This window comes from Neptunicoccus cionae (assembly GCF_014643735.1).
Lineage (GTDB): Bacteria > Pseudomonadota > Alphaproteobacteria > Rhodobacterales > Rhodobacteraceae > Amylibacter > Amylibacter cionae.
In genome coordinates this window covers 1-95,703 of sequence record NZ_BMKA01000009.1, presented here as the reverse complement: position 1 = coordinate 95,703, position 95,703 = coordinate 1, and the positions used below count along the sequence as shown (strand labels likewise).

General features: G+C 53.4%; 106 protein-coding genes. 69 read left to right on the top strand and 37 right to left on the bottom strand.

Features of this window, described 5'->3' with window-relative positions:
* The 5 genes from IEX10_RS18720 to IEX10_RS18700 form a co-directional block, all read right to left on the bottom strand.
* The coding region (locus tag IEX10_RS18720) for a DUF3768 domain-containing protein (protein WP_188678761.1) at positions 1-384 on the bottom strand (384 nt) is incomplete at its 3' end.
* Between the two features lie 5 nt (positions 385-389).
* Positions 390-758, bottom strand: coding sequence for a phosphoglycerate kinase (locus IEX10_RS18715; RefSeq protein WP_188678759.1), 369 nt, complete (start codon positions 756-758; stop codon positions 390-392).
* Positions 759-1,308: 550 nt separating this feature from the next.
* Positions 1,309-2,205, bottom strand: coding sequence for a hypothetical protein (locus tag IEX10_RS18710; protein WP_188678758.1), 897 nt, complete (start codon positions 2,203-2,205; stop codon positions 1,309-1,311).
* Between the two features lie 100 nt (positions 2,206-2,305).
* The gene (locus IEX10_RS18705; RefSeq protein WP_188678756.1) at positions 2,306-2,854 is read right to left on the bottom strand and encodes a GNAT family N-acetyltransferase; all 549 of its coding nucleotides are present in this window, start codon (positions 2,852-2,854) and stop codon (positions 2,306-2,308) included.
* A complete protein-coding gene (locus tag IEX10_RS18700; protein WP_188678754.1) occupies positions 2,844-3,158 on the bottom strand; it encodes a type II toxin-antitoxin system TacA family antitoxin in 315 nt (104 codons plus the stop codon). The genes IEX10_RS18705 and IEX10_RS18700 overlap by 11 nt, the downstream gene beginning before the upstream one ends.
* Before the next feature lie 529 nt (positions 3,159-3,687).
* Between IEX10_RS18700 and IEX10_RS18695 the strand changes: the two genes are divergently transcribed.
* On the top strand, positions 3,688-4,743 hold the full coding sequence (locus IEX10_RS18695; protein WP_188678753.1) for a replication initiator protein A: 1,056 nt from the start codon (positions 3,688-3,690) through the stop codon (positions 4,741-4,743).
* A 73-nt stretch (positions 4,744-4,816) separates the two neighbouring features.
* Here the strand turns inward: IEX10_RS18695 and IEX10_RS18690 are convergent, their stop codons facing one another.
* Positions 4,817-6,088 carry a DNA polymerase Y family protein gene (locus IEX10_RS18690; protein WP_229678642.1) on the bottom strand — a complete coding sequence of 424 codons (1,272 nt, stop codon included), beginning with the start codon at positions 6,086-6,088 and terminating at the stop codon, positions 4,817-4,819.
* A 48-nt stretch (positions 6,089-6,136) separates the two neighbouring features.
* On the opposite strand from IEX10_RS18690, the gene IEX10_RS18685 reads away from it, so the two are divergent.
* The gene (locus IEX10_RS18685; protein WP_188678752.1) at positions 6,137-6,373 is read left to right on the top strand and encodes a hypothetical protein; all 237 of its coding nucleotides are present in this window, start codon (positions 6,137-6,139) and stop codon (positions 6,371-6,373) included.
* Positions 6,374-6,382: 9 nt separating this feature from the next.
* Positions 6,383-7,093, top strand: coding sequence for an SOS response-associated peptidase (locus tag IEX10_RS18680; RefSeq protein WP_188678751.1), 711 nt, complete (start codon positions 6,383-6,385; stop codon positions 7,091-7,093).
* 65 nt (positions 7,094-7,158) lie between these two features.
* On the opposite strand, the gene repC is transcribed toward IEX10_RS18680, so the two are convergent.
* The 3 genes from repC to IEX10_RS18665 form a co-directional block, all read right to left on the bottom strand.
* Positions 7,159-8,361 carry a replication initiation protein RepC gene (gene repC / locus IEX10_RS18675; RefSeq protein ID WP_188678750.1) on the bottom strand — a complete coding sequence of 401 codons (1,203 nt, stop codon included), beginning with the start codon at positions 8,359-8,361 and terminating at the stop codon, positions 7,159-7,161.
* Between the two features lie 611 nt (positions 8,362-8,972).
* On the bottom strand, positions 8,973-9,740 hold the full coding sequence (locus tag IEX10_RS18670; protein WP_229678641.1) for a hypothetical protein: 768 nt from the start codon (positions 9,738-9,740) through the stop codon (positions 8,973-8,975).
* A gap of 363 nt (positions 9,741-10,103) precedes the next feature.
* Positions 10,104-10,313 (bottom strand): helix-turn-helix domain-containing protein, encoded by a 210-nt coding sequence (locus IEX10_RS18665; RefSeq protein WP_188678749.1) that lies wholly within the window; start codon positions 10,311-10,313, stop codon positions 10,104-10,106.
* Positions 10,314-11,337: 1,024 nt separating this feature from the next.
* Here IEX10_RS18665 and IEX10_RS18655 point away from each other — a divergent pair.
* The 11 genes from IEX10_RS18655 to IEX10_RS18610 all read left to right on the top strand — a co-directional run bounded on the left by IEX10_RS18655 (position 11,338) and on the right by IEX10_RS18610 (position 20,268).
* Complete coding sequence (locus IEX10_RS18655; protein WP_188678748.1) at positions 11,338-11,679, top strand: hypothetical protein; 342 nt, start codon at positions 11,338-11,340, stop codon at positions 11,677-11,679.
* 93 nt (positions 11,680-11,772) lie between these two features.
* Positions 11,773-13,212 carry a multicopper oxidase family protein gene (locus IEX10_RS18650; protein WP_188678746.1) on the top strand — a complete coding sequence of 480 codons (1,440 nt, stop codon included), beginning with the start codon at positions 11,773-11,775 and terminating at the stop codon, positions 13,210-13,212.
* Positions 13,213-13,249: 37 nt separating this feature from the next.
* Positions 13,250-13,705, top strand: coding sequence for a DUF411 domain-containing protein (locus IEX10_RS18645; protein ID WP_188678745.1), 456 nt, complete (start codon positions 13,250-13,252; stop codon positions 13,703-13,705).
* Positions 13,706-13,771: 66 nt separating this feature from the next.
* On the top strand, positions 13,772-13,906 hold the full coding sequence (locus IEX10_RS20140; RefSeq protein WP_268237054.1) for a hypothetical protein: 135 nt from the start codon (positions 13,772-13,774) through the stop codon (positions 13,904-13,906).
* Between the two features lie 152 nt (positions 13,907-14,058).
* Positions 14,059-14,484, top strand: a complete 426-nt coding sequence (locus tag IEX10_RS18640) for a c-type cytochrome (RefSeq protein ID WP_188678744.1) — start codon at positions 14,059-14,061, stop codon at positions 14,482-14,484.
* A 17-nt stretch (positions 14,485-14,501) separates the two neighbouring features.
* Positions 14,502-15,077, top strand: a complete 576-nt coding sequence (locus IEX10_RS18635) for a DsbE family thiol:disulfide interchange protein (RefSeq protein ID WP_229678640.1) — start codon at positions 14,502-14,504, stop codon at positions 15,075-15,077.
* Complete coding sequence (locus tag IEX10_RS18630; RefSeq protein ID WP_188678742.1) at positions 15,074-15,586, top strand: TlpA family protein disulfide reductase; 513 nt, start codon at positions 15,074-15,076, stop codon at positions 15,584-15,586. The genes IEX10_RS18635 and IEX10_RS18630 overlap by 4 nt, the downstream gene beginning before the upstream one ends.
* A 353-nt stretch (positions 15,587-15,939) precedes the next feature.
* Positions 15,940-16,428 carry a hypothetical protein gene (locus IEX10_RS18625; RefSeq protein WP_188678777.1) on the top strand — a complete coding sequence of 163 codons (489 nt, stop codon included), beginning with the start codon at positions 15,940-15,942 and terminating at the stop codon, positions 16,426-16,428.
* A gap of 2 nt (positions 16,429-16,430) precedes the next feature.
* Positions 16,431-17,168 carry a cytochrome c biogenesis CcdA family protein gene (locus tag IEX10_RS18620; RefSeq protein WP_188678741.1) on the top strand — a complete coding sequence of 246 codons (738 nt, stop codon included), beginning with the start codon at positions 16,431-16,433 and terminating at the stop codon, positions 17,166-17,168.
* A gap of 212 nt (positions 17,169-17,380) precedes the next feature.
* Entirely contained in the window at positions 17,381-19,702 is a 2,322-nt protein-coding gene (locus tag IEX10_RS18615) for a heavy metal translocating P-type ATPase (protein WP_229678639.1), read from the top strand.
* A gap of 62 nt (positions 19,703-19,764) precedes the next feature.
* On the top strand, positions 19,765-20,268 hold the full coding sequence (locus tag IEX10_RS18610; protein ID WP_188678739.1) for a L,D-transpeptidase family protein: 504 nt from the start codon (positions 19,765-19,767) through the stop codon (positions 20,266-20,268).
* A gap of 187 nt (positions 20,269-20,455) precedes the next feature.
* Here the strand turns inward: IEX10_RS18610 and lnt are convergent, their stop codons facing one another.
* From lnt to IEX10_RS18560, 10 genes are all read right to left on the bottom strand, one after another.
* On the bottom strand, positions 20,456-21,994 hold the full coding sequence (gene lnt, locus IEX10_RS18605) for an apolipoprotein N-acyltransferase (RefSeq protein WP_188678737.1): 1,539 nt from the start codon (positions 21,992-21,994) through the stop codon (positions 20,456-20,458).
* Positions 21,995-21,997: 3 nt separating this feature from the next.
* The gene (lspA, locus tag IEX10_RS18600) at positions 21,998-22,474 is read right to left on the bottom strand and encodes a signal peptidase II (protein WP_188678735.1); all 477 of its coding nucleotides are present in this window, start codon (positions 22,472-22,474) and stop codon (positions 21,998-22,000) included.
* Between the two features lie 3 nt (positions 22,475-22,477).
* The gene (locus IEX10_RS18595) at positions 22,478-23,269 is read right to left on the bottom strand and encodes a ZIP family metal transporter (RefSeq protein WP_188678733.1); all 792 of its coding nucleotides are present in this window, start codon (positions 23,267-23,269) and stop codon (positions 22,478-22,480) included.
* 2 nt (positions 23,270-23,271) lie between these two features.
* Positions 23,272-23,724, bottom strand: a complete 453-nt coding sequence (locus tag IEX10_RS18590) for a DUF411 domain-containing protein (RefSeq protein ID WP_188678730.1) — start codon at positions 23,722-23,724, stop codon at positions 23,272-23,274.
* Positions 23,725-23,744: 20 nt separating this feature from the next.
* Complete coding sequence (locus IEX10_RS18585; RefSeq protein WP_188678728.1) at positions 23,745-25,085, bottom strand: M23 family metallopeptidase; 1,341 nt, start codon at positions 25,083-25,085, stop codon at positions 23,745-23,747.
* 2 nt (positions 25,086-25,087) lie between these two features.
* Positions 25,088-25,711 (bottom strand): SCO family protein, encoded by a 624-nt coding sequence (locus IEX10_RS18580; protein WP_188678725.1) that lies wholly within the window; start codon positions 25,709-25,711, stop codon positions 25,088-25,090.
* 7 nt (positions 25,712-25,718) lie between these two features.
* Entirely contained in the window at positions 25,719-26,150 is a 432-nt protein-coding gene (locus IEX10_RS18575; protein WP_188678723.1) for a copper chaperone PCu(A)C, read from the bottom strand.
* 71 nt (positions 26,151-26,221) lie between these two features.
* Positions 26,222-26,884, bottom strand: a complete 663-nt coding sequence (locus tag IEX10_RS18570; protein WP_188678721.1) for a DsbA family protein — start codon at positions 26,882-26,884, stop codon at positions 26,222-26,224.
* Positions 26,881-27,318, bottom strand: coding sequence for a disulfide bond formation protein B (locus tag IEX10_RS18565; RefSeq protein WP_188678773.1), 438 nt, complete (start codon positions 27,316-27,318; stop codon positions 26,881-26,883). Before IEX10_RS18565 ends, IEX10_RS18570 begins: the two co-directional genes overlap by 4 nt.
* A 2-nt stretch (positions 27,319-27,320) precedes the next feature.
* Positions 27,321-27,929: an SCO family protein gene (locus IEX10_RS18560; RefSeq protein ID WP_188678719.1), complete on the bottom strand. Its 609-nt coding sequence runs from the start codon at positions 27,927-27,929 to the stop codon at positions 27,321-27,323.
* A gap of 177 nt (positions 27,930-28,106) precedes the next feature.
* Here IEX10_RS18560 and IEX10_RS18555 point away from each other — a divergent pair, with 177 nt between their 5' ends.
* The 5 genes from IEX10_RS18555 (at position 28,107) to IEX10_RS18535 (ending at position 31,916) form a co-directional block, all read left to right on the top strand.
* On the top strand, positions 28,107-28,535 hold the full coding sequence (locus IEX10_RS18555; RefSeq protein ID WP_188678717.1) for a MerR family transcriptional regulator: 429 nt from the start codon (positions 28,107-28,109) through the stop codon (positions 28,533-28,535).
* An 83-nt stretch (positions 28,536-28,618) separates the two neighbouring features.
* On the top strand, positions 28,619-29,404 hold the full coding sequence (locus IEX10_RS18550; protein ID WP_188678715.1) for a transglutaminase-like domain-containing protein: 786 nt from the start codon (positions 28,619-28,621) through the stop codon (positions 29,402-29,404).
* A gap of 206 nt (positions 29,405-29,610) precedes the next feature.
* Positions 29,611-30,516: a cation diffusion facilitator family transporter gene (locus IEX10_RS18545; protein ID WP_188678713.1), complete on the top strand. Its 906-nt coding sequence runs from the start codon at positions 29,611-29,613 to the stop codon at positions 30,514-30,516.
* Entirely contained in the window at positions 30,509-31,066 is a 558-nt protein-coding gene (locus IEX10_RS18540; protein ID WP_188678711.1) for a methyltransferase family protein, read from the top strand. Before IEX10_RS18545 ends, IEX10_RS18540 begins: the two co-directional genes overlap by 8 nt.
* Positions 31,067-31,250: 184 nt before the next feature.
* Complete coding sequence (locus tag IEX10_RS18535; RefSeq protein WP_188678709.1) at positions 31,251-31,916, top strand: L,D-transpeptidase; 666 nt, start codon at positions 31,251-31,253, stop codon at positions 31,914-31,916.
* A gap of 55 nt (positions 31,917-31,971) precedes the next feature.
* Here IEX10_RS18535 and IEX10_RS18530 read toward each other — a convergent pair whose 3' ends face one another.
* Complete coding sequence (locus tag IEX10_RS18530; RefSeq protein WP_188678708.1) at positions 31,972-32,262, bottom strand: hypothetical protein; 291 nt, start codon at positions 32,260-32,262, stop codon at positions 31,972-31,974.
* 333 nt (positions 32,263-32,595) lie between these two features.
* Here IEX10_RS18530 and IEX10_RS18525 point away from each other — a divergent pair, with 333 nt between their 5' ends.
* The 15 genes from IEX10_RS18525 (at position 32,596) to IEX10_RS18455 (ending at position 45,785) form a co-directional block, all read left to right on the top strand.
* A complete protein-coding gene (locus tag IEX10_RS18525; RefSeq protein WP_188678707.1) occupies positions 32,596-33,186 on the top strand; it encodes a L,D-transpeptidase in 591 nt (196 codons plus the stop codon).
* A 76-nt stretch (positions 33,187-33,262) separates the two neighbouring features.
* Positions 33,263-33,838: a L,D-transpeptidase gene (locus IEX10_RS18520; RefSeq protein WP_188678706.1), complete on the top strand. Its 576-nt coding sequence runs from the start codon at positions 33,263-33,265 to the stop codon at positions 33,836-33,838.
* A gap of 112 nt (positions 33,839-33,950) precedes the next feature.
* Positions 33,951-34,685, top strand: a complete 735-nt coding sequence (locus IEX10_RS18515; protein ID WP_229678638.1) for a DsbA family protein — start codon at positions 33,951-33,953, stop codon at positions 34,683-34,685.
* 96 nt (positions 34,686-34,781) lie between these two features.
* Positions 34,782-37,295, top strand: a complete 2,514-nt coding sequence (locus IEX10_RS18510; protein WP_188678705.1) for a heavy metal translocating P-type ATPase — start codon at positions 34,782-34,784, stop codon at positions 37,293-37,295.
* Positions 37,296-37,305: 10 nt separating this feature from the next.
* On the top strand, positions 37,306-37,701 hold the full coding sequence (gene cueR / locus IEX10_RS18505; RefSeq protein ID WP_188678704.1) for a Cu(I)-responsive transcriptional regulator: 396 nt from the start codon (positions 37,306-37,308) through the stop codon (positions 37,699-37,701).
* A 63-nt stretch (positions 37,702-37,764) separates the two neighbouring features.
* Positions 37,765-38,241: a DUF305 domain-containing protein gene (locus IEX10_RS18500; RefSeq protein WP_188678702.1), complete on the top strand. Its 477-nt coding sequence runs from the start codon at positions 37,765-37,767 to the stop codon at positions 38,239-38,241.
* A gap of 11 nt (positions 38,242-38,252) precedes the next feature.
* Entirely contained in the window at positions 38,253-39,017 is a 765-nt protein-coding gene (locus IEX10_RS18495; protein ID WP_188678700.1) for a glutaredoxin family protein, read from the top strand.
* A gap of 109 nt (positions 39,018-39,126) precedes the next feature.
* A complete protein-coding gene (locus tag IEX10_RS18490; protein WP_188678698.1) occupies positions 39,127-39,522 on the top strand; it encodes a hypothetical protein in 396 nt (131 codons plus the stop codon).
* A gap of 76 nt (positions 39,523-39,598) precedes the next feature.
* On the top strand, positions 39,599-39,820 hold the full coding sequence (locus IEX10_RS18485; protein WP_188678696.1) for a hypothetical protein: 222 nt from the start codon (positions 39,599-39,601) through the stop codon (positions 39,818-39,820).
* Positions 39,820-41,280 (top strand): TolC family protein, encoded by a 1,461-nt coding sequence (locus IEX10_RS18480; RefSeq protein ID WP_188678694.1) that lies wholly within the window; start codon positions 39,820-39,822, stop codon positions 41,278-41,280. Before IEX10_RS18485 ends, IEX10_RS18480 begins: the two co-directional genes overlap by 1 nt.
* A gap of 11 nt (positions 41,281-41,291) precedes the next feature.
* Positions 41,292-42,650: a multicopper oxidase family protein gene (locus IEX10_RS18475; protein ID WP_188678691.1), complete on the top strand. Its 1,359-nt coding sequence runs from the start codon at positions 41,292-41,294 to the stop codon at positions 42,648-42,650.
* Between the two features lie 47 nt (positions 42,651-42,697).
* On the top strand, positions 42,698-43,411 hold the full coding sequence (locus IEX10_RS18470; RefSeq protein WP_188678689.1) for a copper-binding protein: 714 nt from the start codon (positions 42,698-42,700) through the stop codon (positions 43,409-43,411).
* Positions 43,412-43,498: 87 nt separating this feature from the next.
* Positions 43,499-44,062 carry a cupredoxin domain-containing protein gene (locus tag IEX10_RS18465; protein ID WP_229678637.1) on the top strand — a complete coding sequence of 188 codons (564 nt, stop codon included), beginning with the start codon at positions 43,499-43,501 and terminating at the stop codon, positions 44,060-44,062.
* 9 nt (positions 44,063-44,071) lie between these two features.
* A complete protein-coding gene (locus tag IEX10_RS18460) occupies positions 44,072-45,310 on the top strand; it encodes an ABC transporter ATP-binding protein (RefSeq protein ID WP_229678636.1) in 1,239 nt (412 codons plus the stop codon).
* 34 nt (positions 45,311-45,344) lie between these two features.
* On the top strand, positions 45,345-45,785 hold the full coding sequence (locus tag IEX10_RS18455) for a c-type cytochrome (protein WP_188678688.1): 441 nt from the start codon (positions 45,345-45,347) through the stop codon (positions 45,783-45,785).
* A gap of 74 nt (positions 45,786-45,859) precedes the next feature.
* On the opposite strand, the gene IEX10_RS18450 is transcribed toward IEX10_RS18455, so the two are convergent.
* Positions 45,860-46,060: a heavy-metal-associated domain-containing protein gene (locus IEX10_RS18450; RefSeq protein ID WP_188678686.1), complete on the bottom strand. Its 201-nt coding sequence runs from the start codon at positions 46,058-46,060 to the stop codon at positions 45,860-45,862.
* A 150-nt stretch (positions 46,061-46,210) separates the two neighbouring features.
* Between IEX10_RS18450 and IEX10_RS18445 the strand changes: the two genes are divergently transcribed.
* The 3 genes from IEX10_RS18445 to IEX10_RS18435 are packed head-to-tail and all read left to right on the top strand — an operon-like array spanning position 46,211 to position 48,520.
* Positions 46,211-46,660 (top strand): c-type cytochrome, encoded by a 450-nt coding sequence (locus tag IEX10_RS18445; RefSeq protein WP_188678676.1) that lies wholly within the window; start codon positions 46,211-46,213, stop codon positions 46,658-46,660.
* 43 nt (positions 46,661-46,703) lie between these two features.
* Positions 46,704-47,984 carry a sialidase family protein gene (locus IEX10_RS18440; RefSeq protein ID WP_188678674.1) on the top strand — a complete coding sequence of 427 codons (1,281 nt, stop codon included), beginning with the start codon at positions 46,704-46,706 and terminating at the stop codon, positions 47,982-47,984.
* On the top strand, positions 47,981-48,520 hold the full coding sequence (locus IEX10_RS18435; protein ID WP_188678672.1) for a TlpA family protein disulfide reductase: 540 nt from the start codon (positions 47,981-47,983) through the stop codon (positions 48,518-48,520). Before IEX10_RS18440 ends, IEX10_RS18435 begins: the two co-directional genes overlap by 4 nt.
* A 248-nt stretch (positions 48,521-48,768) precedes the next feature.
* Here the strand turns inward: IEX10_RS18435 and petA are convergent, their stop codons facing one another.
* Positions 48,769-49,338, bottom strand: a complete 570-nt coding sequence (gene petA, locus IEX10_RS18430) for a ubiquinol-cytochrome c reductase iron-sulfur subunit (RefSeq protein WP_188678671.1) — start codon at positions 49,336-49,338, stop codon at positions 48,769-48,771.
* Positions 49,339-50,636: 1,298 nt separating this feature from the next.
* Between petA and IEX10_RS18425 the strand changes: the two genes are divergently transcribed.
* From IEX10_RS18425 to IEX10_RS20135, 9 genes are all read left to right on the top strand, one after another.
* Positions 50,637-52,925: a copper-transporting P-type ATPase gene (locus IEX10_RS18425; RefSeq protein ID WP_373287557.1), complete on the top strand. Its 2,289-nt coding sequence runs from the start codon at positions 50,637-50,639 to the stop codon at positions 52,923-52,925.
* 15 nt (positions 52,926-52,940) lie between these two features.
* A complete protein-coding gene (locus tag IEX10_RS18420; RefSeq protein WP_188678669.1) occupies positions 52,941-54,299 on the top strand; it encodes an APC family permease in 1,359 nt (452 codons plus the stop codon).
* A 1-nt stretch (position 54,300) separates the two neighbouring features.
* Positions 54,301-54,711 carry a hypothetical protein gene (locus IEX10_RS18415; protein ID WP_188678668.1) on the top strand — a complete coding sequence of 137 codons (411 nt, stop codon included), beginning with the start codon at positions 54,301-54,303 and terminating at the stop codon, positions 54,709-54,711.
* 109 nt (positions 54,712-54,820) lie between these two features.
* The gene (locus tag IEX10_RS18410) at positions 54,821-55,438 is read left to right on the top strand and encodes an RNA polymerase sigma factor (RefSeq protein WP_188678667.1); all 618 of its coding nucleotides are present in this window, start codon (positions 54,821-54,823) and stop codon (positions 55,436-55,438) included.
* Positions 55,439-55,587: 149 nt separating this feature from the next.
* A complete protein-coding gene (locus IEX10_RS18405) occupies positions 55,588-55,863 on the top strand; it encodes a DUF5676 family membrane protein (protein ID WP_188678666.1) in 276 nt (91 codons plus the stop codon).
* Positions 55,864-55,906: 43 nt separating this feature from the next.
* On the top strand, positions 55,907-56,077 hold the full coding sequence (locus IEX10_RS20060; RefSeq protein WP_229678635.1) for a hypothetical protein: 171 nt from the start codon (positions 55,907-55,909) through the stop codon (positions 56,075-56,077).
* A 123-nt stretch (positions 56,078-56,200) separates the two neighbouring features.
* Positions 56,201-57,103, top strand: a complete 903-nt coding sequence (locus tag IEX10_RS18395; RefSeq protein ID WP_188678665.1) for a DMT family transporter — start codon at positions 56,201-56,203, stop codon at positions 57,101-57,103.
* A gap of 150 nt (positions 57,104-57,253) precedes the next feature.
* Positions 57,254-58,600 (top strand): ISNCY family transposase, encoded by a 1,347-nt coding sequence (locus IEX10_RS18390; RefSeq protein WP_188678663.1) that lies wholly within the window; start codon positions 57,254-57,256, stop codon positions 58,598-58,600.
* A 159-nt stretch (positions 58,601-58,759) separates the two neighbouring features.
* A complete protein-coding gene (locus IEX10_RS20135; protein WP_268237053.1) occupies positions 58,760-58,888 on the top strand; it encodes a hypothetical protein in 129 nt (42 codons plus the stop codon).
* Positions 58,889-59,144: 256 nt separating this feature from the next.
* On the opposite strand, the gene IEX10_RS20225 is transcribed toward IEX10_RS20135, so the two are convergent.
* Both IEX10_RS20225 and IEX10_RS18375 read right to left on the bottom strand, forming a co-directional pair.
* A complete protein-coding gene (locus IEX10_RS20225; protein ID WP_373287553.1) occupies positions 59,145-59,954 on the bottom strand; it encodes an E2 domain-containing protein in 810 nt (269 codons plus the stop codon).
* Positions 59,951-61,549, bottom strand: coding sequence for a nucleotidyl cyclase domain-containing protein (locus IEX10_RS18375; protein WP_188678660.1), 1,599 nt, complete (start codon positions 61,547-61,549; stop codon positions 59,951-59,953). The genes IEX10_RS20225 and IEX10_RS18375 overlap by 4 nt, the downstream gene beginning before the upstream one ends.
* Positions 61,550-61,672: 123 nt before the next feature.
* Between IEX10_RS18375 and IEX10_RS18370 the strand changes: the two genes are divergently transcribed.
* The 3 genes from IEX10_RS18370 to IEX10_RS18360 are packed head-to-tail and all read left to right on the top strand — an operon-like array spanning position 61,673 to position 64,123.
* The gene (locus IEX10_RS18370; protein WP_188678658.1) at positions 61,673-62,548 is read left to right on the top strand and encodes a WYL domain-containing protein; all 876 of its coding nucleotides are present in this window, start codon (positions 61,673-61,675) and stop codon (positions 62,546-62,548) included.
* The gene (locus tag IEX10_RS18365; RefSeq protein WP_188678652.1) at positions 62,527-63,438 is read left to right on the top strand and encodes a cyclic nucleotide-binding domain-containing protein; all 912 of its coding nucleotides are present in this window, start codon (positions 62,527-62,529) and stop codon (positions 63,436-63,438) included. Before IEX10_RS18370 ends, IEX10_RS18365 begins: the two co-directional genes overlap by 22 nt.
* Positions 63,431-64,123, top strand: coding sequence for an adenylate/guanylate cyclase domain-containing protein (locus IEX10_RS18360; RefSeq protein ID WP_229678634.1), 693 nt, complete (start codon positions 63,431-63,433; stop codon positions 64,121-64,123). The genes IEX10_RS18365 and IEX10_RS18360 overlap by 8 nt, the downstream gene beginning before the upstream one ends.
* 337 nt (positions 64,124-64,460) lie before the next feature.
* Here IEX10_RS18360 and IEX10_RS18355 read toward each other — a convergent pair whose 3' ends face one another.
* On the bottom strand, positions 64,461-64,682 hold the full coding sequence (locus tag IEX10_RS18355) for a hypothetical protein (RefSeq protein WP_188678646.1): 222 nt from the start codon (positions 64,680-64,682) through the stop codon (positions 64,461-64,463).
* Positions 64,683-64,848: 166 nt separating this feature from the next.
* On the opposite strand from IEX10_RS18355, the gene IEX10_RS18350 reads away from it, so the two are divergent.
* Positions 64,849-66,456 carry an RcgA family putative transporter gene (locus tag IEX10_RS18350; RefSeq protein ID WP_188678644.1) on the top strand — a complete coding sequence of 536 codons (1,608 nt, stop codon included), beginning with the start codon at positions 64,849-64,851 and terminating at the stop codon, positions 66,454-66,456.
* Positions 66,446-67,453: an RcgR family putative quorum lactone hydrolase gene (locus IEX10_RS18345; protein ID WP_188678636.1), complete on the top strand. Its 1,008-nt coding sequence runs from the start codon at positions 66,446-66,448 to the stop codon at positions 67,451-67,453. The genes IEX10_RS18350 and IEX10_RS18345 overlap by 11 nt, the downstream gene beginning before the upstream one ends.
* Before the next feature lie 111 nt (positions 67,454-67,564).
* Here IEX10_RS18345 and IEX10_RS20155 read toward each other — a convergent pair whose 3' ends face one another.
* Both IEX10_RS20155 and IEX10_RS18335 read right to left on the bottom strand, forming a co-directional pair.
* A complete protein-coding gene (locus IEX10_RS20155; protein ID WP_308420719.1) occupies positions 67,565-67,924 on the bottom strand; it encodes a hypothetical protein in 360 nt (119 codons plus the stop codon).
* A gap of 145 nt (positions 67,925-68,069) precedes the next feature.
* A complete protein-coding gene (locus IEX10_RS18335; RefSeq protein ID WP_188678635.1) occupies positions 68,070-68,450 on the bottom strand; it encodes a hypothetical protein in 381 nt (126 codons plus the stop codon).
* On the opposite strand from IEX10_RS18335, the gene IEX10_RS18330 reads away from it, so the two are divergent.
* From IEX10_RS18330 to IEX10_RS18270, 13 genes are all read left to right on the top strand, one after another.
* A complete protein-coding gene (locus IEX10_RS18330; RefSeq protein ID WP_188678632.1) occupies positions 68,437-69,066 on the top strand; it encodes a lytic transglycosylase domain-containing protein in 630 nt (209 codons plus the stop codon). The genes IEX10_RS18335 and IEX10_RS18330 overlap by 14 nt on opposite strands.
* Positions 69,063-69,353, top strand: a complete 291-nt coding sequence (locus tag IEX10_RS18325) for a TrbC/VirB2 family protein (protein ID WP_188678631.1) — start codon at positions 69,063-69,065, stop codon at positions 69,351-69,353. The genes IEX10_RS18330 and IEX10_RS18325 overlap by 4 nt, the downstream gene beginning before the upstream one ends.
* A gap of 12 nt (positions 69,354-69,365) precedes the next feature.
* Positions 69,366-69,644 carry a VirB3 family type IV secretion system protein gene (locus IEX10_RS18320; RefSeq protein ID WP_188678629.1) on the top strand — a complete coding sequence of 93 codons (279 nt, stop codon included), beginning with the start codon at positions 69,366-69,368 and terminating at the stop codon, positions 69,642-69,644.
* Complete coding sequence (locus tag IEX10_RS18315) at positions 69,634-71,997, top strand: VirB4 family type IV secretion/conjugal transfer ATPase (RefSeq protein ID WP_188678627.1); 2,364 nt, start codon at positions 69,634-69,636, stop codon at positions 71,995-71,997. The genes IEX10_RS18320 and IEX10_RS18315 overlap by 11 nt, the downstream gene beginning before the upstream one ends.
* A 235-nt stretch (positions 71,998-72,232) precedes the next feature.
* Complete coding sequence (locus IEX10_RS18310) at positions 72,233-73,378, top strand: lytic transglycosylase domain-containing protein (protein ID WP_188678625.1); 1,146 nt, start codon at positions 72,233-72,235, stop codon at positions 73,376-73,378.
* Positions 73,378-74,220, top strand: a complete 843-nt coding sequence (locus tag IEX10_RS18305) for a type IV secretion system protein (RefSeq protein ID WP_229678632.1) — start codon at positions 73,378-73,380, stop codon at positions 74,218-74,220. Before IEX10_RS18310 ends, IEX10_RS18305 begins: the two co-directional genes overlap by 1 nt.
* A gap of 15 nt (positions 74,221-74,235) precedes the next feature.
* A complete protein-coding gene (locus IEX10_RS18300) occupies positions 74,236-74,889 on the top strand; it encodes a VirB8 family type IV secretion system protein (RefSeq protein WP_188678623.1) in 654 nt (217 codons plus the stop codon).
* 1 nt (position 74,890) lies between these two features.
* Complete coding sequence (locus IEX10_RS18295; RefSeq protein WP_188678620.1) at positions 74,891-75,595, top strand: TrbG/VirB9 family P-type conjugative transfer protein; 705 nt, start codon at positions 74,891-74,893, stop codon at positions 75,593-75,595.
* Positions 75,592-76,929: a TraB/TrbI/VirB10 family type IV secretion system protein gene (locus IEX10_RS18290; RefSeq protein WP_188678618.1), complete on the top strand. Its 1,338-nt coding sequence runs from the start codon at positions 75,592-75,594 to the stop codon at positions 76,927-76,929. Before IEX10_RS18295 ends, IEX10_RS18290 begins: the two co-directional genes overlap by 4 nt.
* The gene (locus IEX10_RS18285; RefSeq protein WP_188678616.1) at positions 76,930-77,916 is read left to right on the top strand and encodes an ATPase, T2SS/T4P/T4SS family; all 987 of its coding nucleotides are present in this window, start codon (positions 76,930-76,932) and stop codon (positions 77,914-77,916) included. It begins immediately after the preceding gene.
* Positions 77,913-78,119, top strand: coding sequence for a hypothetical protein (locus IEX10_RS18280; protein ID WP_188678783.1), 207 nt, complete (start codon positions 77,913-77,915; stop codon positions 78,117-78,119). The genes IEX10_RS18285 and IEX10_RS18280 overlap by 4 nt, the downstream gene beginning before the upstream one ends.
* Positions 78,116-78,520: a hypothetical protein gene (locus tag IEX10_RS18275; RefSeq protein WP_188678614.1), complete on the top strand. Its 405-nt coding sequence runs from the start codon at positions 78,116-78,118 to the stop codon at positions 78,518-78,520. Before IEX10_RS18280 ends, IEX10_RS18275 begins: the two co-directional genes overlap by 4 nt.
* Positions 78,521-78,530: 10 nt before the next feature.
* The gene (locus IEX10_RS18270; RefSeq protein WP_188678612.1) at positions 78,531-79,619 is read left to right on the top strand and encodes a TrbL/VirB6 family protein; all 1,089 of its coding nucleotides are present in this window, start codon (positions 78,531-78,533) and stop codon (positions 79,617-79,619) included.
* A gap of 95 nt (positions 79,620-79,714) precedes the next feature.
* On the opposite strand, the gene IEX10_RS18265 is transcribed toward IEX10_RS18270, so the two are convergent.
* From IEX10_RS18265 to IEX10_RS18255, 3 genes are read right to left on the bottom strand one after another with little or no spacing between them, the layout of a single operon-like run.
* The gene (locus IEX10_RS18265) at positions 79,715-81,781 is read right to left on the bottom strand and encodes a type IV secretory system conjugative DNA transfer family protein (RefSeq protein ID WP_188678610.1); all 2,067 of its coding nucleotides are present in this window, start codon (positions 81,779-81,781) and stop codon (positions 79,715-79,717) included.
* The gene (locus IEX10_RS18260; protein ID WP_188678608.1) at positions 81,774-84,131 is read right to left on the bottom strand and encodes a relaxase/mobilization nuclease domain-containing protein; all 2,358 of its coding nucleotides are present in this window, start codon (positions 84,129-84,131) and stop codon (positions 81,774-81,776) included. Before IEX10_RS18260 ends, IEX10_RS18265 begins: the two co-directional genes overlap by 8 nt.
* The gene (locus tag IEX10_RS18255) at positions 84,118-84,693 is read right to left on the bottom strand and encodes a transposase (RefSeq protein ID WP_188678601.1); all 576 of its coding nucleotides are present in this window, start codon (positions 84,691-84,693) and stop codon (positions 84,118-84,120) included. Before IEX10_RS18255 ends, IEX10_RS18260 begins: the two co-directional genes overlap by 14 nt.
* Before the next feature lie 669 nt (positions 84,694-85,362).
* Here IEX10_RS18255 and IEX10_RS18250 point away from each other — a divergent pair.
* The 3 genes from IEX10_RS18250 (at position 85,363) to IEX10_RS18240 (ending at position 87,592) form a co-directional block, all read left to right on the top strand.
* Positions 85,363-86,076, top strand: a complete 714-nt coding sequence (locus IEX10_RS18250; protein ID WP_188678599.1) for an AAA family ATPase — start codon at positions 85,363-85,365, stop codon at positions 86,074-86,076.
* Positions 86,076-86,690 (top strand): hypothetical protein, encoded by a 615-nt coding sequence (locus tag IEX10_RS18245; RefSeq protein WP_188678597.1) that lies wholly within the window; start codon positions 86,076-86,078, stop codon positions 86,688-86,690. The genes IEX10_RS18250 and IEX10_RS18245 overlap by 1 nt, the downstream gene beginning before the upstream one ends.
* A gap of 485 nt (positions 86,691-87,175) precedes the next feature.
* A complete protein-coding gene (locus IEX10_RS18240; protein ID WP_188678596.1) occupies positions 87,176-87,592 on the top strand; it encodes a hypothetical protein in 417 nt (138 codons plus the stop codon).
* Between the two features lie 186 nt (positions 87,593-87,778).
* On the opposite strand, the gene IEX10_RS18235 is transcribed toward IEX10_RS18240, so the two are convergent.
* Complete coding sequence (locus IEX10_RS18235; protein WP_188678595.1) at positions 87,779-88,672, bottom strand: ArdC family protein; 894 nt, start codon at positions 88,670-88,672, stop codon at positions 87,779-87,781.
* Between the two features lie 707 nt (positions 88,673-89,379).
* Here IEX10_RS18235 and IEX10_RS18230 point away from each other — a divergent pair.
* Positions 89,380-90,000: a hypothetical protein gene (locus IEX10_RS18230; protein ID WP_188678594.1), complete on the top strand. Its 621-nt coding sequence runs from the start codon at positions 89,380-89,382 to the stop codon at positions 89,998-90,000.
* A 225-nt stretch (positions 90,001-90,225) separates the two neighbouring features.
* On the opposite strand, the gene IEX10_RS18225 is transcribed toward IEX10_RS18230, so the two are convergent.
* Positions 90,226-90,573 (bottom strand): single-stranded DNA-binding protein, encoded by a 348-nt coding sequence (locus IEX10_RS18225; protein ID WP_188678593.1) that lies wholly within the window; start codon positions 90,571-90,573, stop codon positions 90,226-90,228.
* Positions 90,574-91,041: 468 nt separating this feature from the next.
* On the opposite strand from IEX10_RS18225, the gene IEX10_RS18220 reads away from it, so the two are divergent.
* Positions 91,042-91,491 carry a thermonuclease family protein gene (locus IEX10_RS18220; RefSeq protein WP_188678592.1) on the top strand — a complete coding sequence of 150 codons (450 nt, stop codon included), beginning with the start codon at positions 91,042-91,044 and terminating at the stop codon, positions 91,489-91,491.
* Between the two features lie 197 nt (positions 91,492-91,688).
* On the opposite strand, the gene IEX10_RS18215 is transcribed toward IEX10_RS18220, so the two are convergent.
* The 5 genes from IEX10_RS18215 to IEX10_RS20220 all read right to left on the bottom strand — a co-directional run bounded on the left by IEX10_RS18215 (position 91,689) and on the right by IEX10_RS20220 (position 95,615).
* Complete coding sequence (locus IEX10_RS18215) at positions 91,689-92,621, bottom strand: hypothetical protein (protein WP_188678591.1); 933 nt, start codon at positions 92,619-92,621, stop codon at positions 91,689-91,691.
* A complete protein-coding gene (locus IEX10_RS18210) occupies positions 92,621-93,073 on the bottom strand; it encodes a type II toxin-antitoxin system VapC family toxin (RefSeq protein WP_188678588.1) in 453 nt (150 codons plus the stop codon). Before IEX10_RS18210 ends, IEX10_RS18215 begins: the two co-directional genes overlap by 1 nt.
* Positions 93,070-93,309, bottom strand: coding sequence for a FitA-like ribbon-helix-helix domain-containing protein (locus IEX10_RS18205; protein ID WP_188678586.1), 240 nt, complete (start codon positions 93,307-93,309; stop codon positions 93,070-93,072). Before IEX10_RS18205 ends, IEX10_RS18210 begins: the two co-directional genes overlap by 4 nt.
* A gap of 137 nt (positions 93,310-93,446) precedes the next feature.
* Complete coding sequence (locus IEX10_RS18200; protein WP_188678584.1) at positions 93,447-95,258, bottom strand: ParB/RepB/Spo0J family partition protein; 1,812 nt, start codon at positions 95,256-95,258, stop codon at positions 93,447-93,449.
* Between the two features lie 249 nt (positions 95,259-95,507).
* Positions 95,508-95,615 carry a DUF3768 domain-containing protein gene (locus tag IEX10_RS20220; RefSeq protein ID WP_373287556.1) on the bottom strand — a complete coding sequence of 36 codons (108 nt, stop codon included), beginning with the start codon at positions 95,613-95,615 and terminating at the stop codon, positions 95,508-95,510.
* Positions 95,616-95,703 lie beyond the last annotated feature (88 nt).

The following is a 95,703-nucleotide window of genomic DNA, read 5'->3' as shown; positions in this document are numbered from 1 at the left end:
CGCCCACCGTATGCAAGTCGATGCCACTGGAGTGAGCATAATCGAGGAGCCAAACCAGCGTTGCACAGAAAGAAAAGGACTTGAAAATGTAATTTCCTCATGCAGGTCGATTTTCCAGAAAATGCTGTAGGTATTGCCAGCAATTTCGAACTCGAAGGCCCCAAAGGTGTGATCGCCGTAGGGGTCGTTATCCTCGTTAAAGACCGAGAACGTCTGAACCCGCTGCATGATGATGGCTTTGGCTGCTGGTGACAGGTCTGCCACGCCGCGCGTCATCACGATCTGGCCGGGAACGCTGAAATCTGCGCCCCAAGTGGTGCGAAATCGGTCGTTTTGCTCGGCGATTGCTAGGGCCGTCGCGCTGAATGTTTGTTGCTCGGTCATGACGCTCACCACCAGCACGAATAAACAACGGTTTGACCGTTGGTGATTACATCTTTCGCCCATGCGCAGAATGCGAGGTCTTGGGCTGCGTTTTCGTCAGCGGCTTCATCTTGAAATTGATGCCCAAAGAAGAACCCGCCATCGGATTTTGGAAGGGCCTTTTGTTTGACAAGTGCCTCTAAGGTGTCGATGTCTGCTGCCTCTAGCACCAGTTCTGCGCAGTTCAGCTTGTCGGCTGATTGACCAGTTTTGGCGGTAAAGAGCGTCTCTGCCCAAGCTTGCAGCTTGGAATGTTTGCGCCATACGAAATCGGCGGCGCGGTCGTCGTCAGCGCCATCGTCGTGTTTGATATATGCGTATTGATCGAGGCCCATGGGCTTACTCCTTTGTGGTGTGGATGGGGTCTTTGCCCCTTTGGTCGTCTGGTTTTGAGAAAAAGCCCTTTAGGGCGTCGTCTCTAAAACCTGACCCACTGGCGAAGTGCCGGAGTGAGCAAATGCATACCCGAAAAGCGCAAAAGTGGTGCGGCCCGCAGGCGCCAGCCGAGGACACGGTTTTGCTCTTTTGGGGTTGCGTGCGCGAGAACCCAGCGGGTTCTAAAGCAATCGTCCTGGAGCGGCGTATCGCGCTTGCGCGAACCCCGAAAGGACCATGAAATCAGGATCGGGCGAGATCCGATGCACCAGCGATCGTGACCCGCAGGGCAGATCAGCCCATACCAAGACATGCATGAAACAAGGGAAGCCTGCGGCTCGGTGACGAGACGCAGGCCTGACGATTGGATCAGCGTGAATTGGTGGGGGATGTTCTGGGTGCAAGCCGCTCTGCCGGCTGGAACCTGAGACGCGCGGTGACCCGGCCATCGGGCGGGGCAGGGGCCACGTAAACCGTAGTCTTCAAAGGCAGTTTATCAAAAAGGAGCCTTCAATACCCCATTTCCATCGCAAGGTTGCGCTCTTGTTGAGCTCTTAGTTCGTCCAAGGAAACATTTATCTGAGAGAATTCCAGATGATACATCGGCATCTGCCAGCTGTTATACAAACAACTGACTTGATCCTGTTGGGCGTGCTTTGCGATCACCCCGGCTTTCTCGCAAGCAACCAACATTTCTTCAACTCTAGCCTTCGCATCATGCCAGGTTTCTTCCTCGCGGAAATCTGTCTTACTCCACGCATCCGACATGATGCCCAGGCCTTCGCGCGTAAAAAGGCCAAAATCACGCAAGGCTACACAGACTTGCCAAGGCCGTGGCGCGCTGCATTCGCCAAGAAAGTCGAAGGGTAGGTCAGAATTGCGATGCATCTCGTTTGGGTCATGCCAATGCAAGGTGCCGTCGTCATGACATATGATATCGGCGTACATGTCGCTTTCTCGCTGAAATACCTCGTGGTTTGGCAGAATGTACTCACCAATCGCACCTTCCAGATAGTGGGAGGGGCGGCGCGTATCGATGTAGTCCTGGAGTTGTTGAACGCTCATTGGCTTCCAGCTTTGGGCCTCAACATAGATCAAGCGCGCCAGATGGTTGTAAAACCACTTGATCATCGCGCTCGTCTTTGAAGCACGCAAACGATTGGGACATCTGACCAAATCGACCAAAATGAGTATTTTGGCGATTTCTTCTGAAGCATTCCGGCTCAGGATTGCCGCACTGCGCGGATGATCCGAGAGTTCTTTTGCCGCATCTAACAGGCTTTGAACACTGCCCATGAGGGCAGGGAGGCCCTCGCAGATCAGGTCCAGTTGCTGATCAAGCGATAAGTTCGCGAGGGCCGCTGCGCGGCGCATGCCGATGTGTCGCGCGTTTTGAATATCAGGCATTGCGACCCCTGAGCAGTTCGTCCGGTCCTATATCAATTAGGTGGTACAGCTTGGTGTCGCTGAGCGTCATTTGGTCCATGTGGCGCAGATCATTCATCGCTCAGCCCGACAACGCGCGTATGGTCGCAATTGGCATGAAGAGACGCAGGGGTTGGTCCGGCAGCGGAATAAAGCCAAAGTCTTCGTAGTATGATTTGCGCCGGGCGACTGCTGCGGCCTCTCCATCATCAAAAACGTCAAGCATAACGACACAGGTGCCGATATCGTCTGATGCCCGTGCGATCCGGCTCAAAGCGTCTGCCACAAGAGCACTGCCGATGCCGTTGCCCTGCTGGTTTGCGTCAACACCGATCATTGCGATGAAGGCGGCCGGTAGCATGCCGTGGTTCATCGCCCGTTTTGCGTAGGCGGGGGGCATGTCTTTGACATCAACGGAATGCATATTGATGCCGTAGAAGCCGACAATCTGGCTTTTGGCGTCTATGACAACCCAGACCCTGACAACATCTGCCTTGCTGCCTTTTTTGGCGGTCAGCTTGAGATAGTTGTCAATTTGTGGGACGCCACAAGAAAAAGCCGCTCGATCATGAACTTTGTGATCGAACGGCTGGATTTCAAATGGAGGTTGGTCTGCTGGGTCAGTCGGCATTCGCAATCAGTTTCTTTCGCAATGCGAAAGCATTCGCCAGTCGCTTGGTTGGTTTGGGTGGGTTTTCCAGAGCATCAAAGAATGCGTTTCTGTCCGCCTCGCTCTCTACCACGGTGATCGCATGGGCCTCAATGGTAGATCGTGCCGCACTATAGGCTGCACTGACCACAAAAGCACTGATGTCCACGCCATTTAGGGTCGCGGCTCGGAGAATGTCAGCTTTTACACTGGGTTGCGTGCGTGATTCCAGACGAGCGCTCTTGGGCTCGTTGACAGCACTTGTCGTGTCTTGAAACGCCAACATTATAGTCTCCTTTCAGCAAACGGTTCACGGGAAAGGACATCTTAAGGCCTCTCGTTGGATCCTACGTACGGCAAATAGGCGTACGTGTCAAGTGTACGGCAAATTACCGTACGCTGTGTCCAAACTAAATGCTTCATCACCACAGCTTTCTAAGCAATTCATCGTTGGCAACCAGCAGTACACTGGTTTGGATCACTCAGTCCATGAAGGGTTGGTGTTATATATGGGTTATTTATATGGGTTACGAATCTAAAAACTCACATTCATTATTTAAAAACAATGGCTTACAAAAACTTTAGTGGGTGATAGGCCAACAAGTGGTGGGTGATAAGCCAAGATTCGGTGTGTCACAGGCCAATGATGTAATGCCTTATTACACCGATGACTGAGCGTTGGCTTGGTGGGCGATAAGCCAATAAAAATTGACTCTTGGTGGGCGATAAGCCAAGGGATTGACGCGGTGTGTGATAAGCCAATAGTGTGTGATAAGCCAATGAGGGTGCGAATCGGTGGGTGATAGGACAATCAAATGAGAGCGGTGGGTGATAAGCCAACGAAGCGTCTAGCCAATCCGCTGCTACCAGACCGGTTTCAGCAGCCGGATCTGTTCATCTGCGACATCTTTGATGCAGCTCCTAAGAGCGACATGGCTGGAATGGAGCACCCTGTGTTCTCCATCTCAAAGAAGCCAGACCATCAAACGCGACGCTATGAGAACAACGATAACTTCATCGAAATCACGCCCTCCGCCAAGGGTATGGCGACGGTGTTTGATCGCGATATCCTAATTTTCTGCATCTCTCAGCTGATCGCTGCTTTGAATGACGGCAAGGAGGTATCCAAGACAGTCAGCTTCAAAATCATCGACTACCTCGTGGCCACGGGCAAGCCGGTAGGGGGCAGTGCGTATATACGCGCAGAAGATGCTCTTGAGCGGCTGCGTGGCACATCGATCAAGACCAATATCGTCACGGGCTCTGAGCGGCAGTGGCAAGTGTTTGGATTGGTCGATAGCGCCAAAACTATCCGTCGCAATAGTGATGGCGCTCTTCAGGATGTGCAGGTCACATTGTCGGATTGGGTTTTTAACGCCATCCAGGCCAAGGAAGTTTTGACGATCAGCCGGGACTATTTCAGACTGAAAAAGCCTTTAGAGCGGCGCATGTATGAAATTGCGCGCAAACATTGCGGAAAATCAGCTGAATGGCGCATCGGGTTAGAAAAACTGCATCTCAAATGCGGTTCACATTCTTCAGCAAAAGAGTTCAAGCGTTTGGTGACCAACATCATCTCCGACAGCGCAGAACATGGCCATTTTCCAGATTATATCCCCTCGCTTGAGGGCAACATCGTTGTGTTTCGAAGCAAAGGGACCGTCCCGGTCCCGATGGTGGAGGTATTCGAGGGCAGGCTAGACCCTGAAGCCTACCACGATGCTCGAACGGCCGCCCCTGGTTGGGATGTGCGCATGATCGAGCGCGAGTGGCGTGCCTGGTGCGGCAAGGAAGAGATCGAACCCAAACACCCGGCAAAGCACTTTGTGAAGTTCTGTCAAAGTTGGTTCGAAAAGCGCGGCAAACCATAGCCGTCAGGTGGGGTCCTCTGACGCAGCTTGCGAAAACCTAACGACCAAGGGCAACCAACAAAAACGCCGGAAATTATCCCTTTTCGAAAAACCCCGGATGATCTTGTTGAAGCCCAAATGTCACGACGCGCTGACCATATCGACGGTTCAAACGATCGACAGCTTGGGCCAATTTCTCGTCACGATTCTTCCGACCTGGCTCCATAGGCAAAAACAACTCCCCGGAACGGTCTGCAAGTGCAATGACGTCGCCCAAATGGACGCCAACAGAAAGAATGACAACGCCCGACCTAAGCGGCAAACCGTTCCACAAAGTTTGGAATATCGACAAAAACAGGCGCGTGTCCTGACTCGCATTGCACGACTGTTTGCGCGACCATCCCCGGTCATCAGAACAGCGAATGAATAGGGACAATCGCCGCGCACAAAACCCGTCCCGTCTCATCCGTGCTACAGCTTTTTCAATCAACCAACGCCCCACGAGCATTGCCGCGTGGGGCGGACGATAGTGGGGCGCGAGAACCTTCGAATTGCCGTATCCGTTCCGCACGGTCGGCAACAAAGGAATATCCATGCCTTGCAAGGCCCGGACGAACCGTTCGCCTTCAACGGATCCCCAAATCAAGCGGGCGTGGCGCGGGTCGAGCGCATAGAGCTCAGGAATACCCCAGATCGCTGCGCGAGAAAGCCGGGCTTTGATGCCGTGAGAAATACCCGGCAGATCGTCAAGCTTCAGGTGTGCGATACGGTCAGGCATGTTGTCGGGTGAAAGCCATTGCAGGCCGTCGGGTTTTTCAAGCTTGCCAGCGATCTTTGCGAGAAGATGGTTTGGTCCAATGCCGATGGAGCATCGCAGTTCGGATCCGACGCGACTGCGGATGGCGGCCTTGATTTGTCGGCCGAGGTCCAGCGCAGCGGCCAGCTCTGCCGTTTGCCCACCCAGGGCAACCTGAAACTCATCGACAGAGCGGATGGCTTCGAGTTCAGCCAGTTCGTCCACCACGGCGGCGATTTTCTGGTTCACGCGGACATAGAGGCGATGGCGGCTTGAGCGGAAAACGATGTCTGGACACATGCGGCGGGCCTCAAACACGCGCGTTCCGGTTTTGACGCCAAACGATTTCGCCTCATAAGAGGCGGCAACGCAGGCCCCGGATTCGGCGCTGATTGCGGTGATACCGACAGGCTTTCCGCGCAGCGCCGGATCTTCCTGCTGCTCTACGCTCGCAAAAAAGCTATTCATATCAATGTATAATGAGCGCATCAGCGTCATGTAGGGATTTCCCGATTGTAAGAAGAGGACAAATGTTCTTATTTTGTTCTCACGGCGGAACGCAAGGATCATCTTCGAAATGTCGCCTTTGGTGGCGACTGGTCAGAGGAAATTCTGATCGTGGATGAGTTGCGCCGAGTGCTTGGCCTGGTCGAGACGGCCGCTGCTGAATGCGCAGTCAGGGATGTAGAAAGTGAAGAACTTTTGGCGGCCTTGCTCTATGTTCGTCAGAACATAGAAAAGGGGCCGATGCTCTGCGGCGCATTTTTCAAAGCCCTTCGGATCGAAAACCAGACCCTCCGCAAATCTGAAGCAACGCGCGTGGCGAAGATGATCCGGAGGTGGGCCGGACTATAGGACAGACCGATGTGCAATTTGTATGCCAATATTGCGACCGCTGAGGCCATGCGCCGACTTTTTCAGATTGAATCCGAACAGGACCACCTCGGGAATGCGCCGTCCCGGCCAAGTATCCACCCGAACTATCCGGCGCCGGTCGTGCGGCAGGTGGAGAACGTTGGGCGCGAGCTGGTGGAAATGAATTGGGGATTTTTGACCCCAAATTTTTCCAAACGTGATGGATCTCCGATCAAGCCTCGCGCTTGGAATAATGCGAGAGACGACAGCATTTTCGGGAAGGCGACGGGACTGTGGAAAGACAGCTTTTTGCACCGCCGTTGTTTGGTTCCAGCAACGAGCTTCAACGAGACGAAAGGGAAAAAGCCTGCTGAGGATTTCTGGTTCGGCATGGCGGCGGATAACGCGGATGCGCGACCAATCTTTGCGATAGCCGGACTTTGGCGCATCGAGCGTGAAGAATTGCGCGGGGAGGGCGAAACAGGCCTGCGGCATACGATGGTGACAACAGCGGCGAATGATTTGGTACGGCCTATCCATGCGAAAGGACGGATGCCGGTGGTCCTCGACCCTGCGGACTACAAAATTTGGCTGACAGGCTCGCCAGAGCAAGCACGGGCGCTTCTCAGACCGTTCTCGTCGACACAGATGCGTATCGTCAGGCACGGGATCAACGAGAAACGCGATCTGCCGACCGAATTTGGGGGGCAAACCCCCTAAATCGGGCGGTTTGCAGGGGCTGGTTGAAACAGCACTGCGCGAGATATTCTGTCCGGACAAGCGCATTACAGACCACGCCGCCGCGCAAGCCCAATGAGGCTTCCGACCAGGTTCAGCTTGCCGGATTTGTGGCGGGCGGTCATGGCACGCAGCGCCCCGCCCGGATTGCGAACCGGCGTTGTTGGGTGACTTCTGTTGGCATCGATCAGCAAGACGCAAAGGGCTGCCCCCACATCGCCCATGAGGTTGACGGCCTTGATCCAGGCGTCGTGATTGATGCCGAGCGGATGAATGATCCGGGTCGCTGCGTCGATGATGTGAAGTTCACGAAGGGTGGGGATTTCACCCTGACAGGCCAGAATGTAAGCCTGCATGTCGCTACTGGCGAGCTTGAAAATGCGCTCTGGGGTCAACTGGGTGATAAATTGGGTATTGCGCGCTGCACTCTCAGCCCCACACTTATTTTCTAAGCAACCTTCGGGGCCGATAGGCTCCGAACAAATAAGTTCAGTGTGCGCGGGCTTGCCCGTGCTCCCTTTATCTACGTTGGCGTTACAGATTACAGATAAGTTATCTTGGTTGTTCTCTTGTATAAAGCACGGGAAGTTTTCTGCCGCTTTAGCGGTAGAATCTCGACGTGTTTCAAAGAAATCATCCAAGGTTGTGCACAGGGCCTGCGCCTCTGAAATGTGGTGCTCAAGCGCCCCAATCTGCATGTTCGCGAGACGGGAGGCCTCGGGCCAAGCGTCGAACACCTCAATGATGCTCAAGAGGCGGGGATGGGCCAGGGAGGAATCTGTGGCGTCTCTCAGGTGGCGTTTAATGTGGCGGACGTATGTGCTGCGACGGTTGCGCAGCTCTTTCCGGCGCAGTCTCTCAGCCGCCACCTGCTCTTTTAGGTGCATAAGATCGGGAACCAAGGCTATCAATCTGGAAAAAACGATGCCGCAACCGCCAAACGGTGAACGGGATCCGTTGCCCTTCACGCGTTTCTCGATCAGGCCCGCGGCTTCAAGAGCGGCCTCGTCGTCGTAGAGGGCGCGACGAGTCTTGTTGAGGGCTTCGGCGGTTTGGTCCTGGGGTGCAAAATACACCGGCTCGCGATCTGGCCTTGTCCAGTCACCCGGAGCGGTCTGCTTCATCATGTAAAGCAGTGCGTGCAGGCGACCTCCGCGCAGCCCGAGGGCAGGGGCCAGTTCTATAAGAAGCTGCTCAACGGAAAATCGTTGATGCCCTTGAGGTAGTGTCGGGAAAGTCCTGTCAGTCATTGTTCTGTCCTTGCTCGTTCGTGAAGCAAGGCGGCGGCGGGCAAATCTTTATCATTCGCACAAATGCGTTTTTTGTTGCCAGCTCGAAGAGGGGGTGGTAAAACCGAGATCAACAGCTTTGATGATCTACTGAAGAATTGGCGTTCTTTGGTTTCAGAACCCCCCCGTTAGGTTTCCGCCTTGCGGGGGTTTCTATTTTCTAGAGTTCATTTCCTCCTTTCATCCTGTCGAACCTAGCACACAAGGCCTCGTATATAGTGGTCTGAGTGGTGCTAGGTCTTGCGTCTGGGGCTAATTCTTGTGGCTTTTCCAAGAGTTAGGCCAAGCCGCAATTTGAACAATCGCACAAATGCGTTTTTGCTTGCCGACGATGTTTTGTTGATGATAAAATCAGAGCTAACTTCAGGAGCTTATTCGGGATTGCCGTCCCTAGGCTTTATCAAAAACCCCCCGTTAGGTTGATGCCTTGCGGGGGTTTGCTTTTGGGGGGGTTACTGCTCCTTTTTTGCCTGTCTGAGAATCGATTGTCGATTCTTCTGATTGGCAACAGGCATACAATATTTAGATACCTGTCACAATTATAGTATCGTCACGCCGAAACAGCACAAGGCTTAGTAGTTGACCTGCTCAAAGCCATAGTTGCCCTGATAGTCACGCCAATCGACGAAGACAGATCTGTGACTAATGTTAGGGCAATCGCTGCCGTAGCCTTCCATGCCGGTATGAGCGGCTGGAAGCTCCGAGACAGACGAACCGTGCCACGCGAAGTCGCCTTGCCTGCCATACAGCCCTTTGGTGACGTTGGCACCGCGCCTGCATTCGTCATCACGACCGGCACGACGCTGTGATGCATACTGCACATTGAACACACGGATCGAGCGGACGAAATTGAATTCTCCGCCGCTTATGTCGATGTCCGCAGTTTGGTTGCTGCTGCGATAGTCTTGAACAAGCTGCACCATGAAGTTTTCGGGCAAGCGTACTGCGGGTCCGCCGCTCCTGCGAAGAACGGCAGGCTGCAATTCCACCTGATAGTCCGTGAGTGCTGCAGTTGGAAATGACTGTAATGGGGTGCTGTCATTCATCAGGATTTCGTAAATGCGCTCGGCGTTCTGAGTTGATGGATCAACGTCGAATGCCGCGCCCATTGGACAACGCCAGATTTGCAGGGGCGGTTCAACAGGCCAAGGCGTGATACGGCGGATAAATTCGGCGCGGGCGCGAGCGCAAGGAACCGATGCGGGCCAGCCGCCAGATAGACAAAGCAGGATCGCACAATCAATCTGATATGACTGAGCCTGGGCGCGATCGGGGGCCACAGAAAAACTAGCGCATGCAGTTACCAATACCAGTGCGCTTGTGCGGAAAATTTTCAGCATGGATGTCTCCTCCACAGAAGATTATTCGGTTATAAGTCGTCCACGATGTTATAATATCGTTTAATGGCCCAAAGACCAGATGTTTTCAATCTCTTTCTGAGATTTGCCTTCAACTGGAGAAAACACCAAAATTGCGCCCGATTACCAAACCCAATGGTAGATGCAGGCCCCAGAAAAACGGTCCACGATCCGTTCAAAGAAGTCGGCCCCACACGGTTTGTTGCTTCCGGAGAACGGTTTCGATATCCGCAAAAGCCCAGGGTGGGAGACAGTGCGGAACAAGCTGAAAAACACCGATTTTGGCGTCGTGTGTGGGGGCAAAGAATAGCACAGGTGTAGTTTGAGGGTCAGCTAGCATCCTCGTCAGCGTTTTTCTAACAACAGCATTGGGTCGATTTCCAAAGCGCGTGCTATCTTATCTAGCAAGTCGAGCGTCGCGGAAAACTTTGAGTTCTCGACGCGGCCCATGTACCCCCGACTTATTCCCGCCCGGTGAGCAAGTTCTTCCTGACTGATGCCCATTGCATGGCGTCGGTCTAGAATGTTGTGAGCAAGGCGGTCGCGTGAAGTCATAAGACGCAGAGCGCCATAAGGCTATGTATTTCACCACGCGATACATATCACTTTCGAAGTTGTGCGTGCAGGCCGTGATACAATTTCCCCATTTTGAAATAGCACCAAGAAAGTTTCGCCGTGGCGAGGGCCTCGAGCATGCTGGACGGATTGATGACCCGCACATTAAAAAATAAGGCATTGTCCCCGATGAATGGGCTAGTTGGTTAGCATGTGATTACAAAAATTTACCCTGATCAAGGTGGAAGCCCCTATAATCTCATATGTAATCTCAACGTTGAAAGGTTTTATAATCTGGCAAACAAATTCTCTGGCACAACGCTGCTAAAGTCTTACCTTCAATATTTCCATTTATTGGGACCTCATTAAACTCCCTTTCCGCTATGAATGCCCCCTCCAAAGGCTGAGTTGATTCAGGACTCAATGATGCCTCCGGGCAAGCTCCCTATAAAGTGAAGACGGGGACTCACCTGTAGCATCAGCAATATGCACCCATTCCCCTTTTGTTGGTTCACCAAATAGGTCCAGCCAAGCATCCAATCGGTCCGATACGCGCCGCAGGCGAAGTATTTCATTGCTGGCGCGTTGAGCCTGATCGACAGCTTATATCCCTTGCCCGCAATGACGCGCCGCTCGATCAACTTTGTTCGTGGCACAGAGTTCACTGCGTGGCGGCACTTGAAGGCGGGTCACCACAAAGAACATCATATGATGATGGCGCGTGGTGAAAACTCCCACCGAAACTGAAACGCAAACACTGCTTTTCTGGTGCCGCAATCTCACGACAAGCATGTCGCTCACGGATAATCTTTCAAAAAAGCAACATTCTGGTAGTTGCGCCCGCACTACATAGCAAGAGTGGTGCTGGTTCAGCTTCAAACGTAACAAAACAGTGGAATGGATGAAGCGAGGTCAATTTGAATCTTGATACCTTTGATCTTTCGACCTTCATTTCACATAGTCACGCTCAAGTTACCAAAATGCACTTGACCTCCACCAACTGGAAGGCTGCATAAGTGCTCTCATGAGACCAGTACTGCACCTTTTCCTGATTCTTATCCTGACTATTGGCGTGGTAGTTGCGCCTGAATATGGTTCGGCCAAAGAACCCAGCATGGCAATGCAGATGGACGGTCAGGATCAGACTTGTGCGGGATGCCCGTCAACTGATGGTGCGGGCATCATCTGTGACAGTGGATGTACTGTGCCCTGCGGCCTGGGCGGTTCATCTGCAATGATTGCGCCGCAGATATCTTCAACACAATTTTCTAAGCCATTCGGTCTCATGCGGTCGAGCATTGATCTGTTGCTTCCAATAGGGACAGCACCGGCACTCGATCCTTTCCCCCCGAAACTTCCGATCTAATACGTTCTCGGCCTTGCAATCTGCAGGGAGACTGAGCGGTGCATATCCCATGTAGGGCTGTGTGCTCCCCCAATTTAGATCAGGAAAGTCTCGATGACCAAACAAGTTCCAATGACACGAAGGGGCGTGCTTTGCACCGGTGCGGCGTTCGCATCTCTATCGCCACTCTCGCCAATGCGGGCAGCGGTAGCGCAGCAATCCGACGAGCCGCTTCGCTTGCGCGCTGCACCCTCGAAGGCCGGGCTGCGCCCTGCACCATACGGCTTGACTGACGTCTGGAGTTATAACGGTGCCGTTCCCGGTTCGGAAATCAGGGTCCGTCAAGGCGACCGGATACGCGTTCTGGCTGAAAATCGTCTGGAGGAAGAGACTACAATTCATTGGCATGGCATTCGTACGCCAAATGCGATGGATGGAGTGGCGTTTCTTACACAAGATCCGATTCCGGTTAATGGTGATTTCCAATATGAGTTCGACGCTCTGGATGCGGGAACATTCTGGTACCACCCGCATCAACGCAGTTTCGAACAGTTGGGTCGCGGCCTTTACGGTCCGCTGATTGTTGAAGAGGCTGAGCCGATCCGCGTGGACCGTGATGTGACCTGGATGCTGGATGACTGGCGGATGACAAACGACGGTCAGCTCTCGAATGATTTCGGCAATCAAGGCGATGCTATGCATGGCGGTCGGATCGGTAACACTGTCACGATAAATGGCCAAATACCTGATCGCATGGCGGTTCAGGCTGGTGAACGTATTCGGCTGCGCCTGATCAATGCCGCGAATGCCCGGATATTCGGGTTGGATTTTGGCGATCTTGATCCTGTGGTAATCGCGATGGACGGCCAGCCCGTTGCGCCGCACGCGCCAGATGACGGGATTATCGTCATTGGACCCGCTATGCGCGTTGATGTTGTGATCGATTTCACTGGAAAGCCCGGCGATCTTCTGAGCGTGAACGACGTCTATTACAAAGACCTCGAATTCCGGCTGGTCGATTTTGTCTATGGGTCTGAGGCTCTGCGCCAATCGGTGCCGGACTGGTCAATGGTTCTTGCGCCTAACCCGTTGGCTGATCCCGATATCAAAAAGGCAACTCGGCATCAGATTGTCTTTAACGGCGGGATGATGGGCCAGATGATGATGGGCGACGGCATGGGGTCGATGATGGGTCAGATGCGCCAAGGCAACATTTGGTTCATCAATGGAAAGGCCGCGAACGGGCCGATTATGGACCCGCTGCTGACACTGCCGCTTGGGACTTCACATATCCTTGAAATGGAGAACCGGACCGCTTGGCCGCACCCGATCCATCTTCACGGCCATACTTTCCGCGTAATTGCTCGAAACGGGCAAGCGACACAGTACCTCGAGTGGCAAGATACTGTCATGATGGCACCGCGGGAAAAGGTCGACATCGCCTTTGTGGCCGACAACCCCGGAGACTGGATGTTTCACTGCCACATCATGGAGCATCAGGCCGCAGGGATGATGGGGGTTATCCGCGTCGAATTGGATGCGACAAAAACTTAAAAATACGCAGAATTAACGGAAGAAAAGGAAGAAGATCATGAAAAAACTGTTCGGATTTACCAGTCTGGCTGCTGCAGGAAGTGCCGCCGTATTGGCAATGAGCCTGAACGCAGCTCCCTTGGCCGCCGAAACGGTCACGCTGTACAAAAACCCCCAGTGCGGTTGTTGCGAGAGCTATGCTGATTACCTGCGTGAAAATGGCTTTGAAGTAGACGTCAAGCCAACCCATGATCTAGTGCAGATCAGCAGTGATGCCGGTATTCCGGAAGACTTTCAGGGATGCCATACGTCCTTTATCGGGGATTATGTGATCAGTGGTCATGTGCCCATTGATGTGGTCAACAAGGTCATGTCTGAAAAACCCGACATCGCCGGCGTCACGCTTCCAGGGATGCCGATGGGATCACCCGGTATGGGCGGCGCAAAGCAAGAGCCATTCAAAGTTTACGCCATTGAAGAAGGCGTGGACCCCACAGTTTATGCGGTCGAATAGGCAAACCAATTGTCCGGCGCGAAACCGTGCCGGACACAACCCAGAACAAATCAAAGGATGAAGTACATGTGGATGGATGGTGGAACGATGGGCGGCGGCATGATGATCGGTATGGGTCTCGTGTGTTTGCTGATCGTGGCTGTGCTGGTGCTCGCGGCAATCGCATTGGTTAAATATATCCGCTCTGATGGCGTGAAATAACAGTGTCAGATGATGCGTAGTAGCGGCGCTGCCAGTGGTGACAGCTTGCTGTCGATGGGGTTGATCTGGTCATTTTGTGTCTTGCTGATACTGATCGGGCTCGCCGCGATTGCGCTATTCTGCATCTGGCTCCGAAGAAGGTGGGTGAAAAAATGATAAAGTGGCTCGGCCTTTGGGTCTTTACATTGGCGGCGGCTGGCGCGGCGGCAGCGCAAGATACTGAACTTCTGAAGGGTGAGACACTCTATCAGGAAAACTGCGCAAGTTGTCATGGCGCAAATCTGGAGGGCCAGCCCGACTGGCGCTCGCGGTTGCCAAACGGAAGGCTACCAGCACCGCCTCACGATGCTTCGGGACATACCTGGCATCATGCCGACCGCGTGTTGACAGACATCATCACACGGGGAACGGCGGCGATTGTCGGGAACGGGTACGAAAGCGACATGCCAGGATTTGCAGACACACTTTCGAGCGAAGATATCGAAGCGATCCTCGATTACATCAAGAGCACATGGCCCGATCGTGAGAAGGCTGCGCAAGAAGATATAACGCGTGCCGACATCGAGGCACAGCAATGAGGGGGGCGGACAAATCAATGCAGCAAAAACGGCCGTGGTATCGCGTCTCAGGTCTTGTCGTGGCGCCAGCTGTCGCTTTTGTACTGATGGCGTTTTTCGCTTGGGGGCTGTTCAACCGTGACGACGCGCTGCCCTCGGCAATGGTTGATAAGTCTGTGCCAGAATTCTCGCTCCCCCCCGTCCTTGGCAGGGACGACGGGTTGTCGACACAAGACCTGGCCGGGCATGTTTCACTGGTGAACGTGTTTGCATCCTGGTGTGTGCCATGTCGCGCGGAACATCCGCTGTTCATCGAGCTTGCCGAAATTGGCGAGGTACCGCTTTATGGTATCAACTATAAGGACCCGCCCGAACAGGCACGGGCATGGCTGGATGAACTGGGTGACCCCTATACCCGCATCGGCGCGGACAGAGATGGCCGCGTCGGCATCGAATGGGGTGTTTATGGCGTACCCGAAACATATGTCATCGCCGCTGATGGAACCATCGCCTATCGCCATGTCGGGCCTATTACACGCACAATTCTGCAAGACACAATCATGCCGATGGTTCGCGAACTGAAATCTTCAACCCCTGAGAAGGTAGCACAATGACTTCGCTGAAACTGACAGTCGTTCTTTTCCTGGTGTGGGTCACCGGCGCATTTGCAGCGCCGCAAGGTTTTGCGCTGCATGACGAGCCGCAACCCGTAATCAACGTGCGCTTCTTGCTTGAGGACGGCACACGCAAAGATATGGAATCGCTGCGAGGCAAGGTGCTTTTGGTAAACGTCTGGGCCACCTGGTGCATTCCGTGTCGCGAAGAAATGCCGACGTTAGACGCATTGCAGGCGACGCTCGGCGGCGACAATTTTGAGGTTGTTGCCCTCTCTATCGACCGCGCCGGAACGCCGGTTGTACGGAAGTTCTATGATGAAATCGGTGTGAAACATCTGAAAACGTATGTCGATAAGACCATGTTGTCAGCAACTGCTTTACGCACGGTTGGTTTACCAACGACAATCCTGATCAATAGACAAGGTCAGGAACTAGGGCGGCTTGTCGGACCGGCGGAATGGGATGATCCTGAGATGATAGCGTTCCTGAGGGGGTTTATCGAATGAACGGTTTGAATTTCATCACGGCACCTTGACCCTACAGCAACTGGAATGATCGAACGCCCAACATCAAAAGGCAGCAACCAGATGGTTCAAATTTCACAGCATGACACTGGCAGCGAGGATGCGTCAGTCATTGGCCCTCGGCCGCAATGGATAACGCGCAGGCGCTTACTGCTTGTTAGTGTGACCATTATGATCGGGAGCGGAATGGCCCTGAATTGGGGATGGCTGACCGCAGCAGGGCTTGCGCCGATCCTTGTATCGCTTGCACCCTGTGGCGTCATGTGCGGACTGGGGCTTTGCATGAAGGGCGGCACTGGCACGAGCTGGTGGAGTCGGCTGAGTGGTATTTTTCGATGAGCCTTGCGTCCACCCGGTCAATTGGCAGGCACGGAGCGCAAATTTCACTGCGCGCCCTGCGCCGCTATTTTTCAGTGATCATTCCCGCAAACCTGATCTGGGAATTCGCGCACATGCCGCTCTATACGATCTGGAATGAGGGCAGCTGGGGCGAGATTGTTTTCGCGGCGCTTCATTGTACAGGGGGAGACATTCTAATCGCGATGAGTGCGCTCATGCTGGCGTTGATGCTGGCCGGTCAAGGCTGGCCCTTCGCCCGACAGACACGCCAGCAGGTGACTGTTCTCACTGTTGCATTCGGCCTTGGTTACACGCTGTTCAGTGAATGGCTGAATATTGTGATCCGTGCGGCCTGGGCCTATTCGGATCTCATGCCAATTATTCCAGTTCTTGATGCGGGACTGTCGCCCGTCTTGCAGTGGATCGTTATCCCGATAGCGGCCTTTTGGTGGGCCTCGCGTCCTTTTAAAGCAGATGAGTTATAGCGATGGATATTTCGGGTATTGGTATCCTTGCGGCCTTTTTGGCGGGGGCCATATCGTTTCTGTCACCCTGCGTTCTTCCCTTGGTGCCTGGCTATGTCTCTTTCATCGCCGGTCAGCCCGGTCTGCGCACGACCCGTCAGGTTGGGATGCGGGCACGGGCCGGAGCTTTGGGGTTAAGCGCCTGTTTCGTTCTGGGCTTCTCGACGGTCTTTATCGCCCTTGGGGCCGGTGCCAGCGCGCTCGGATCGCTTTTGCTGACATGGCGGGCTGAACTCAATTATCTTGGTGGTGGGATCATCATACTGTTTGGTTTGGTTATGCTGGGCGTGTTCCGCATTCCGGCATTGTCGCGTGATACCAGGTTGAACCTCAACATTCCGGGGGGACGTCCATTCGGGGCTTACGTGCTGGGTCTTGCATTCGCCTTTGGTTGGACACCCTGCATTGGTCCCATACTCGGTGCGATCCTGACGCTGAGTTCGACCTCAGGCGGGATGTCTAACGGTGTCTCGTTGCTCGCAATTTACTCGGCAGGGCTTGGTGTCCCGTTCTTGCTTGCTGCGCTTTTTACCGATGCTATCGCAGCGCGCATCCGGGGGATCAGCAAAGCGGGACGCTGGCTTTACATGGGAGCGGGGATTGCCATGGTCGTTATGGGCGTTGCTGTCATCACCGGGCAGCTTTCGCGGTTTGCGTATTGGCTGCTTGGCACCTTTCCCATTCTTTCGACGATCGGATAGATCTGAGTGAGCGGTGCAGATCCTGAGTTCTAAGGGATTATCTGCTGGGATGCGCGTTCACTCATGGAACTGGCGCTATAGTTCTTGAAACACGGGACCTTTCGAAGACCAGCGCGGTCGCGTTCACCTTTTTAGATATACAAACTTTTGACTTGCACCTCTAGTTACTGAAGCTCCTACACCGGAAAGGAAAAGTGTGAAAGGACGCCAAGATGCCACATGATGCCGCTCACGGTCACGAAGAAGATACTTGCTGCGGCGCTTCCGCGGATACATTGGCGCAGCCAGCGCCGCCGCCAAATTCAGGCCGCAGTTTTCGCGTAAATGGCCTCGACTGCGCGGACGAGGTTGCGATCCTGAGCAAGGTTGTCGGGCCGGAGGTCGGAGGGAGTGAGCATCTGGCTTTCGACGTGATCAATGGGCGTATGACCATCCTCGAAGGCGCCAAGCCGCTTAGCGATGACAAAATTATCAAGATCGTTGGCTCGACCGGCATGAGCGCGAAAATGTGGAACGCCGAAAGCGCTGAAGCGGATCAGGCGGAGCATTTCGCCCGCCAGCGTCTGTTCACAGGTCTGAGCGGCGGTTTGTGGGCGGCGGGATTCCTCTACCATATCGTTGAGACCGGGGCAGGGGGTGCGTTGCGGCTGTTTTCTGGTCATGGCGAAACCTCAATGCCTCTGATCGAGATGGGTCTGTTTTTGCTGGCAATCGTGTTCGGTGCCTGGCTGGTCGCGCCCAAAGCCTGGTCGGCTGCGCGCCGGTTGTCGCCGGATATGAACCTATTGATGATCGTCGCCGTGGCCGGTGCGATCGGACTGGGTGAATTCTTTGAAGCGGCGACGGTCGCTTTCTTCTTTGCCCTGTCGCTAACTTTGGAATCTTGGAGCGTGGGACGTGCGCGAAATGCGGTCTCGGCGTTGCTCGATCTTGCACCACCGACGGCACGCGTTATTCGTGACGATGGTTCGGAATCCGATGTTCCTGCGGCTCAGGTTACCATTGGAGATCGCTTCGTTGTGCGGGGCGGGGATCGTATCCCACTCGATGGAGAAGTGACTGAAGGTCGCGGCGATGTCGATCAGGCCCCGATCACAGGAGAAAGCGCTTTGGTCGCCAAAGAAATCGGCGACGAGGTCTATGCCGGTACGATCAATGGTAACGGGACGCTAACGGTCAAGGCCACGAAGGCCGCTGGCGATACCGTCCTGTCGAAGATCATCCGCATGGTAGGCGATGCGCATTCGCGCCGAGCCGAGGTTGAACAATGGGTCACGAAATTTGCACGCATCTACACGCCCATCGTCATGATATTGGCGGTGCTGATTGCAATCGTGCCGCCACTTTTGTTTTCAGGGGCATGGAATTACTGGTTCTATAATGCGCTGGTGCTGCTCGTGATCGCTTGCCCTTGTGCGCTGGTGATCTCCACGCCTGTCTCCATCGTGGCATCTCTCGCGGCGTCGGCACGCAACGGTGTTCTGATCAAGGGTGGCGCTTATGTCGAGGCACCCTCACGCCTAACCGCGCTGGCCATGGACAAGACCGGAACGATCACCATGGGTGAACCGGAAGTCGCAGGCCTGCATCCCTTGGGTGACACGAAAGAACGTGATCTCTTGAGCGCCGCTGTCGCGCTGGAAGCCCGCTCATCCCACCCGCTGGCACGCGCTATCCTTGCACGTGGTGAACGCGACGGATTGAAACAAGTGGTTGCTAGCGACACGAAAACAGTACCGGGTCGCGGCGTAGAGGGGTCTTGGGAAGGGCAATCTGTCTGGCTGGGCTCCGACCGTTTTGCCACCGAAAAAGGCGTGGGTGATGCCATTCCTCGTGACCTATTGGAACGAATTGAGGGAGCGGGAAGTACGCTTGTCGCAGTCGGGTCCGGGGATCGTTTGCTGGGTCTGATCGAATTGCGCGACCGCATTCGGCCGGATGCAAAGGGAGTGGTGGCACTCCTTCATGCCCAAGGGGTGAAAAAGATCATCATGTTAACCGGTGACAACGAGCGCACAGCGCGCGCCGTCGCGGCAGAGGTCGGCATTGACGAAGTTCGCGCAGAGCTGCTGCCCGAGGACAAAGTGACGGCGATTGAGGAGTTGGTTGCCAACTACGATGTCGTGGCGATGATCGGCGATGGTGTGAACGATGCACCGGCCATGGCGCGGGCACATTTCGCGATTGCAATGGGTGCTGTCGGATCGGATGCCGCCATCGAGACCGCCGATATCGCCCTGATGACGGACGATATCAGCAAGGTACCGTGGCTCGTCGGTCATTCGCGCCGAACCATGAATATCATTCATCAGAATATTGGCATCGCACTGGCCACCAAGGCGCTGTTCGTCGGCTTAACAGCTTTCGGGATGGCAACGATGTGGGGTGCCATCGCTGCGGATGTCGGCGTTTCCCTGCTGGTCGTAGCCAACGCGCTGAGGCTGCTTCGGGCCAAGAAGGATCGGTCCGACCCATCAGGGGGCGAGAAAATTGGAGAAACGATGGCACAGGGTGCCTTGGTGCATGGGCATTGATTTCAAAAACCCCTTTGTGCAAATATTAACTGAGCCAATAAGAAAAAGAGGTCGAGCAAAAAATGATACGTACAACACGCCGTTTCGCCGTTCTGGGTGGGTTGGCTCTTACTTTGGCTGGCTGCGCGAACAAGTTTCGAACCTATAACGGTCCAGAGGTCACGCGCTTGCAGATGTTCAAGGGCGATCGAACCCTCTTCCTTTACAACAATTCAAAGGTGCTGAAGACGTATAAATTTGACCTCGGCTTTGCACCCGCGGGTCCCAAGCAGTTTGAAGGTGACGGAAAAACACCGGAAGGCTCTTATACTGTCGACAAGCGCAATCCAAACAGCATGTTCCATCTGTCTGTCGGGATATCCTATCCGAATGAAGCGGATATTGCTTATGCAGCCGCACAGGGCCGCAGTCCTGGTGGAGATATCTTTATACATGGCGGGCCGCGAGCGGGTATTGACCCGATCAAACCCGACTGGACAGCCGGATGTATTGCAGTATCTGATCGCGAGATAGAAGATATTTACGCTATGGTTCGTGACGGAACGCCAATCGACATCTTCGCCTAGATTTTCGTAAAGATCTGCAGCTTTGTTCAAATGAACCTTAAGAGAATGATTGAGACAACCATTGCGAAAAGGCCAAATACCATTGCGGAACTCACTGCGTATTGAGCAATGTCTTTCTTGTTACCACCGCGCTTCTTCGCAAGATACGCACCCCATATGGCTCCTGCAAAAGCTGCTATTATCGTCATCATGATACGCTGTCCTTTCTAAAGTTGAGTAATGCCGCCATCGCTAGGCTCACTGCAAAGACCAACCAGAGCATCATCTGTCCATAGCTCGAGAATGGTGTTGGTGAGAGCGCCGCAGGCAGAGCGCCGTCCAGTATATTGGTCTCGCCCAAACCGAGATGCGAAATCAGGCGACCATTACCATCTATGATGGCGGAAATGCCGGTATTGGCTGCGCGGATAAAGGGAAGCCCCTCTTCGACGGCGCGCATTCTTGAAGATGCCAAATGCTGGTTCGGGCCAATTGATGCGCCGAACCAGGCGTCGTTCGTGGCGTTGAAAATCCATTCAGGCCGCTCTTTCGAACTTATTATTTTTCCGGGGAAGATTGCTTCATAGCAGATTGATAGACCGACACCGGGCAGTTGCGGCATGCGAAACGTCTTCGGCCCGGACCCTGGCGTGAAGTCACCCAATCCAGCAGTTAGCCGCCTAAGCGGCAGGAGGTCTCGAAAGGGTACGTATTCGCCGAACGGGACGAGGTGGTGCTTTGCGTAGCGGTTTATGATTTGAGCTGTTGAATCGATTGCGAGAACCGCATTTTTGTATTGCTGTTCACCGTCAACGTTTTCGCGCGTTTGCGCCCCCGTTAACAGGACGGCACTATCAGTCAAAAGCTTCGCGATCTCTCCCAGCATCCACTGATCTTCTTCGAGGTATCCAGGAAAGGTACTCTCGGGCCAAAGCAGGATATCAAATTGGCCCGGCTGAGCAGACAAATCCAGATAACGGGCGATATTGCGGTCGCGAAACGCTGGATCCCACTTTTCCCGCTGTGGGATGTTACCCTGAACAATTCTAACATTGGCCGCGGTTTTCTGATCTTCACCGGTCAGACTGGCTTCACCATTTATCCATATACCCGCGACCAATATGACAAACATCGTGGCTGCAAGCCCACTCTGTCGACGATTTCGCGTGAAAATCACGGTGGGCAGGGTAGAGAGCAACACTGTGAGCAACCCTAGACCATAGCTGCCGAATAGTGCCGCCATCTGACGCGGGACATCGTAATCGACCCATGCGTAAGCAATCAGGTTCCAGGGAAAGCCAGTAAGAATGGTGCCGCGCAGCCATTCGGACCCAGACCAGCAGGCAGCAAAGACAAGCGCGCCTGATACCCCTGTCGTCTTGGTCGCGGCGAAAACCACCATCGCCGCCGCTGGAAAGAGCGCAAGCCCCCCTGCCAGTGCGATCACTGCAGGAGCGGCCATCCAACCGAAACGTTCAGCATCAACAAAAAAGCTCTCCGCAATCCATGACAGTCCGAACAGGAAAAAGCCGAAGCCGAAAGCCCATCCGGTAAGAAACGCTCTTGTTCGGGCCTTGCTGGTGGTGAGGTAAAACAGCCCACCAAAACAGATGGGCAATACAAACGGAGTTGAGAACGGCGGTAGCGCAAAAACAACACCGGCCCCGAGAACAATTGCAACGATAAGCGGGACTATGTTCGTCCTAAACCTTGGACCAAGACTGGAAATGCTAATTGAGGGTCTCACTCTCTACTCAGGCGCTTTTTTTATGGCGGCATGTTCCCGACCAGCAGTGATCAGCAGAAGACCAACGCCACAAACCACAAACACGTCTGCCAAATTGAATGCAGGCCAGTGTGTCGTTCCAATATAGAAATCCAGAAAATCAGTTACGCCGCCGAAGCGGATGCGATCCAGAATATTTCCAAGAGCACCACCTATAACCACACCATAGGCAACGGCTTCACTTATTGCAGTCGACCGTACCAGCGAAATGGCCAGAAACAGGACAACAGCGGTCGCAACGATAGCTAGCGCCCACCATGGCGTGCCCTTTAGAAGACCAAAGGTAACGCCGGTGTTACGGTGAAAAACCAAGTTGAAACCGGGCGCGACATTGACGCCAGCGGCTAACGTTTCTGCATTTATAAGCAGGAATGCTTTTGACGCTTGGTCGGCAGCAAATGCAATGACGGCTGCACAAATTCCCAGAGAACGGATTGCCATGTTTCAGCCTAACCAAACGTCGAGGAACAGCATGACAACCAGACCGACTGCTAACCCGGTCGTTGCTTGTTTCTGATGTCCACTGCGGTGGGTTTCGGGGATGATCTCGTGACTGATGACGTAGAGCATAGCGCCCGCCGCGAAGGCGAGACCCCAAGGCAAAAGGGGTTGAGCAACCACGATAACTGCAGCACCAAGAAAGCCGGTGACAGGCTCAACCAAGCCAGTGAGAGCTGCGATGCTAAAGGCCCGTTTTGCAGAGTATCGCTCACCGAGCAATGCAACCGCGACCGCCAGTCCTTCTGGCGCGTTCTGCAATCCGATACCCAATGCAACTGGAAATCCCCCCGCAAACCCGTCCGCGCCGAACGCGACCCCAACGGCCAGACCCTCTGGGGCGTTGTGAATGGTGATTGCTATGATAAATAGCCAAACTCGACGCAGAGATGCGGCCTCAGGACCTTCGCGCCCTGAACTGAAGTGCTCATGCGGGATCACTTCGTTCATAATGGCAACTGCCCCCATCCCAAGCAGGATCGCAACGCAGACGATCAATGCCGGGATCGCCCCATCCCCGTATCGAATTTCAGCAACATCGAGCGCTGGAATGATCAACGAGAAGAACGAAGCCGCCAGCATCACCCCTGCGGCAAAGCCAAGAGAGATGTCGCGCCATTTTCGCGAGGGAGTGCTGCCAAAGAGAACCGGAACGGCACCGACGGACGTTATAAGACCAGCTGCAAGGCTTCCATAAAAGCCCAAGGCGATAGGAGATAGGGTCGTGAGCGCCTCCATGTTCAATTTGCCGGATAGGAAGAGAATATCTCGGTGCTACCGTCCTTTTTCACCAGAAAGACATCATAGGCGTCGGAAGTTTCCCCAAAATCCATGCCGGGTGAGCCGATTGGCATTCCGGGCACAGCAAGACCGACTGCATCCGGGCGTTCCTCAAGAAGACGCGTGATGTCGGCAGGTGGCACATGCCCTTCTATCGTGTAGCCCTCGACCGTTGCGGTGTGGCATGAAAACATTGCAACAGGGATACCCCGATCCATTTTCAAACGGATCAGTGCTCCTCCAATATTTTCGCCCTCCGGTAAGAAACCAGCGTCTGAAAGTCTGTCCATCCAAGCCACACAGCATCCGCAGCCGCGCGTCTTTGCGACTTGAATGGCCGTCTGGGCTGCGGCGGCCGTTGACACGGTCGCAAGCAGCACAGCGCCAAAGATCAGTTCAATTTTGGGGAGCATGCGTTATCCAATTCGATTGTTCATATTTCGTCGCTGAGCGTCGCTGTAAACAGCGCGCGTGTTTTCTCAAGGAGCGCTGACGCACCCGCGGTATCAGGATTTTCTACCGAGGCGATCAGTTCCTTTCCAAGCGGGTCGATCGGACGCCCGTCTACATGCACTTCGTAGTGCAAGTTAGGAGCTGTCGCCGTACCTGTCTTGCCGACCTGACCGATCACTTCTCCAGCAAGAACACGCTTTCCGGTTTTCAATCCATTGGGTACGGCGCTCAAATGGGCATACCGGGTCATCGTGTTGGAGCCGTGAGATATCTCCACCACTTGGCCATATCCGTTCTGCCATCCAATAAAGGAAACCCGGCCCGGTGCGGTCGCGCTGATTGGCGTCCCTTTAACGGCTGCGTAATCGACACCAGTGTGCATTCGAACGTTGCCGTAAATTGGATGTTTGCGTCGGCCAAAAACCGAAGATAGGCGCGCGCCCTTTACAGGTGGTGCTATTCTTCGCAGGACATCCCCATTCAGATAGACAGTCGCCTTGCCGCTATCCTCGTCAGACCAAACGACTTCAAATATATCCTTCGCTAAATCAAGAGCCGCGTAGGTTAGCTTCGGTTGCCCAACTTTCGACCCGTCAGCAAGGACCGATTGTGCCCATTGGATGTTGAGTTTCTCGCCGCCTTTAAGATCTCGCCGAAAATCGATTGCATCACTTAAAATTTCGGCCAGATCGACCGCAAAGCGAGCAGGAATGCCGGCTGCATCCAAGGAAGTATAAATGGATCCGCTGACGACAAGCTGACCTGCTTGCTCGACAGACGTAAGGACGGGGGGTCTAGTGCGACCAGCGACCTTACCATCGAGTGTGACTTCGATTTGAACACCTTCATCGACTGTTAAAGCGACGAATGACGGGGACCCGTTGGGCTGAAAATTGACGCGCAGCTGATGGCCGGGTCTTAATCTGCGCAAGTCGTATTCTGCAGCAATGGCAAGAGCTACTTCGGCCCGCAGCGGTGCGTCCATATCGGCGCGGGTTAGGATTGATTCAAGCGTATCGCCATCTGTTACCGTCGCTTCCCAAGCTGGGATAGCAAGAGCTTGTGTGACTGCCGTCAGCTCATCAGGCCGAGTGAAATCGGACGAATGAAGCAATGGGGCCAGAGTAGCATTCCTGTTAACCACCTCTGTTGCAAAGGTAACGGATAAATCCAAAGAAGAGGGTTCTGCTGGTGGTTGCGAAAGCTCTGCAGCCCGAACCATCACTTCCGGAGCTGGCGCGTTCGGTGTCATCATGGTTCTGGCGGTCAGCGACGCCATAGCAGCTGCGCTGACAGCTGTTCCCAGCACGAAATATTTCAATCTCAAGTTTCTGGCCTCTCGTCTTGGCTTTGCATTGCGCGCCTTATCTTAGGCACGGCGAATTCGCGCGGTTCGTGATAATCGATCGTGGTAACGAAGCGACCTGTCGCGTCGAACAGGAAAACCCCTGCTGTGTGGTTCATCGTATAGTCGCCGTCTTCGCGCATCACCTTTTCATAGACTGCGCGAAACCCTGCCGCAGCAGAGGCGACTTGGACATCTGAACCAGTCCAACCTTGAATCTGTGGATGGAAGTAGGAGACATATTCGGCCATCACTTCGACGGTATCTCGGTCTGGATCCACGGAAATGAGGATGGTGTTAAGGGCCTCTGCGTCCGGCCCAATCTCGTCGAGCCACGCGGAAATGTCCGAAAGCGTCGTTGGACAGACGTCAGGACAATAGGTGAAGCCAAAGAAGACAAGGCTTGGCTGGCCAATGAGCGTTTTCGGGCCGACAGCTTCCCCGTTCTGATTGGTCAACTCAAAGTCCATTTCTGTCAGCGGTAGGGAACGTTTTCCCGGCACCGACGCCGCACCCGGCCCATCAACCTGCCACCATCCGATGAAAAGAACGGCTAATATCGCCAAGCCGCAGGCAATCAAGATTTTACCAATCTGTTTCATGTTGGCGTCAGCCTTCAGGGCCGCGTGCGCCGATACGCAGGACAGGCACTACAACTTCAATCTCCAACCCATCCGAAAAGAGTAGGGTCATCGGGAAAGTCTCGCCTTCCACGAGTGGCGACTGCAATTTCATCAACATGATATGATAGCTACCCGGTTCGAGTGCCAGCGTTCCTCCAACTGGGATTTCAATGTCACCTGCAGGCACCATGCGGCTGACACCTTCGTCGTTCGTCTGGGTTTCATGGATGGAAGCCATCGCCGAGATATCGGCCCGCAATCCTACCAAGTAAACTGGTACATCTCCTTCGTTCCGAAGCGCCAGATACGCGCCACCGGGGCGTGAAGTTCCAATGCTGGCACGCGCCCATGGCTGTTCAACAACGATCTTGATATCGCCTGCGTTTTCTTGCGCTGCAGAAACTGTGGAAAGTCCCATCAGTAGACCGAAGGACAGGCAGCGCAAGGTATTTGTAATATGTCTCACTGTCAGGGTTATCCAATCTGATGTTAGTTGTTTGCAGTAGCTTGGACTTCTGCCTGTACAAGCGCGATCAGTTGATCTGGACCGAAGTCGGTCAATCGCTTTCCGTTGACGAAAAAGGTCGGGGTGCCCTCGATCCCAACTGCCTTAACATCGGCCCGATCCTGATTGAGGATACCGACGATACTTGGGGATTTGATCTGGGTCGCGGCGGCATTTACGTCCAAACCTGCTGTCGCCGCGATCTGGATAATCTGTTCTGCGGCTGGCGCACCATGAGATGCCCAAGTCGGTTGATTTTCCAGCAGCGCTTCAAGCACGGGCATGAAGACATCCTGTAATCTTGCTGCTTCCAAGATTTTGATTGCCAGCTCAGACCCTTCCCCGTGGAATGGCGTGTACCGCAACACCACGCGGACATCATCGGGATTATCCGCCAGTATCTGTTTCACAATCGGGTGAAACGCGCGGCACGCCTCGCAGGCTGGGTCAAAAAATTCTACAATCGTCACCGGAGCGTCTTTGCGGCCCAAAACAGGCGAGTAAGCGCGAACGAGTTGGTCTTGCTGCTCAATAGGAGCGGCTGTCGCAGTCGGGGTCACGTTAGGACGAGAGACAAACCAGGCACCGATGGCGAAAAGCGCCAGTACAGCGGTCAGGGTTACGAGAACAAGGGTTTTGCGTGTCATGAGGCAATCCGTCGAAGTTGGAGGAGCAGGGCAGATATTACCCCGAAGGTCAAAAAGGAGAGAGCGGGAATTGGCAGGCCAAGGATCAGCATTGCGTCATCCGTGCAAGATGGTCCGGAGGCGGTGCAGGGCGTAATCGGCTCGGGCAAGACCCCAGCATATAGCAGCCAATGATAGAGCGCGATAGCACCGCCTATAACGGCGAGCGGCACCGCATATCGCCAGATGGACAGATCGGAACGCCATGCCGCAATACCAAGGATGACGGCGAGTGGGAACATGAAGGCGCGCTGCAACCAACAAAGATGACACGGGGTCTGGCCCAATACCTCACCGATGAACAGAACGGAAAGTGAAGCGGCCAAGGCGAGAAACCAAGCCGCGAACAGGAACGTTACTGACCGACTGTCTGGCGTTGATGGATCGGAAGCCATTGTCACGATCCAATCCTTTGTTGAAGGTCAGAGGCGATCTGAGAAGGATCCAAATCGTACTCGTATATTCGAACAAATTCGCCTTGCGGATCGAACAAAAGAAAAGATGAAGTATGGCCCATGGTGTATCCATCGGGTGCAGATTCATCCTCATTGCGCTGATAATAGACTTTGAAAGCTTTGGCAGTTTGTTGGGTCTGTTCCTGCGGGCCGCTTAGCCCGAGGATGCTGGGGCCAAATTGTGGGATATAGTTGGCCAGAACACTGGGCGTGTCCCGTTCCGGGTCAACTGTGATGAAAAGGGGCTGTACTGCTTCACCTTCTGCGCCCAGATCGTCCATTACCTGAGCGATTGTTGCCAGGCCCATGGGGCAGACGTCCGGACAGTTGGTGAACCCAAAGAAGACGAGCATCCATCGCCCACGGAAATCTTCGTCGGTTTGCACCATGCCATTGTGATCGGTCAATTCAAAATCAGCCAAAACAGTCTCCGCTGCAGGCAGGCGAGTGGCTGCAACCGGTAGCTGGCCACGCTCTGATATCCAAAAACCACCAACAATGGCGATCGCCACCGCAACTATGGACCAGAGAATTATCCGCACATTTGTCATTGCCAGTTTCGCCCTTAAAACAAGTCACCTCTTGGGGGGGATACAAGCTACAGCTGATAGAGGTTCAAGCAAAAAGATGCTTGGTAGGATATTATGTCACGACTTTGTGAAACCTTTGGCTTTTCAAGCGAGTTAGAACTTTGATAAGCTACAGTGACTTTAGATAAAGGAATGCACATGCTGGCAATTGGTACACTCTCGCGGAAGACTGGAACCAAAGTTCAAACAATCCGCTACTACGAACAGATTGGATTGATGAACGAGGCCGGACGGACGTCAGGTGGGCAACGGCGATATTATGAAAAAGATCTCGATCGCCTCGCCTTTATTCGACACTCGCGTCAACTTGGTTTTTCGCTCGACTCAATCCGCGAACTTCTGGACCTGTCGGACAACCCGTCTCAATCCTGTGCAGAGGCGGATTCTATCGCGCGGCGACAACTTCGCCAGGTCGAGCAGCGGATCAAACGCCTTCAGGCCCTCAAGAAGGAGTTGAAACGGATGGTTGCCGAGTGTGATGGCGAAAGCGTTGCCGAATGCAAGGTTCTTGAAGTGCTGCGAGATCACTCTGAATGTCTAACTAATCATGATGAAATCGGAGCGTGATAAGAATGGAAGAAAGTTCTTGAACCTCTAGGCACTGTAGCTCCTATCTTTCGAATATCGCAAACGATGCGTCGGATAGAGCTATGAAGAATGAAGACAACAAGACCCATCTGGGCGTTTCGCCATTACTCGATTTCGATGGGGACGCCATCGCAAATCTGATCCGTGAGCGCGGATGGTTGTCTTTGGACGAATTCCACCGGATTGGTGCTGCCTACGACTACGTGCGCAACGAAATCATTTTTGGCTACAATGCTGCAGACGACATGCCAGCCTCAGCGGTACTGCGTGACGGATATGGTCAATGCAACACCAAGGCCACGCTATTGATGGCTTTGTTGCGTGCGGTCGACATCCCTTGTCGATTGCACGGCTTCACAATCCATAAATCCTTGCAGCGTGGGATCGTACCAGAACTCATCTATCCGATTGCGCCTGAGAGCATCCTTCATAGCTGGGTGGAAATCTTGCATCGAGGGCGTTGGATCAATCTGGAAGGCTTTATTTTGGACGACGCGGTCTTGTCTGCTCTTCAGGACAGATTTGTTCGCGATAACGACAGTCTGTGTGGCTATGGGGTCGGAACAGACCGCCTTTCTTCACCATCCATCGAATGGAGCGGAACAGATACCTTCATCCAAAAAACCGGCATTAACGCCGATCTTGGTCTGTTCGACACGCCAGACGACTTTTATGCGCAGCATCAACAATCCTTTGGAGGTCTTCGTGGGCTGCTTTATCGATATCTGATCCGTCACTGGATGAATGCCCGCGTGCGACGAATACGCAGTGGGGTTGTTCCAGTGATCCCGATGGCTGAAACCAATTCTGTACAGTTTGTTCGTGAAGGCGGGGTTGGATCGTCATGACCGCTAGTTGGCTCCATTTGCGGGTAATAACTGCAATTCCAATGTTTCATGTCATCATCGCTGTTCCGTTAACAATTGTTTCCGCAATTTTACTCGCGACCGAGGGGCTTCTGGCCATGACCAGCGACCTTTTTGTTAGGCGCCTAAGTTTGTCTTCGAAGGGAGGGGCAATGGGATGGTCCTGAATATTGAGAGAAGGGCACTGAATGCCTCATGATCACGGAATAGACCCGCAGTCGGGAGACCGTCGCGTTGGAGTCGCCATTTGGGCGAACGGTCTGCTGACCGTTGCTCAAATCGTTGGCGGAATTCTTTCGGGAAGCCTCGCGTTGATCGCCGATGCCATACATAACTTCTCGGATATGGCCTCACTCGTCATCGCCTTTGGCGCGCGCAAAATCGCCCGCCGCCCGGCAGATGCAAAGATGACCTTTGGCTATGGCAGGATCGAAATCGTTGCAGCGCTGATCAACTACACGTCGCTGATTATCATTGGGATGTATCTTGTCTACGAGGGTGCAATGCGCTTCGCGGATCCACCGCAGATCGAGGGCTGGACAGTCGTAATTCTTGGTTGCATCGCTTTAGCGGTCGACACGCTCACCGCGATGCTCACGTATTCCATGCAAAAGGGGAGCGTGAACATCCGTGCGTTGTTCTTGCACAACCTCAGTGATGCTTTGGCATCCGTCGCAGTTATCGTCGGCGGCGTTCTGATCCTGCTCTACGATATCCGTTGGGTTGATCCGGCAATTACCATAGGTATCGCTGCATATATACTTTGGCTCGCCTTTACCGAAATCGGCGGACCTATTCGGACACTTATGCTCGGCAGTCCACCGGATGTGGACATCGACGCTGTGATTGCGGCCATTGAGGACATCGACGGCGTCGAAGAACTGCATCACGCGCATTTCTGGCAAATGCAGGAACATCAAGCGGCGCTCGACACTCATGTGGTGATCGAGGACGCACGCTGGGACGATCTGGAGACTCTGAAGAAGAAAATCAAAGCCCGCCTGGAAGAGGAGTTCGGCATTTCTCATTCGACACTGGAATTCGAGCGATCATGCGACAAGCACGAAGAGGCCACACGGTATGGCCATGAATGAGTTCACAGTGCTTGCAGCAATACTTGGGTGCCTTGCCAACAGTTTATTGATTCTTGGTTTGGCATGGTCAATTTACCGACCAAAACAGCTTGTTTGGCCGCCCGAACAGTCGACAGCGATGCATCGGATCGCGGTTTGGACTCTCACTTGTATCGGCTTCGGCTCAGCAATTTTCATAGGCTTTGTCGAATGGGGCATTTTGGATGTCCCTGCATTCTTGCGGTGGGGATTGGGGCTGGTCCTGCTCATTTTTGGGAATGTCGTGGTGTGGGCTGGCGTACTTCATCTTGGCTTCGCGGCGACGAGCGGAGCAAAAGGATCTCTGCGAACCACTGGCCTTTATAGATATTCCCGAAACCCTCAATATCTGGCAGATATCGCGATCCTTGTTGGGATTGGAATCCTTTCTGCTTCGATTATGTCTTGGCCGGTGATCATCACAGGCATTGTGGCGCTTGCTCTGGCACCCTTTTCGGAAGAGCCTTGGTTGTTGGAAAAATACGGTGACGCCTATGCAGAATATCTGAGGGCGACCAGAAGGTTCTTCTAATGAACAACGCAAGTGGGGCAGGTGGTGCATTGGACCCTTTGGGCGCATCTCCAAGGAACTTTAAACAGGAAACAGGACGTTGCGACCATAGCCTTTGCACGAACATGTGATTGGTTCCACTTGGAATTACATCCGGTCACTGACATATGTTTTCCCATTACACTAACTAGGAGGTTACATTGTTATGTTAACCAGACGCCACTTTGTCCTTTCAACCACCGCATTGTTCTCGACGCCTATACCGCAGGCAGCATTGGCCGCTCCAACATCTGATAGATCGAAGTGGTCGGCTTGGGATGCACAAGTAACGCCAGCAAACTATGATCCTTCTACGTCCAATCCGTGGGGCTTTCACCCACGTTTTCTTCCTCAGCTCGTGCAGGCAAACGACGGCCTTACGCCGGGTGACATCCATGTCGATGCCGTCGCACGCTATATCTATCATATCCGCAACGACGGAACAGCGATGAGATATGGCGTTGCGATTGCTAAGGGCAATCTATACGAGCCAGGCACATATTTGATCCGGCGAAAAACCCAGTGGCCAACGTGGACGCCTACACCTGCGATGATCGAGCGGGAACCGTCAGTTTACGGTCCTGTCGCCGACGGGGTAGATGGAGGGCCTACCAATCCGCTTGGTTCCCGGGCGCTTTACCTTTTTGTTGGCAATCGCGATACGTATTTGCGCATCCACGGCACACCCAGTCCAAAATCGATTGGAGGACGCGCAAGTTCAGGATGTGTGCGTATGGTTATGGCTCACATCAATGGGCTTTATGATCAGGTATCCACTGGATCGACAGCGTTCTTGTATCCGCCTGAAGATCGAATCACCGCACAGAGCTAAGCATGCAGCCGGTCTGCACCTAATATTATCGAGATAATTCATGCCTGCGCCTGTATCAACCAGTCGCGGGCACCCCTTGCGGCCTGGTACAAATTGGGTTGCCCCTTTTCGATCTCAACGGCAAATAGGTTGTCTCAACGGGACCGACATAACGATAAACGAAGCATCCGTCTGTCGGCTCAATCCGAACGGCGTTCAAATCTTGGAACGGCGCGGCTATTTCAAGAACACCTTCTGGCAATTCTTTGATGAATCCGTCGGTTGAGGTGCCTGCTTGGCCGTCAAAATCAGCGCACCCTCCAAGCGCCAGTATCGCAAAACCAAGACCACTCGTGCTAAATTTCATTCTTACCGTTCCTTTTGATGTCGTAGTGTTCCTTGGAAACGCGAGCGAAAGCTGCATTCCCTCTTTCATCATTGAACAGCTCATTTAGGACCAGATCAACCTATGCAAGCCATCATAGCGCGAATGATCTCACTATAAGCTTTGACCACTGCATCCTATAGCCACGGACGTGCTTGTGTAACCTCCAAGATAATGGGGCATAAGACAAATGTGATTGGCTGACCTGCGCCCCCCCCATCATTCCCCTCACGCTTTTGTGATTACAAGTTGTTTGAAGCTCCAGTGGGTGAAGGTTGTAAACCAACGAAAACAGGCAAGAACGAAGGATTCATCATGAAGCTAGTCAAAGACTCATCTATTTCACGTCGTGGAGCACTGCTCGGTGCGGCCGCAAGTGGGGTGTTCCTAGGAACGGGCGTTGCAACCGCGCAAACCACAGCACCACTTGCTTCACCACCAGTGCGCCGCAATATTTCGTCCTTCGCTGTCTCAAATTGGAGGGATCATTTTGACAACCTAAATAACGGAGCAATCCTGTGCGACATCGATTCCCGGGCGGTGCAATATTGTTCAGAGGATGAAAGCGTTTATAAGCTCTATCCATCCAGCGTTCCAGAGTCTGAAGAACTGACAAAACGCGGATACACCAGCGTTATCAAGAAAGTGGAAGGGCCGAGCTGGCGTCCCACCCCTTCGATGAAAATCCGCAACCCTGATTGGCCGGATTATTTTCCACCCGGTCCAGACAACCCCTTGGGCACGCATGCGCTCTACCTTTCATGGCAATATTATCGCGTCCACGGAACGGGGGACACGCGGAAGATTGGCCGCCAATCGTCGAACGGATGCATCGGTCTTTACAACGAACATATCAAAGAATTGTTCGCTTTGGCCGAAGTAGGAACACAAGTGAAACTGTTTTGATTCCGCATGACTTGTTAAAGTCTGAGCTCGTGTACCAGGGCTCATTCTACGTCCACTATCCGAAAGCCATAGCCTCATGAAACGAAGAAAATTCCTCCTTGCCGCTGGGGCTGTCAGTGCTTTGGCCAGTCAACCGGTTTCAGCTCATATAGTGCTGCCAAAGTATGATTTGCCGCCGGAGTACTTGCCTCAAGTAGTAAGCATCCCAGAAGGCGCTGCTCCCTACGAAATCCATGTCGTTCCAAGCCAATTTGCCCTGTTCTGGACCCAACCGGATAATACTGCAATTCGGTACACCGTCGGGATTGGTCGTCCGGGTCTTTATGAGGCCGGAGAATTCTATGTGGGGGCAAAGAAGGAATGGCCCAGTTGGACACCGACCCCGGGCATGTTGCGTCGTGAGCCTCAGAAATATGGGCCGTTACGGAATGGAATGCCTGGCGGTCTGAGCAACCCTCTAGGTGCGCGGGCCCTCTACCTCTTTCAACCGGGTCGCGGCGATACCTTTTTACGCGTGCATGGCACAAATGACCCAAGCACTATCGGCCGCGCAGTCTCAAACGGGTGCGCCAGATTGGTGAACGATCAGATAGTACAATTCTATGATAAGGTCCCGCTTGACACCCGTGTGATCCTGTACCCCGCAACTTAGAACACTGCCTTGGCGAGATCAGCGTGTTTTTGATAGCTTTTCAGCAGAAGAATTCCTGGGGAAGATAACTCAATCACCCCCGGATCCCCCTCAATCCTAGGAAGGATTCAAGATGTTATCAGCGCGACGCGGCCTGTCAAAAATTGTTCTTGCAACAGTAGTAGCAGCATTTTCTTTCACTACTGTGGCTGCACAAGAGCTCAATGAAGCCGATATCAAGCGTCTCGCACTTGAAGCGATCTTGGAAAAACCCGAAATTCTGATCGAAGCGCTTTCAATCCTTCAGGAACGTGAAAATGTGGCGCTCGCCGAAGCGCAGACTGACGCCCTGTCTGAGTTGCGCGATGATTTCGAACAGAATGCCCCGATCTTCGGGAACTTGGATGGCAGCGTCACACTTGTCGAGTTCTTTGACTATAACTGCGGGTATTGTCGCCGCGCTGCACCAGAGGTCAAAGCGGTACTGGAGGCAAGCAAGGATGTCCGCATTATTTATCGTGAATTCCCGATCCTAGGGCCCGGTTCCGAAGTTGCGGCGCGCGCGTCACTTGCCGCGAGAAACCAAGGTAAATATCAGCAGTTTCACGAGGCAATGATGGCATTGAACGGGCAAGCCGTTGAAGCAAGCGTTATGAAAATTGCAGGCGATGTGGGGCTCGATCTCGAAGTTTTGAAAACAGACATGCAATCAGACCTCGTGAACGAACACATTGCTGCCTCTCTGCGTTTGGCAGAAGCCTTGGGTATAACTGGAACGCCGACGTTCGTATTGGGTGACGAAATAATCCCCGGTGTTATCGAGCGCGGCGCCCTACTTGAAAAGATAGCAGTCCTCGTCCCCGAGTGAATTGGGCGAATATTGCGAAACCAAACCTTATAAGCCTTGACCTTCCACCTGCTGGAACCTCTATCTCTAAAGTTATCCGGAGCAAGAGGTCTCACTATGGAAAGCGAAAAGTCACTCACGTTCGGCATAAAAGAGATGAGTTGTGCATCCTGTGTCGGCCGTGTGGAAAAAGCATTGAGCGCGGTAACGGGCGTCTCTCAGGCGCATGTAAATCTGGCGTCTGAAACGGCCACAATAACCGCCGATGGCACGTTTGATGCTCAAAACGTGATCACCGCGCTGGACGCGGCGGGCTATCCTGCAGAACTGAAGGCCTATCGTTTCAGCATCGAAAACATGTCTTGCGCGTCGTGCGTGGGGCGGGTCGAGCGCTCGCTATCTGCGATTCCTGGCGTCGTTTCTGTTACGGTTAATCTCGCAAAGGAAGAAGCGGCAGTGCGTGTTTTGGGCGCTGCTGTATCGTCTGCGGACATTGCCGAAACTGCGAGCGCTGCGGGCTATCCAGCGACATTGGTCACCGATCCCGGAGCGACAGACGCGACAAACGATCGCAAAGTGGAAGAAGCGGCCCATCTGCGCCGGATGACACTGGTTGCTGCAGTATTCACCTTGCCGGTCTTTATCCTCGAAATGGGGAGCCACTTGATCCCGGCTCTTCACAGCTGGATCATGAATTCACTGGGGATGGGCGTCAACTGGGGCATACAATTTGTTCTGACCACCGTTGTTCTGGCTTGGCCGGGGCGACAATTCTATCTCAAGGGTTTTCCGGCGCTCTTTAAAGGCGCGCCTGACATGAATTCGCTTGTAGCCCTAGGATCTTCTGCAGCTTGGGGGTTTTCCACAGTCGCGCTTTTTGCCCCGTCGCTTTTGCCGGATGGCACGCGTGTCGTCTATTTTGAGGCGGCCGCAGTGATTGTGACGCTTATCCTGCTGGGTCGTTTTCTCGAGGCACGCGCGAAAGGGCGCACAGGTCAGGCGATCCGCAAACTGGTGGGTCTGCGGGCCAAGACAGCGCAGGTGGAACGGGACGGGCAATTGGTCGAATTGCCTGTGGACGATATCGTTGTAGATGACCTTATCCAAGCGCGTCCAGGTGAAAAGATTGCCGTCGATGGTGTCGTCGTCAAAGGTGCGTCTTATGTCGATGAAAGCATGATCACCGGAGAACCAATCCCCGTAGAAAAATTGGCGGACGCCGAGGTTGTCGGCGGCACGATCAACGGTTCCGGTGCGCTTATGTTTCGTGCGACAAAGGTGGGCGGCGATACCATGCTGGCCCAAATCATTCGCATGGTCGAAGAGGCACAGGGGGCAAAACTTCCCATCCAAGACCTCGTGAACCGGATCACACTTTGGTTTGTGCCTGCTGTGATGGGCGTCGCGGCGCTGACATTTCTGACATGGTTATTGGTCGGGCCCGACCCCGCGCTCAGTTTTGCATTAGTGGCGGCAGTGGCGGTTCTGATCATTGCCTGTCCCTGCGCAATGGGTTTGGCCACGCCGACGTCGATCATGGTCGGAACCGGCCGCGCCGCCGAATTGGGTGTGCTGTTTCGGCGCGGTGACGCGCTTCAAACGTTAAACGATGTAACGACCGTTGCTTTAGACAAGACCGGAACATTGACCGAGGGTCATCCGGAGTTAACGGATCTGACGATCACCAAAGGGTTCGAGGAGGCCGATGTGCTGCGCCTTGTCGCCTCTGTCGAGGCTATGTCGGAGCATCCGATTGCTGCGGCCATTGTCCGACATGCAAAGCAGAACGGTCTGGCACTCGCATCAATTGACGATTTTAGCTCAATCACTGGATTTGGCGTCAGTGCGGTTATTGAGGGCCGCAAAGTTTTTGTCGGTGCCGATCGGCTGATGTCCCGTGAAGGGATCGATTTGGACGCTGTTAAAAGTGTTGGCGAAACCCTTGGGCAGGAGGGTAAAACACCCCTTTTCGCGGCTATTGACGGGCAGCTTGCTGCGGTCATTGCTGTGTCCGACCCGATCAAGGCCAGCACAGCTGAGGCAATCGGCGCGCTGCATGATCTGGGACTTAAGGTTGCGATGATAACGGGCGACAACGAAGCCACAGCGCAGGCAATTGCAGCAAAACTGGGCATCGACGAGGTGGTCGCGGAAGTGTTGCCAGAGGGCAAAGTCGCAGCGATCGAAAGGCTGCAAACCGGTGGGAGCAAGGTTGCCTTTGTTGGTGACGGTATCAACGATGCCCCGGCACTTGCCCGCGCAGATGTTGGCATTGCGATCGGCACGGGAACTGATGTTGCGATAGAATCGGCAGATGTCGTGTTGCTGTCTGGCGATTTGAAGGGTGTGGTGAACGCTTTGCACGTCAGCCAACGGACCATGCGCAATATTCGCCAAAACCTGTTTTGGGCCTTTGGATATAACGCATTGCTGATCCCGGTTGCGGCCGGCGTTTTCTATCCGGTCGCTGGCTTGATGCTGTCACCCGCACTTGCGGCGGGGGCCATGGCCCTGTCCAGCGTGTTCGTGCTGTCAAATGCACTCCGCTTGCGTTGGGTTGCGCCTGAACTTTCTGAGTCCGCCGCAAACGCCCGCCAAAATCGTAAACTTGTTTCAGCACCCGCAGAATAGGGATCTCAACATGAATATCGGAGACGTATCCAAGCGTGCGGGGTTGCCGCCAAAAACCATCCGCTATTATGAGGATATCGGTCTGGTGACCCCATTGCGTGATCCCAACGGGTATCGCAGTTTTCGCGGCAGCGACATGCACAAGCTCGCCTTTTTGAGTCGCGCCCGCGCATTGGGGTTCACGATAGAAGACTGCCGCAATCTCTTGGCACTCTGGGACGATAAGGATCGGGCAAGCGCGGATGTCCAGGCAATCGCAAAAGAACATCTGACACAAATTGAAAGCAAGATTGCGGACCTGCAGGATATCCGAAAGACCCTCACCCATCTTGTGAAGGAATGCGCAGGGGATGACCGTCCAGATTGCCCTATTTTACAGACTCTAGAAAATATTTCAAAACAATAACGGAACATTCCAGCGCTGGAATCTGGTTAACACAATAACAAATGAAAATTACGGAGACTTTGCATGTCCTACTGGCGTTTTTTCGCAATGATCATCACATCGACAGTGGTGATGTTTAGCTTGATGTACCTGAACACCTATGCGCTGGATCACGTTTTCTTTAGCGAAACGCGCAGTTACATGGCGATTTATATGGGGGCGGTAATGGCCTTGATCATGCTCGGCTTCATGCTGGGTATGTATAGAAATCGTCGCGCAAACATCGCGATATTCCTGGGCAGTGCCGTCGTTTTTGCTGTGTCTGTGTTCCTTGTGCGTAGCCAGACGACTGTGGATGATACATCGTGGATGCGGGCGATGATCCCTCACCATTCAATTGCGATTTTGACAAGTGAACGGGCCAATATTTCAGACCCGCGCGTGCGCGGGCTTGCGGATGGCATCATAGAAGCACAGCGCCTTGAGATCGCAGAGATGAAAGCGTTGATCGCGGACTTGGAAGGCGGCCCTGCTGCAACGCCGGAACTCGACGGAAAATAGAGGAAACTGCTATGCCACAGGATCAATCCGACAAAATCGCAAAGCTCTATCGCATGGTTATGACCGACCATACCTGTCCTTACGGTTTGAAATCAAAGGATTTGCTGCAGCGTCATGGCTTCGATGTCGAAGACCATCATCTGACCACCCGTGACGAGACTGACGCGTTCATGAAGAAACATGGCGTAGACACTACGCCCCAGACCTTCATTGATGGTGAGCGGGTAGGGGGCTATGACGCACTGCGCATCCATTTTGGATTGGACGATCCCGATGACGAAGAGTCTGATACAACCTACCAGCCCATCATCGCGATATTTGGGATGGCATTTCTGATTGCGCTTGCGCTTTCTTGGTACAGCTTTGATACAGTCTTTACCCTGCGCGCTTTTGAATGGTTTATCTCACTTTCGATGTGCTTGCTGGCTGTCCAAAAACTTCAGGACGTTGAACAATTCTCGACCATGTTTTTGAATTACGATCTGCTGGCGCAACGCTGGGTTCCTTACGGCAAGGTCTATCCATTCGGTGAGGCGATCGCGGGTATTTTGATGACCGCAGGGGCGCTGACGTGGATATCGGCTCCTGTTGCCATCTTCATAGGCTGCATCGGCGCGGTGTCGGTTATAAAGGCGGTCTATATCGACAAGCGAGAGCTTAAATGTGCATGCGTAGGTGGGGCCAGCAACGTCCCGTTGGGATTCATATCGCTTACAGAAAACATAATGATGTTCGTGATGGGTTTCTGGATGCTTGGTAAGATGTTCTCATCTTGAACGTAGTGCCAGTAAGGTCAGCGGTTCTACGCCACTCTCACAAAAAAGTTGGAAACCTTCCAGCGCTGGATGGATTGACAGGGGATAAAGGGTGCCCCAAAGGTGTGTAATGAAAGTGAAAAATACGATTTCAGCATGGATAAGGGCACTGACGTGTTTGTCGTTCGCCATTGCGCTGGTGTTTTCTGCTCCTTCCGCGTCACATGCTGCATCTGGTATGCACGGTGGTCAACATGCTGCGACTGAAAGCTCCGATCATAAAGTCGACAGTCAGGCTCACGGTGCAATGACACTGCATGACATGCCTGTAGCTGCAACCGAAACGGCTGATGAGACACAGGCATCAAGCGAGTGTTGCAATGGTATCTGTATCTCCGTTGCGATCACGGACACCGATGTATTTTCGGTCGACCAAGCGACAAATGAAGTATATCTGATGCTTCATGCTCAAACAAACTCGATTGATTCATCGGGTTTTCTACGGCCTCCCCAGTTCTTGATCTGATCTACGGCTCTTAGCGGAGTCTTCGTTTTACGCACGGCTGTGCGTAAGTCCGAAGTTCATCAGTCAGGTACTATTCATGAAAATTCATCTACTTGTGGGGGCTTCGGCCCTCGGGCTTGGCGCATGCGCCTATGAGCCCACCCCCTTGCCGTCCGTCGCGACCCAACAGGCCGTCGTCAACGCGGCAGTTTCGTCACCGATCAGCTATCAGGACCCCTTGGCGGGCTACACCTATCGCGGCCCTACAGGTCCCCGCGACTGGCGTTCCGTCAATCAAGAACAGACGGAGGGCAACTGATGCGGGTATCGAAATTTCCGCTGGTTTTCGGCTTTCCGCTAATCTTGGGTGCCTGTGCTACAGCAGTGCCGGGCATCTACACGGAACCAAAAGCTGGCTTCGCCAATATTTCCAGCCAGGTCACACCAGCCATCGGCAAACGGACAGCCTTCGCCGAAACCCAGGCCGAAAACGAGGCCTTGAAGAAGCAGGTGCACGCAATGGTGCACCGCAAGACCATTTCGGCGGACACCGCCGTTCAGGTTGCGCTTCTGAACAACAAGGGGTTGCAGGCGTCTTATGCGAATGTCGGCCTATCCGCCGCTGAGGCCTGGCAGCAATCGACCCCGGAAAACCCGATCGTTTCGATTGGTGTATTGGGCATCGGTGCGCCCGAACTGGGTGCCTACAGAGCGATCGAAGGACTGATACGGTCGAACGTACTCGATGCCACCACCCGTAAACAACGTGTGGCCATTGCTGACGCAAGCTTCCGGCAGGCACAGCTCAACGCGGTGAACGACACACTCGCGCTGGCCAATCAGACGCGGAAGGCATGGGTCGATGCCGTAGCCGCCTTCGAGGCCGTGAGCTATCTGCGCCGTGCGAAAGCGACCTCTGACGCCGGATCGGAATTGGCGATGAGGCTTGGCGAGACCGGCGCGCTCAACACAGCCGGGCAGGCCCGTGAACAGGCATTCAATGCCGAACTCGCCGGACAACTTGCCCAGGCACGCTTGAATGCTACCCGGTCCAAAGAGCAGCTGACCAGGCTCATGGGACTTTGGGGCACCGAAGTCGACTATTATGTGCCCGATGCCCTTCCTGCGCTGCCGCGTTCCGTCGGCCGTGTGACTGACATCGAAGCGAAAGCATTGCGAAATCGGGTTGATCTGCGCGTTGCCAAACTTGGCCTGGAAGCACAGGCCAAGGCGTTTGGTCTGACTGATCAGACTCGCATTATCAGCGATCTCGAATTCATTGCCGGGTTCGAAGCGGAGCGGGAAATTGAGGACGGAGAAACGGAGACCGTGACCACCCCTCAGGTGGAGGTGGAGTTCGCAATCCCTATCTACGACACCGGGAAGGCACGGATGCGCAAGGCGGAATTGTCGTACCTGCAAGCAGCCAACGTGCTGGCAGAAAGAGCCGTCAACGTCCGGTCCGAAGCGCGTGGTGCTGAAGCCTCCTATCACGCCGCGTATAAGATCGCCCGCCACTATCGCGACGTTCTGGTGCCGCTACGCACGACCGTCGAAGAAGAGGGTCTGCTGTCCTACAACGGCATGATCACCAACACTTTCGAGCTGCTGACAGATGTGCGGGAGAAACTTGGCGCATCGCTGGAAGCGGCAAATGCAAAACGCGAATTCTACATGGCTCAGGCTGACCTGACCGCTGCGATCTATGGCGGCGGCGATGGCGGTGGTGCTGGTGGAGAAGGCGCGACACTTGCCGCCGGTGGCGGCGCAGGACACTGAAAGGAACTGACATGTTGAACAGACGTCAATTACTCGGAGCCGGCGCGGCAGGTGCAACGCTGGTCTCTTCGAAAGCCTGGGGTCAAACCCTGAACATGGGTTTGCCCGAGGCCGCGCAGATGGACAGTGCGGCAACGGCGATCACCGCGCGTCCCAGTTCTGGCCCGGATTACACACCTGTGGTCACATTGAACGGGTGGACCCTGCCACACCGGATGAACAACGGCGTGAAGGAATTTCACCTTGTGGCCGAACCGGTCGAACGCGAGCTGGCCGATGGCATGATCGCGCATTTGTGGGGCTATAACGGCCAATCCACCGGCCCGACGATAGAAGCTGTCGAAGGCGACCGGGTGCGCATCTACGTCACCAATAAGCTGCCGGAAGGCACTACGGTGCACTGGCACGGGCTCATTCTCCCCTCAGGCATGGATGGGGTCTCCGGGTTGAGCCATCCAAGCATCCCGCCGGGCAAAACCTTCGTCTATGAATTCGACTTGGTGAAGTCCGGAACGTTCATGTACCACCCCCACGGCGATGAAATGACCCAGATGGCGATGGGGATGATGGGCATGTTCGTGGTCCACCCCAAGGATCCCACATTCATGCCGGTGGATCGTGATTTCCTGATCATGCTGAATGCTTTCGACATCGATCCGGGGACCTATGTACCCCGCATCATGACGATGACGGATTTCAATCTTTGGACCTGGAACAGCCGGATCTTCCCCGACATTGATCCGCTTGTCGTGAACAAAGGTGACAAGGTGCGCGTTCGCGTCGGCAACCTGACGATGACAAACCATCCCATCCACATGCATGGCTACGACTTCAAGGTCACCTGTACCGATGGTGGCTGGGTGCCGCCTGAAGCGCAGTGGCCCGAGGTTAGCATCGACATTCCGGTAGGCGCGATGCGCGCTTACGAGTTTGTGGCAGAACATCTGGGGGATTGGGCTATCCACTGTCACAAGTCACATCACACGATGAACGCAATGGGGCATGATGTGCCCACGTTCATCGGCGTGAACAAGAAACCGCTCACCCAGAAAATCCGGCAATTCCAGCCCGAATACATGCCTATGGGCATGTCTGGAATGGGGGACATGGCCAAAATGTCCATGCCACTTCCAGACAACACCATTCCGATGATGACAGGATGGGGGCCGTATGGACCGATTGAGATGGGCGGCATGTTTTCGGTTGTGAAGGTGCGGGATGGCATCGACGCGGACGATTACGAAGATCCCGGGTGGTACGAAAATCCTCCGGGTGAGATGGCTTACGAATGGACAGGCGAACTTCCCGAATTTGCCTCCAACAAAAGCCCAAAAACACTACTGACACCTAAACCAACGCAGAAGGGCTAACTGGCCCTCTGTCTTAACTTTACCAAACTTAAAAACAGGACGAAAAAATGAAAAAACTACTTCTGAGTACCGCTATCACATTTGCATTCGCAACAGGCGCTTTTGCAGATGCCGGTCATGCCAAGAAAGAAACATCCGAAGCACCGGAAATGATGATCGGTATGCCGGGCGATTCAGCAAAGGTTGATCGTACAATCGATGTCATTCTGCTCGAAAACGATGACGGCGAAATGCTGATCCAGAGCGAAGAGATGAATATCAAGCAAGGTGAGACCATTCTGTTCAAGATCAAGAACGAAGGCGAGCTAGAGCATGAGTTTGTCCTTGATACTGTGGAGCGCAATGCCGAGCACAAGATCGAGATGGCAAAAATGGACATGGAGCATGACGATCCTAATCGCATTCGCCTTGATTCTGGCGCATCTGGTGAAGTGGTGTGGACTTTTGCCAATGCCGGTACGTTTGAAGCGGCTTGCCTGATCCCTGGCCACTACGAGTCCGGCATGCACCGCGAAGTTGCTGTCGGCGAGCAGATGGCGCAGGCTGACGTGGAATACACGTCTGGCAAAATCAAGAAAGTCGACGCCAAGGCTGGAAAAGTGACCATCATTCATGGCCCACTGGTCAACCTCGACATGCCTGCGATGACGATGGTGTTTCGTGCTGACGAAGCAATGATTGCCAGTTTGTCTGAAGGTCAGAATATCGAGTTTGTCGCTGATCGAGTCAAAGGGAAACTGACCGTTACTCAACTAAAATAGCGCGGAATGGAGGGGCATTGATAGGTTCAGTGCCCCTTAACCTCCCGAATTTATCCAAGCGGCGGTCAACAGGGTGAGCGCAGCAAAATGTTAAAATTCCAGTGGATCACGCAAATTATGAAGCTGCTGACTTTGATATGCATTTCTTTTGTTTCTGTCGCTCTCCCTACGTGGGCTGGGAATGCTGAGGCCGCACCGAAGGGTCAGCCACACGAGCGGCCTTACGAAACGCCCGGACATGAACCTATGGGAAAACCAAATGACGGAGTTCCAGTCGATAGAATAATTAAGGTGAATATCAAAGAAACACAGAGCGGATATATGCTCTTCGAACCTGATGCGATCCAGATAGCGAGCGGCTCGGTCGTTCGGTTTATCATAATCAATTCTGGAGCGCTTGATCACGAGTTCATGTTGGGCTCCTTCGACGAAATCGCAAAACACCAACACTGGATGCGGAAATTTCCAGACATGGAACATGATTATGCCAATTCTGTATCAATCAGGAGCGGTGAAGTAGAAGAGCTTGTTTGGCAGTTTTCCGATGCCACCAACATGGAATTCGCTTGCCTGATCCCCGGCCATCGCGAGGCTGGGATGTGGGGTGTGATCATGGTTCACGATCACTTGGCCCCTACGCGAGAGAATTGAAGGTTTAGAGTGACTCTCCTAGACAGATATCATGACCTGCTCCACGATTTCACTGCATTCGTTGGCTATCAGTATGACGAAACAGCCCCCGACTGGATCCACCCTTTCATCCATGTAATCTTTGTGGTGGTACCTGCGATGCTTGTCAGCGTTGTTTTGTATTTGACCATAACCGGTATCCTTCGTCGATTGAGCCGGAAAAACGTCTATGTTCCACAGCCAGAAACAGTTCGTGGACTGGATACAAGTCTTTTCAAGACGGTGTTGCAGTATACTCGAAAGCAACAGGTATTAATGATTTTGCTCAGTTTGGTTGCGATGCCGATCCTTTATGTCACATTGGAGCTGCCTAAACAGATTGTGAATAATGCCTTGAATGCAGAGCGTTTCCCGCTTGAGTTTTTCGGGTATGGCTTTGATCAAGTCACGCTGCTGATGGTCTTGTCCGGCCTTTATCTGATGGCGATCAGCCTGAATGGGTTGAACAAATATGTACTGAACGTTTTTAAGGGTTATGTGGCTGAACGATTTTTGCGTCGTTTCCGGCTGCTGATCTATCGGCAATGGCGCAATGATGTGGAAGCGCAAAAACAAAGTGAAATCATCCCGATCCTTGCACAAGAGGTCGAACCCGTTGGAGGTTTTGCCGCGGATGTGATCACATTGCCAATCTTGCAGGGTGGTACGTTGCTGACCATCCTCCTGTTTATGTTCATGCAAGATCCGGTCTTGGGTGCTGCAGCGCTAACCGTACTGCCCATACAATTGATCTTGCTCCCTAGACTTCAACGCCGCGTCAACATACTTTCGCGCAAGAGGATCAAAGAAGTCAGACTGCTGGGCAAGCAACTCAGCGATCAGCTAAGCGCCGAGCAATCCTGTCATTCGGGATTTGAGCAAGCCGGCAAGAATTTTCGGGAGTTAGAGGTCGTCAGGCGGCAAATCTTTCGTTTGAAATTTTTCATTAAAGCCCTGAACAACTTCCTGACAGCGATCACACCGTTTCTGTTTTATTCTCTTGGTGGCTACTTCGTGATTGAGGGTCGGATCAGCCTTGGAGCGCTTGTTGCTGTGTTGGCCGCACACAAAGACTTCTCGGCGCCTTTGAAAGAACTCTTTCGCTACTATCAAACCTTGGAAGACACCCGGATCCGGTATCACGAGATTACTTTGTTCTTCTCGAAAAACCCACGACCCATAAAAGTGGTAAAGGTTCGAGAACCGTCACTGACAATGTTACGCGGATGAAACATAATGACCCGTTTTGGAAGGAGGAACAAAAATGAGGCGGGGAGCAATATTCTTTGCACTGGTCGCGCTGGCTGCAGCGGTATGGTATTTGACGTTATCAGCAAGCCCCAACGTAGACACCCAAAAACGCGGAACCGCGACTCTGGCGGACGGTGCGATTGTCACTGTCCAGGTGCCCGCTTCGTTCTCAAACCAAGAAGAGATTGGGCAGCGCGCCTATGATGCCGTTTGTGCTACCTGCCACGGTAAGAATGCACAGGGCAGGGATGGTATTGCCCCGCCTTTGGTTCATAGAATCTACGAACCTGGCCACCACGGTGATATGGCTTTTGTGCTGGCCGCGAAAAACGGTGTTCGCGCTCATCATTGGAAATTTGGTAACATGCCTGCCGTTGAAAATGTGTCACAGGCAGACGTTCTGAATATCGTGGCCTATGTGCGCGCACTACAAAGAGAAAATGGGATCAATTGAAGTCATGCAACCGCGTCTTCTTACTAAACGCAAGATATTCTCGGGCCAGCTGGTTTCAGCGGCAACGCCCGCGATCAGGACAGGACATGTGCTTCATAGCCTGCAGACTTCATGGCTTCGATCAACATCCCAGTGTTGGAGAAACTTCGTACTGAGACTTCTCGACTTGTCAAATCAACGTCGACGACAGCATCCGCATCCACTGATGCAACGGCTTTCTCGATCGAAGATTTGCAATGGCCACAACTCATCTGTGGCACGGAAAATTTTGTCATGTTTGCTCCTGTCATCTCAGTGGTTGTTTAACAGCTTCCCGCGCCGGAAGGTCAACCAAAACATTAAGTGGTCGTGCAATCAGATCGAAACTGAGCCCCGCCAAAATCCGGATGAAGATCCAAACCAAACAAACCAAAGGAGAGGCTAGAATGAAATCTGTTATGTTTACAACACTTGCGTTGGCATTTTTGGGGATGCCAGTATTTGCTGATGGCCATGCAACCGGTGATGCCAACGCAGGCGAGAAAGTCTTTAAGAGATGCAAGGCATGCCATTCAATTATCGATACAAGTGGCGACGTGATTCAAAAAGGTGGCGCCGTTGGGCCGAACCTCTATGGTCTGTATAATCGCATTGCGGGAACCGACCCAGTTTTTAGCGACAAGTACGGCAGTTCCATCGTTGAGGCCGGTGAAAGTGGTTTGGCGTGGAGCGAAACTGATTTCATGAGCTACGTTGCGGACCCAAAGAAATTTTTGGCAGTTTACCTGGACGACAAGCAGGCTAAATCCAAGATGGGATTCAAGCTGAAAAAAGTAGACGATGCCAGAGACATTTGGGCATATCTTGTCTCAGTTGGGCCAGAAGTAGTGGAATAGTTACGGTAAGAGTGCTGAAGCCAAGGGAAGTGATCGTGAGCAAATGAAACTGAAATGCCAACAGCTCACCCAATTTCTGAGATCTGCGCTTGCATCGTTGTGCGTTCTGTGGCTCGGCGCTTCTGATAGCAATGCTGAAAATAGAGTTTTTTCTTCTATCAAGGAACTATCTCCGCCTGTGACCAAAGGGGCACGTGAGCCATCTCTCTCCACCATGAACGATGGTCGCGTGCTGATGAGTTGGACTGAACCTCAAGGAGACAGTTTTGTAGTAAAAGTCGCAATTTCTGATGGTACCGAATGGTCTAGGCCACAAACCGTGGTTGAGCGGAATGATCTCTTCGTAAATTGGGCAGATTTTCCATCTGCTATCGCTTTGGAAGATGGCTCGCTTGTTGCGCATTGGCTTCGCGCCAATGGTGATGATGACTATTTCTACGATATCAATATCGCCTTTTCACAGGACGAAGGTGTGACTTGGTCAACACCAATCATTCCTCACGACGATCGTTCACAACGCCAGCACGGTTTCGCGACACTGCTGCCAAACGATGGCGGCGGTTTTTCGGTGATCTGGTTGGATGGGCAGAGCTATGACACCTACACGTCACAAGATGTTGCAGATAACGCCATGCAATTGCGTATGCGCAAATTTTCGGCCGATAGCTCCATGGGAGAGGATCTATTGCTCGACGCGCGTACCTGTACATGTTGTCAGACTTCCGCTGCGGTAACCGGCGATAACGAACTTCTTGTCGTCTACAGGGACCGGTCGCTCGAAGAGATACGGGACATATCAATCGTGCGCGAAACATCGCAGGGATGGTCCACCCCGCAACCAGTCAGCATAGACGGATGGAACATCGAAGGCTGCCCCGTGAACGGCCCCGCGATTGATACGGTAGATGGCAACTCCGCTGTGGCGTGGTTCACCGCGGCAAATGATATTCCCAAGGTCAAAGTCGCGTTTTCAAGCGATGATGGCATAACCTTTGCGAAAGCGCTGGAAATTGACACCAGTGCACCGTCCGGTAGGGTCGACGTCATACAATTGAAAGATGGCTCTGCGCTGGTGACTTGGGTCAAACAAACAGTGCAGGGTGAAGCAATTCTGATCTGTGCCGTCAAACCGCAAGAAGGTTGCGTACGCCCCGAAGTCGTGGCGATCAGCCCAAGCGGGAGAACAGTCGGTTTCCCCAGAATGACACTTGGCAATGAGGGCGTGTTCATCGCCTGGACAGAACCCACAAACCCATCCGTGACCCAACCCAGAGGCGGGACGACAATACGCACGGTGTTGGCACGAACGGAGGAGTTGAAATGAAACAATTCATAAAGCGGTTTCTTCCCTTCGTGATGTTGCTTGCAATCTTGCCGGGTACGACATTCGCAGAGGGAAAAAGGTTCGTTTTCGGCATTCATCCGACACCTAAAGAAATCCCAGAAATCGCGTTTGAAGATTTGGAAGGGCAGCAGTTTACGCTTGAGGATTTCGAAGGAAAATACCTTCTCCTGAACGTCTGGGCAACGTGGTGTCCGCCATGTCGCAAGGAACTCCCCGACTTGCAGGGTTTGCAGCAAGAACTCGGGGGACAACAATTCCAGGTCGTTGCCCTTTCTACCGATGCCGGAAAACGCGCCAGCGTGCTCCGCCTCTATCAAGAACTTGGTCTCGATGAGGACAGCATATTCATAGACCAAACCGGATCAGCCATGCGCAAGCTTGGAATTTTTGCGATGCCGACAACCCTTCTGATTGACCCTCAGGGACGCGAAATAGGTCGCAAGCCCGGGCCAGCTGAATGGGACAGCGATTCAGCGATTTCGTTTTTTGAAGAGCAGATGGTTGAGTTTGAGTGACAAAGCCGTATCTTTAATCTTGATAGCCTTTTAACAAGATGTGCGCTGTCATTTATCAATAAATGCTGAAGGATGGTCCTAAATACCGGTCAAGAACGGTAAGTTTCGGATGGGATTTTTTCCACTTATTTGTCGGCAAATAATCTGATGGAACATTCTCACGGTACATACGCTCGCGCTTATGTGGTCCTCGATATGCTCTAAGCCACTACCGATACCAACAACCAAACTGCGATTTTGGTGTCGTTTCAGCCAATCCGTAGCCACGAATTGGTCACGAATTCGTAAGGTGGCAGATCAAGGTTGCGCGGGGCAGGACCTTTGCGTATCCGCCCCGCAGTGTCGTAATGTGATCCATGGCAAGGGCAAAACCAACCCTTCCAGTCGCCAAGCGGTTCACTGCTGTTCTGACCCAGAGGCACACACCCAAGATGCGTACAAACGCCTATGACCACCAGCCATTCAGGGCGTTGTGCCCTTTCGGAGTCCAGTGCCGGGTCAATCAGGTCAGCACCGTCATCGGCCCGCGCCAACGCAATTTGTTCTTGCGTGCGGTGATCTACAAAAAGCGGTTTGCCACGCCAGGTTAGTGTAATGCGTGTGCCTACTTCGATGCCCTCCAGATCTAAATCGATCGTGGACAACGCGGTGACATCGGCACTTGGGTTCATTGAGTTCAAGAGTGGCCAAACCGCAGCACCGGTGGCTACGGCACCCGCTCCTGCCGTAGCAAAATACAAAAAATCGCGGCGAACTGGAATCGTAGTCGTCCCGTTGCGGTGGTTGCACCTTTCGGCTGATTTTTCCGCATCAGTCATGATTTTCTCCACAAATTTTTGCACTCCGTGCTTCGTTTCCAAAGCTGAACACGTTGCTTCTGATAAGAAGACGCATGTCGGGCGAAAACATTACAAGGATTGCGCTTTGACCCAATCTTTTAGACCGAATGAATGCGCTAAGCGCTACGAGTTCCACCCAAAGGCCTCCAACTTCTGGCGAACCTGTAATGGATTGGCACTGTTAACGTCTACGTTTCGACAAAGATCCCGCGCTGGAGCATGCGATGAACATACATCAAGAAACACAGTTAGACGATGAAATGAAAGTCGTGATTTGCGACTGCCTGGATTTGTTATTGCCGATACTTCCATTGGATCAGGCGTTAATCGTCCGAGCGATTGATCTTGAAGGAATATCACTTCTGATCGTCGCAATTAGGCTAGAGATAAGTTTGACGGAAGTGGTTAAGCGACTAAAGTTTGGACGACAGACCCTGAACGCACACATCGGCGAATTGTTCGTCGGCCCATCGCAGGATGGACCGACAAGCTGCGGTTATCACAGGCCGCACTAATTTTCTCAAACTAATTTTGTAATGCCTTACGGGATGGAACGTCTACTTTATACAACACCGTTTTGGCCAAAGGATATGAGACATGAGAACAGATATAACACCACACGAAAAAACCGTTCAGCCGGCACAAGGCGGCTGTTGCTGTGCGTCGTCTAAGACGATCAGCGCAACCGTGGATAACCAGCGTGCGAAGACCGCCGATTTGTCAGGCGCACCCACATCTAACCCAACTAAAGATCAATCCCACAGCTGCTGCGGTAAATAATTGCGGACCAACAAGCCCAGTTCTCTGAGTGAAGGAACACGACAATGACTTTGATTTTTCTGACCATAGCAGCGGGTTATCTGCTTTTACTTTCCAAACGGAAGAAAACGCAGACACAGCGTGCGCTTATGCTGGTTCGGATTAAATCCTGACGGTCCAGGATGCGGCCTTGGGTGATATTGTATGGAAAACCGAGGGTCTGGCTATATTTGCATCGCTCGCCCTCGAACTCTACCATTTACCCAGTATTCTCGAGCTCGGCGAATTTGCCGTATCATCGTGGGCCGCTCCTGCAGAATGAACGTTGACCAAGCGACAACCGAGCCCTTGCAAATCGTCGTGGTCGAGGGTGTGGGACATTAAATGGTTGGGTTTCCTTGATTGGATCACAACAGAAATCGGCAAGCCGTCTTGTCGCAAAGACAGCATATTTAAGGAACGTCTGCATCATGCAACACTCACATTCACCCGCTGATACGTCCTTGTACGTTTGTCCCATGCATCCGGAAGTTCAACAAGACGGGCCGGGGGATTGTCCCAAGTGCGGTATGCATCTGGTGCCAAAGGCAGAGGCAGACGCCGCTGCACATACAGGGTATGGAGTCCACGGTCATCATGGGGCCGAAAAGGTGCCCGCTGGTGATTTGGATGGTGTTCCTGCCGGATTTGACGGCGCTGTTTACACGTGCCCGATGCACCCAGACGTGCGCCAGCCGCATGCAGGGTCCTGTCCGATTTGCGGAATGGGACTGGAGTTGGAATCGGCAACAATGGACGACGGACCCAGCCACGAGCTTGTCGATTTCACGCGCCGGTTCTGGTTTGGGGCAATTTTGACAATCCCTCTGCTGATCCTGACAATGGGCCCGTATCTGGGTCTGCCTGTCCGCGACATATTTGGAGAACGCGCCACGCTTTGGATCGAACTGGTCCTTGGCGCGCCTGTCGTACTCTACAGCGGTTGGCCGTTTCTTGTACGGGGCTGGAACTCCTTCAAAACCATGAACCTCAACATGTTCTCGTTGATTGCTATGGGCGTCATGGCCGCGTGGATATTCAGTATCGTTGCTGTTCTTGTGCCGTCCATTTTTCCAAGCGGCTTTCGTGATGTCGACGGTAATGTCGGCGTCTACTTCGAGGCCGCCGCCGTGATTGTCACATTGGTCTTGTTGGGGCAGGTAATGGAATTGCGCGCACGCGAAGGCACAGGCAAGGCGATCCACGCACTGCTTGATATGGCGGCCAAAACCGCAAGTGTCATTCGCGAAGATGGCACTGAAGAAGAAATCCCACTTGAGGATGTTCTTGTTGGGGACCACGTCCGTGTGCGCCCCGGCGACAAGGTTCCGGTGGACGGCACAGTGACCGAAGGGCGATCGTCCATCGACGAGAGCATGATCACAGGCGAACCTGTTCCTGTCGAAAAGGTCGAAGGCGACACCGTCACGGGTGCTACGATCAACGGCACGGGCAGTCTTGTGATTGCGGCCACCCGGGTCGGGTCCGATACGATGTTGTCCCAAATCGTCGAAATGGTATCAAACGCGCAACGTAGCCGCGCACCAATCCAGAAATATGCGGATCAAGTTGCAGGGTACTTTGTGCCGATTGTGATCTTGGTGGCGGTTCTTGCCTTTGCTGCGTGGGCGCTTTGGGGTCCGGCACCTGCACTGTCCTATGCGCTGATCTCTGCGGTTGCGGTGCTGATCATCGCGTGCCCCTGTGCGCTTGGTCTGGCGACACCCATGTCAATCATGACAGCCACTGGTCGCGGGGCGCAAGCGGGTGTTCTGATCAAAAACGCCGAGGCGCTGGAACGGTTTGAAAAGGTCGATACCTTGATTGTCGACAAGACCGGCACGCTGACTGAAGGCAAGCCAACTTTAGTTGCCGTCTTGCCCGAGGCTGGCCACGATGAAGCGGAGGTATTACGCCTTGCCGCATCACTTGAGCGCGGGTCAGAACACCCGCTTGCCGAGGCAATCGTGCGCGGTGCGCAGGAACGTGGCGTTGACATGGTCACGGCAACCGACTTTGAAGCCATCACTGGTAAGGGTGTGAAAGGTGTTGTTGATGGCAAGCGCGTAGCACTTGGTAACCGCGCGTTGATCACCGATATGGGCCTTGAAGGCGGGGATTTGATCGACAAGGCCAACCTGCGCCGTGACGAAGGCGAAACAGTTATGTTTGTCGTTCTTGATGGCAAAATTGCAGGACTGGTCAGCGTTGCGGACCCTGTAAAGGAAACCACACCTGCGGCCCTAAAAGCGCTGCACGAACTGGGCTTCCGGATCATCATGGCAACGGGCGACAACGAACGCACCGCCAAGGCAATCGGTGTCCGTCTGGGGATTGACGAAATCCGTGCCGACGTTCTGCCGCAAGACAAGGCGCGTATCGTGCGCGAATTGCAGGAAGCTGGCGCAAAAGTTGCGATGGCGGGTGATGGCGTGAACGATGCACCTGCCTTGGCACAGGCTGACGTCGGTATTGCGATGGGCACAGGTGCGGATGTCGCGATTGAAAGCGCAGGGATTACCCTGTTGAAAGGGAATCTTGACGGGATCGTGCGTGCGCGCAAGCTGGCAAGTGCGACGATGCGCAACATTCGCCAGAACCTGTTCTTTGCACTGATCTACAACACTGCAGGTGTTCCGGTCGCTGCGGGCATTCTGTTCCCCTTCTTCGGAATATTGATCAGCCCAATGTTCGCAGCATTCGCCATGAGCGCGTCTTCGATTTCCGTTGTGCTCAACGCACTACGGCTGCGCAGTGCAAAAATCTAAACCCAAGGATATCCAATGCAACATGACCACAGCGGCGCTGATACGAACGATACAGACCTGAACAAAGGCTCGATCAGTCTCAGTGGCGCTGTGGGCATGGGGACGGGGGTCATGATCGGGGCAGGGATCTTTGCTTTGACTGGTCAGATCGCCCAGCTGGCAGGACCATATTTTGCGCTGTCATTTGTATTGGGCGCGATCATCACATCGTTAAGTGCCTACAGTTACATCAAGATGTCCAATGCGTGGCCGTCGTCAGGTGGCGTCGCGATGATTTTGCAAAAGGCATACGGGCCGGGTGCGATTGCTGCGGCGGCCGCCTTGTTGATGGCGCTTTCAATGGTGATTTCAGAAAGCCTTGTGGCACGGACATTTGCGACCTATGTGCTGCGCCCGTTTGACATATCCAGCGGCCCGTTGGTTCCTCTCTTGGCCGTCGGCGTGATCTTGTTTGCTTTTCTTGTGAATGTCTCGGGCAACAGATCAGTGGGCCTGCTGTCGATTATCATGGCCGTCGTGAAAATTGGCGGCATTGCGGTGTTTGGCATTGTCGCATTGTGGGCTGGCGGGTTCAGTTTCCCGAATGCCAGCAGCAGTGGGGCCGGATTTGACGCGACCGGATTTGTGGCCTCTGTTGCGTTGTCGATCCTTGCGTTCAAAGGCTTCACAACAATCACGAACAGCGGCGGGGAAATCACGGACCCTCACCGCAATGTAGGGCGCACGATCATGATCTCGATCGCGATCTGTGTTGTGATCTATTTGTTGGTTGCACTGGCGGTCGGATCCAACCTGACCATTGATCAGATCGTTGCCGCCAAAGACTATTCACTGGCCGAAGCCGCCGCACCTGCGTTTGGCCAAGCGGGGTTCTATTTCACGGTTGTTTTGGCCGCCGTAGCGACTGCATCTGGTGTTTTGGCAAGCGTTTTTGCCGTCTCGCGGATGTTGGCGATGCTAACGGACATGAAAATGATCCCGCACCGGCATTTCGGAATGTCTGGTCCAGTTCGCAGCCACACCTTGGTTTATACCGTGGTGATGGCATCAATTTTGGCGGTCTTTTTCGATCTCAGCCGGATCGCGTCACTTGGGGCGTTCTTTTACCTGGTCATGGATATGTTGGTGCACTGGGGCGTGTTCCGGCACTTGCGGCATGAAATTGGCGCGAACGGCATCATTCTGATGTGCGCACTGGCGTTTGACGCGGTTGTTCTTGCAGCATTCACCGTGATGAAACTGGGGTCGGACCCGATTATTGTTTTCATTGCAGCCATCGCTATTGGGGCCGTTTTTGTGTTCCAGCGGATATATTTGAAACAATGGTATGTCGCCCCATCCGACGACAAAGATCATGCCATGGAGGGCATGTGACATGCTGACGTTTATTGGAAACCATCCGATGCGGAGTGGTCTGATCGTCGCACTTGCGGTCAGCGTCCCACACCTGCTTTTGCCGATGGATTGGTCGGTTGCGGCAGCGGCCCTAACCCTAGCGTTCATTGCGGGCATATATGTTGGATTTACTGTGATACATGGCCAGGAACAGGCTTTCGTGTCAGAAGTCTCCGTTGCCATTACCTTTGGGGTGCTTGCTTTGGGTGGATTGGTCATAGCGCCTTGGATCATTCCGTTTGGTTTGGCGGGACACGCGGTTTGGGACATGCTTCACTATAGGAAATCCCATTTCCTGACGGATGTCCCGAAGTGGTATGTCCCGTTCTGCATCATAATTGATGTCATACTGGCGGCGGCGCTCGCGATCAGTTGGGGCCTGTGGCGCTAACGCGGTATTTGCATTTCTGCTGATTTTGGACTACAACTTGGTGGGTCTTGTGCCGCCACTTTTGACAAGCGCACGGGCCACATTTCTATTTTAAGAGAGGTCCGGTCAATTGAGCAATGACGATCATTTTTCCGGCGACGTCCTACCGACGACTGACCCCTCTGTTGAGGCGCTTTCTGTTAACCGGAAGATGTTTCTTGGTTTTCTGGTCAAGCGATTGGGAAACGTAACCGAGGCCGAGGATGTTTTGCAGGAGTTCTGTATCAGGGTCATGCAACGCAAAGACCAGCTGCGTGAAACCGACAAACTGACAGCTTGGCTCTATGCGGTCCTGCGCTCTACTTTAAATGATCACTACCGCAAGATCGGGCGTGGTCGCAGGCTTAGCGCCGCTTTCGAGAATGAACAGAAAACGGCGGACGTAAGCGAAGACGGAGCCGAAGAATTCGACCACGTTTGCCAATGTGTAACGGGGCTCATGCCATTCATGCGCCCGGATCAAAGTGATCTGATACGTCGCGTGGATATTGAAGACGACGACCGGCGATCCGTTGCCGCTGACCTTGGTGTATCTGTCGGGGCCTTAGGTGTGCGGCTCCACCGTGCGCGCGCGGCATTACGCGACAGTTTGCTGGACCACTGCGGCGGCTGTTGCAAAGACGGCTTTAGTGATTGTTCTTGCCCGCCGGGAGGCTGCCAAAACAAAGCTACGCAATCCAGTTGCTAGGTCGAAAAACCAACTTACCTTGTATTTGAAAGCATAACGCAGATTTCCGCGGTCAATTGTGTAATGTTCTTGCGGCACATACGTCTACCTTACTGAAAGCGCTTATCCTGTCCATCGGACACTAAGCGCTGCACAGAAGGAGAGATGTTATGACCATTGCCACCACCCCCCAAATACCCGTCAAGGCGCTCGGATGGAGTCTTGGTGCATTTTTTGCAATCACCTTTGCAATCTGCGTGGCATTCGGACTTATCTTTACCGGAGCCACAATGTTTAAGGCATGGCTGCCGCTATTTCCGTGGGTCACTTGGATTAGTTGGTCAAGCTTTGGCCTAGGACTCATCGAAGCCTTTGCCTATGGCTGGTTCGTTGCCCTCATCTTTGGCCCGTTGTTCAACTACTTTTCCGCACGGCAAAGGCGCTGAGATCAGCCCACCATTTCGAAAACTTCAAACAGAAAGAAAACTCATGCAATGGCTCGCAGAAAACTGGTTTCTCGTTCTCTTCGGCGGTGGCATGATTGCCATGCACTTGTTCGGTCACGGACATGGTGGGCACGGTGGGCACGGCAAAAAGAAGCCTGATGAAGTGTCCAAAACTAACGCGGCCCCCGAAACGGATCGACAGGATGAACATTGATGTATCCTAAGATTTGACACTGGACGACAATATTAACGGTACAAATCAAACCCAAAACAGCGACGCTGAGGATCTCCCTTGGGTCTACCCAAAAGAAATCCCGCTATCACTTAGGAAGTTTGTATGCGCGCCATCATTTTAGCGAAGATTCTGTTGGCAATGATACTTTGGGCTGCATGCTTCCCACTGCTGACGATCGGCATAAAAATCGCGCCGCACCTTGCGTTTGCGACGCTACGTGCGCTCATTGCCGGACTTATTCTAGTTGGTCTTGCTATGGCCCTTGGACGGCCAAGCCCGAAAGGTGTTCGCACATGGTCGACGCTTGCTTTAATTGGCCTTGGGGCAACCAGCCTGGGGTTTCTCGGCATGTTTCACGCAGCTGAATTGGTCTCACCCGGGATCGCGACCGTCATTGCCAATAGTCAACCGTTGCTCGCTGCGGGCCTTGCAGGTGTCGTCCTTGGCGAACGGTTAACACTTCGGGGCAAAGTTGGCCTTTCGTTAGGTTTTTCCGGTATTGTCATGATTGCAGCGCCAGGCCTTTTTGCTGGGGCGCAATCCAACTATATCATCGGTGTCAGTTACATCGTGCTTGCAGCACTTGGCATCACTGTCAGCAATATTGTTTTGAAACGGATCGCCGCCACGGTAGACCCATTGATGACAATCGGATGGCAGTTTCTAATTGGGGCGGTTCCGCTTGCGATCCTCTCGGCATCCACTGAAACGCCGCTGGCGATTGACTGGTCTATTTCCTTCATCGTGGTCCTGATCACCCTGTCTGTACTTGGGTCCGCTTTGGTCTACGTGTTGTGGATGTCCGTGTTGTCCGAAGTCGCATTAAGTCAGGCCAATGCCTTTAGTTTCCTTGTTCCCTTCTTCGGACTAACCATGGGCGTTCTGTTTTATAATGAAACGCTAAGTGCCGCAGTAATTTTCGGTATCGGTCTAGCGGTGGCTGGCGTGGCACTCGTAAGTAGAAACGGCGTTGTCGACACGGCGGATTTAGTTGCGGCTGAATGAAAAACCATTCAAAAAAGATGTCCAAAACTGTCAATATTTAACATAAGATAGATTATGCGAAAAGAACATGTACCCGCAAAGCGATAATGTCACCCATGAGCAAAGCAGAAGTGTCACTCTCCTCGCAAAACGATGTGAGGATGCGCGGACATGGGATGGGTGGTTATGAGCGAGCGCGAGTTGAACCGTGTGGAAGTTTTGGCACAGGTCGATGATGGCCGGCTGAGCGTCGACAACGCGGCGAACATGCTGGACCTGACACGTCGTCAGGTTTTCCGGCTGCTCAAGCGATACCGTCAGGATGGCGCAGCGGCGATCCGGCACAAATCGCGTGGCAAAATTCCAAACAATCAGATCCATAAAGCCAAACGCGACTATGCGTTGAGTCTGATCAAGGAACAGTACCCGGATTTTGGGCCTACACTGGCGGCTGAGATGCTGGCCGAACATCATGGCTTCAAAGTCTCTCGCGAGACGCTTCGGAAGTGGATGGTTGAAGATGGCATTTGGCTGTCTCGCAAGCAGCGCCGCCAGTTCCACCAGCCGCGTCTACGCCGGGAATGTTTCGGCGAGCTGATCCAGATCGATGGCTCGGATCATCGTTGGTTTGAGGATCGTTCTGGTCCCTGCACCCTGCTCGTCTTTATCGACGATGCCACCAGCACCTTGATGGAGTTGTTGTTTGTCAAATCCGAGAGCACGTTCAGTTATTTCGAAGCACTGGAGAGCTATCTGCTCAATCACGGTCGTCCCGTCGCATTCTACAGCGACAAGCACACGGTGTTTCGCGTGGCCAAGGAAGACGCCAAAGGTGGTGCGCGTATGACCCAGTTTGGGCGTGCGCTGAACCAGCTGAACGTTGAGATTCTGTGCGCCAATTCAAGTCAGGCCAAGGGTCGCGTTGAGCGTGCCAACCGGACTCTACAGGACCGGTTGGTGAAGGAACTGAGGCTTGCCAGTATTTCGGATATGGAAGCCGGAAACGCCTATCTGCAAGGCTTTAAGGAGCGTCACAACGCGCAGTTTGCAAAGGCTCCTGCCAAGTCCGATAACCTGCACCGCGCCTTAAATGTCGAGCCAGATCGGCTCGATGATGTGCTATGCTGGCGCGATACACGCTATGTCGGCAAACAACTGACCTTCTCCTATGACCGCAAGCGGATCATGCTGGAAGAAAGCGATGTGACACGCGGTCTGGTCGGTAAATACGTGGACACTTATGCATTTGTTGATGGGCGGTTTGAGGTGCGCTCAAAAGGCCGATCCCTGCCCTACAAAATCTTCGACATGGATCAACGCGTGACGCACGCCGCCATCACCGACAACAAGTGCCTTGGTGCCGTGCTGGAGTACATCAAAGAGATGCAAGATAAGGCCCCACCAAAATACCCGGTCAGGACAAATTCTGAGAAGATGGGCTACAAGCCAAACGGTAAAACGCCTGGGCGGCCGTCAGGATCACGGGCCAAGAAGAAGATTGTACACGTGGCGGAATAGCCCCAAGATTGGTGGCATGGATACCAAAGACGACCCAGATATAATATTCTCCGATTACACACAGATCGTGACCATCGACGGGCATCATTCGACGTCGAGATTTATAAGACCAGCATCCATCCCGGCTGGATCCTGTCCGTAGAGAACCAGTTTGGAACGTTGACGATTTCCGACAGCCCGCCCTTCTTCGGCGATGTCCTCGCCTGGCGCGCCTTCGAAGAGCTCATGCGCGAAGAAGGCATCAAAGCCTTCTACAACAAGAAAGAGCGTCGCAAGCTTGGTCTATAACCAGACCCCGCAAGGCTTACCAACCCTGCGATATATGAGGTCTTCGGGCTGCTAAGCCTTGCTACCGTTAGCGCCTTTGATGACACTTCTGCTTTGCACGGCCAGTGACATTTCTGAATGGCGTTTACAGAACAAATAAGGAACATATATCGCGAACATTGTATATAATGGCCCTGAAAATCCAGTGGTATTAGCACATAGTTATTAAGGTTCTTCAACCAAAGGGTAACCTGCTTCAGTGAAGCTCGATGAATACCTAGGCAGCCTCTTCCAAATCACGGAGCGGACAGTGCTGCATCGTACCACAACACCGATGTCCCTTCTGAAAAAAGTGCTTTATCGCGTCTTGCTCGATCTTTCGGCGTTTATGCTCATGAAGAACGATGTCTTCGACGCTACGTCGATTAGGGCAATCCGCACGGAGAATTGGTTTGTGCTGCCTTCCGCATCCGACAAAACACGCTTCTATCTGGCATGATCGCTTCCGCAGCAACTTATGCTTCCAGCGACAACCGCGAGGACACGGCGTGCGCGAATTAAGAACCATTTTCTTGTCTTTGGACGCAGGAGGCAGCCTATCGGCTAGCCACCCACGACGACGAAATATCCCTTCAAGAATTTCATCCCCCCAGCCATGATTATCGGCAATGTTTTCCATGGCGATTTGGTGATCTGCAGCATCTCCATGACTTAATCCCGAGCGCAGCGGCCACACGCCTCTTTTTTCCGCAAATACTTGGCATTCAAGAAACTGGGCGAGGTGCGACCACCAAGTCTCAGCACGTCCGGTATCCGATATTCGCTCTTCCGAACCATAGAAGACGCAGAAGCTACTGTCTGGGTTGATGTGTCTCTCAGGGCAAAAGCCGGGACATTGCCTTGAAGACGCTTGCTCATACACGGCCACCCCTCCCCTAGAAGAGGGACGCAGTCTCAGAAAGAAAGTCTTAGGCTGCTTGCCCCCCTGCAAAGGTGGTGTCGCCACTATGCCAGCAGCATCGAAGCTCTGTTCCTGAACTTCGACCCAATTTGGGCTCGATCGGATGAGGAGGGCTAGTGAGTTCATTCAGTCTTCAAATGTGCGCGTGGTTCCGGTGTTGGCGACGGGACGTGCGCGCGGGCGTAAGTAGGGCTTGCCAATGAAGGAGCGGGCGCAGCCAAACACACAGCTACATCTCCATAATCAAGTTCTGCCGCAAAGCCTTCAGTCAGGATATCGGCAAGAGCGACCGGTGCCGCAGCAAGTGCATTTTCACCAAGCTTCACACCGTTGTGTTCGCAGTCCTTCTGCATTTTCTCAGAGCGCGCTGTGGCGATGCTGGAGGCCACGCGAACCGAGCGGTCCCCGCGAATGCCAATCCGTGAAATCGGAGTTGGGCCAAGTTCAAGGCCGACCGCTAAGCCAAGACTGTCCAAACCTCCGAGGATCGATTGGCAAAGAGCGAACGAAGAGTGAAGCCCACCTGCACAATGAGTAGCTGAGGCGACGGTATCGCGTGAGCTCGTCTCATTCTCGGATCCTTCAGCTATCAGCGCATGAATACAATCACCGATGAAGCGAACCTTCCGGCCACCAAAATCTTCCTCAACTACGTTCTGAAACTCTTGCCGCATGACGTAGAGTGCGCGAACCGCTTCACCAATCCCTCCGGTTGCAACAGCTCTATCAATATAGTCCGTGTAACCAGACAGGTCAGCATACATCGAAACTAAGGGCATTCTGATCGACTTACTGGGCATTAGTTCAGCATAGTCGATCTCGCTCAGCGGAGGTTCTTGATAGGAGAAAACGAACCGTGGATCGGTAAAGTCTGGAAAATCACCACTCGCGATTTCCTTGCGCCAGTTCCCGACGACTTCGTCCGTGAACTGCTGACGGTTCTGCACCCCGAACTCTAGGCTTTCACCATCTGACAGTCTCGCAGAATTAGTAGCGATCTCGACATCGGTAAGGCCTCTGAATTGCTCAAGAACTCCGAGTTCAGGCTGCCCCAAGATTTTGCGCACTGCATCGCTTACATAAACGCCAGGTTCGTCCCCGTGAGCAAGCTTGGCCGCGTGGTTGGCTGGTCGCCCCAAGAACATGGGTTCTTGTTCAGAGCCAGTTCCATTGTTGATTGCAACACAGGTGCCAACATCAACTCCGATCCGGAAAACCGCATTGAACTCTCCGTTTGCTAACTGCTGGTTGGCGGCGTGGGCGACCTGCTTGAAATCTTCAATGAAGGCCATTGCTTGCGCCAGCGTGTCGCGACTTATGCCACCCTCCTCTAGTTCAAGCACAACCGCGTGGACCCGACCATTGTGAAAGTCGACACGCTGCGCAGGCGACTTTTCGATCACCCGATCTGCAGCGCTATAGTAGAGATGAAGCAGACGTAGCGCACGATCATGCGATGCTTCCGTTTCACGGCCTTCTTCCAGCCGGTACTCATCATAGTTACTAATCGCGATGTAGACCTGAACAGTGTCTACGACGACCGCTTTGCCTCGCGGAAGACTAAATAGCGGCGGAGAGATTTGCTGATCTCGCGCCGTCATAAGGGCCTTGTCAGCCTCGTAGAGCGGAAGGTATTTCTCAAAACGCCGGACACCCACATCAGGTACTTCCCTAACAAGCTTCTCAATTCGGGTTCGCGCCTCGGGTTCGCTCCACGACATTTTTCATTCCTTCTGTTGAATGCGATAGACCAGCACGAGCCAGCCTATTTTATAACTACATTCTATATATTGGGACTACCATATTAAATGTCAATATGCTAAAGTATCGTAGGGAGACCAGACATGAAACATGAAGGCATCAAGCCGAGCCTGCGTAGGCGCTACCAGTTCATTGAATTTCAGCTTATGTGGGAGGGAGCAGTTGGACGGAAGCTGCTGACTGAGCAGTTCGAGATATCGCCGCAGCAGGCTACACTTGATTTGACTTCCTACTTGGACTTGGCACCCAAGAACATGGCTTATGACACACGCCGCCGGACATACGTTTCTCGGTCGAACTTCAAACCTGTCTTCAGCGGCGGCGAAGCTGCGGAGTACCTTCATCAACTTGAAATGCATCATCACGGTTACCGCACGGCGAACGAAATTTGGCCAGCGTCAGTTCCTGAATTTGATGCTGTTGCCGTTGCGTCCCGTAAGATGGATTCCAAAGTTCTTCGGGCCGTATTAGAGGCCATCGATGCAAAAACATGTTTGACGGTCAAATACGTGTCTTTGAGTTCAGACACAGAAGGCGCGCGCACGCTTTGTCCACACGCATTGGCAAGCGACGGTCACAGGTGGCACATGCGTGCATTCGATCTTGAGAAAGACAGATACTCAGATTTTGTGCTTTCAAGAATTGAGGTTGCCAACGTGTCGAGTAACCAATGCCCAGATCTTCGACCAGACACGCAATGGCATCAATTAATTAAGATGAAACTTCAAGCGGAACCGGGACTTACGGCAAGACAGAAAGAACAGGTCGAAATCGAATATAGTATGATCGATGGTTGTCTGGAGCTCCCAGTCCGCAAGGCAATGATCTTCTACTATCTTAGGTTCTACGGCTTTGATCCTCTGGAGATCGAGGGCGAAGCGATGCGCAATAAGAGTAGCTACCGACTAAAAATTTCAAACTTGGAAGAGATAGAGACTTGCTTAGAAAGAAGAAAATAGAAGAGCTAGCGCCACCCGAGGAGAATGATCATCTCTTGGAATCCGTGTTGGAAAAACACCACAAAATCATCTGCCGGAGCAAGCTTGTTGCTAACAATGAAGAACTGGCCAAAGATATAGTTAGCCGGTCTAAATTGGTTCGGTTCCCGAAAGGTCACGTCTTGCTGAAACAGGGCGATGACGCTGACGACGTGTATTTCTTATTGTTCGGTTCAGTTGGGGTATACATCAACTCAAATTTTATCGACTCCAAAGAAGCAACCGAAACCGTTGGGGAAATGGCAGCGATGAAGCCAGGATCGGCTCGATCTGCGGATGTTATTGTGAGTACACCGAATGTGGAGGCCCGAGTCATCTCCGCTCATGATTTCAGAGATCTAATGTCGAAGAACGCTGAGTTTCGTGAGCGATTGTCTGACATGGTCGATTCCATGAACCGAAAAAACATTAGGTTACTAGGTGACGGAAAGAGCTCATCCAGAACCACATGGACATGGGCGTCGGTTGTGTTCGGAGCGGTAGTCGGAGTCCTATGCGGAGTTTGGTTCGGACTTGGTGGGTCTCCGGTTTGGGTGGCTATCCTGTTTGCCATTGGGGCTGGCGCGTCCGGCACTCTCGTTGCAATAAGAATGAACCCAGATTTTATTTATCGAAACATGTTTTGGCTTTCGGGAACTGCCATGATTGCTCAGGCAGTCCAGACCCTTTTTAGCCTTTCATTCTCGGTTAACGGGACACGGCAGCCACTTCCGTTTCTTTGGAATTTTAGTTCGAATCCAGAGCAAAAATGGTGGGGAGTCGCCATAATTTATCTTTCTCTCGCAGGGCTGGCTTTGATGTCTTGGTTAGCAGATCGAGATTTGCGAAGGAGCTCAAACAGACGTGAGTGAATTTGAGGACAAGATGCACGAGAACGTCCGAGCAATCTTTACGACGGCTTGGACTGAGACCAAAGGTCAAGTTGTTCCAAAGTCGCAAGACATTGGGCTGTCGAATGTTGGCCGCTCTATCTCTGCGACCGTACTTTACGCAGACATGGACGGCTCAACGGAGATTGTCGATCAGTACGACGTAAAATTTGCCGCTGAACTGTACAAAGCATTCTTGCTGTGTGCGACGAGGACTATCCGCCTAAACGGTGGTGAAGTTCGATCCTTCGATGGTGATCGGGTGATGGGTGTCTTTATCGGTGACAGCAAGAACTCTGATGCCGCTAAAACGGGGATGCAGATCAACTATTTGGTCAAGAAGGTAATTAACCCAGCACTAAAAAATCAATATACTTCAACAAACTTCTCTCTGCGCCATACTGTCGGCATTGATACATCTGATATGCTTGTCGTTAGAAGTGGAATACGTAACAACAACGATCTCGTATGGGTCGGAAGTGCGGCAAACCACGCTGCGCGTATGAACTCTCTTTCTAGCGACGTCGCAACGAGGATTACTCCAGCCGTTTACAAGAAGCTTAACGAGAAGTCGAAGTTTGGTGGTGATCCTAAGCGCAATATGTGGACAAGCGCCGACTGGAACGGACGAAAGCTTTATCGGTCTTCGTGGACTTGGCGGCCTTAAACTGCTGATGCGGCCAGAGCAGCAGAAGTAGGCACTTTTGCAACGAAGGGCGGTGACGGGGCCAAGAGCAGCAATCGACTACCTTGCCTGCGGGATTCTTTCCACGCACCCAAGGCAGCAAGGTTTCAGGTCAGTGATGGACCACCCTACCCTACCCTATCCAGTTTCTATACCATCATCAAAACACCTTCCCTTATGCATCTGATATGTGCACCAATTCGTATGTCTTGTTTTCATAGCGGCACAATGTCGTTGCGAAACTCATAGACTTTGCAACAATGCCGGTACTTTCGGTGACTGGCGGTCCAATGCCACGAGGTGGGCCAAGGTCGCGATGCTACTCATAGATGACATCGTTCTTGCGCCCATCCTTCCACATCGGAACTTGAGCGCCAGTATTCCACACATAGAGCCATCCAACCACCTCCCGCGAGTGGCGGTCCAGGATGCGCTTGATTGGCGTTGCATGTAGTCTCTTTTGGCCCGTTGGTGCGTTGATTGCATCAGATAGGGCAATGGTTTGCGGATCGAGCCGATCGCAGGTGGTACTTTCCAACATTTGTTTTTCCTCAGATGAATGGTTGAGCAGCTATGTCGCCGCCGAAAGGTTCCGGCTGGTTCTTGCTCGAACCAGTTGCGCGCTCTGGTTGCACTTCTAAAGGGTGGAAAAGCACGATATGAAACGAATGGGGTCGAAGCGAAACGAAACAGAAGTTTGCAAGTAGTTGACAAAGAACGGTAAATATTTTCTGCGCCCGGAGAGAAACGATAGGGACTTTAAGGAACTGTTTAAGCACCTAGCCTCGGCAGGTGCGGGTCGACCTGTGGATTGTGACGGGTTTCCTGAAGGTCCATGGACACCTGATCTTCTTGCAGCAGCCATCACGCAGATTGATCCTAGCGGTGCTGGGGTCGAGCTGCGAACGGTGCAACTGTGGTTTCAAGACAACGAGAAGGGTATTAGCTCTGAAAATATTCGATGGCTGGCCCGGATTTTCGGCTGCAACGACCCAGAGGCAACGAGCGAATGGCAGGCGGAGCTTAGCGCGGCGCGATCAAGCTTGTTGGCCAAAAGGCGCGAGAAGCGAAACGCAAAGGAAAGCAATGCGCCGGAGGTGCCAGATTTGGCGCAGCCCGTTCACGCCGACGGTACGTCAGTCCCACAATCTGATAGGGCCCGAGACGACGCCAACCGCCGGAATCAGCGTTTTAGTCTGGCGAGAACATCGGAATCCTTGTTTGGCGGGTCTCCCTTGAACTTACCGTCGTCGGTATTTGCCGGTGCCGTCGCACTTGGGTTCTCATCCTATTTTCTCGGCATCCATCAAGCAACTTTTGACTCACTGGATGGCCACATTAAGGAGGTAGGATTTATTTGGGCACCCAATTGGACATTTCTGTTTATGGTGTTCATGCCGCTGTTCTTTGCGATTGTCGCAGAACTACTGGTCTTTTGGAAATATGAAGGGCGCTTGCATCTTGTGGCTCACCCCGACCGGATGGATAGTTCCGACACTTGGGCGCGCAACGTAGAAGCGTCTTCTTGTACGTTTTGGGCGGTCTTTTTGATATGTTTTCTGTTTGCGGGTGTCTTTCAATGGATCGGGGTTCGCTTGCTTCCGTTGGTGCAAGGAGCTGGTAGCATTGCCCCTGATTGGGGCTCGTTGGCGCTTGTGCAGCCAGAAGTTATATCCGTTCCGGAAGAGATCGTGTTCACAGGCTTCGCATATTTTTACATGTGCGTCTGCTTCTATGTGTTCTTCGCGGGCCTCATATTGCTATATACGGTGGTCCAGGATTTTGAGAAAATTCTGGCGGGGTCAGACGATAAGCAAAAAGCTGAGCATCAACACGAAGCCAATACAGTTGGTGCTCGGGTGATGCGTGGGATTTTTCGATGTACGGTTCTGGGGATCTTCATTGCGATCTGCATGAAGCTGCAAAGCACCTACTTGGCATCCAGCGGGACAAACATCGTACGTTGGCTGGTTGGAGACATGACTTCGATCTTCAATACAGGCGATGAAATCCACAGCTTGACCGACTACAGTGCACCGAACCATTTCAGTAGCCTTCTTATCGTTTTGGCGACAGTTTTTGTCTTTCTGTATGGCGCTTCCCGATTGGGCGCGAGCGGTCAGTTTCATGTCCTCATGGGCATGATGGTAACGACCGTAGCTATACTAGTGGCCAGCTATTTGCTGATCGGTGTGTTCGCGGGCTTCTCCATTTTACTGAGCGTAGCGGTGCTAATCGCGATTTACGGCCTGTTTGATCCGGGGTTCGAAACATGGAACGCGGTAGAGCAGAGAGACAGTCAAAGTGTATCATAATTGGCTGGATCGGTGGGATGAACGGCGCGTACAGCGAGGCAACGAACTAAAGAAAGTGGCCGATTTCGTCCTTGATGCGGAACTCGCGTTTCCAGGCAAAAAGCAGGTAGGTAGCATCGCGGAGCTTTGTAACCTTGCAGACCAGGCCGTCGAGGATCCAGCCTTCTTTGATGAACCAATCGATTCAGCTTTTGAGTTCAGTTTGAAAAATGACTGGATCAAGTTTCCATCGGACGTCTCAACCGACACCGAAGAGAACAATATGGTCTGGTCGAAGGTGACGGAAAGCGGTTCATTGGATAAGGCGCTAGTCGTTTTTCACCATTGGAATGCAAGCAAGCAGCAACGTCAGATTGCGAACTTCTTCTCGAAGCGCGGCATCACTGTCGTCGAGATTGCGCTGCCCTATCATTTCCAACGCAGCCGTCCCGACTCGACGCATGCTGATTATATGCTTAGCTCGAATATCGGTCGAACGATCCAATCTGTCAGGCAGGCCGTTTTGGATGGCCGGAAACTCATTCGTTGGCTGAAATGCCAAGGATACAAGGAGATTTCAGTTCTCGGGATGAGTCTAGGTTCGTGGGTTGCTGGGTTGGTCGCGGCGCATGACCCGGCTGTAACGAAAGCCTCGCTTTTCCTGACGGCCGGAAGTTTGGCAGATATGGTCTGGACTGGTCGCGCGACACGGCTAATACGCGACAGCCTAGAGTCAGAGATTGATCTTACCGATCTCAGAAGGGCGTGGGGACCCCTCAACTTGGAAAATCACGCTCATAGGTTGGGACGATCTGATCTCGATCTTCAGCTTGTGCTGGCAAAGCGTGACAAAGTGGTAATGCCAGAGCTATCGCAGAGATTCATTCAGACATTGAAGGAGACTGGGGGCAGCCCAGATATTCTGGAACTCAACTGCGGTCACTATTCGTTGGCGATGCCCCCTCACATCATGTTTGCCGGCTTAAGATTGAAGCGGTTGCTCAAGCACGGCCAATGATCGCTTAGGACTTGTCGCTCACCTTCATACCAGCTGAGATCGCATCGTTGCCCGTGAATACAGTGACCCAGGAGTCGGCGCTGCCGAGATCAATGCAGCGCAAGCCGGTGATTATTGCCCATCACGCTGAACAAATTCTCCATATTCTTGGCTGACCTCCTGCGCTTCGGTGAACGCACGGCCCCGTTCAATCTCCAAACACCGGAAGTATGCTTGAACGTCGTTGATATAGGTCTCGAAATCCCGTTTTATTAAGTCGGCATACTCTTTGGCGGTGTCCGGATCTGCCGGAACGAACGGTCGATCCGGGGCATAACAGGTTCCCGCATGCACCATCGAGGCTATAAAAACACACGATATTGTAAGGCCGTAGGTGAGCTTTCTGATGAGTGGCAATGCCTGTGCCCCCTTAGATGCTGGAAAAATTCGCTGCTTATGCTTAAAGGTGGCGTAGAAACCGTCTTCCTTCAAGTAACAATACTATAACTTGAGGGTCGTATTATAATATTGTAGTAGCAGGGTACCCGAGGAGGGGCCCTGTTTGCCAACCTGAAAAGAGAGCGCAAACGTGGGGACAGACATACATAAAGAAGCGCCCAATGTGGTTACCGAAACATTACTCCGATCTCTCATCCAGAACGGATATCAAGCTGAGGTTGTATGCAAAACCACAGCGACGAAAAAAGCTGCGGTTTGGTATGGGGTCTGGATCATCCGTGTGGTCAACAAAGATCACACGTATGAGAAGCTGCTTGTTTCTGCCCGAAACCGAGCCACGCCAGAAGACGAAATTACTGCGCGGGCCTTCAAGACTGCCAATGGACTTATCTCTTTCATGCAGGGGATGGGCTTCGAACACGTCGATATTCCATTGGTTGAGGGCAGGCGTTCTACCCACATCCTCACGGACAACGCTCTGGACACTGACAACAGCTAGCGCGACAGCGCTATTTCTGATCAGCACCACCGCAAACGCGCAAGCTATGGTGCTGGTCATGCGAGGCGATGGCTCGCTGGAAACATCGACCTCGCAAAGCAACTTCGCAAGAAATTACAATGATGGGGTGGGGCAAGGCACCGCCTCTCAAGGTCTTCAACTCTTTGGCCGCGGTGCCAACGAAGATACGTCGCCGGGTGGCGCTGGCCCTCGGGTCGCTTCGGTTGCGGCTCGCGCTGCCCGTGGACGCCCCGAAATTCTTGCTGCCATTGATGAGACGGCGCTGCGCTACGCAAGCCACCCAGCCCTGCGACGTGCTGGCCTGTCCGTAACCGAATGGCGACTTCTGTTCCGCTCCAACATTGAAATTGAAAGCGCCTACCAGACGAACGCTCGTAGTCACGTCGGTGCGATTGGCTTGGGACAGCTTATGCCAGAAACCGCGCGCGATCTTGGCGTTGATCCGCACAACTGGCGACAGAACCTCGATGGATCGGCCCGGTATCTCTTGATGATGCTGGTCCAATTCGGGGACGCGCGACACGCTTTGGCGGCATACAACGCCGGTCCTGATGCAGTCACGCGCTACGCGGGTATTCCGCCCTATCAGGAAACCCAAAACCACGTCAGCCGCGTGCTGGCCGTGTTCAACCGGCTAGAGGGAGATAACTCATGAAGCCTACCACTACCAATATGGTGACACTGTGCGGTGTGCTGCTGATTCTGGCGCAACCGGCCCTGGCACAGTCCATCGACTTGTCACCTGTCCAAACACTGTTGCAAGGCATTGTTGACGCGATTACCGGCCCCCTCGGTATCGTGATCGGCACGCTCGCTCTGATCGGCGTCTTCTTGTCTTGGCTCTTTGGCATTCTCGATTTTCGGCAAGCCCTTTGGGTCGTTGTCGCAATCGCCGGTATCGCAGCCGCGCCGACGATCGTTGCCGCTATCTGGACCACATAGGGAGCTGGTAAGATGGCAGAACAGTCCCGTCTTTTCATTGGCCTCGTAAGACCTCCCAAATTGCTGGGCTTGCCCATCATGTACGCAATGGTCTGGTTATTCTGGTCTGTTCTCGTCTTCTTGTGGGTTCAGCATTGGGGCGTCGCTCTCGCGTCGGCCCTTGCATATCCCGCTCTGTGGAAAGCCGCGGATTGGGACCCTAATTTTTTAGATGTTGTAGCAATCACGTTGCAGGAAACACCCCCTACCCCAAACAGGAATATCCACGGAGGAAACAGCTATGCCCCGTGATGAAAGTTTCGATCCAATGACGTTGCTGCCTGAATGGGTAAAAAAGGAAAAAGAGCTAGCCCACATGCTTCCGTATGTGAGTTTGGTCGATGATTATACCGTCAGGACACGCGGAAGCGAACTATTTCAATGTATTCGCCTCGAAGGTGTGAACAGCTACACGACCGACGACGATCATCTTGACAAAATCCGCGCCCTGTTTGCTTCCATCATTTCGCAGATCGGCCCTGAGTTTTCGTTTTATGTCCACAAGGTTTCAAAGGCCATCGACCCGGCGTTGATGGCTCTTAAGGGTGACGACTTTGCGGCCCATGTCGATCAAAAATGGACTGCATTTCTGAAAGATGGCGGGCTGCGCGACAAAACACTCACCCTGACGATTTTGCACCGCCCTGCCCTGACCTCCAAGCTGCCGTTCAGTGCGAAAAAATCCATCGCTGCAATTAAGGCCCAGACTGAAAAGCGGATGCGTCGTGTCAGTGAAGTTGTTGGATTTCTCAAATCCACCTTTGCAGACATGAATCCCCGGCTTTTGTCAGCTTCAAAAGGTGAGCTGCTTGGCTTTCTGGGTGGCCTGAACACCGGGCAAGAACTTCCGCTCTATCCAACCTCAAAATACGGCTTTCTGGCGCAAGATGTAGCCAATTCAAGGATCACGTTTCGCGGCACGATTTTTGAGGTTTCAGAAGGGGCTGTCGGTTCGCGGTATGGCACAAGCTTCGCCATCAAAAACTACCCTGCGAAAACGTCTTGCACGATGTTCGATGAACTGAACCTGCCGGTCGATATGGTTGTCACGCACTCGTTCACACCGATCAATAGCAACCTCATGGCAGGCCGAATTAAGAAACAACAGCGTCTAATGCGGGCCGCTGACGATGGGGCTGTGTCTCTGGAAGCCGAATTGGCCGAGGCGTTGGACGATCTTGAATCGAAGCGTCTCAGCTTCGGGGACCACCACATGACGGTGACCGTCTTTGCTTCCACGCTTGAAAACCTTGACTCGATTGCTGGGGAAGTCCGCAACACAGCTGCTACCGAAGGCGTCAACATGGTTAATGAAGCCTTCGCCGCACGCACCCATTTCTTTGCACAACACCCCGGCAACTCCGCAAAGCGCAGCCGGAAAGCGGCGGTAACCAATAAGAATTTTGCAGACTTCGCCGCCTTCCATCGGACACCGCTTGGAAAGCAGGGTCATGAGGTGCCTTGGGGGACCACGATTTCGATGTTCCCAACACCGGAACGGTCTGCTCACTGGTTTAATTACCATGAGCAAGGTTCCCCCGACAAAGAGCCGACTGGCGGACACACTCTGATCCTGGGTCGTCCAGGTTCAGGTAAGTCGGTACTGTCAGCTTTCCTTATGACGCAGGCTCGGAGGGCAGGCGCGCGACTTTTCGTCTTTGACTATCGCCTCGGTATGGAAATGGCGGTTCGCGCCAATGGTGGTCGCTATACAGCGGTCAAGGCGGGTGAAGCCACGGGACTGAACCCGCTCTGGACGGAGATTGACGAACGCGGGCAGGCGTGGCTTGCTGACTGGCTCGCCTCTCTTATCTACCGCACAGACAAGCCGCTTACCCCCTCTCAGACCAACCGCATTCAAGAGGTTGTTCGTCAGAACGCAACAGTCTCCGATCCGGAGCTTCGAAACTGGCAAGACTTGTCTTCGTTGTTCGTCTCTGTCGATGATGGTGGCGATCTGCACGATCGGTTGCAAGAATGGACTGCTGAGGGACGTTACGGCTGGATATTCGGCCAAAACCAAGAAGATACGTTCTCACTGGATGGCGACGTTGTAGGCTTCGACCTGACGGGGATCTTGGACAGTGAAAGCGAAAAAGAGCGCATGGCCGTTCTGTCGTATCTGTTCCGCCGCGTAGAGCGAGTGATTGAGGATCGCCAGCCCACGATCATCATCATTGATGAGGCGTGGAAGGCACTCGACAACGGCTATTTCGCAGAGCGCCTGTCAAACTGGCTTGTTACCGCGCGGAAACAAAATGCTGTGGTCGTGATGATGACACAATATGCCAGCCAGCTCGAACAAACACGCACGGGCAAGACAATCATTGAAGCTGTGCCGACGCAAATCCTGCTCCCAAACATTCGGGCCAATGCGTCAGATTACGCAATGCTGAACCTGCACAACAAGGAACTAGATGTCTTGCTGAACACCGGCAGCAACTCGCGGCTTGGGTTGGTCAGAGACGATGACGGATCAGTCGTCATAAACGCTGATCTGAGCGCCCTTGGGCCGCTTCTAACCATCCTCGGCGGGATGGAAAAAGGTGAACAACTGGTGGGTGCCGATTATCGCCAGCGACCGGACTTCTGGAGAGTAAAATGAAACTGACAATAACTGCTCTTTTGGGCGTACTCGCTCTGAGTGCCTGCACAAACTATCAGGGACCGAAGGCTAACTGCTTTGATGGCGGCTCCACAACCCGAGCCAAACACGATTTGACGTCTGAATCGCTTAGCTTTGCAGCGCAGTCAAACGCAACAGTTTCGACGCGCAATGCTCCCATGAAGAACTGCACATTCGAGGCCCTCGCCGCTCCTGCGGGCCCTCGGGGACAGTAATGCGTAGAGCCCTCACATACACAGCGATTGGCCTGATCTGGGCCACGTCCTCGGTGGGTCAAGGCGTACCTACCGTGGATGGGGGTTTGGCTATTAGAAACCAAGCCGCGAACGCTCATCGTGAAGAAGACCTTGCTACCCAACGTGAACGTTTATCGACTGCTGAGGCTATTGCGGAAATCGAGGAAGAACAGCTTTCGGTTCTTCAACAGATTTTGGATGCGCAATCCAGTTTTGGTGGGCAAGACATCCCTGCAATGGTCACTGGTCTCGAAGATGGTGAATTGCCTGAACAATCGGCGGATACGCTGTATGCGGCGGTCGATAACAATCCAGCCGGGGATCAGATGTTCGGTGATGCAAACCAGAACATTGAACAACTCATCATTCGCGTAGCACTGGAGACCCACGGTTTGAGTGGTGTTGGAAGCGCCGGTTTATCGGTCCTTCAATGGCGCTGCCTTCTGCAAGCTCTCATCTGGCAAGAAAGCCGCTTTACTATCGGTGCTCGTTCGCCGGTAGGTGCTTTCGGCCTGACGCAGATCATGCCCGGAACGGCGGGCGATCTTGGCATTTACCCGGCCTTTTACGACAGCCCGTATTTGCAGGTCGAAGGTGGAGCACGGTATCTGGCGCAAATGCTGCGTATGTTTGATGGCAACATCATTCACGCGCTCGCGGCCTATAACGCCGGACCAGGCAACGTCCAGAATTATGGCGGCGTTCCCCCATTTCAGGAAACACAGCACTACGTGCAAGTGATCCCGCGCAAATACAATGAATATCTGACCCGTGTGGGCGGTATCGACGCACTTGGGACCATTGACCCTGCCCTTCTTGCAAATTCGAATCTGTCAATCTCTGGGGCCGGTGCCAGCTTCTATGGCAACAGCTCAATGCAGAATGTCGAAGCAGCGGCCTTGCATGTCCAGAACATCGTTCGCCGGATCGGGCAGACGCAGGACATTCAAGAGGCGATGGCTCTCAACTCATATGCGCGGGCAGAACTGGTCCGCCTCGTTGCGGTGCTGACACGCCTGAAAGCTGCACGCACTCGGCCTTTGAGTGACGCAGAACTGGCGATGGCAGCTGCACAACTCAAGGAATCGGAATTTATGGACTTCACATTGGAGGAACTCGACTAATGGAAAAATTCGTCAAAACACGGGTGTTCATGCGCTCCACCATCTCAGCCACCGTTCTCGGTGCAATCGGGTTTGTAGCTGCGCCCAGCCTACTTGGGGGCGGCGCAGCGTATGCTCAGGGTGTCCCAACTGTCGATACCCAGAACATCGCGCAGGAAATCCAGCAACTTCGGCAGATGATCGAAGATGAGGTGTTGCAAAACGAGCAGCTTCAACAAGCGCTGGCCCAGCTTGATACGCTGCGCGAACAATACGCCCAGCTTCAAGAGACCTATGCCGCCCTGACGGGCCTCATGGAACTGCCTGAAATCATCACAACGCAGTTTGAGGAAGAACTGAACGGCATTTTGGATCAGGAGTTTGGTGATATTCTCTCGACCATTGAAGCGATCAAGAACGGCGACTGGTCGCAGCTTGCGGGAAATGGTGCATCGGGCATTCAAACCCAAATGACGCGCGTGTTGGAAGAAGCCGGTTTCAATGAGGATACATTGTCGGAAATGGCAAATAGCGGTGCTGCTGGCGCTGAACGCACCGCGCAGCAGGCCACGACAGGTGCGATGATGTCTGCCGCCGCCCAAAACAGCTATGAGGAAGCCGGTCAGTCCCTCGAACGGGTTGATCGTCTCGTTGGCATGATTGGCGATATGGAAGAGCTGAAAGACAGCGTTGATCTGAACACCCGCGTCACTGCTGAACTGGCAATCGCTCTCGTGGCCCAATGGCAGTTGGAAGCCGTGCAAACCGTTGGGACAGGTCAAGCCGGTGTGCTCGACGCCGCAACATTGGCAGAAGAACAGCAATTCATGGACTTCACATTGCCGACCCTTTCGGCTGACTAATCAAGGGATAATGACGTGACGATTGAACAGGAAATCATTGAGGAAGAACTGATTTACGGCGCTCGACGACGTGAACAGTTTTGGCAAAAGCTGGGGCTTTCGGGATTGGCGTTTGGCGTTTTAGGGTGCCTTGCGGCTGCGGCTGTGGCGATCCTCGATGTAGACCCTGACCCGGTTGTTGTGCCTTATAATCCAGAAACAGGGATGGCGCTCCCCAACGCATCGGTTGGTGCTGTTCGCGTGACAGAAAATCAAGCCGTCATTGAGTCGGTTGTGTTCCGGTATGTGACCGATAGGGAAACATACAACCAGCTCGACAACGATCTGCGTGTCCGCAGCATCCTTGAACGCTCGGATCGTGCGGCCGAAGCCTCCATGCGCTCCCTCTGGGATAGTGCCAACTCGAACTATCCGCCAACAGTGTACGGCCAGAATAGTCGTCTTGATGTGGAAATTCTCAGCATCAACCGAATCGGCTCGAACCGCGCTCAGGTTCGTATGCGCAAGCGTTTGACCTCGCCTCAAGGTGTTCAGGCCGGGCTTTTCACCGCGACATTGCTTTTCGAGTTCCGGCCTGAAGAACGTCGCTCGATTGATGATGTATGGAGCAACCCCTTCGGTTTCACAGTCATTGAATATGCCATCCGCTCAGACAGATTGGAAAATTGACATGAAGGCAATAAAATCAATCATTCTGTCTCTGGTTCTGGTTCTGGCCCTTGCGGCGGAACCCGTGTTTGCAGAAGCCATTCCTCGTGCTGGGGGCAATGATCGCCGTGTTCGCATCGCGACCTATCAGGAAGGTCAGGTATACCGTCTAAGCGTCAGCTTGACCCACGTAACGTCCATAGAATTTGGGCAAGGCGAAACAATTCGCTCAATCATTGCCGGTGATACCGAAGGCTTCCAGCTCGATGGTGTTCCCGGTGGCCGTGCTTTCGCTGTCAAACCAAACGCTCGCCGGGTTCACACGAATATTACTGTCTACACGAACCGTCGCAGCTACTATTTCAATGTCCAAGAGAACTCATCACCGACCTATTACGTGGTGCAGTTTCGGTATCCTCAAGACAACGCAACGGGCAGGAATACAGTCGCTCAACAGGCAGCGAATTACAATTACGCAGTCAGTGACAGAAAAGAGTTCACGCCAACATCTGTTTGGGATGATGGGACGTTTACTTATTTCCGGTTTGCGCGCGGCGCACCGGTCCCGGCCATTTTCCGGGCGACAGGCAGCAATGAACGGACGGTCAACAGCCAGCAGGTTGAACACGGTTTAATGCGCGTTTCGGGTGTCAGTCGGCAATGGGTTCTTCGCCTCGGTGATGAAGTCGTTTGCATTCAAGCCACAGCAGGAGGCTCAGGATCATGAGCGACACAAACGATCTTGAAAAACGGCTGGCGGCCTTGGAAGGCGGCAGTTCCGCCGCTGCGGCTAAAAAGAAACCGTCACTTGCCATGGCCGCGGCTGGCGCAGCAGGTATCGCCCTCTTGGGTGGTTTCACTTACCTGAGCTTGCAGGGGGACGGAGAAGCATCGTTATCCACGGCACAACCCGAAGAATTTCAGACAGAAGGTCAAGGATTTGGCGAGATTGACCCATTCGTCCCGCCGCCGCCGCCTGAGCCAGAGATTCAGATTGTTGAAACACAAGTTGAACCCAATGCAGATCTGTTGGCACAACTGGCGGCACTGCAAGCCCAGATCGAAGCTATCAAGAACGCACCGGAGCCTGAAGCCGAAGACAACACGGCGGCAGCAGAGGCTATGCAGGCTTTGTCCGAACAGATCGCAGCTTTACAACAATCTTCAGAAGCCGCCCAACAGCAATTCCAAGATGCGCTCGCTGAGCGGGATCGCGAATTGGAAAAACTTCGCATGGACCTTGAGCTTGCTCAACTGCAGGCTCCCACCCCTGCCCCGATACCATCGACTATGGACGACGTTGAAGCGCGCCGCCTCGCAGAACTAGAAAGACGCCGCCAAGCCGAAATGGCATTTCAACAGGCTCGAATTGAATCACCTACCATCGCCTTCGGAGGTGGTACTGGTGCTGATGGCTCGTCTGAATTGACAGAAAGAACGCTCAGCCGAGTGCAGGACTTCGTTGTTAACGGGGCATTGCCGTCACCCGTCACTCAAGCTGAAGTAATCGCCAACCCGTCAAACACAGTCGTCCAAGGCACGATGATCCAAGCGGTGACAGAAACGGCATTGGACAGCTCCCTTCCCGGCGCTGTGCGCGCAATCATTTCTGAGGATGTTCACTCGTATGATGGATCTAGGGTCTTGATCCCGCGCGGGTCACGGCTGATCGGTCGATACCAATCAGGTGCTGAGATTGCGCAAAAACGTGTCACCATCGCATGGGACCGGATCATCATGCCAAACAACCAGACGGTAGTGATTAGCGCATTCGGCGGTGATGAGCTCGGCCGGTCCGGCGCAACCGGCTTCGTGGATACTCGGTTTAGCGAACGCTTCGGTTCGGCGGCACTAATTTCACTGATAAGCGCCCTACCGGGCGCGGCGGCAGCGCAGGTTGAAGACGAAACCTCTGCCGAGGTGTTGGAAGACGTCGGTGACGATCTTGCCGATGCAACGGATAGCGTGATTGGCGATTATCTCGCCCTTGGCCCTGTGATCTATGTGGATCAGGCTTCGCGCATCACAGTCATGGTTGATCGCGATTTGGAGATTTTCTAAGTGGCATCAAACTATCTCCAACAAAGCCTGGACAAGCTTCCGGACGCCAAGCGGGATGATGTGATTGAAATTTGCGTCAATCCTGATGGCACTGTGTGGGGCGAATTTCACGGCGACCACTTCATGAGTCGTCTTGAAACCGTTCTTACCCAGACGGAAATCAGAGACCTCTCAAACCAGATTGCATCTGCCGCCAGCACGACGATGAGTAAAGACAAACCGATTGTCTCTGTAAGCGTGACTTATCGCGGGCGTCCAATTCGCGCACAGGTGATCCAACCGCCTGCTGTGAGGGATGGATACTCTATCGCTCTGCGCTTCTTTTCCACCCTGTCGCTGGACGACATTGAACTCAAGTTTCTCTATGGCGCAGAACGCAGTTTGGAAGTGGATCGGCAGACCAGAAACCGTGAATTGCGAGAAGTCGTAAAAGGCGGCGACATTTACGCTGCCGTGCAATTCTGTGTGGAAAACAAGCTGAACATGATCGTATCGGGCGGCACTTCCACGGGGAAAACCGTCGCCGCGCGGAAGATCCTCGCTTACGTGCCAGACGACGAGCGGATAATTACTATCGAAGAAGCTGCCGAATTGCTGCCATCGCAGCCTAATGCGGTCACGCTGATTTCAAACCGAGACGTTCCAGCACAATCGGCGGACACGTTGCTCACCTCAACCCTTCGGATGCGGCCTGACCGGATTGTGTTGGGAGAGGTGCGTGGCCAGGAAGCCATGACGTTCCTAGAAGCAATCAACACCGGTCACGGCGGGTCAATGACGACGCTTCATGCAGAAACCCCTCAACTGGCGGTTCAGCGCTTAGCAATTGCCGCACTTAAAACTGATGTGCCAATGACTTACAGGGACATGATACAATATATCGAAAGCTCGATTGATGTAATCATTCAAGCAGGTCGCCATAAAGGTGATCGCGGGATTACGGAGTTTTACCTACCCGGAACGCCTGAAGAAGGAGACAAAACATGAAGCAGTTTGAGCATGAATTTCTGGTCTTTGATATGGCCAGCAAAAAGGGTCTCGCCCAAATGCGCGCAACACTCGCAGAGTGGGGTGCAGCAGGTTACGAGCTAGTTTCCGTTGTGCCGTCCGATATGCACTCACGGAGCGTTACGGCTTTCCTGAAGCGCGAAATCGCTGAGCTTACAACGAGCAGCGGAGAAGCGGCATGATCCGTTTCTTTGTGACAACCGCTCTTATTGCTGGGTTCGTAAGTGTCACACCGGTATCGGCTCAGGTCACGATAACGATTGGAAGCGAGACGCCAAGGGTTTGCCCAGATCAACCACCCCAACCCGAATGGGTTGATCGCATCCCTTTGCGTGAAGCTCACAATAAAGTGCTGATCCAGCAAATGTATCGCGCCCAGAGCATGCAAGCTGTCGCGGAATCCGGGGACTGCTCTTGTGAGACCAGGTTTCCCACTTGGGAAAATGTCGAAACTACGTTCCTCGAAGCCTATGCCGACTTAGACCGTTGGGGCGCGACCGAACGGACGGAGGAGTATCGCAATCTTGCCAACGAACACCGCAAGATCGCGAAGCCAATATGTGAGCACCAAGGCAACTGGTGAGGAAACCTAGATGAGTGTCGTTACGTACTTTGTGGAAACAGCCGAAGGCTATTTGAACACTGCTGCCGAAACCCAGTTCGGATCCGTGGCAGCAACTGTTGGAACTCTGATCAACCTCGCCTCGATCATCTTGGTAGTCATGGTGTTCATCAACATGGCCTATCAGTATAGGTCGATGGATGGGCGAACGGCGTTTTGGCTTGCGGTGAAAATAACTTTAGTCGGGGTGTTTGCGTTAAACTGGACGCAATTCAACTCTTTTTCCACAGCAATTCTCAACGGCATTGACAGCATTGCGGGCGCACTCGTGGCCTCCGTTGGTGGTGGCACACCCGGCCCGTCCGGAACATTCGCAGAAGAATTTGACAGCCTAATCGCATCCCTAGGTGATTATCTCAACGCAGCAGGTTCAGAACTGAATTGGATGGCGGGTGCGATGCTCGATATTCTCGGCGTCCTTTTGCTTTCTATCCTCGGCGGCCTGGCTGCGTTCATTCTCGTCGCTTCCCGCCTGATGATCGCCCTACTAATAGGCATGGCCCCCATCATGATCTTTCTGACGCTCTTTGAGGTCACCAAAGACTATTTCGCCCGCTGGCTATCTGCACTCATTTCGTTTGCATTGTATCCTATCGTTGTTGCGGGCGTCTTTGCGACGATAACGGGTGTGTCACGTGCGCTCTTGGGCGAGCTAGGTGATCCCGAAGGTGCATCGAATATCGGCGCACTAATCCCCTTTTTCATGATGGTCCTGATGGCGAAGGGATTCATTATTGCCACGCCATTTATCGTTCGTGCAATCTCAGGGAACATCGTCATGCCCGCGCTTACAAGCGGCATGGGCGGAGCTTATGCCTATGGACGGGCATTGGGTGGTAGCCAACAGGCATACAGCCGTATGGGTGTCGGTACCGCGAGCGGAGCCGAGGTGATCGCAATTCGAACTCGACAAGCGATGGGGATAAACCGTCCAGCTGAGACAACAAGTCGGCACCAATCAGCCAATATGAAACCAACTGCACCACCGCCACAAACAACCGGCACCGGCCAGCAAATGCAGCGGATGCTGGCCCGGTCTGATCGGTTGAAAGGCAAATAGACCATACGGGAGCATCCAGTTGATCTACACGTTGCCTTTGAAGAACAAGAAAAGGCACGCCTATCAGCGGGCCTTCTTCTGTCTTTCGAGGATACTCACGCTGTAGCGTAAGTTTTCTGGACCCCCTGCCCTTCTTCGACAATTACCGCCTCTAATTCGGCCAGCTCGTTTGTAGCCGCATCAAGCGCTCCAAGATCAGCATCTGAGACAACCGCCGGATCGGGAATATCGAGCCGCTGTTGCACAGATAAATTGAACTTGCCTTGACGGTCCTCAAAGTCACGTGTCACCTGAACAACAGCCTTCGCCTTGCGCTTTCGCGCCGAGGTTTTAACCGTAGCCCGATGAGGCTGGTTGCTGGTAAGGGCCACGGACGCATCCCTGTCTGTGATGGTCCTATCGGCCTTTTTCGCCACCTCGGACCCTGCCCCGTCTTCGGGCATCGGAGCGGGCGCGGATGGAGCCTCTAGCCCAGTCTCGGCCACGTCCGGTGCTGTATCAGTCGTGAGTGTCGTTTCGGGAAACGGCAGCCCACCTGTTTGCGCCTCGCTGATCAACTTGAAAAACGGATCGTCATAATACTTGATGCGCTTCGCCCGGATCGGCATTTGTGCATCCACAACGATAATAACATCATCGAGCGGCAACCTCCTTGCTTCATCCTCCGGCAGCAACGACGTTTCTTCCGTTCGTTCCGACATGCTTCGGCCTTCAAATGGGTTTCTCCCGATGGAGCGAGACCGTGTGACAACCCGCTTGGTGGTCTTGCCAACAGCTTTGCTCAGTTCTTCGACTGTCTTTTCATCAGATGGGGTCAAATACAGCTTCACACCTGCGTTGCCCTGCAAGGCACGGCGGGTGTTTTCGCCGTAGATCTCATCTAGGGCCGGGATCGTTTGGGTGACGATTGCCAGATGGGCTTTATATGAGCGCAGCGTTTCAATGCTGTCTGTAACAATCGGCATTTTTCCAAGACGGTTGAACTCGTCCAGCATGATCATGACTGGCCAAGGTTCGTCCGGACCAGGTTCTTTGTCCTGCAAAGATGAAATCAAGTCAGAGAAAAACAGTCGGATCAGAGGCGCCAGTGGCTTCACCATGTTGGGCGAGACCACAAGGAAAACGGAAAAAGGTTTCTTGCGGATGGTTCTGAAATCGAAATCCGAAACCTGCGTGGCCTTGTCGATCGCTGGATTGCTCCATTGATCGAGGCCGGAAGTCATCAACAACGACACATAGGAAGTCAGCGTATCGTTGTTGGTTGATGCCAGCCGCTCAAAGATCAGCTTCGCGGCACGATTCTGCACCTCATCTCGGCGTTTCATGAACTCTTTTTGTTTGTTGCCACCGCTCGCGCTGATTTGGTAAATCTCGCCCAGAGTTGGCCGGCCGCGCTCGAACGCCAACAGACCGGCAGCGACAAAGAGATCAATACCGCCTTTCAAGAGACCCTGTACCCTGTCGCTGTCAGCCTGCAAAAACAACGATGCAAGCAACTGCAATTCCATCTGCTGCCGATCTGAATCTTCAAGTTCTGCGATGCGCAGCAAGGGGTTATACCGATGGCTACGCCGGTCATGCCAGTCGGTTGGTGCAAATCGGAAAATCTCGTCACCTTGTGACGCTCGATGACGGGCGGTCGCTTCGAAGTTTTCACCCTTGACGTCTAGCACCACGGCAGACCCCTTGAAGGTCAACAGGTTCGGAATAACAAAGCCGGTCGTTTTACCTCTACCGGTTGGCGCAACGATCAACGCATGTGGATAGATTTTCGAGCTAATCATCGCCTTGTTACTCTTTGGCTTACCCAACTTGCCCAGGATAAACCCGCTGCCGGGTGTATTGAAAAAGCCGTTCTTTCGCATGTGTGCAGGCTTTTGCCATTGGGTTCTGCCAAACTTAGTCAGCGCGTTCCCTGACAGCACGGCGCTGAGAAGAAGACCAGCAAGCCCGAACCCGCCGACGATCAAATTGACCAGGCGAAAGTCCTCTGGCCGATATGTTCGCATCCCAAGGTAGTTTTGGGCCAACAACCAAAAGTCCAGATCGGCCCGTATGCCATAGTCTCGGAACGTCAGGAACGCTGTCGCCACGACATACCCGAAAATCAGTGACAAAATGGTCAGAAGAAAAATCCCGACCGCGATTTTGCCCTTATCCATGAGTCTGTCCTTTCTCGGAATTCGCGTGGACATGCTTCAACCGCTGCGCATCATATTCTTCCTCGGCAATCTCCGAGACGACTTCGCGGGTCGCTTCACTACTCGAGGTCGCCTCATCTGATTGCAGATAGGCTTTGGCGGCGTAGAGACGGTCCAGCCTATTATCTATGAGCTCCGAAAGCGCTTCGCTGTCACCGTTGCGCAATTCTTCAAGTCGTTCGTCGTTAAGTTCCCGTTCGATCTCTCCACGATAAATTTCACGGCTGCGGTCGTCGGAGAATGGTGAATTGATTTTGTCGTTGCGCTCATGTTCGATCACGCGGGCAATCTCCGGCGATGCCACAACGCGCTGTTCGACAACTATGCGGTCGCTCTCGCGCACATATCCTTCTGGGGGTCGAATAATATCTGTGGCTCTATCCCATGCCCTCGACGCAAGCGCCGCGTGGGTCGCAGACTTCGCCGCAAACGCCTTGAAATCACCGTTGGCAACTTTGACTTGTTCACGCCCGTACTCTCTGGCGTCGCTGTCGTCGGAATAGCCATAGTTGAAGTCAGTTTTGGCAAACCGGTCTTCCATGGCTTCAAAAGCGCGGCGATCGTCCGGCGAAACACCCACAAGTTCAGGGTTGTCGTCGATGCGCCGTGTAACTGCATCCTCAATGTCAAAGCTACGCTCAGCGATATGCGCATTTGAATAGCCTTGACCACGTAAACGGGCAACTTCCGCTGTAACACTCTCTGAAATCGCGTCTTCGCGGTCCTGTATCGCAATGCCCTCGCGCTCGGCTCTCTCAATACCTGCCACAAGCCTGTTGTCTTCGGCAGCATGTTCCACGCTATCTTGCCGCTCTGCTTCTTCCCTAAGAAACTCTTGGTATTCGGGGCTGTTCACGTCCACATCTGCAAGGGCGTCCACTTCAATGACGCCATCATCGCGCAGAACCTCGACCCGTTCCAAAGTCTGGCCCAACTGGACATGTACTTGATCCAGCTTTTCAGCCGCGATTGCCAAGTCCTCTTTCCGTTCAAGATTCAATCCTTCGTTCTTTGCAATCTTTGACAGGTCGTCGGCCATCCACCGCTGCTCAAGCCACGCATTGCTGGCCCCCTGCTCTACCCGCGCGATTACCGCCGAAGATGAAATGCCCGTGCCACGCAAAGCCGTTTCGATTTGCGCTCGCGTATCCGGCTCCCGCATGGAGGCAACAGCGTTTTTGTTGATATTCGCCTCGGAATAGACGCCCGTATCTGACGCCGCATCGTTTAGTGTCGCAGAACGGACGCCAACAGGCTGCATGTGAGCGACGTTGCGATAGATCGCGTCCAATTGCTTTTCATACTTGGCCTTCATTGCATCCGGTGCATCACGGACAAACTGTTCAACCCTCTCTGCACGCTCTGCAAAACGACTTCTCAGATCGTCAAAGGATTCTTGGGTCTCCATGTAAACTTCTCCATTCTGTTCAAGTTGCCCGCCCTGCCCCAGCATTTCACTGGCAAGGATCAAGGCGTTTGATATGTCTTCCCGGTTCTCAGCTGACGCCTCTGCGGCCAACGAGCGGTAAATCCTGGACGTGGTTGCGATTTCCGCCAACGCGCGGTCCAGGTCACGTCCGACCCTTTCACGGGCTTTGGGTTCGCGACCTTCTTCCTTGGCCGCGTAAATCTCTTCCGCTTTGGGTGCGTAGGTCAGAACGCCGCGATCGATGCGCCGGGTTGCCTCAAGACGAACCCCAAATTTTTCTGCTTCTTCGACCATCGCGGTTCGGAAGTCGTCATAGTTGAAGTGGTGATCTCGACCGAGATAGAAATATTCACCTTCTTGGGAACGCCGGTTCAGCACCATATGGGCATGAGGGTGCGCCCTGTCCTCGTGAACCGCTATCAAATAGTCAAAATTCCGTTCATCGTTTGCAAAAAACCGCTCGGCTACGGCGGATGCTATGTCACGCACGTCTGCTCCCTTTGTCCCAACGGGAAACGACATGAGCATGTGCGTAGTGTGACCCATCTTTGGTCGGAAACCTTCGTCCCAACGGCTCGAGAAGCGATCTACAACAGACTTGATTTCGTCTGCACTCAACTGCTTCTTTCCATCGAGAACACTGCGGCTATCGACGATGAAGGATGATTTACTCGTGAGGTATTCGAGCTGATTGGAAAGCTGGCCCTTAGTGTGGGTGCCACCAGACCGAATGGCTTTGAACACCGCTGCTCGGTGGCCCTTTGCCGCCCTTGTCATTTGCTTGCGCTTTTCGCCCAACCCTTGCGTCGAACCGCGCACGCGGCTCCAACCCTCACGGAAAATCTCGCCGGTTACAGCACTAACTGCATCACTCTTCGCCATCGGCCAGCTCCTTCAACGCCTCGTTGACCAACAGGTTGATCCTATCTGTCCGCCGCCGAACCAGAAGGTCCACTTGATCTGCAAAATCCAGGACGAACCCAGTTAGGCTGCGCATCTGGGCCAAACTTGCCTGCCCGAAGGGGGGCCTAATCCCCTTGTTGTTGGCCTCATTCATTCGTTTGGCGATCTGCGTGACGTTGTTCCCGACACGATTAAGGGCCGCACGAAAGCCCTTCAGCTCGTCGGTCAGGTATTCGTCCGGCTGGAGAATCCCATTTGCAGCTTGGATCAATCGCCGCATCCCGTCGGATCGGCTGTTGACCCCATGCCGCCCAAGCAACGCCTCAAAGGTTCGCAATTCCTCTGGTGTTACAGTTGTTCCGATTTGTGCAGTCCTAATGCCGCTGTCGCGTTTTCGCATCTGTTCCTTGCGAACTGTGTACTGGATTGTTCTCGGCGTAACGTCGAAACGCTTCCCAAGTACCTGAGCGGAGACGCCTCTTCGCGATTCACGGACGATTTCCAATCGCTCCAAATCAGATAAGCGGTGGCGTTTAGCCATTGCGAACATACACTCCCTATTTCCTGCCAACTTCATACAATCACTTAGGCTTTGACGCAATTATAATAATGTGGCTACCACTATAATATTGTCAAAGCCGCTAAAAGTGAATTGTATTCCGCTGCAAACCGAACCCTCGGGGTGAGGTTGTCGAGCCAGGAGCGAGACCGGCCATAAACCGAAGGTGACGGCCCGATCTTGTATAATGGCCGCTGAGCGGCCTCCGTGCTCCTTCCGCACCCCCTCCCCTCGGCAAGAGAGAATGGTGCCTTAACGGGGCGCTCCGCGGCTCAGGCGCGATGTTATACCCCCTGCCCTACCCTCGTTCTTTGAATTCCGGCTGCTTTGCGTGGGTCTAGAAGCACGAAACACGTCACACGTAACACGTAACACGATACATGCCACACACCGCCCGATACACGCTACAAATAACAATCAACACGATACCTGCTACTCGTAACAGGAAACAGGAAACAGGAAACAGGAAACAGGAAACATGCTTACCGATATATGATACACGCAACACGATACATGCGACAGGCAACACGCCACAAGTAACAGTTGACACGAAACACTTATCCAGCAACATGCTACACGATACATGTGGCACGTAACACAGCACGCGAAACATGATCCACGAAACAAGAAACACGATTGAGGTCAAGAAACATGCCAAACGAAAATATGAAGGTCATTTCGGTCATGACCCGAAAAGGTGGAGCTGGAAAAACAACGCTGACCCGAGCGCTAGTGAGCGCCGCCATGTCACGCGGCAAACGCTGCCTTGTTTTCGACGCCGACCCACAGCAGGCACTCGTAAGATGGGCAACCAAACTCCAACTGAATGACCCCTTGTTCAAAATAGAACCGCTAACAAAAGCCAGTGAGCTGGAACAAAAGGCCGAAGAAGCTTACCAAAGCAACACAGCGGATTATGTGTTCGTGGACACAATCGGCGCAGCTGGTGCTTGGGCCGATGATCTGGCATCTGAAAGCGACGCAATCGTTGTTCCGATGATGCTAAGTGATGACGATCTGGAAATTACAACGGACACGTTCAACTGGTATGTTGGACTACGCGAGCGGGCCGACGATCCCGAAGCACTACCAAGTTTCCATGTGGTACTGTCGGCGGTGCCTCCAAAACAGAGCAAAGCCGAAACAGAAGTTGAGCGAAAAGCCCTGAAAAATTTTCCGGTCTTGGACGATTACTTCATGGCGCGAAAACAGCATAAGGACGCTGCCGCCGATGGCTTCATTCACTCCATTGCCCAAGCCCGCCGCGAAAGCAAAAACCCGTTGATGCGGGTTCATGCGAAGCACTTTGAAGAAGCGCTTGAAGAAGCATCTTCCATTCTTGATGCGCTGACAGGGGACAGCTGATGGCACGGAAGAAGAAACCCAAAATCTCAGGTTCAGACCCGTCATATACTTCGGATTTCACCGAATACACGAGGCTCCCAACAAATAAGCCGCCAGAGGTTCAAGAACCAAAGGCTGCACCCGAGCCTCAATCTGAACCGGCCCAGCAAACGGAAAAAACGGTACCTGCCCCGAGGACACGGAAACCAAAGGCTAAACCGACAAAGTCGGCAGAACCAGAGAAAACTGACGCGCCTGAGCCCGCAAAGCATCCCGGCTCCAAACGAGAAATCACACTCACCGCCGCTGTAAAAGTCGAACAGCACAAAAAGCTAGAAGACCTCGAAGGCAAAGGACTTGCTCAGAAGGATGTCATTGCGCTCGCCGGACGGCGAGCAATCGAACGCTTCGATCCAAAGCCCGAGTTTGTCGACAAACCAGAAGCAGAGCGTGGACCCATGCGCGAGGGATACCGTAGCAGCAAACGCATAGATGCTGCCATGATTGACAGGCTACGTAATCAACAGGACCCTTTGCGATTGTCCTCTGACGCTGCGATGGTGCGCGGACAGTTTGAAATACTATTCTGGTCGTGCCTCGATGAAGTCATTGAAGAACTGAACAGCAAGTATTGATAGAAGGCGCGGCAAGCCGCGCAAATAATCCTTTGAAGGGGGAAGGAGTTTCGGCTTCCTTCCCCCTGAAACAAAATAGACAGGGCCGTGTCCTCGCGCTTTGCGCTGCGGGCCGCACCAACCCCGTCGATTTGGTTTCACCCCCATCCTCTCAAGCTCCGCGCATACTCAGGGGTAAGCAGCCGCTTACCCTTTTCCAATTAAGGAATTCGGGCAGGGGAAGTGCTGTTCTCAGTGCAGACAGAGGAAAACCCATGGCACACAACAAGAGGCTCGAAGCGAAGCCAATAATACGAATTTTGGACAGAAAAACGCGCGAAGTGGTGGGCTGGCTCTATGAATGGAACACGGGTGAGCGGGTGCCAATGTGGAAGGACGGATGCAAGACGGATGTGGTGTACGAATAAAGCCGCCGATCGCGGATGATCAGCTTGGTCAACGGACGGAAAAATTGCTAGGCTGTCTCCCAAGAAAGGACCCGGCCTATGCTTTTCCGTAAATCTCTGATTTTTGGCACGCTTTTTGGCCTCCTTCCGCTCTCTGCCGCTGCCTGGGAACACAGCGTGGAACGCGGCGTTGATCTTTATCAGGCACTTGATGGTAGCGTTTCGCTGTCGTTGATTTGCGACCCTAATTCTGTCTATGGAACAACGGCTAGCGCGGTCATGGTCGGCGTCGGTACCGAACTGGAAATGAACGTGCCTGTGACGTTCCGTTTTCCCGATCTGATCACAATTCAAGTCACCTTGGTCTATGGCCGAGTTTCCAAAGCCGATAACAAAGGCGGGGCTTGGGAACCATTGCTAACAGGATTTCGGACCCATGACGCCGTTGCGGTGTTTGTCGGTGACGAAATCCATGAAGTAAACCTGGGCGTCCCCCTGCCGTTTAGTTGCCTGTGATCTGGCCCGTAGGGCCATCGCGCGAAGCGCAGGGCGGGGCAGGGGGCGGGCGCAGCTCTTCCCCTGCCGCGTCACCCCCACCGGCACAGAAACTGCCCCGCCGTTGCAGGCTGGGGCAGGTATCGGCCAGATAAGCCAACAGGGAGTAGGATTAGCCTATCATCCTTGGGCCGACACTCACTAAACCTATGCGGCCGCCCTTCTTTCTGATTTGCTGACAAGATCGTTGATGTAATCCAACGCTTTTTGCGCCTCTGCTGCTGCCTTGAAAATCATGTCCTTGTCCGATTTCAGGGCCTCAAGCCATTTTTCGATATAGGCCGCGCTCTGATCAAACTGCGGTTCAACGCCAAGCTGAACACACAAGAAACATGCGCCAATTTCAGCCACCAATTCGTCAAAGGCGTATTCTTTCTTGGTCACATTGGCCTTTTGGGTCGCTAGGCGCGGCTCTCCGCAAACCCAATGCGTCAACTCGTGCGCCTTCGTGGCATAATACCCCGACGCATCATAAAACGTCTGAATCGGCGGCATGTGGATGTGATCCTTGGCGGGGCTGTAGTAGGCCTGCGGTTTGTCCGACGTGACAATCTCCGCGCCGGACGCCTCAAAGAAGGCTTCAAGGGCGGGGTCTTCGACAGTGCCAAGATCGCGGGGCGGTTCGGGCCGCACATAGTATTCTTCGGGCAAGCCGTCGATCTGATCAGCGTTAAAAACATTGTTGGTTTTGGCAAACCGAATTTTGCGCTTTCCCTCTTCACCTTCTGCGGCGTTCTCGTCTTTGCGTTCAAGCGATCCATAAAAAACCGATTTCGTGGCCCTCTGGCCTTTTTCCACACATCCACCTAACTCCAACGCTTGTTTGAAAGTCATCCAGCGCGCTGAGTTATAGCCTTTCACATGGGCAGTCGCCCAAAGCATCAGAATATTGATGCCTTTGTATTGTTCGCCATTGTGCCGCAACGGGAAACACGCGCCAGCCGCGTCACCAGTCCACGGTTTGCGCCAAGGCGGTGTGCCTGCCTCAATCTGCGCGACAATCGTATCTGTGACGTGCTGTTTAATATCGACTTTTGCCATAAACTTAGTCCTTCGTGGTGTGGGCGGGGTCATTGCCCCTTTGCAATGGTTTTTTGGACAACCGCTGAAAGCGGCTGCTCCTGAAAACCTGACCCGCTGGCGAAGCGTGGGGGGTAGCAAGGGCAACAGGAATCGACAGGTTTGGTGCGGCCCGCAGCCGAAGGCGAGGACACGGGCCTGTCTATTCCTGTTGACCGCGCGAGGGGGCGAAGTCCCCTTAGCGACGTGACGCTGTGGCGTTCGGCTCGCCCGAACCCCAAGTCACCAAGAAAAATTTTGGATCGACCGAGATCCGATGCCCCATGCGACCGTCACCCGAATGGGCAGATCGGCGTGACTCTGGGCAGGGCATGAGACAAAGGACGGATCGCGGCTCGGAGAGACGCGACCAGGACTATTGGATCAGCACGCACAGAGGCGTGTCGTTCTGGGCGAAAGCCGGTCTGCCGGCTGAAGACTAGGGCGCGGTGACACGGCCAAAAAGGCCGGGGCAGGGGCCATGTGAAACGTCAGACGACTATGACCTTCACGTCACAAACTGACCCAACATGAAAACCCGGACCCTCGCGCCGGATACGGCAAAGAACCCATACACACCAAGCTTCTGCAAGGTAGCGAGGGGCAGCTTTTGAAGTTTCTTTAATTCACCTACAAGGGTTAGTACGACTAAAGCCACAAGCGCACAGCCTGCTCATCGGGGTTATCAAATGTATTCGCTGGATGAATTCAGAACACTCAAGGCGGGTTTCAGAGCCAAACTAAAGGCTCCAGCATCTAACGAACCGCTGATTTGCAATCTGCACGAATGCATGAACGCACCAGGGGCGATAGAAATTCGTTATGCGGACGGAACATCGGTGTCTCATGTTGCAGAGGCTTGTAATGTTGCTGCGATAGTGAATTCGGTGGATCGATTGTTGTCATTGCCAAGATCGACCGTAGCTTGCGAGGAACTTTCGGAGGTGTTGCTTCTTAGACTCGACGTTCTACGAGAGTATGTCCGGGATTTGATACCTTACGAGACGGACACTGAGGCTGCATCTGAAAAGCTAATTCGCGCTTGGGCGGGTTTTTTGAAACACCCACGAGGCTTTGTTCTCGCTCATAGATGTATAGTGGACTGGGCGGATTTTGAAGAAACCGTCGCACTCGACAACAGCGCTGTCATCGATTTTAGCGAGCTTCGCAGCATGAGGGACAAAGACCGCGAAAAGGATCGATTCAGGAATGCACCTGTTAGAGTGAGCCTACCCACTGTTGCCGAACTAGAGGAATTCTTCGAGGTTAGCTGTACGCGAATGAAGCAAGCGATTGTTGAATACGCCTAGATTGCCTTTTCGATCGATGACGTCCGTCAATCTGGAGCTAGGGGCGTTATGGACCTATCCGACTTCGCAGACGCCAAGGCGGTCTTTGGCCTCTGAGGTCTGAATGTTTGAACCGTTCGGGGGTTTTCTTGTATTTCGGCATCGGGCCCACTCTAGTGAGGTCGAATTTCGGCTGACACGGAAACCGGAGTGTAAGGCGGGCCGTGGGACCCGCCTAGTCGGTCGTTAGTCTTGGTTGCGTTCCATCGACCGTTTCACCGATTGGGTGATGTTGTCGAAGTCATCCGCTGCCATCGTGATCCCGTATTCGGTCCCGCCATCTGTGTTTTCCCATTGGGTCTGGCGGATGGTCCCGCGCGCGTGAACAATGTCGCCGGGCTTGACGTTTTCTTTCGCCCACTTGATGACGTTCTCGTTGAAGATTGTCACTTCGTTCCAGAAGGGGTTGGACTGGAACTCGCCCCGGTTGTCCTTGCGGCCATACTCGGCGGCGATGCTGACCCGAAGGGTGCTGCCGACTTCTTTGGTTTTGCCGACGCGGCCCATGATCTGAAATTCTGCAAAGGTTCTCATTGTGGTGTCTCCTTGGTGAGAGTGCTTCGATAAAAAACGGTCATGCCAGTGTTCGATGCGATCAAACGAAAAAGCGGAGGGTCCGAACGATATTATAATATTGTTAGCAATATTTTATATCGGTTGGAAGCCGTTTTTTTGTTTGAAGGGGAGGGCGGTAGCCCGTTCCGGTCGCTAAGAGAAGACTGAGCAATGTTCCGTTTGAGAAACACGTCCAAGGGGATACTTGGGAACCTGGCCGCTCAGTTTTTGGGGGCCGGATAGAACCAAAGTAGTTGGTGGCGAGCGCAATGACAGCAACGCTTACGGCAATCGCTAGGACAGCCGAGGCGAGACCCAACCCCTAGAAGGGACCGAGGATCTTCGGTAGAACCGAAACAGGCGAAAGGTCATGCGCTGACAACTCATGCGTGTGTGGCCGAAGACCCTGAAGGAAAACCGGCGGGGCGGGGGGATTGCGAGCAAGGTATGACAGACACCACCAATATTGAACGGCGAAACCCAACCGAAAACCGCCAAGGCGGCACATGGTGCGTTTTGGCGGTCGTGCTGTTGAACAGATCAGTGTTGCCAGTGGCAAGCAAAGCCGAACCCGTACGACCGGCCTCAATCTACGTCATAGATGGCGACACTTTGGACATTGAAGGACAACGCTTCCGCTTAGTGGGCTATGACACACCAGAAACCTACCACGCGAAATGTGACTTTGAGCTGGCGCTTGGCAATGCTGCGACCAAGCGAGTGCGCGACCTAGTTGCATCCGGCCAATTACTCGATCTGGTTATTTTACCAGGTCGGGACAGATATGACCGCGGGTTGGCGCGGTTTTCAATCGGCGGGAAAAACCTCGCAGATATTTTGACCGGCGAAGGTCTGGCCTGGGCATATCAGGGCGGGCGACGTCAGAGCTGGTGCTGATCCCGCGATAGCGGTTCCGCGCGAATAGCGCAGGCCCATTGTGGTGGGGTGACGCCCTGCCACAATGGGCAATTATTTTGAGGTGGTGGCCCTGCCAAAAGCGCTGATCAAGCCAAGAGCGAGGGTCCGACACATCCAGCGGGGCAGGCCGCGCTGCTGGTATCTGTGTAAAGAGACCCGATGTAGCACAGTATTCATTATCGCGATGGTCCCATACGAGAGTCTGCGGGAACACGAGGCAACGAGGCTTTGCACCGCGCCGACTTTTCACCAAGAACCTCAAAGCGAATAACATCATCGAAGAACAAGGGGTAGTCGTTTGCATCAAACGGCTTGTTTCTAGTCAAAAGGTCAGCGTTTTTGATCTTGTCGGCTTTATCCAGCGCACGGCTGACATGCTTGCCGGAAAAAGCCCGGCTCAATGTGCGTTGGAACATCTGTGCATGATCGTCGGGATCGGCGCGACCCTTGGCATCCAGATAGTAGGTTCGTGCGGTTGTGTTCTCTGAAACAGCAACAGGCTCACCGTCTATCGTCAACAAGTGAAAATTCACCACCATGACCTTCTTGTTCGCCAGATTAGGAACCGGAATATCGCCTTGAGCGAAGGGTGTAATCCGATTGAAAGCGATGCGATATCCAACTTGCTCAGTAGGGTCTAATACGTAGTTGCGCAGCTTAGGTTTTAGCTCGTGCAGGACCAAATGGCCTGCCTCGATTTCTGTAACGTTATCGTTCCAGAAATCCAAACCCTCAGCGTTGATCTCGCGAGGCGTTGCCCGCCGCACATTGATGCGCCCTTTGTCTGCGATTGTTGGCATGTCGGCGTCGTGGTCCAACATCGAGAACACCGCTTGCATCGCTTTGCGGCGACGGCGCTGATCGACCAGAGGTTCGTCGGATCGGATTTTTTCAAAGTCGGTATCGGACAGGGAAAACCCAATGAAAAGGGGAGGCGAAAAAACCTCAAACTCAAAGCGTCCGTGTGCTCCTTGCGCTAGGTCTGGCCACATGTCGCCCACTGTTTGCGCAAGATCAGCGACGTAGGACGGTGTCGGTAAGTGGCCTATTGCCCTCATAGACCGTATCAGTTCGACCGTGGCCTCGGAGCCGAGCACTACACGCGACATCAATCGTCACCTTCTTGGTTTTCAGGGATGGGATCGTCTGCCTCCCATGGATTGATAACGTCTAGCTGCGCCGCCTCGAACGGAGCAACGTCGCGGGTCGCCACTGCACATTTTCGCCAAGACGCGATGGCAGCGATCAGACCGTCTTGAAAGCCGATTGCCAGACCGTTGCGGCGTGCTTCCCCGATGATACGTCCGAAAAGCATGGCGGCACCCAGGTCAAAGGTCAAAGTGCGCCCTTTGAACAACTGCGCCATGTCCTGCAAGCGGCGGTCCAAATCGTCACGACGCTTGCCAGTGTCCAGCTTGTGAATACCCGCGCTGATTTCGGCAATCGTAACCGTGGTTACAAACAATGCGTCCTCGGCCTGCCGATTGATCCAACCCAAAACCAACGGGTCGGGTGCCGGTTTCATGACTTCTGAAACAACGTTGGTATCGAGAACGATCATTTCAGGTCAATCGGCTCGTAGGGGGTTTTGTCTCGCTCAAGGTCAATGCCGGTAAGGTCGGCATCACTCCAAAACGCAGCCATCCGGTCGCCAAAGCCAAGACCGGAATCTGGCAACAGAGAACTTTCGAGAATCTCGCGGGCAACCGATTCCGCGCTGCGGTGCAGCTTATGTGCGCGGGCTTTCAACGCGCGGTGTGCTTCGGGGGCCAACTGGCGAACTAAAATCTGGGACACTGTAGGTCTCCTTTCCTTCAGATGATATCATTCCCGAGAAGTGATATCAAGCAAAAAGGACCCCGCCGTAGCGGAGCCAGTTGATCCTCACCACAAGGATACTTAGGGCAGGGCTCGCAAACGCCCTGCCACGTTGTCTAGGCCATGCCTTCGGGCAACCATTCAGCAATACGGTCGGCTTGCGCCTCTGTCAGTCCATACGCCTCTCGCACATCGCCATTTCCAAAGAGCGCTTCCAACTTTTCGGCCTTCTCACCCTTTTTGAGTTTGGCGAATGTCGTGGCGGTCGGATGATCCTCGTTGAGGTCCAACAGGTCGCGCCATTGCTGGGTCAGGTATGGCCCCCCGACACGGCCAAAGAAGTTCTCGGCATTCGGGGTGAAATTGTCACGAATATTGGTTTCAACCGCCTTGTCGATCACCTCGGCCAGATCGGCGTCCACCGTCAGCAGAGACGCAAGATGGCGGATGATTTCCTCCATGATGAACTCTGGACCCTTGGCCTTGTAGGCGCGAAACACACGAGCCATGTCACTGCCGTACTTGGCACAGGGGGTCGGCTTGGTCAGCCGCTCGTCCAAACCATAGCCCGACATTTCAGTTGTCGGGACGTTTGGCACCTCGTCTTTGCGCAAACCAAAGACGCGTGAGTAGCCAGATTTACCAGAGAGTTGGAAGGCAAAGAGTGCCAGCACCAATTCTGGATCGCGCAGGGCAGCATGTTGACGTGCCCCTGTTGTAATGCGTTCAAGATCAACCGCCAGTTTTTGCGAGATCGGGGATTTGGTCCCAGTGCTGCCTGCGTGGTTGGACTTGGCCAGAATGCCCGCTTCAATTGCGGCTTTCTTGTCTGCGCCCTTTACCAGACCTGCCTCAACCTGCAATGCACCACGATTGTCGATGTAGACCAAGACACCTGCATGGGCTTTTTGCGCGTCGGTAAACGACCCGTCCAAGACCGTTTGCAGATCATGCAGCCTGACGTGGCCCTCATCGCTCAAATCGTCAGCTTCGGCCAGTTCCGCCAAAGCCTCATATTCTTCGCTCTGCTCATCGGTTAGAGTGCCTCCTTCGGCGTAGATGCGGGACAGTTTCATCTCATCGATCTGATACCAGCCGATGTAGCTGTCACCGATGGACTCAGCCCATTTCCAGCCCTCGCCCTGCAATGTCGCCGCAGCTGCTTCCAATTTTTTACCGAACAATTCGTCCAAAATTGCAGGGTCATCGATAAGCGTTTCTTCGGCAAATAGATCGCTACCCGTGCGGCCCCCTGCCTCTTTGTAGGCATCAAGTCCAACAAACACGGCGCGGCGGTCACTGTCTTTCACGGCGTCAGGCTTGAGCATCTTTTTGATGCGGTGATCGCTTTCACCTTGGCTTCGGACCTGTTCGAGCACCTCCAAAGAGAGCTTTCCATCGTCGCTGATTGTGAAGGCGGCGGCGTTTGACAGGCTGATTTCGCCGTTGCGCAGGGCATCAATGACGGGATCGGGTAGATTGGCCAAGGCAAGGCGGCGGTAAACATGCGCCTCGGTGGCTCCATATGCCATTGCGATATCAGCCACGGTCGCCCCGCGTTTTTCCATTGCACCAAAGTCGCGGATTTCATCGGCGGGGTGCAAAGCTTCGCGCTGTGCGTTTTCGCTGGTGGCCCAAAACTGTGCCGTTTCCTGATCGGGTGCCATTTTGACGGTGATGGTCTGAAAGCGGGGATCGTCCTGCAATAGGGCCAAGGCGCGGTAGCGGCGTCCACCGACAACAACGCCGATACCACCTTTTTCGGCAAATCCTGCGATGTTCTGGATCAGTCCGTAGGCGCTAATGTTTTCCGCCAAGGAGAGAATACTGGCCTCATTGACGACACTGCGCGGGTTCAGATCAGAGATATGCAGGTCGGCAAAAGGGATTTCTTGAAGTGTTGCGGTGATTTGAGATTGGTCATTCATAGGTTCATTCCTTGATTTTCTTTGATGAGATTGGTAGGGATGCCCCACCCCGTGAGGGGTGAGGCGAGGGGGCTTAGGCCCCAACGTTGGTTTTCAAAAAGGCGAGGCCGATCTTGGCGGAGAGACCTCCCTTTTTGATAAGTTGAACGGCTTCTTGGCGCAGTTCATGCAATCGTTGCTTTGGCATATGTTCACCTCCTTTCCGGCGCGGGTTGCGCCTTGTGGAACCGCCCCGAAGGGCGATCTCACTTAGTATTCGGATGCATGTAGGACGGTCAGAACCCGCCGCGTCACAGCTACGTTGGCGGGGTCGTCGCTGCCCATGCAGTAGTCCCTATCGTAGAAGTTTCCATGCAGGAGGTCGCGCTTAGCGGATAGGTTTGGCGCACAATCAAAAGAGAGGAGATTTCCAAGATGATGACACCATCTATTGCGGCGACCTGCT

Excerpts from the sequence above, each read along its gene's own strand:
- IEX10_RS18530 (WP_188678708.1), bottom strand. The coding sequence starts at position 32,262 with ATGAAATTTAGCACGAGTGGTCTTGGTTTTGCGATACTGGCGCTTGGA.
- IEX10_RS18510 (WP_188678705.1), top strand. The coding sequence starts at position 34,782 with ATGGAAAGCGAAAAGTCACTCACGTTCGGCATAAAAGAGATGAGTTGT.
- IEX10_RS18640 (WP_188678744.1), top strand. The coding sequence starts at position 14,059 with ATGATAAAGTGGCTCGGCCTTTGGGTCTTTACATTGGCGGCGGCTGGC.
- IEX10_RS18240 (WP_188678596.1), top strand. The coding sequence starts at position 87,176 with ATGCTTTTCCGTAAATCTCTGATTTTTGGCACGCTTTTTGGCCTCCTT.
- IEX10_RS18235 (WP_188678595.1), bottom strand. The coding sequence starts at position 88,672 with ATGGCAAAAGTCGATATTAAACAGCACGTCACAGATACGATTGTCGCG.
- IEX10_RS18455 (WP_188678688.1), top strand. The coding sequence starts at position 45,345 with ATGAGGCGGGGAGCAATATTCTTTGCACTGGTCGCGCTGGCTGCAGCG.
- IEX10_RS18490 (WP_188678698.1), top strand. The coding sequence starts at position 39,127 with ATGAAAGTGAAAAATACGATTTCAGCATGGATAAGGGCACTGACGTGT.
- IEX10_RS18670 (WP_229678641.1), bottom strand. The coding sequence starts at position 9,740 with ATGCTGAAAATTTTCCGCACAAGCGCACTGGTATTGGTAACTGCATGC.
- IEX10_RS18625 (WP_188678777.1), top strand. The coding sequence starts at position 15,940 with ATGAGCCTTGCGTCCACCCGGTCAATTGGCAGGCACGGAGCGCAAATT.
- IEX10_RS18705 (WP_188678756.1), bottom strand. The coding sequence starts at position 2,854 with ATGCCGACTGACCCAGCAGACCAACCTCCATTTGAAATCCAGCCGTTC.
- IEX10_RS18465 (WP_229678637.1), top strand. The coding sequence starts at position 43,499 with ATGTTAAAATTCCAGTGGATCACGCAAATTATGAAGCTGCTGACTTTG.
- IEX10_RS20060 (WP_229678635.1), top strand. The coding sequence starts at position 55,907 with ATGCAATGGCTCGCAGAAAACTGGTTTCTCGTTCTCTTCGGCGGTGGC.
- IEX10_RS18515 (WP_229678638.1), top strand. The coding sequence starts at position 33,951 with ATGTTATCAGCGCGACGCGGCCTGTCAAAAATTGTTCTTGCAACAGTA.
- IEX10_RS18555 (WP_188678717.1), top strand. The coding sequence starts at position 28,107 with ATGCTGGCAATTGGTACACTCTCGCGGAAGACTGGAACCAAAGTTCAA.
- IEX10_RS18535 (WP_188678709.1), top strand. The coding sequence starts at position 31,251 with ATGTTAACCAGACGCCACTTTGTCCTTTCAACCACCGCATTGTTCTCG.
- IEX10_RS18615 (WP_229678639.1), top strand. The coding sequence starts at position 17,381 with ATGCCACATGATGCCGCTCACGGTCACGAAGAAGATACTTGCTGCGGC.
- IEX10_RS18550 (WP_188678715.1), top strand. The coding sequence starts at position 28,619 with ATGAAGAATGAAGACAACAAGACCCATCTGGGCGTTTCGCCATTACTC.
- IEX10_RS18355 (WP_188678646.1), bottom strand. The coding sequence starts at position 64,682 with ATGTTGGAAAGTACCACCTGCGATCGGCTCGATCCGCAAACCATTGCC.
- IEX10_RS18230 (WP_188678594.1), top strand. The coding sequence starts at position 89,380 with ATGTATTCGCTGGATGAATTCAGAACACTCAAGGCGGGTTTCAGAGCC.
- IEX10_RS18450 (WP_188678686.1), bottom strand. The coding sequence starts at position 46,060 with ATGACAAAATTTTCCGTGCCACAGATGAGTTGTGGCCATTGCAAATCT.
- IEX10_RS18280 (WP_188678783.1), top strand. The coding sequence starts at position 77,913 with ATGAAGCAGTTTGAGCATGAATTTCTGGTCTTTGATATGGCCAGCAAA.
- IEX10_RS18290 (WP_188678618.1), top strand. The coding sequence starts at position 75,592 with ATGAGCGACACAAACGATCTTGAAAAACGGCTGGCGGCCTTGGAAGGC.
- cueR (WP_188678704.1), top strand. The coding sequence starts at position 37,306 with ATGAATATCGGAGACGTATCCAAGCGTGCGGGGTTGCCGCCAAAAACC.
- IEX10_RS18250 (WP_188678599.1), top strand. The coding sequence starts at position 85,363 with ATGCCAAACGAAAATATGAAGGTCATTTCGGTCATGACCCGAAAAGGT.
- IEX10_RS18415 (WP_188678668.1), top strand. The coding sequence starts at position 54,301 with ATGCTGACGTTTATTGGAAACCATCCGATGCGGAGTGGTCTGATCGTC.
- IEX10_RS18245 (WP_188678597.1), top strand. The coding sequence starts at position 86,076 with ATGGCACGGAAGAAGAAACCCAAAATCTCAGGTTCAGACCCGTCATAT.
- IEX10_RS18220 (WP_188678592.1), top strand. The coding sequence starts at position 91,042 with ATGACAGACACCACCAATATTGAACGGCGAAACCCAACCGAAAACCGC.
- IEX10_RS18495 (WP_188678700.1), top strand. The coding sequence starts at position 38,253 with ATGCCACAGGATCAATCCGACAAAATCGCAAAGCTCTATCGCATGGTT.
- IEX10_RS18275 (WP_188678614.1), top strand. The coding sequence starts at position 78,116 with ATGATCCGTTTCTTTGTGACAACCGCTCTTATTGCTGGGTTCGTAAGT.
- IEX10_RS18265 (WP_188678610.1), bottom strand. The coding sequence starts at position 81,781 with ATGGATAAGGGCAAAATCGCGGTCGGGATTTTTCTTCTGACCATTTTG.
- IEX10_RS18545 (WP_188678713.1), top strand. The coding sequence starts at position 29,611 with ATGCCTCATGATCACGGAATAGACCCGCAGTCGGGAGACCGTCGCGTT.
- IEX10_RS18595 (WP_188678733.1), bottom strand. The coding sequence starts at position 23,269 with ATGGAGGCGCTCACGACCCTATCTCCTATCGCCTTGGGCTTTTATGGA.
- IEX10_RS18260 (WP_188678608.1), bottom strand. The coding sequence starts at position 84,131 with ATGGCGAAGAGTGATGCAGTTAGTGCTGTAACCGGCGAGATTTTCCGT.
- IEX10_RS18680 (WP_188678751.1), top strand. The coding sequence starts at position 6,383 with ATGTGCAATTTGTATGCCAATATTGCGACCGCTGAGGCCATGCGCCGA.
- IEX10_RS18470 (WP_188678689.1), top strand. The coding sequence starts at position 42,698 with ATGAAAAAACTACTTCTGAGTACCGCTATCACATTTGCATTCGCAACA.
- IEX10_RS18315 (WP_188678627.1), top strand. The coding sequence starts at position 69,634 with ATGCCCCGTGATGAAAGTTTCGATCCAATGACGTTGCTGCCTGAATGG.
- petA (WP_188678671.1), bottom strand. The coding sequence starts at position 49,338 with ATGACTGATGCGGAAAAATCAGCCGAAAGGTGCAACCACCGCAACGGG.
- IEX10_RS18570 (WP_188678721.1), bottom strand. The coding sequence starts at position 26,884 with ATGACACGCAAAACCCTTGTTCTCGTAACCCTGACCGCTGTACTGGCG.
- IEX10_RS18475 (WP_188678691.1), top strand. The coding sequence starts at position 41,292 with ATGTTGAACAGACGTCAATTACTCGGAGCCGGCGCGGCAGGTGCAACG.
- IEX10_RS18425 (WP_373287557.1), top strand. The coding sequence starts at position 50,637 with ATGCATCCGGAAGTTCAACAAGACGGGCCGGGGGATTGTCCCAAGTGC.
- IEX10_RS18440 (WP_188678674.1), top strand. The coding sequence starts at position 46,704 with ATGAAACTGAAATGCCAACAGCTCACCCAATTTCTGAGATCTGCGCTT.
- IEX10_RS20225 (WP_373287553.1), bottom strand. The coding sequence starts at position 59,954 with ATGAACTCACTAGCCCTCCTCATCCGATCGAGCCCAAATTGGGTCGAA.
- IEX10_RS18370 (WP_188678658.1), top strand. The coding sequence starts at position 61,673 with ATGAAACATGAAGGCATCAAGCCGAGCCTGCGTAGGCGCTACCAGTTC.
- IEX10_RS18565 (WP_188678773.1), bottom strand. The coding sequence starts at position 27,318 with ATGGCTTCCGATCCATCAACGCCAGACAGTCGGTCAGTAACGTTCCTG.
- IEX10_RS18590 (WP_188678730.1), bottom strand. The coding sequence starts at position 23,724 with ATGCTCCCCAAAATTGAACTGATCTTTGGCGCTGTGCTGCTTGCGACC.
- IEX10_RS18665 (WP_188678749.1), bottom strand. The coding sequence starts at position 10,313 with ATGACTTCACGCGACCGCCTTGCTCACAACATTCTAGACCGACGCCAT.
- IEX10_RS18540 (WP_188678711.1), top strand. The coding sequence starts at position 30,509 with ATGAATGAGTTCACAGTGCTTGCAGCAATACTTGGGTGCCTTGCCAAC.
- IEX10_RS18375 (WP_188678660.1), bottom strand. The coding sequence starts at position 61,549 with ATGTCGTGGAGCGAACCCGAGGCGCGAACCCGAATTGAGAAGCTTGTT.
- IEX10_RS18700 (WP_188678754.1), bottom strand. The coding sequence starts at position 3,158 with ATGTTGGCGTTTCAAGACACGACAAGTGCTGTCAACGAGCCCAAGAGC.
- IEX10_RS18215 (WP_188678591.1), bottom strand. The coding sequence starts at position 92,621 with ATGTCGCGTGTAGTGCTCGGCTCCGAGGCCACGGTCGAACTGATACGG.
- IEX10_RS18405 (WP_188678666.1), top strand. The coding sequence starts at position 55,588 with ATGACCATTGCCACCACCCCCCAAATACCCGTCAAGGCGCTCGGATGG.
- IEX10_RS18420 (WP_188678669.1), top strand. The coding sequence starts at position 52,941 with ATGCAACATGACCACAGCGGCGCTGATACGAACGATACAGACCTGAAC.
- IEX10_RS18690 (WP_229678642.1), bottom strand. The coding sequence starts at position 6,088 with ATGATCCTTGCGTTCCGCCGTGAGAACAAAATAAGAACATTTGTCCTC.
- IEX10_RS18485 (WP_188678696.1), top strand. The coding sequence starts at position 39,599 with ATGAAAATTCATCTACTTGTGGGGGCTTCGGCCCTCGGGCTTGGCGCA.
- IEX10_RS18395 (WP_188678665.1), top strand. The coding sequence starts at position 56,201 with ATGCGCGCCATCATTTTAGCGAAGATTCTGTTGGCAATGATACTTTGG.
- IEX10_RS18210 (WP_188678588.1), bottom strand. The coding sequence starts at position 93,073 with ATGATCGTTCTCGATACCAACGTTGTTTCAGAAGTCATGAAACCGGCA.
- IEX10_RS18325 (WP_188678631.1), top strand. The coding sequence starts at position 69,063 with ATGAAGCCTACCACTACCAATATGGTGACACTGTGCGGTGTGCTGCTG.
- IEX10_RS18445 (WP_188678676.1), top strand. The coding sequence starts at position 46,211 with ATGAAATCTGTTATGTTTACAACACTTGCGTTGGCATTTTTGGGGATG.
- IEX10_RS18255 (WP_188678601.1), bottom strand. The coding sequence starts at position 84,693 with ATGGCTAAACGCCACCGCTTATCTGATTTGGAGCGATTGGAAATCGTC.
- IEX10_RS18310 (WP_188678625.1), top strand. The coding sequence starts at position 72,233 with ATGCGTAGAGCCCTCACATACACAGCGATTGGCCTGATCTGGGCCACG.
- IEX10_RS18620 (WP_188678741.1), top strand. The coding sequence starts at position 16,431 with ATGGATATTTCGGGTATTGGTATCCTTGCGGCCTTTTTGGCGGGGGCC.
- IEX10_RS18390 (WP_188678663.1), top strand. The coding sequence starts at position 57,254 with ATGGGATGGGTGGTTATGAGCGAGCGCGAGTTGAACCGTGTGGAAGTT.
- IEX10_RS18635 (WP_229678640.1), top strand. The coding sequence starts at position 14,502 with ATGCAGCAAAAACGGCCGTGGTATCGCGTCTCAGGTCTTGTCGTGGCG.
- IEX10_RS18225 (WP_188678593.1), bottom strand. The coding sequence starts at position 90,573 with ATGAGAACCTTTGCAGAATTTCAGATCATGGGCCGCGTCGGCAAAACC.
- IEX10_RS18520 (WP_188678706.1), top strand. The coding sequence starts at position 33,263 with ATGAAACGAAGAAAATTCCTCCTTGCCGCTGGGGCTGTCAGTGCTTTG.
- IEX10_RS18525 (WP_188678707.1), top strand. The coding sequence starts at position 32,596 with ATGAAGCTAGTCAAAGACTCATCTATTTCACGTCGTGGAGCACTGCTC.
- IEX10_RS20140 (WP_268237054.1), top strand. The coding sequence starts at position 13,772 with ATGTGGATGGATGGTGGAACGATGGGCGGCGGCATGATGATCGGTATG.
- IEX10_RS18715 (WP_188678759.1), bottom strand. The coding sequence starts at position 758 with ATGGGCCTCGATCAATACGCATATATCAAACACGACGATGGCGCTGAC.
- IEX10_RS18295 (WP_188678620.1), top strand. The coding sequence starts at position 74,891 with ATGAAGGCAATAAAATCAATCATTCTGTCTCTGGTTCTGGTTCTGGCC.
- lspA (WP_188678735.1), bottom strand. The coding sequence starts at position 22,474 with ATGGCAATCCGTTCTCTGGGAATTTGTGCAGCCGTCATTGCATTTGCT.
- IEX10_RS18320 (WP_188678629.1), top strand. The coding sequence starts at position 69,366 with ATGGCAGAACAGTCCCGTCTTTTCATTGGCCTCGTAAGACCTCCCAAA.
- IEX10_RS18305 (WP_229678632.1), top strand. The coding sequence starts at position 73,378 with ATGGAAAAATTCGTCAAAACACGGGTGTTCATGCGCTCCACCATCTCA.
- IEX10_RS18330 (WP_188678632.1), top strand. The coding sequence starts at position 68,437 with ATGGTGCTGGTCATGCGAGGCGATGGCTCGCTGGAAACATCGACCTCG.
- IEX10_RS18480 (WP_188678694.1), top strand. The coding sequence starts at position 39,820 with ATGCGGGTATCGAAATTTCCGCTGGTTTTCGGCTTTCCGCTAATCTTG.
- IEX10_RS18650 (WP_188678746.1), top strand. The coding sequence starts at position 11,773 with ATGACCAAACAAGTTCCAATGACACGAAGGGGCGTGCTTTGCACCGGT.
- IEX10_RS18270 (WP_188678612.1), top strand. The coding sequence starts at position 78,531 with ATGAGTGTCGTTACGTACTTTGTGGAAACAGCCGAAGGCTATTTGAAC.
- IEX10_RS18575 (WP_188678723.1), bottom strand. The coding sequence starts at position 26,150 with ATGGGACTTTCCACAGTTTCTGCAGCGCAAGAAAACGCAGGCGATATC.
- IEX10_RS18655 (WP_188678748.1), top strand. The coding sequence starts at position 11,338 with ATGAGACCAGTACTGCACCTTTTCCTGATTCTTATCCTGACTATTGGC.
- IEX10_RS18710 (WP_188678758.1), bottom strand. The coding sequence starts at position 2,205 with ATGCCTGATATTCAAAACGCGCGACACATCGGCATGCGCCGCGCAGCG.
- IEX10_RS18695 (WP_188678753.1), top strand. The coding sequence starts at position 3,688 with ATGAGAGCGGTGGGTGATAAGCCAACGAAGCGTCTAGCCAATCCGCTG.
- IEX10_RS18200 (WP_188678584.1), bottom strand. The coding sequence starts at position 95,258 with ATGAATGACCAATCTCAAATCACCGCAACACTTCAAGAAATCCCTTTT.
- IEX10_RS18435 (WP_188678672.1), top strand. The coding sequence starts at position 47,981 with ATGAAACAATTCATAAAGCGGTTTCTTCCCTTCGTGATGTTGCTTGCA.
- IEX10_RS18630 (WP_188678742.1), top strand. The coding sequence starts at position 15,074 with ATGACTTCGCTGAAACTGACAGTCGTTCTTTTCCTGGTGTGGGTCACC.
- IEX10_RS18645 (WP_188678745.1), top strand. The coding sequence starts at position 13,250 with ATGAAAAAACTGTTCGGATTTACCAGTCTGGCTGCTGCAGGAAGTGCC.
- IEX10_RS18560 (WP_188678719.1), bottom strand. The coding sequence starts at position 27,929 with ATGACAAATGTGCGGATAATTCTCTGGTCCATAGTTGCGGTGGCGATC.
- IEX10_RS18610 (WP_188678739.1), top strand. The coding sequence starts at position 19,765 with ATGATACGTACAACACGCCGTTTCGCCGTTCTGGGTGGGTTGGCTCTT.
- IEX10_RS18580 (WP_188678725.1), bottom strand. The coding sequence starts at position 25,711 with ATGAAACAGATTGGTAAAATCTTGATTGCCTGCGGCTTGGCGATATTA.
- IEX10_RS18500 (WP_188678702.1), top strand. The coding sequence starts at position 37,765 with ATGTCCTACTGGCGTTTTTTCGCAATGATCATCACATCGACAGTGGTG.
- repC (WP_188678750.1), bottom strand. The coding sequence starts at position 8,361 with ATGACTGACAGGACTTTCCCGACACTACCTCAAGGGCATCAACGATTT.
- IEX10_RS18335 (WP_188678635.1), bottom strand. The coding sequence starts at position 68,450 with ATGACCAGCACCATAGCTTGCGCGTTTGCGGTGGTGCTGATCAGAAAT.